This is a genomic window from Pseudomonas tritici (assembly GCF_014268275.3).
Lineage (GTDB): Bacteria > Pseudomonadota > Gammaproteobacteria > Pseudomonadales > Pseudomonadaceae > Aquipseudomonas > Aquipseudomonas tritici.
Genome location: NZ_CP077084.1, coordinates 3,218,003 through 3,333,345 on the forward strand (window position 1 = coordinate 3,218,003; position 115,343 = coordinate 3,333,345).

The window sequence follows — 115,343 nt, forward strand, 5'->3', positions numbered from 1 at the left end:
CGATGCAGGGCCTGATCGGTCTCAAGGATCGCTTTGACGTGGCCTTCGCCTGCGACCCGGACCACGACCGCCACGGCATCGTCACGCCGTCCGGTGGCCTGTTGGCACCGAACAATTACCTGGCAGTGTCCATCGATTACCTGTTCCAGAACCGTCCTGACTGGCGCGCTGACGCCGCCGTGGGCAAGACCGTAGTCAGCAGCGGCCTGATTGATCGCGTGGCTGGACGTATTGGCCGTCGCCTGTACGAAGTGCCGGTCGGCTTCAAGTGGTTTGCCGATGGACTGTTCGACGGTTCGTTGGGCTTTGGCGGCGAAGAAAGCGCCGGCGCCTCGTTCCTGCGCAAGGATGGCAGCGTATGGAGCACTGACAAAGACGGTTTGATCCCGGCGCTGCTGGCAGCGGAGATGACCTCGCGCAAAGGCCAGGACCCAAGCCAGATCTACCGCGGCCTGACCGACGCCCTGGGCGAGCCATTTGCGATTCGCGTGGATGCCAAGGCCACGCCGGCGCAGAAAGCCTTGCTCGGCAAGCTGTCACCGGACCAAGTGACGTCCACTGAATTGGCCGGGGAAAGCATCCAGCAGATCCTTAGCCACGCACCGGGTAACAACCAGGCGATCGGCGGCTTGAAGGTGATGACCGAAAACGGCTGGTTTGCTGCACGGCCATCGGGTACTGAGGACATTTACAAGATCTACGCCGAAAGCTTTATTGGCGAAGATCACCTCAAGCAATTGGTGGAAGAAGCGCAGGTGTTGGTAGACGGCGCCATTTCTCAGTAACACCCCAAAACCAGTGTGGGAGCGGGCTTGCTCGCGAATGCGGTAGATCAGTCAGCACATTGGCGACTGACACTCCGCATTCGCGAGCAAGCCCGCTATTGGGACAGCGTCAGGCCAGGTCGACCAAGACAATTTCGCTGTCTTCAATCGCAGTCACCCGCAACATCTGCTCATCCTCTACCGCAATGCCGTCTCGAGCTTGCGCACGCAAGCCATTGACTTCAATCACGCCGGTCGCAGGCACCAGATAAGCCCGTCGACCGCTGTCCAGCCGGTACTCAGCACTTTCCCCAGCCTTCAGATTTGCCGCAACCAGCCGCGCATCCGCCCGAATACGCAGGCTGTCGCTATCGCCTGCCTTGCCACTGGCCAGTGTTACAAATCCTTCGCGATCACCTTTCGGAAACGGCTTGGCTCCCCAGGAAGGCGGCAATCCGGCTTCATTCGGGATAATCCAGATCTGGAAAATCTGGGTCGGCGTATCTTCCAGGTTGTACTCGCTGTGAGCGATCCCGGTGCCTGCACTCATGACCTGTACATCTCCCGCTTCGGTGCGGCCTTTGTTGCCGAGGTTGTCGGCATGGCTGATCGCACCTTCACGCACATAGGTGATGATTTCCATATCGCGGTGTGGGTGCTGCGGGAACCCGGTCCCCGGCGCGATGATGTCGTCGTTCCAAACGCGCAGGTTGCCCCAGTGCATGCGGTTGGGGTCGTGGTACTCGGCAAATGAAAAGTGGTGATGAGCGTCAAGCCAGCCGTGGTGGGCGCCGCCCAAGGAAGTGAAAGGTCGAAGTTCAAGCATGATCGTCTCCTGTGGATGCGCTTATGATCCTGCAGCCCATGATCGATAAAAAGCGTAAAAAATGCCTGATTCCTATCGATTTACTTGATTGGTTAGTGGCGTTTTGACTTTCAGTTCATCGCCTAACTGCATGACTGCAAAGCAATTGGCTGGAACTGAACGTCGATTCCGGCGACCATGGGGCCCTATGTAAACACCTTGTTCACCGCAGGAGTCCGCGTGTCGCAACAACCGCCTGATTTGCCCCCCGAACTGCGCCCTCTGGCTGAAATGCCTTGGTTGAAGCGCCTGGCCGCGCGCCTGTTTGGCCATGGTCTGACTCGCCTGCGCGCCCAGCACCGGTTTTCATGGCTGCACGGTCAGGCCGACGGTTTTCGCAGCGGGCATGAAGCGGGTGTGGAATATGGCTATCGCGAGGGCAAGGCTGACGGCCTTGAGGAAGGTCGGCAAGTGCTGCTGATTCGCGACTTCCGCCCGGACGAGCACCGTGCGCCGGGAGTTGATGACACTCTGTTTGATGATTGGCGCCTGCCGCTCACCGCCGAGTTGAAAAAGCGCATCAAAGCGGATGTCGCGCGATTGCTGCCTGCTCACGCCCAGCCCAGCGCCGCGCAATGGAAGATGATTTTCAGCGATACACCGTCTACCTCGGTGATTGCCGGTGCCGGTGCCGGCAAATCCACCTCCTTGGTACTGCGTATTTTGCTGCTCACCCATTACCTGGGCTTTGAGCTGAGCTCAATGACGGTGGTGACCTTCACCCGCGAGTCACGCAAAGACTTCATCAACAAGCTCATAGAAATTCTTAGCCTGTGGGGCCAACCCCTTGGTATGAAAGAAGCTCAGGCCGTGGTGCGCACCTTTCACTCGCGCATCCTGCCGATGGTGCGCAGCTTGCCGGGCTTTGAGCGCCTGCAAGCGTTCGAGAACCTGAACTCGGGCGTTGAAGACGCTGACGGCAACCCCTTCGACCTGCGTATCAACGAAGCCCAGCGCCAGCAGATGAATGCCTGCTATCACCGGCTGCACGGGCAGCACGCGCGTTTTCGTGAGCTGATTGCGCCACTCGCGCGCCACGGGCTGCAGCTCAAAGCGTTGGAGCGGGACCATCCGGATGTGCAAAAGCGCATGGCCGTGACCGAGTTGGCGGCCAAGCGCGATGAAGAACTCTGCGATGCGATCGAGGACCTGTGGTTCCGTGCGGGCGCCTGGCCGATCAAAGGCATTGAGCCCAATCGGCAGCCTGTGGGGATTAACGGCGCGCAATTTCACTGCCATGGCTATATCCGCGAGCTGGACGCCTGGGTGGTGCTGGGCTTTGATTCACGGGAAAACGCCCAGATCAGCCGGCCCAACGCAAAGCTGTCGCTACGCGCAGAATGGGCCGTAAAGCGCACCCTTTTTCAAGCTTTCTGCCGTAAGCCTTTGATATGGCTTGATAGTTATGAATCATCAAGGCGTCTTTTAAGCAGCTTGGCCGGTGATGCCACGGCCGGGCCAGGTTTTGATTACAAGGTTAAAGGTGAATTGGCTTCGGCGCCGTTGCTGGACAGTTTCGTGATGGCTGCCGGGTTTATCGAGAACCTTGGCCTGGACGTACCGACTGCGGTTGGGAAGATGAGCTTCGCCAAGGATGACCCGGACCGCTTTTTCTTCGAAGCCCTGAGCATCTTCTGGAAAGCCCTGGAAGATCACCTGCTGGACCAGTCGCCACCGATCATGACCTACAACCGCATGTTCTCGCTGTTTGGCGAAAATACGCCGGAAAACCTCAAGCTGCTCAGCGACACGCTGTTGCGGCCCTTGTCGCATTTGATGATCGATGAGTTCCAGGACGTTTCGCCGCAAATTGTCTCGTGGATCCGCGCCAGCCTGCGCGAGATCCGCAGCCGTGGCCCGGCCATGCACGTCGGGCGTGGCGCCCAGCGTTCATCGCTGCTGTGCGTGGGGGACGATTGGCAGTCAATCTACGGTTGGCGCGGGAGTTCGCCAAAATACTTTATGGCGTTCAACAACGAATTCCCTTCACCGGCCACCACCCGCGTGATGCTGGGCGAGAACTACCGCAGTCATCAACACATCATCGACGCGGCCGAGCATATTGTGCGTGCCGCGCCGGCGATCCCCGGCAAGAAGGCCAAGGCCAGTGGCGCGCCCAAGGCGTTGGTGCCGGTCAAGGTGCTGGAACGGGACGACGCGGCATTGGGTCGGCTGTTGCTGGAGCACTACCAGAAGGGTGAATCAGTGTTGATGCTGTATCGAAAAAGCAGCGATAAGCTATTGATTCAAGAGCATATTCAGCCTGCAATTAATGTTGATTCTAGCTTGCCGCCGCCGATGCGCAGGTTAAAGCAACTGACCTATCACAGTGCCAAAGGCTTGCAGGCTGATGCGGTATTTCTGCTTGGTGATTGCCAGCATGTCACGAGCTCGCCTTACAAGAACCAGGTGTACCGCATGGCGGGCCTGGGTAAGGACGGTGATAGCGAGCCGTATGACAATGCGCAAAAAGACGAGGTGCTGCGCTTGGCCTACGTGGGCATTACCCGGGCGGTGAGCCACTGCTATTGGTATGTAGAAAAGCCCGAAGCACAGGCGGTGAATATGCCGAAGGCATCGGAGCGGGTGGATTGCAAGAAAGCGTTTTTTGACGATCAACGCAGCTGAGACACACCGGACTAAATGTGGGAGCAAGCCCGCTCCCACATGGGTAATTCAATGTCCGATAGAGGTGGGTCAGGCCCGCAATGACTGCGGCGGCACAAACGACTCCAGCTCATCCTCCACCGCTTCAATAATCCGCTCCACATCCGCCGCATTCATCACCGTTGCACAAGGGATTCCGGCGATGGCAATCAGCGTCTCGCCGCTGGCGCGGTCGAACAGGCGGACGATCATGCTGCCGGGCGCGTCCATGCTGCCCTCAAAGCCCATCGGATGAAAATGCCAGCGCATCAGCTGGCAGGCGTTGGGGAACGTCACTTTGTTCATATTGCCCACCTTGTTCATTGAGCGCTTCCTTTAGCTCGTGGCAGGGGGGCCAGGACCTTCACTGGTCATGGCGTCGAAGCACTAAAAATAGCATTCGTTCGCAATCGCAAGGTGACTTTTTTGGTCCCGTTCGGCAGTTGTTTTCCATTCGGTTGATGTGGGTCATGTCCTGCTTGAAAGTAGGCGAAAGGCCACTAGTCAGAAGTTCCAATTGACCATTGAAGGCCCCAGCGAAATTCGGCACTCTCCACGGTTTACCCGCCGCCGAGCCTGCCATGCCTGACATCGCTGCTGACGATGACACCCAGCAATCCCAGGTCACACGTGAACTGGTGACGCGCCACCACCTGTGTTGGCGCCATCGGGATCTGGAGGGCGTGATGTCCTACTACCACCCGGACATCCAGTACCACGATTTTTTCCAGAACCGTGTCGTCGGTTTCGCTGAATTACGCGAATACCTGCAAGCCAGCATGCCCCGCGAGGCCGACGAGGCGATTGAGCATACCGACCGCATTCGCGCCGAGGGTGACACCGCGTTCATCCAGTACCGCATCACCCTGCGTGGCGGCCAGGGGCTGGTGTCGTTTCGCACCAGCGAGGCCATCACCGTACGGGATGGATTGATCTGGCGGGTTAACGAGTACGCGTCCCTGGTGCATGAGCAGCCGGCCCAAGCCGCGCGGCCGTCGGTCAGCCGTCTGGGCCTGTCGCCGCAGCAATTGGGGCACATGGCCAATGACCTGCAGCACTATTTTGAGCGCAAGCAACCCTACCTGGACCCGGAGCTGGACCTGCAACGGGTTGCCAAGGAGTGTGGCTACAGCCGCAATCAGATTTCCTACCTGCTGAACCAAGTGCTGGGGCAGAGCTTCTACCGCTACGTCAACCAGGCCAGGCTCCAGCATTTGCTGGCCGCGCTGGATAAGGCCGTACCGCCGATCAAGGTCGACGACCTGGCATTTGCCGCCGGTTTCAACTCACTGTCGGCGTTCTACAGCGCGTTCCGCCAGCACACGGGCCAGTCGCCCAAAGCCTACGTCAAACAAATTTCCCTGCGTGCACGCGCGCAAGACAGCCCATAACAGCGCGCTCTAGGATCACCTATCGAAACGAGGTGGGGGAACCTGGCATGCCGGCATGGCGCACTATCAGCTTATGGATGGACCAGTTGGACGACCCGCTGCAAGCGCGGCCGGCGCTGGCGCATGACCTGGACGTCAACGTGGCCATTATCGGCGCCGGTTACACCGGGCTGTGGACCGCGTATTACCTGAAACGCCAGGCGCCCGAGCTGAACATCGCTATTATCGAGGCGCAAACCGCTGGGTTCGGCGCCTCCGGTCGCAATGGCGGTTGGCTGATGGGCAACCTGCTGGGTGAAGACCGTTTGTTGGCCGGCCTCGATCCCGGACAGCGCCGTGCCTCCTTTGACCTGTTACACGCCATCCCGGATGAAGTGGCCCAGGTGCTGGCGCGTGAAGGTATCGACTGTGACTACCGCAAGGGCGGCGCCCTGTACTGCGCTGCGCGTTACCCCGAGCAGCAAGGCAGCCTGCGCCGCTACCTGGACAAACTTCACGCCCAGGGTCTGACCGAAGCCGACTACCGCTGGCTCAGCCCGCAACAACTGGCCGAGCAGATCCGCATCGCCAAGCCCTATGGCGGTATCTATGCACCTCACGTCGCGACCATCAACCCCGCGAAGCTGGTGCGCGGCCTGGCGCGGGTGGTTGAAAGCATGGGCGTGACGATCTACGAAAACAGCCCGGTCACTCACTGGCAGTCCGGCGGCCTGCGCACCGCCAAGGCGGCTGTTCGGGCGGCCTGGGTGGTGCCAGCGGTAGAAGGTTATGCCACGACCTTGCCGCCACTGGGCCGTTACCAATTGCCGGTGCAAAGCCTGATCGTCGCCACTGAACCGTTGCCGGCCAGTACCTGGGACGAAATCGGCCTGCGCCATGGCCAAGCCTTTGGCGAAAGCAGCCGCCAAGTCACCTACGGACAGCGCACGGCGGATAACCGCTTGGTGTTCGGCGCGCGGGGCGGTTATCAATTCGCCGGCAAACTGCGGCATGACTTTGATTTGACCGACAGCGAAGTGGAGCTGCGTCGCTATCTGTTCGGTGAGCTTTTCCCACAGCTCAAGAACGTAAGGATTACCCATTCCTGGGGCGGCAACCTGGGTATGTCGCGCAACTTCCGTCCGCACATGCTCTGTGACCCCAAGACCGGCATCGCGCTGTCTGGCGGTTATGGCGGGGAGGGCGTCGGCGCTACCAATCTGGGTGGCCGCACGTTGGCCGACCTGATCCTGGGCCGGGACACTCCGTTAGTCCACCAACCCTGGGTGATCCGCGAACGCGGCCTGGATGCGCTCAAGCCCTGGGAGCCCGAGCCCTGCCGCTGGTTGGGTTATAACGCGATCATTCGCAGTTTCGTCCATGAAGACCAGGTGCTGGCCAACCCCAATACCGCCCCTTGGCGCCGCAAGCTGGCCACCGGCGTGGCCGGGTTCATGGAAGGTTTCATGCACTAAGTCGTTTCACTCACACGGGAAAACCCATGAGCATCACTCAATTCAAAGACACGCTGAACGCCCACTTGCCGGACTCGTCACCGGTGGCCGTGCCCTTGGGCGAGCCCATCGCCGTGGCCTCGACCCTGAGCGTTGAGCGCAGCGATGGCGTCGAAACCGGCATCTGGGAATGCACCCCAGGCGTGTGGCGTCGACAGATCAAATCCCAGGAGTTTTGCCACTTCATCCAGGGCCGCTGCACCTTCACCCCTGATAACGGTGAAATCGTCCACATACAAGCTGGTGATGCACTGATGTTGCCGGCCAACAGCACGGGCATCTGGGATATCCAGGAAACCGTGCGCAAGACCTATGTATTGATCCTGTAACGCTTTGATCCTTGATCGCCTGCCATAACAACAGCCCTAAAACCGCCAGGAAATCGAACCATGAAAGCCATTGCCCTGTTGCCCTTGATGTTGGTGGCCTCTATCAGCCAGGCCGCCGAGACGGTGAAAATCTACAACTGGTCGGACTACATCGCGCCGGACACCACCAAGAACTTCCAGAAAGAAACTGGCATCGGTTTCACTTACGACGTGTACGACAGCAACGAAACCCTCGACGGCAAGTTGATGACCGGTAAATCCGGCTACGACGTGGTGTTCCCGTCCAACCACTTCATGGCCCGGCAGATCCAGGGCGGCGCGTTGAAGGAGCTCGACAAGAGTCAGTTGCCCAACTGGAAAAACCTTAACCCGGTGTTGCTCAAGGCTGTGGAAAACAACGACCCGGGCAACGCCCATGGCTTTCCTTACCTATGGGGCAGCACCGGTATTGGCTACAACATCGACAAGGTCAAGGCCGTGCTGGGCGACAACGCGCCGGTCGATTCCTGGGACTTGATCTTCAAGCCGGAAAACATGGCCAAGCTGCAGAAATGCGGGGTGGCGATTCTGGATAACGGCCCGGAGCTGTTGCCGGCCGCGCTCAATTACTTGGGCTTGCCGCACCACAGCAAGAAAGCCGAAGACTACAAGAAGGCTGAAGCGCTGCTGATGAAAGTGCGACCTTATGTGGCGTACTTCCACTCCTCGAAATACACCGCCGACCTGGCCAACGGCGATATCTGCGTGGCGGTCGGCTTCTCCGGCGACATCCTGCAGGCGGAAAGCCGTGCCAAGGAAGCCAAGAACGGCGTGAATATCGGCTACAACATTCCCAAGGAAGGCGCCGCGATCTGGTTCGACATGGTCGCCATGCCCGCCGATGGCCCGAACGAAAAAGCCGGTTACGCGTTCATGAACTACCTGCTGCGCCCGGAAGTGATGGCCAGCATCACCAACTACGTACACTACGCCAATGGCAACAGCGCGGCAGACAGCCTGGTAGACCCGGCGATCAAGGCGGATACCAAGGTGTACCCGAGCCCGGACATGATGGGCAAGTTGTTTGCGCTGGAGGCGATGCCGTTGAATATCGACCGGGTGCGTACGCGGGTGTGGAACACCATTCGTACCGGGCGCTGATTGGTAATATTTGGTCGCGCCTTGGGTTCGCTGTTAAGTCGTTTTTGCCTGTAGCTTCCTTGACTCCTTTGATTGAACAGGGAGCAAGGAATGCTCATATCAAACAGGTCTGGACGTTTGCGCCTAGGCAGAGCTTCAGCGGAGGGTGGCGTGTACCTGCTGACAGCCGTGGTGGACCGGCGAGAGCCCATCTTCGATGATTGGTGGTTGGGGCGCCTAGTGGTACGGCAACTGCGCGAGGCACATGAAGATGAGTGGGTGGATTCGTTGGCATTTGTAGTGATGCCAGACCATATTCATTGGCTTGTTCAGCTTCAGGACAAGACGTTGTCGGAACTCATGTGCCGAATTAAATCGCGCAGCAGTTTGACGGTTAACCGTGCCTTAGGCCGCAAAGGTCGGCTATGGCAGAAGGGCTATCATGATCGTGGCGTTCGGCGTGAGGAAGACTTGAAAGACTTTGCGCGTTACGTGGTGTGTAATCCGATTCGCGCGGGATTGGTGAAACGCGTTCATGATTATCCGCTTTGGGATGTTTGGTGGCTGTGATGGCCTCACGCAGCCTCGCTTGCGCTCGACAGCTGCTACGGGGCTCGGCCGTAGTCGTAGCAGCTGTCGAGCGCAAGCGAGGCTGCGTCGGCCGCACCGCCGATCTCACTGACAGCTAAGGGTTTTCCAAATCATGCCCCAACGACTGGATAAACAACGAAAACAGCTCCGGTTGTGACGAGATATCCAGCTTGGCGTACAAATGCCGACGGTGCACCTTCACCGTGTCCGGCGATATCTTCAGGCGTTCGGCCATGGCCTTGGAGGAAAACCCGCGCAGCACCAGGCGGGCGATTTCCAGTTCGCGGTCTGACAGCACGCCGCAGCCAAATTGGCTCAATGCATCCTTGATCTGGCTGTCCATCGCCGGCGCCCGCCGGGTGCTTTGTTGCCAGTGCTGTTGCATCAACGGCAATACCCACGCCGCCACGGTGGTCATCAGCCCGGTTTCCTCAAAACTGAAGGGCCGCTGCATGCCCAGCGACAGCGATAACGTCCCCGCGCCCGGCAATTGCAGGATGAACTGCACCTCGTCTTCCAGCACGTTGTCGTGGAAGTAATTGAGGAAGTATTCGCTCTGGCGAAAATGATCCGGCGCCACTTCCTCCAGGCGGTACACGCCGCTGGCATACCCCTCGCGACAGGCCTGGAAAAACGGGTCGAGCAGATACAAACCATTGAGGTACACCAGCATCGACGCCGGTTTGCTGCTGGGCTGGGCGTCGTATTCCTCCAGGGCCTGGGGTGCGCCATCCAGCGGATAGAAGATCGCCAGGGCGTTATCGAAGGGCAGGCACTGGTGCAACAACAGCACCAGTTGTTTCCAAAAGCGTTCGGTGCCGATGTGCGCGACAGTGCGGCCCAGGCCTGCGTGCATGCCGACTTCCCGGAACAGGCTCATATCAATGGCTCCCACCAGCAAAAGATCGGTCAAGGGTTCGGCTTTTGCCGGGTGTCGTCAAGGGGAGTACGCCAATAGGGGAATTGGCTGACATAAGCGCAATGTTTATGTTCGTGATCATTCAACGGGAAAGATATCCCGAAAAAACATCATTTTTCGTTTCTGCCTCACACCAAGAACAACGACAGAGGATAACGATATGAGCACTTCCCCCGCGCCCGACGGCGTGTTGAAACCCACCTTGAGTGTCTTCGATGTGGTCGCCATCACCGTATCTGCGGTGACCCCGGCCAGTTCCGTGTTTGTGATCGCGCCCTTTGCCATCCAGCAAGCCGGCAGTGGCGTGTTCCTGGCGTTTGTGATGGCCGGGTTGCTCGCGCTGATGTTCGCCTTTTGCTACGCCGAACTGGGCCGCGCCCACAACAGTGCTGGAGGTGAATATGTGTACGCCAAGCGTGTGTTCGGTGGCATGGCGGGCTATGCGACGTTCTTGACCGTGCTGGTGATGTTGCTGTTTATCCCGCCGGTGCTCGCCACGGGCGCGGCGACTTACCTGAATAACGCTCTGGGTACGACGTTCGATTCCCAAACCGTCGCCCTGGTGATCGTGGTGTGCAGTTACGCGCTGGGCATCCTCAATATCAAGCTGAATGCCTGGATCACCGGCACCTGCCTGCTGTTGGAAATCGCGGCGTTGCTGGTGATCGTGGTGATTGGCTTCGGTAACCCCGTACAGCCGGCCAGCGTGCTGTTCCAGCCGCAAATCGTCGAAAACGGCGTGTTGCACATGGCGCCCTGGGCTCTGGTGATTGGCGCGGTGGGCATCGGCCTGTTTTCCTACAACGGTTACGGCCCGGCGGTGTTGTTGGCCGAGGACATGAAGTGCGGCGGCAAGGGCGTGCACAAGGCGGTGCTGTGGTCCCTGGGGCTGGTGGTGATCATCGAGTTGGTGCCAATCACTGCACTGTTGATCGGTGCGCCGTCGCTCAGTGAGATGATCAGCAGCCCAGACCCCATCGGCTACCTGTTGACCAGCCATGGCAATGAAACCTTGTCGCGCCTGGTCAGCGCCGGGATCTTCCTGTCGGTGTTCAACGCGATTGTCGCCATCGTGATCCAGATCGGCCGCGTGGTGTTTAGCAGCGGGCGCGATGCGCTGTGGACGCCAGGCATCAACAAGCTCTTTACGTGCATTCACCCACGCTGGGATTCGCCCTGGTTGGCTACGCTGTTCCTGGCGATCCCGTCGGCGCTGCTGAGTTTCAGCTCCAACCTGGCCGACCTGACCTCCTTCAGCGTGTTGCTGATCATGCTGGTGTACCTGGTGGTGGCGTTGAGTGCGTTGACGAGCCGCGTGCTGCTGCGTGATCGCGAGCATCCCTATCGCATGCCGCTGTGGCCGCTGCCGGCGTTGCTCGCGGTGCTGGGTGCGGGCTATCTGTTGGTCACCCTGGTGGCGGCAGCCTCGATCCGCGACATCATGATCATCATCGGCTTGCTGGCGCTGTCGGTGATTCTGTATTGCATCAGTGGCCGGTCGAGTCCGGTCTTCCAGAAATTGTAAGGAGTGGTTATGCGCGCACGTCAATTGGGCATCACGTTGGGGCTGGGCACGCCCGGTGAGTGGAACGCGATCACCGATGTGCCCGGGGTTCGGGTCGGCCACAGCACGCTCAACACGCGTATCGACGGCAAGCACGTGCGTACCGGCGTCAGCGTGATTCAGCCGCGCGCCGGGGAGGCACGGCAGCAACCGTGCTTTGCCGGGTACCACGTGCTCAATGGCAATGGTGATGCCACTGGCCTTGAGTGGATCAGCGAAGCGGGGCTGTTGACCACGCCGCTGGCCATCACCAACACCCACAGCATTGGCATTGTGCGCGACAGCCTGATTGCCCTGGAGCGCGAGCGCCTGGCAGACCCGGCGGTGTACTGGTGCATGCCGGTAGTAATGGAAACCTATGACGGCTTGCTCAACGATATCTGGGGCCAGCACGTCGGCCCTGAGCACGTGCGTGAAGCCGTGGACAACGCCGAAACCGGCCCAGTGCAGGAAGGTGCAGTTGGCGGCGGCACCGGAATGATCTGCCATGAATTCAAGGGCGGCATCGGCACGGCCTCGCGACGTTTGTCGGCGGAGCAGGGCGGTTGGACCGTCGGCGTGCTGGTGCAGGCCAACCATGGCAAACGCCAGGAACTGCGGGTAGATGGCTACCCGGTGGGGCGCCAGCTAATGGAGATTTCCTCGCCGTTTGCCCAGCAAGGCACACCGGGCATGGGCTCGATCGTGGTGATCCTGGCCACCGACGCGCCGCTGTTGCCGCACCAATGCCAGCGACTGGCGCAGCGCGCATCCATCGGCATTGCGCGTACCGGCGGCGGCACCGAGGATTCCAGCGGTGACCTGTTCCTGGCGTTTTCCACGGGTAACCGGGATTTGCCAGCGGCGGATTACGGGCGCAAAGGCCTGCCGTTCAGCAGCACGCTGCAGATGGTCAACAACGACCACATTTCGCCGCTGTTCAGCGCGGCGGCAGAGGCGGTGGAAGAGGCGATCGTCAATGCGATCCTGGCCGGCGAGGACATGGTCACTGATGACGGTGTCCGGGTGCCTGGCCTGAGTGGCGATACATTGCTGGCAGTACTACGCGAGACAGGGTGGAGTATGTCCCGGTAATAGGGGGCAAGCGCAGTTATTAATGCAAGTAATGGCTGTTTAATGTTGTCAATGACACCCTGGCAATATAGTGGATCCATTAATTAACAGCGCCGCTCAACTTGCGCGGCGTTAGCGCTATTTAATATTTAAATAACTGCGCGCTGTTTTTTGTCGGACAAAACCAAGGCTGTCCAATAAACACGGCACTGAACTTAGTTGAGTTGAAGGCAGGCTGATTTCTAACGCTGGAAAAGATGTAGACGAAAGATTTCAAGTTGTGTCAGTTTCGTGACGCCTTCAAAAGAGGCGAGTGATAGGACGATCTCGCCCGCGGGGTTCCTATCGATCAAAGACTGATGCACTTGCAAACAAGGAAGTACGTTTATGTCAAAAGTAAAAGACAAGGCTATCGTGTCGGCGGCGCAAGCCAGCACCGCTTACTCGCAAATCGATAGCTTCAGCCATTTGTACGACCGTGGCGGCAACCTCACGGTCAATGGCAAACCCTCCTACACCGTTGACCAGGCAGCCACCCAGCTGCTGCGCGACGGCGCCGCGTACCGGGACTTTGACGGCAACGGCAAGATCGACCTGACCTACACCTTCCTGACCTCGGCCTCTTCGAGCACCATGAACAAACATGGCATCTCGGGCTTCAGTCAGTTCAACACCCAGCAGAAAGCACAGGCCGCACTGGCCATGCAGTCCTGGGCGGACGTGGCCAATGTCACCTTCACCGAGAAAGCCACCGGCGGTGACGGCCACATGACCTTCGGCAACTACAGCAGCGGCCAGGACGGCGCGGCGGCCTTCGCCTACCTGCCCGGCACCGGCGCAGGCTACGACGGCACCTCGTGGTACCTGACCAACAACAGCTACACGCCCAACAAGACCCCGGACCTGAACAACTACGGCCGGCAAACCCTGACCCACGAAATCGGCCACACCCTGGGCCTGGCTCACCCTGGCGACTACAACGCCGGGAATGGCAACCCGACCTACAACGACGCGACCTATGGACAGGACACGCGCGGCTACAGCCTGATGAGCTACTGGAGCGAAAGCAACACTAACCAGAACTTCAGCAAAGGCGGCGTCGAGGCTTACGCGTCCGGGCCGCTGATCGACGACATTGCCGCGATCCAGAAGCTCTACGGCGCCAACTACAACACCCGTGCCGGCGACACCACCTACGGCTTCAACTCCAACACCGGGCGTGATTTCCTCAGCGCTTCGTCCAATGCCGACAAGCTGGTGTTCTCGGTGTGGGACGGTGGTGGCAACGACACCCTGGACTTCTCCGGTTTCACTCAGAACCAGAAGATCAACCTCAATGAGGCTTCGTTCTCGGACGTGGGTGGTTTGGTGGGCAACGTGTCCATCGCCAAGGGCGTGACCCTCGAGAACGCCTTCGGTGGCGCGGGCAACGACCTGATCATCGGTAACAACGCCGCCAACGTGATCAAGGGCGGGGCCGGCAACGACCTTATCTACGGTGGCGGTGGTGCGGACCAGCTGTGGGGCGGCGCCGGCAACGACACCTTTGTGTTCGGTGCCAGTTCCGACTCCAAGCCAGGGGCTGCGGACAAGATCTTTGACTTTGCCTCGGGTTCGGACAAGATCGACCTCTCCGGCATCACCAAGGGTGCAGGCCTGACCTTCGTCAATGCCTTCACCGGGCATGCCGGCGATGCTGTGCTGACCTACGCCGCAGGTACCAACCTGGGCACCTTGGCCGTGGACTTCTCCGGGCACGGCGTGGCGGACTTCCTCGTCACCACCGTCGGCCAGGCAGCGGTCAGCGACATCGTAGCGTGATACACGGGCGCGGCGCCTCGGCGTCGCGCTTTACGGATGGAGCACAGCGATGCAGCGTTTTTTCAAATTGATCGCCTGCGTGTTGCAGGTGATGTTCGTGTCGGCAGGAGCCCACGCAATGGCGAGCAGTCTTGTATTACCTACCACCGCCCAGTTGGCCGGCCATTGGCAGTTGCACCAGCAGGATCGGGTGTGCGCGCTGGACCTGCTGGAGCAGGCCAATGCCTTGGGTGGCGACGTGGCGTGTGTCGAGCAATGGCTGGGCGACAAGCCCCTGAGCTGGTCGCCGACACCGGACGGAATTTGGCTGATGAACGCCGAGGGCAGCGGGATTACCCACCTGAACCGCCAGAAAGAAGGTGAATATAAAGGTCGCACGCCCACCGGGCTGGAAGTTGTATTGCAACGCACACCTTAGTTGTTGTTATAAGTTTATAACTTGATTTTATTAGTTGGCCACCCTGTGCGTCGGGGCAAGGGCAACTTTTGCGCGCAATTGGGTTCAGGGAAGATCAGAAATCATGGCTAAGTCCCATGCCGTCGCGCCGTTATTCAAGGCGCTGGGTGAATACAAGAGCATTTTGATCAGTGTTGGCTGTTTCACTGCATTGATTAACCTGTTGATGCTGGTGCCGTCGATTTACATGCTGCAAGTGTATGACCGCGTGCTGTCCTCCCAGAATGAAACCACCCTGGTGATGTTGACGCTGATGGTCGTGGGTTTCTTTGCGTTTATTGGCCTGCTTGAAGTGATCCGCAGTTTTATCGTGATCCGCATCGGCAGCCAGTTGGAGCGGCGTTTCAACTTGCGCGTCTACAAGGCCGCGTTTGAACGCAACCTGCAACGCGGCCAGGGGCATGCCGGGCAATCCTTGGGCGATTTGACCCATATTCGTCAGTTCATCACGGGGCCTGCGTTGTTCGCATTTTTCGATGCGCCGTGGTTTCCCATCTATCTGTTCGTGATCTTCCTGTTCAATGTGTGGCTTGGCGTGTTGGCCACCGCCGGTGCCGTGCTGCTGATAGGCTTGGCGTGCCTGAATGAATACCTCACCAAAAAACCGTTGGGGGAGGCCAGCGGTTACTCCCAGCAATCCACGCAACTGGCCACCAGCCACTTGCACAATGCCGAGACCATTCAGGCCATGGGCATGCTCGGCGCGCTGCGCAAACGCTGGTTTGCGGTGCATTCGCAGTTCCTTGGCCTGCAGAACAAGGCCAGTGATACCGGTTCGGTGGTCACGTCGTTGAGCAAGTCCCTGCGCCTGTGCCTGCAATCGCTGGTGCTGGGGCTCGGCGCGTTGCTGGTGATCAGGGGGGATATGACCGCCGGGATGATGATTGCCGGTTCGATCCTGATGGGCCGGGTACTCAGCCCCATCGACCAGTTGATTGCGGTGTGGAAGCAATGGAGTTCGGCCAAGCTGGCCTACCAGCGGCTGGATGAGTTGCTGCGCGAGTTTCCTCCGGAAGTCGAGCAGATGAAATTGCCGGTGCCGCTCGGCCAAATCAGTTTCGAACAGGTCAGTGCGGGCCCGCCCGGAAAGCGTGTGGCGACCTTGCAGCAGGTCAGTTTCAACCTGGGCGCCGGTGAAGTGCTCGGTGTGCTCGGCGCGTCGGGCTCTGGCAAATCCACCCTGGCGCGTGTGTTGGTGGGGGTATGGCCGACGCTGGCCGGCACCGTGCGCCTGGACGGCGCGGATATTCATCGCTGGGACCGCGACGACCTGGGGCCGCACATCGGCTACTTGCCCCAGGACATCGAACTGTTCAGCGGCAGCATCGCCGACAACATCGCGCGCTTTCGCGAAGCTGATCCCGAATCAGTGGTGCGCGCCGCGCAGCAGGCGGGCGTGCATGAACTGATCCTGCGGTTGCCCCAGGGCTACGACACCCTTTTGGGCGACAACGGCGGCGGCCTGTCCGGCGGCCAGAAACAACGGGTGGCGCTGGCCCGCGCGCTATATGGCGGGCCGCGTCTGATCGTGCTGGATGAGCCCAACTCCAACCTCGACACCGTCGGCGAAGCCGCCCTGGCCAGCGCCATCGTGCAGATGAAAGCCCAGGGCAGCAGCGTGGTGCTGGTGACCCATCGCTCTTCGGCGCTGGCCCAGGCCGATAAGCTGCTGGTGCTCAGTGAAGGGCATTTGCAGGCGTTCGGGCCGAGCCAGGAGGTGCTGCGGGCGTTGTCGGGTCAGCAGGAAGCACCGAAGGAAAAAACCGGCGTCAGTTTCAGTCGTCAGTACCAGGCCGGAAGGAATCCAGGCGCATGAGCAGCATCACTTTTGAACCGCGTTTCAAAGAGCGCGACGCCGGGTTCTTCGCCCGGATGGGCTGGTTGCTGACGGTAGTCGGCGCGGGCGGATTTTTTCTGTGGGCCAGCCTGGCCCCGTTGGACCAGGGCATTCCGGTACAGGGCACGGTGGTGGTATCCGGCAAGCGCAAAGCGGTGCAAACCCTCAGCCCTGGTGTAGTCAGCCGGATTCTGGTGAAGGAGGGTGAAACGGTTAAACAAGGCCAGCCACTGTTTCGTCTCGACCAGACCCAGCACCAGGCCGACGTGCAGTCACTGCAAGCCCAATACCGCATGGCCTGGGCCAGCGTGGCGCGTTGGCAGAGCGAGCGTGACAACCAAACCCGCATTACTTTTCCTGCCGAGCTGGGCGCCAATCCCGACCCCGCCCTGGCGCTGGTACTGGAAGGCCAGCGTCAATTGTTCAGCAGCCGTCGCGAAGCGTTTGCCCGCGAACAGGCCGGCATCCGTGCCAATATTGAAGGCGCCACTGCGCAACTGAACGGCATGCGCCGTGCCCGCAGCGACCTGACGGCGCAGGCCCAATCCCTGCGCGACCAACTCGGCAACCTGCAACCGTTGGCCGACAACGGTTACATCCCGCGCAACCGCCTGATGGAGTACCAGCGCCAGTTGTCCCAGGTGCAACAGGACTTGGCGCAGAACACCGGCGAAAGTGGCCGCGTGGAGCAGGGCATCCTCGAATCGCGCCTGAAATTGCAGCAGCACAGCGAGGAATACCAGAAGGAAGTGCGCAGCCAATTGGCCGACGCACAACTGCGCAGCCTGACCCTGGAACAGCAACTCACCTCAGCCGGGTTCGACCTGCAACACAGCGAAATCAACGCCCCGGCGGATGGCATCGCGGTCAACCTCAGCGTGCACACCATCGGTGCCGTGGTGCGCGCCGGCGAGACCCTGTTGGAGATCGTGCCTCAGGACACCCGCCTGGAAGTGGAAGGGCACTTGCCGGTGCACCTGGTGGACAAAGTGGGGACGCACCTGCCGGTCGATATCCTGTTCACCGCTTTCAACCAGAGCCGCACACCGCGTGTGCCGGGAGAGGTGAGCCTGATCTCCGCCGACCAGATGCTCGATGAAAAAACCGGCGCGCCGTATTACGTGCTGCGCACCACGGTCAGCGAAGCGGCACTGGAAAAACTCCATGGGTTGGTGATCAAGCCAGGCATGCCCGCCGAGATGTTCGTGCGTACCGGCGAGCGCTCGTTGCTCAATTACCTGTTCAAGCCGCTGCTCGACCGCGCCGGCTCCGCGTTGACCGAGGAATAGACATGAAAGCTGTGTTTATCGCCTTGCTATTGACCTGCGCCAATGCCCAGGCCGCGATGGGCCCGTTCGATGTGTACGAGCAGGCCTTGCGTAACGACCCGGTGTTCCTCGGCGCTATCAAGGAGCGTGACGCCGGCCTTGAAAATCGCGCCATCGGCCGTGCGGGCTTGTTGCCCAAGCTGTCGTACAACTACAACAAGGGTCGCAATAATTCCCAGGCCACCTTGCCGGACGGGCGCGGCGGCAATTATCACGACGACCGCAACTACAACAGCTACGGTTCTACCTTCAGCCTGCAACAGCCGCTTTTCGACTACGAGGCCTACGCCAACTACCGCAAAGGCGTGGCCCAGGCGCTGTTTGCCGATGAAAGTTTTCGCGACAAGAGCCAGGCGCTGCTGGTGCGGGTGCTGACGTATTACACCGAGGCGCTGTTTGCCCAGGACCAGATCGACATCGCCCGCGCTAAGAAGAAGGCCTTTGAGCAGCAGTTCCAGCAAAACCAGCACCTGTTCCAGCAGGGCGAGGGCACTCGCACGGATATTCTGGAAGCCGAGTCGCGCTACGAACTGGCCACCGCCGAAGAAATCCAGGCGATGGATGAACAGGACGCGTCCTTGCGGGAGCTGGGTGCATTGATCGGCGTGCAAAGCGTCAACATCAATGACCTGGCCCCTTTGAACCAGGGCTTTGCCGCGTTCACCTTGACCCCGGCCAACTATGACACCTGGCATGAACTGGCGATCAGCAACAACCCCACACTGGCGTCCCAGCGCCAGGCCCTGGAAGTGGCCCGTTACGACGTGGAGCGCAACCGCGCCGGGCATTTGCCCAAGGTCACGGCGTATGCCAGTTCGCGCCAGCAGGAGTCCGACAGCGGCAATACCTACAACCAACGCTATGACACCAACACCATCGGCGTCGAAGTCAGCCTGCCGCTGTATGCCGGTGGCGGTATCTCGGCGTCCACCCGCCAGGCCAGCCGCGCCATGGAGCAGGCCGAGTACGAACTGGAGGGCAAGACCCGCGAAACCCTGATCGAGCTGCGTCGCCAGTTCAGTGCGTGCCTGTCGGGGGTGAGCAAGTTGCGGGCGTATCAGAAGGCGCTGGTGTCAGCCGAAGCGCTGGTGGTGTCGACCAAGCAGAGCATCCTTGGGGGGGAGCGAGTCAACCTGGATGCGCTGAACGCTGAGCAGCAGCTGTACAGCACCCGGCGTGACCTGGCGCAGGCGCGGTATGACTATTTGATGGCTTGGACCAAGTTGCATTATTACGCGGGGAATCTGCGGGATACGGATTTGGCGAAGGTGGATGAGGCGTTTGGGCCGCGGTTGTAGCTGGGGGTTTGTCGGGGGAGATGGAAATCAGCCGGAGCTGGAATGCAATCCACTGTGGGAGCGGGCTTGCCCGCGATGGCGGAGTGTCATGCAGCGGCTATGTATCTGAGATACCGCTATCGCAGGCAAGCCAGCTCCCACATTTGACCTGCGTTGCCTAGTCTTCTTTGCGCACGGTGGCTACGTCGTCGGCTTTGACACGGATGCGTTTGCCGGCGATGTCGGTGAATTCGTAGAAGCCGTCGGCAGTCTTGGTTTTTGGGGTGTCCCTGGTCAAATACTGTGTGCCATTTTGCAGCGTCACCACGGTTTGCGTCGCGCAACCGGCCAATACCAGAAAAGTGAGTGCAACCAGTGGCAGACTCAAATTCTTCATGTTCATAACCCTTACCTTAACCCTGAAAAGTCCCACGCCAGAGGCCGCGGGCGACAAATGTTACGCCATCGACTCACCCATCTGATCACTTTTATGCAAAAAGTTGCAGGCGCCATTTATCTATTACCGATTGCAACCTGGCATCTGCGACGGCACTCTGTATGCATAACCAGTACTTGATCGCTGTGCGCCATGGCCAATCCCCTCGAAGACCCGCTCTATTACCTGCATAACTTCCGCCAGGTCCTGCATTGGCTGGGGCAACGCTATGCAGATCTGCTCGATGCGGACGAACAGCATTTCATTCAGCAATTTGACAGGTTGCCGCAGGCCTCCCAAGCGTTGTTGGTTCGCATGGTGATGCGCAAGGGTGTGCATTTTCGTGCGGGCAAGCTCAATTACCTCGAGATCGGCTGTCCGCACGCCGCTGCCGGGCCGTTGTTGGCACTGGGTTGGGTAGATGATCAATGCCTGCTGGGTTTTGAAGAGCTGTTCGCCTTGTTGCAGAAAGGCGAACTTCTCGCGACGTTCAAGCCTTGGATCGACCAACCCAAAGCGAGGAAAACCGACTGGATGGAGGGGTTGGCGGCGCAGTTTGCCGACAGCCGCAGTTTCGCCACCTGGTGCCCCGCCCTGGCTGACACGCTGTACAGCCTCACCGTGATGGATTTGTGCGACCGCCTGCGCCTGATGTTCTTTGGCAACCTGCATCAGGACTGGTCAGAATTCGTGCTGGCCGACCTTGGCATCTATACCTATGAAAAAGTCGAATTCTGTGCCGAGTCCCGGGGGTTGCGCAGCCGTGACGACGTGCACGGATTTTTGTTCTTGCACCAGTGCCAGCAAGCTTTTGAAACGGGCCAGGCGTTGCAAGAGGTACTCGTGCGCATCGCCACCCTGAACACCGACAACCCCTGGCTGGAAAAACGCCGGGCCAAGCTGTTGTTCCAAGTGGGCCAGTACTGTGAACGCAATGCGGAACTGGGTTTGGCGGAGCAGATTTATCGCGCGTGCGCCTACCCAGGTGCCCGCGCGCGACTGATCCGCGTGCTGGAGCGCCAGGAGCATTACACCCAGGCCATTGCCCTGGCTTACGCCGCTCAACACATGCCGGAAAGCGCCGCCGAGCAGCAACACGTGTTGCGTGTGTTGCCACGCCTGCGCCGCAAATTGGGCGAACCGGCTTTGCCCAAAACCAAGCCCCGACCGGTCACGCGACTGGATCTGGCCCTGACGCTGCCCGAGCCGTTGATGTCGGTGGAGTACTGCGTGCAGGCTCACCTCAGCGAGCCCGATGGGCCGGTGCATTACGTTGAAAACGGACTGATCAACTCGCTGTTCGGCCTGCTGTGCTGGGACGTGATCTTTGCGCCGCTGCCAGGTTCGTTTTTCCACCCATTCCAGCGCGGCCCCGCAGATTTGCACAGTGAGGACTTCCACCAGCGCCGCGCGCCGCTGTTCGCCGGTTGTTTCGAGCAGTTGCAGGACGAGCGCTATAAAACCACCATCCGCCAGCGCTATAGCGAAAAGTGGGGAATCCAGTCGCCCTTTGTGTTCTGGAACCTGCTTAGCGAAGAGCTGCTGGAACAGGCTTTGGCGTGCCTGCCCGCCGAGCACCTGCATTACTGGTTTGAACGGCTGCTGCTGGACATCCGCGCCAACCGCACTGGCATGCCCGACCTGATCCAGTTCTGGCCCGAGCAAAAGACCTACCGCATGATCGAGGTCAAGGGCCCTGGCGATCGCCTGCAAGACAACCAGTTGCGCTGGCTGGAGTTCTGCGGTGAATACCAGATGCCGGTGACGGTCTGCTATGTGCGCTGGGCAGAGTCCGCTTGAGTTACAGCGTTGCCGTGCGTGCACTGTGCGAGTTCACGGCCAAGGTCGGTGACCTGGACCTGCGCTTTACGCCTTCCCCCAGCGCCCAGGAAGGCATTGTCGGCCACCGCACCGTCGCTTCACGGCGCAGCAAGCACTACCAGAATGAGGTCGCGCTTGAAGGCGACTACCAGCAGCTCAAGGTGCGGGGCAGGGCGGACGGCTATGACCCGGACGCCAACCGTCTGGAAGAAGTCAAAACCTATCGCGGCGACCTCCACGCCCAGCCCGCCAACCATCGCCAACTACATTGGGCCCAGGTCAAAATCTACGGTTGGCTGATGTGCCAGAAACTCGGCCTTTCGGACATCGACCTGGCACTGGTGTACTTCGATATCGTCGGCGAAGGCGAGACAGTGCTGAACCAACGCTTTCAAGCGACTGAGCTGGAGGCGTTCTTCAATCAGCAATGCGCGCTGTTCCTCGGTTGGGCCCAGCAGGAAATGCAGCATCGCGAAGCGCGCAACGACGCCGCGCACACCCTGGTTTTTCCCCATGCCGGGTTTCGTCCTGGCCAGCGTTCGCTGGCCGAGTCGGTGTACAAGGCCGTCATCACCGGGCGTTGCCTGATGGCCCAGGCGCCGACGGGTATCGGTAAGACCATCGGCACGATTTTCCCTTTGCTCAAGGCCCTGGCGCCCCAGCAACTGGACAAGCTGTTCTTCCTCACCGCCAAGACCCCCGGCCGCAAGCTCGCCCTGGATGCGGCCCAAGTGCTACACGCCAGCAGCCCCGGCCTGCCATTGCGCGTGCTGGAGCTGGTGGCACGGGACAAAGCCTGTGAACACTTGGACAAAGCCTGCCACGGCGATTCCTGCCCCCTGGCCCAAGGCTTCTATGACCGCTTGCCCGCCGCGCGCATTGCCGCGTCCAAGGTGCGCCTGCTCGATCAGCGAAACCTGCGCGACGTCGCCCTGGCCCATGACGTTTGCCCTTACTACCTGAGCCAGGAAATGGCGCGCTGGGCCGACCTGGTGGTCGCCGACTACAACTACTACTTCGACTTTGGCGCCATGCTGTTTGGCCTCGCACAGCTCAATCAGTGGCGCGCCGCCGTGTTGGTGGACGAGGCGCACAACCTGGTCGAACGTGCCCGTTCGATGTACAGCGCCAGCCTTGACCAGTACAGCCTCAAGACCCTGCGGGACACCGCGCCCGAAGCCTTGAAGAAACCGTTGCAGCGCGTTAACCGTGAGTGGAACGCGCTGCACAAGGGCCAGCTCGCGCCCTACCAGGCCTACGCCGCCCGACCCGAAAAACTGTTGCAGGCCCTGACCCTGTGCGCCAGCGCCATGGGCGACTATTTCAACGCGCACCCCGAGTCACTCAGTGGCGACCTGCAAGCGTTTTATTTCGAGGTGCTACAATTTGCCAAGGTTGCCGAGCTGTTCAACGAGCACTTTATTTTCGATATCAGCAAGCGCCAGTTCAGTGGCAAACGCAGCAGCTCTACCTTGTGCCTGCGCAACGTGGTGCCCGCCGAGTTCATCCGCCCGCGATTGACCGCGGCCCGCAGCAGTGTGCTGTTTTCCGCCACCCTCAGCCCCCGTCATTACTACGCCGACTTGCTGGGCCTGCCGGCGGATACTGCGTGGATCGACGTGGAGTCACCGTTCAAGGCCGAGCAACTGCAGGTGCGCATCGTCGATGCAATCTCCACACGCTTCGTGCATCGCAACGCTTCGTTGGAACCCATCGTTGAGCTGATCGCCCACCAGTACACCCAACAGCCTGGCAACTACCTGGCGTTTTTCTCAAGCTTTGATTACCTGCAGCAGGTGGCGCAGTTGCTCGGCGAACGACATCCGCGGATCGTGCTCTGGCAGCAGTCACGCGGCATGACGGAGGCCGAGCGCCAGGCCTTTCTTGACCAGTTCACCGAGCACAGCCAGGGCATCGGTTTTGCCGTACTGGGTGGCGCATTCGGCGAGGGCATTGATTTGCCCGGCGCTCGCTTGATCGGTGCCTTTATTGCCACCCTCGGGCTGCCCCAGCTGAACCCGGTCAACGAACAGATGAAACTGCGCATGGGCGCGATCTTCGGCGCAGGTTACGACTACACCTACCTGTACCCCGGCATTCAGAAAGTGGTTCAGGCGGCGGGCAGGGTGATCCGTAGCCAGCAGGACCGGGGCGTGGTGATGTTGATCGATGACCGGTTCGGCGAGGCGCGGGTGCGCCAGTTGTTGCCGCGTTGGTGGGCACCGACGATCAGAGCGTGACGCCACACAGTCGTTCGCTCAAGGCCCACAACCGCTCGGCGTGCTCCAGGTCGACGGCCCACGGATAGACGCCGTTGCGCCCGCGTTCATCGTGAGCGGGGGCGGCCACATCGCAATCTTCGCAGTACAGGCCGCCCAGCCCCTCAAGTTGGGGACTGACGCCACACCACACCATCGTCGCGGCGCCTTGTTCAGGGTTCTTGTAATGACTGGCCGGGCGAATATTCCCGTGTTCATCCAGCGCGCCGACGAACGCCAGGTCGTCTTTGTCCAGGTAACGGAGCAGGTCAGTGAGGATTTCACCGGGGTGTACCGAAAACGCGCGCACATCGCATGCCCGGCCACGCTGGTCCAGCGCCACGGCGAACAGCGCGTTGGCGGTTTTTGACTGACCGTAGGCCAGCCACTTGTCATAGGCACGGCGTTCAAATTGGGGATCTTCGAAGTGCAGGGGGCTCAAACGATGCCCGAGGGACGACACCGTCACCACGCGCGCACCGCTTGTTTTACACAAGGCCGGCCACAGGCGGGCGGTCAGCTGAAAGTGACCCAGGTGGTTGGTGGCGAACTGCGCTTCCAGGCCGTTGGCGTTCCTTTGCAGTGGGGTAGCCATGATCCCCGCGCTGTTGATCAAAAGATGCAACGCCCTCCCGGACGCCAGGAAGTCCTGGGCGAAGCGGTCAATAGAGGCCGCGTCGAACAAATCCAGGCTGGCCAGTTCAACGCCGCGGATCCCGCGTAGGTTGCGCTCGGCTTTAAGCGCATCGCGTGCAGGAACGATCACTTGCGCGCCTGCGCCCGCCAATACCCGCACGGCCTCCAGGCCAATGCCGGAATAGCCGCCGGTAACGATAGCGGTCATACCGTGTAAATCTTTACCCGCCAAAGCTTGTGTGGCTGTCGTCGCACCGTCGAATCCGCTGTTGATAGGGGTTTGCTTGCTGGTCATAAGGCTCTCCACTCAGGAGGACCTATAGTGTTTTTTTGGGGCCGGACTCGGAATAGCCTAAAGTCTGTATTTCTGTCGCGATCGTCCGGAGCTTTTTTATTTATGGATACCCTGTCTGATGTGGTGGCGTTGTTACGCAGTCACCGCTCGTATTTTGCGGGTTTGAAGGCGGGCGGCGACTGGGCGCTGGATTTTCCACCACCGGGTGGCATCAAGTTCAACGCGGTAGTAGAGGGCGAGTGTTGGCTGGAAGTAGAAGGGATGATCGTGCCCGTCCGGCTGTATGAAGGTGATTGCTTTCTATTGACGCAAAATCGACCGTGGAAATTATCCAGCCACCTGGCACTGGAGGGGGTCGATGCTCGGCAGGTCTACAGCAAGGCCGTGGGCGGTATCGCCAGCCTGGGTGATACGGCTGATCTGTTTCTGATTGGCGGACTGTTTTACTACGGTGATGAAGCCCGCCTCTTGCTGGAGGGATTGCCACCGGTGGTGCGTATCAGTGCTCGCTCCGACCAGGCCAGTGTGTTGCGTTGGTGCCTGGAGCGCCTGTCTCTTGAATACGCCAGCCCGAAGCTGGGTGCGGCGTTGATGACCGAGCATTTGGCGCAAATGATGCTGGTGCAAATCCTGCGCCTCTATCAAGCTTCCCTGGGCGCCAGTACCACCGGTTGGCTGGCGGCATTGACCGATCCGAGGTTGGCGCCGGTACTGGCGCAAGTGCACGCAGAACCGGCACGGCGTTGGACATTGAGCGAAATGGCAGGCACGGCCAATCAGTCTCGCTCGACCTTCGCCCAGCATTTCAAGCAACGTGTTGGCATGGCACCTCAGGCATATCTGACCCGCTGGCGTATGCATTTGGCGGTACAGGCGTTGAACACCTCCAGCAGCAGTGTGTCCAGCATCGGCCAAGCATTGGGTTATCAGTCGGACAGTGCATTCAGCAGTGCTTTCAAACGTTTGATGAATTGCTCACCGCGAGAGTACCGCGAGCGCAAACTACACAAGGACGCCACTGATGAACGCTACCCGGCAGCACAGGATCCAGGTCAACGGCATTGAATTAAGTGTGCAGGTCACGGGAGCCGACGAAGGTCCGCCGATCTGGCTGCTCCACGGTTTTCCGGAATGCTGGCACTCCTGGCGCGAGCAGATTCGCGCATTGGCGGCTGCGGGTTACCGAGTGTTCGCCCCGGAAATGCGCGGCTACGGCCAAACCAGTTCGCCCGCCGCGATCGCCGATTATGATCTGCTGACCCTGTGCGGGGATATCCAGCAGGCCATGGACCATTTTGGCCATGCGCAGGTGGTGATGGTCGGCCATGACTGGGGGGCAGTGGTGGCCTGGCACCTGGCGTTGCTCGAACCCCAGCGTGTCACGCGCTTGGTCACGATGTCCGTGCCTTTCGCCGGACGCGCGCGGCGGCCGGTGATCGAAATCATGCGTGAGCTGTACGCCGACCGCTTCAACTACATCCTGTATTTCCAGGAGCCGGGCGTTGCCGAGCAGGAGCTGAACGCTGACATCGAGCGCACGTTGCGCCTGTTCATGCAGGATCAGGATGTGTTTTTGCAAAAGAAACCGCCGAGCGCCCGGTTACTTGAGGGCGTTCCCGCGCCCGGCGCATTGCCGCAATGGTGTTCCCAGGCAGATCTGGACGTCTACGTAAAAACCTTCGCCGACCACGGTTTTCGTGGCCCGCTGAACTGGTACCGCAACTTTGAACGCAACTGGCAACGCACCGAATGCCTGGCTGGCCAGCAGGTGTTGCAACCCACGCTATTCCTGATCGGTGACCGAGACCCGGTCGGGATATTCGAGGCCCACACGCTCAAGCGCATGCCCGATTCAGTGCCTCACCTTGAACAACACGTGCTGCCCAACTGCGGCCACTGGATCCAGAACGAACAAAGCCAGCAGGTCAACACGCTAATCCTCGCGTTCCTACAAAAACCGTAAACCCACCCCAACCAAATGTAGGAGCGGGCTTGCCCGCTTCCACATTTTGATCAGCGTCGTGTGCTAAACCACTTCCAGATATGAACTATGAATCGCCTGCGCCAACTCCCGAACCGTGTCAATGAATTCCGTCAACCGGCTATGCAACCCATCCTCAAGAATCTCATCAATCCCCGTATACCTGAGCCGCGCCTCAAACTCCGCCGCCAACCGCTGCGCCGTGCGCCCGTAACTGCCGGGCAAGTCCGCCAGGATATGACTCAACTCCTCGATACACGCATGCAACGAACGCGGCACATCACTGCGCAACAACAGCAACTCTGAGACCGAGCGAGCATTCAACGCATTCGGATACAACTCGGTGTACGCCTCGAACGACGACAACGCGCGGAGCAGGGCGCTCCATTGGTAATAACCGCGTGCCGACAAGTCACTGACTTCTTCCGACTCCTCGCCAAACATCTCATAGCGCGCATCCAGCAGGCGCAAGGTGTTGTCCGCACGCTCCACGAAGGTGCCCAGGCGGATAAACCGATAGGCGTCATTGCGCATGATCGTCCCGGAGGTAGCCCCCCGGAACAGGTGTGAACGCTGCTTTACCCAATCACAAAAGTGGCTGATGCCATGCCGCGCCAGGCCGCCGGCGGCGATGCTGCGCATCTCCAGCCAGGTGGCGTTGAGGTTTTCCCACATGTCGGCGGTGATACGCCCGCGCACCGCATGGGCATTGCCGCGGGCCGCGCGCAGGCAGTTATAGATGCTGGCGGGGTTCTCTTCGTCGAGGGCAAAGAAGTGCAACATGCGCTCGGCATCCAGCTGCGTATGCCGCTCAAGGTAATTGTCCAGGGTGCCGCTGCTGAGCAGCGACATGGCCAGTTCATCCAGGCCATCACTGCGCCCGGCCTGGGGCATCAACGACAGGGAGTAACTGACCTCGAGCATGCGCGCCAGGTTCTCGGCGCGCTCTAGGTAACGGGACATCCAGTACAGATCTGCGGCGGTTCTACTCAACATACTCAGTCCTCCACCACCCAGGTGTCCTTGGTTCCGCCGCCTTGCGACGAGTTGACGATCAGTGAGCCTTCCTTCAGCGCAACACGGGTAAGGCCACCAGGTACCAGGCGGGTTTCCTTGCCCGACAGCACAAAGGGCCGCAGGTCGATATGCCGCGGAGCAATGCCGTTCTCGACAAAGGTGGGGCAGGTGGACAGGCTCAGTGTGGGTTGGGCGATATACGCGTGGGGTCGGGCCTTGATGCGTTGGCGGAAGTCCTCGATCTCGGCGGCGCTGGAGGCCGGGCCGACCAGCATGCCGTAGCCGCCGGAGCCCTGGGTTTCCTTGACCACCAGTTGCGGCAGGTTGGCCAGGACGTGGGACAGCTCATCGGGTTTGCGGCACTGGAAGGTCGGCACGTTTTGCAGCACCGGTTCTTCATCCAGGTAGAAGCGGATCATCTCCGGCACATAGGGGTAGATCGACTTGTCATCAGCCACGCCGGTGCCGATGGCATTGGCCAGCACCACGTTGCCGGCGCAATAAGCGGCCACCAGGCCGGGCACGCCAAGCATCGAGTCGGGGTTGAAGGCCTTGGGGTCGAGAAAGGCGTCGTCGATACGCCGGTAAATCACGTCCACCGGCTTGGGGCCGTCGGTGGTGCGCATGAACACCTTGAGGTCCTGTACGAACAAGTCGGCGCCTTCCACCAGTTCCACGCCCATTTCCCGGGCCAGGAACGCATGCTCGAAGAACGCACTGTTAAAGCGCCCAGGCGTCAGCACCACCACGTTGGGGTTATCCAGGCGGCTGGCGCTTTTCAGGGTCTTAAGGAGCAGGTTGGGGTAATGGTCCACCGGCGCGATGCGCTGCTTGGCGAAGACCTCGGGGAACAGGCGCATCATCATTTTGCGGTCTTCGAGCATGTAGCTCACGCCGCTGGGGGTGCGCAGGTTGTCTTCGAGCACGTAGTAGGTGCCGTCGCCATCGCGCACCAGGTCGACACCGGAAATATGCGAGTAGATGTCGCGGTGCAGGTCCAGGCCGACCATGGCCTTCTGATAACCCTCGTTGCCCAGCACCTGTTCCGCTGGAATGATCCCGGCCTTGATAATGCGCTGGTCGTGGTAGATGTCGGCAAGGAACATGTTCAACGCGTTGACGCGCTGGATACAACCGCGTTCGATCACGCTCCATTCGCTGGCGGGGATGCTGCGGGGGATGATGTCGAAGGGGATCAAGCGCTCGGTGTCTTGCTCGTCACCATACAGCGTGAACGTAATCCCGGCGCGGTGGAACAGCAAGTCGGCTTCACGGCGACGCTGGGCCAGCAGCTCCGGCGGCGTATTCGCCAGCCAGCGGGAGAAGTCTTGATAATGCGCACGGCACGCGCCGTTTGCGTCATTCATTTCATCGAAGAAAGATCGAGCCATTCCAGTACCTTGTCAGTGCCGAGGATAGCCAAGTGGCACTGCCGCTTCAAAAAACGCATTTTTATAAGGCCGTGGCTGAAGGTGCCAACCGGCCTGGTCCTTACTTTCTTATGGGGTCGGCTCTGGGTCGGTGGGTAACGAATGCTCCTGTAACCGGGCAAGGCAGGTGGGTGATGAAAGGGTTAAGCAATGCCTGTGCCGAAACCGCCAATAACCCTATTGTAGTGAGCGGGCTTGCCCCGCGCTGGGCTGCGCAGCGGCCCCCAAAAGGGCGGGAGCGCTACGCAATCCGGCGCGGGGCAAGCCCGCTCACTACAAAATGCGCCAGATTGGTGCGCGAACTAACTTGAACTTCGCCGCCGCCCCTTCCTTCTAAACAGACTCGATCCAAAACGGAGCACGCAGGTGCCCAGAATCATATCCCCTGACAGCCCAGAATCGACCCTGACCGATCACAGTGAGCACAACGCCAAGATCTTCGGCTCACCCAAAGACCGCCTCGACTTCTACCGGCGCGAGATACAGTACGAAACCTCGATCCTGGCCAACCGCACCGACGCCTACCTGACGGCGCAGTCGTTCTTGGTCATCGCCTTTGTGTCTGGCATGGGCAACCTCAACCCGGAATGGGGCAAATTGTTCACCCTGGTGGTCCCGCTGTTCCTAGCGCTCCTGGGCATTCTCAGCTCCCTCAACGCCTGGCCCGGCATCCGCGCAGCGTATGACATCATCGATCACTGGCACTTCAAACAGAGCGAACTGCTGCGCAGCGAGCCGGTGATGGGCTTGGCTTATGACGAGTCGCCGCTGTTTTCCGAAGTCGAGTCCTCGCACAAGGGCTATCGCAAATCCTTGCTGTTCTCGGTGCGTACACCGTGGATCTTCATGGTGTTTTGGATAATGCTCGCCGCCTATGCGTTCTACATTCAGGTCGATAACCCAGGCTCATAAGCAAGTTGAACTTCATTGCCCAGGGCGTGACCTTACCTTTACGCAGGCTGCATTTTCCCAATACTGCGAAGAGGTGACCCATGAGCACACACGACGATCCCCAAGTCAGCGGTCGCAACGACCCGGCCATCGACGGCGGCGAACCAGCGCCAGGTACTGCCGCAGATGCGCCCAAAGACCCGGCACCCGCCAAAGACCCCAAGGCTGAAGAAAACGACTACAGTCCAGACTTCGAGCCTGAGCCAGAGCCCAAGGCTGAAACCGATGCCGATATCGATACCCAAGGCGGTTAGAGGAGACGGTCATGTCAAAAGAACTTGATGAGGAACTCAACGACCCAGGCAATGAAGACCCTGGCTCGTTGATGGATGACGCAGAAGTGCCGCTCAACGATCTGGATGAAGCGGCGGATGTGGGCAATACCGAGCATCAGGACTGAGTGTTGACCTTGGCTCGTCGTTCATACCACGCCAGCATTGGCTGGGTACTCAGGCCATGAACGACGATGCTCAAGGCGATCACTGACAAGGTCAGGTTCACCGCCACCGCACTGCTGGTACCGATCAGCCCATGATTGAGTGCGTAGAACAGGTAATAAATACTGCCAATCCCCCGTATACCGAACCAGCCCATCAGGCCGCGCTGCCGGTGATCGACCAGGCTGCCCCAGGGCATCGCCAGCACACTGACGGGGCGAATCACGCAAAACAGCAGCGCCGCCATCGGCAGCGCCCGCCAATCCCAATGGCTCACCAGCACGATCCCCAGCACCGTCACCAGGAACACCTCCATCGAGCGCTCGACCAGGCTACCAAATGACAGCATGTCGCCCATCATCACGCCGGCGGCGATCTGCGTATCCTGCAGATCGCTCACATCCCCCTGCAATGCGCGCTCAGGCTCGACTTCCAAGTGACCCACCACCGGCAGCGCCAAGTGCTCCGACGGTGTCTGCGAATGACCGGTAGAGCGGAACTCCGCCTGGCGCAAGCCGAGCCCGGCGGCAAACACCGACAGGAAGCCATAACCGCCCACCGCCTCGGCGACCACGTAGGCCAGCGCAATCAGGGCGAGCGTCAGGTAATCGTTAGGCGAGAGCGTGCTGTCACTGTGGGTGATGCGCAACCACAGCGTCACGCGGCCAATGCCGCGCCCCATCCAATAGCCGATCAACAGCCCGGCGGGCACTGCCCAGAGCAGGTTTTTCAACGCCCAGCCGCCCAGCCAATCCCCATCAAACCCACCGTGCTGCATAAATAGCAGGGCAAAGATCACAAAGGGGAAGGCCGTGCCGTCGTTCAAGCCTGCTTCGCCGGACAGGCCGAAGCGCAGCGCGTCGTAATCCTGAGCGTTATTGACCTGCACCAGGCCCGCCAGCACGGGATCCGTGGGCGCCAGGATCGCACCCACCAGTAACGACGCGCCCCACGGCAACGCAAACACGTAATGCAGCGCCAGGCAGATGCCAAGGATGGTCAGCAACATCACCGGCCCGGCCATGCCAAACGCGATGCGCCAGGTGCGATGTTTGAGCGGCAGGCGCAGCTTCAAGCCGCTGACGAACAGCGAAAACAGCACGGCAACTTCGGTCAGGTGTTCCATCCAGCGCGCGGAGTGCTGGATATCCAGGTGCAGCAAATCCACGCCCAGTGGGCCGATCCCCACGCCCAACAGCAAGCACACCGCCGAGGTCGTGACAGGCATCCAGCGCAGATAGGAGGAGGTGAGGGCAAGGGTAAGCAATACAGCGCCCAGTACGGCCATCCATAGAATAAAAGTCATCGAGCATGCACCAGGGCCGTGGTCTGTTCAGGTTTGAGAGCACGCGCCGCAAGCAGGTTCAATGTGATTGCGGTCTCGAACATTCATTCGCGACCTATTTGACCCATAAACGACAGCCCGCTAAAACCAACCTGCGCCGGCGTGCTGGTGTTCGAGAAACGCCTGGGCGACTACGTGGAAGAAGGCCAGCGTGTGCTGGATCCGTAGCGCTCCCCCCCAACTCGACGCAACTGTGTAGTGAGCGGGACCTCTCAACGCTCCAGCAACAAGCGCTCCAGGGTTTCCACCGGCAACGGCCGGCTGAACAGGTAACCTTGGATCTGATCACAACCGGCCTCTTTCAAGAACGCCAACTGCGCCTGGGTTTCCACGCCTTCAGCCACCACCCGCAGTTTGAGGCTGTGGGCCAGTTCAATGATGGTGCGGGTGATCGCCGCGTCCTGCGGGTTGGTGGTGACTTCGCGGATAAACGCAATGTCGATCTTCAACGTATCGATAGGAAAACGCCGCAGGTACGCCAGGCTCGAATAGCCGGTGCCGAAGTCATCGATGGAAATCTTCACGCCCATGGCGTGCAGGCGCTGCAGGCTGGCGATGGTGTGCTGGGTGTTTTCCATCAAGGAGCCTTCGGTCAGCTCCACTTCGAGCCAATGCGGCTCGACCCCGGTTTGCGCCAGGGTGCGCGCGATATCGGCAATCAGGTCGCCTTCGATCAGTTGATGGCCGGAGACGTTCACCGACACCTCCACCGCACCAATGGCGCCACGTTGCCACTCGGCAATCTGTTGGCAAACCTGCTCTATCACCCAGCGTCCCACAGGCACAATCAGCCCAAGGCGTTCCAATATCGGCACAAACACGGCCGGGGATACGGGGCCGTAGTCGGGCCTCTCCCAGCGCAGCAGCGCTTCGAGGGCGCAGAGGCGGCCGCTGGCAATCTCGACCTTGGGCTGGTAATGCACCGTGAAGTCTTCGCGCTCGACAGCTTGGCGCAAGGCATTTTCGAGGTCCTGAAGGGCCAAGTCATGCACATTCATTCCCGTTTGCAGTTGCCCCAGCTCGCGCGAATGGCTTGCCAGGTCACCACGTTCTTTGAGCCGCAGCAGGTTGCGCACTCGCAACCACAACTCGACACGCTCGACCGGCTTGCTGATGAATTCCTCGGCACCGGCCTCCAGCCCACTGACACGGGCGCTTTGCTCACTGAGGGCGGATAACATGATGATCGGAATACCCGCGGTGGTGTCATCACCCTTTAATTGGCTGGCGACTTCATAGCCGTCCATGCCCGGCATCATCACGTCCAGCAGGATCAGGTCCGGGGGCTGCTGCGCCACCAACTGCAAGGCTTCTTCACCGCTGCTCGCACTCAGGGTCTGGTAGCCCTCGTGTTGCAGCAGGGTTTCCAGGAGTTTGCGCACCTGGGGTTCATCATCAACGATCAACAACGTCGCGGGTTGGCTGGCCATGGAGCGGACTCATGTGAGGGGTCTGTTGGGCGTTTGCAGCAAGGTGTCGATCACTTGGTACAGCTCTTTGTAACGCAACGGCTTGGTGATGTAGGCGTCACACCCGGCGAGCCGGGTCTTTTCGCGGTCTTCTTTCATCGCCATGGCCGTCAGGGCGATCACCGGGATGTGTGCGGTCAGCGGGTCTTGCTTGAGCAGTGCCGTGGCCGCCAGGCCGTCCATGCCGGGCAGTTGAATGTCCATCAGGATCAACGCCGGCTGTTGTGCGCGGGCCAGGGTCAGGCCGGTTTCGGCATCGGGTGCCCACAGCACCGTGTGGCCGGCATTCACCAACAACAAGCGCGCCAGGCGCATATTGGCTTCATTGTCTTCAATGATCAGGATCTCGGCCATGCTGCCTCCGGCGTGCGATGCAGCGGCAACCACGCGACAAACCGCGCGCCACAGCCTTCACGGCTGGCCACGGCAACACTGCCGCCGTGCAAATCCGTCAGTTGCTTGACCATCGCCAGCCCCAGGCCGGTGCCTTCGAATTTGCGCGCCAGGCCGCTGTCGATCTGGCTGAACGCCTTGAACAGCTTGCCCATGTCGTCCTCAGCGATACCAATCCCGGTGTCGCTGACGCTCAACTCGAGGAACTGTTGATGCGCACTGTCGGGCAAGTCGAAGCGGTACACCGGCCATTCGCCGGGAATCTGCCCGACCTGCTCGCGGGCCACCTGGCGCACCGTCAGCGTCACTGAGCTGCCGTGCTCGCTGAACTTCACCGCATTGGCCAGCAGGTTGTAGACGATCTGCTTGGTCTTGCGCAGGTCCAGTTCCAGGCAGCCGAGGTCTTCAGGGCTTTCCAGCTTCAGTTGAATACGTTGCAGCGCGGCCTTTTCCCGCACGATCAACAGACTGTTGGCCAACAAGCCGGAAAGCTCCGCGCTCTCCAGTTCCAGTTCCATCATGCCGGCCTCGACCTTGGACAGGTCGAGAATGTCGTTGATCAATGACAGCAAGTGCTGGCCGCTGGTGAATATGTCACCGATGTATTCGCGCTGGGTCTCGCTCATTTCGCCGACCAGCCCGTCCTTGAGCGCCTCGGAAAAACCGATCACCGCATTCAGCGGCGTGCGCAGTTCGTGGGACATGGTGGCGAGGAACTCGGACTTCATGTGGCTGGCGTGCTCCAGCTCCAGGTTCTTCTCTTCCAGGGCGCGCTCGAAGCCTTTGCGTTCGGCTTCTTCCTGCTTGCGCGCGGTGTTGTCGGTGCCGATCAGCAGGTAACCGATGATCGTGTCATGCCGGTTGCGCAAGGCGGTCACCGACACCATGGCCGACAGGCGACTGCCATCCTTGCGGATATAGGTCAGCTCGTAGATGTCTTCGATACCCCGGGAGGCCTTGAACACCAGCGCTTCGAAGCCCGGCGTGATCGGCGTGTCCAGTTCCTGGCTGAGCGCGGCTGCGCGGGTGACCAGTTCGATGGGGTCGGAGATATCGGCGGGGGTGATGCGGTTGACCACATCGGCGGCGGCATAGCCGAGCATGCGTTCTGCGCCGACGTTGAAGATTTGGATTACGCCTTTTTCATCGGTGGCGATGCTCGAGAAATAGGCGCTGTTGAAGATGGCGTCTTGCAGGGCGCCGGTCTTGAGCAGGGTTTTCTGGCGTTTGAACTCGACGATTTTTTCGGCGCGCGATTGCGGCTGTTCGGGTAACGGTGTGTCCATCGCTGTGGCGTTCCGTGGTATTCAGGCCCGTCATCGTCAATCGGCGATGGCGCAGAGCATGCTCACAGAAGATCGCTTGGAGGCGACGAGGAGGAGATGAGGTCCTTGGACAATAGCAGAAATTATGGCGTTTTGATGGCTGGCTAAGGGAGAAATACCTTCGAATGGATATATTCGATCCGAAAACAGTGGTTTTCGAATTTGAGGGTGATGAAACGTTTCATCAATCGACAAATGGTCAACGCAAGCGCTTGCGTAAGAAAATGTATCTGAATTAGAGTCGGCTCACTCGATTACAAAAATAATAATTCCAGGAGCTCATTCATGAGCCTTGAACCCTTGCTTGAGATGCAGGGCATCAGCAAAACCTTCAATGGTTTGCGCGTGCTCAAGAATGTCGGCCTGAAGGTCTACCCCGGCGAAATCCACGCCTTGATGGGGGAGAACGGTGCCGGCAAATCGACCTTGATGAAAATCCTTTCCGGCGCCTATCAAGCCGACCCCGGCGGTGAAATCCGCATTGCCGGCCAGCCCATCCCCACCTTCGACCCCGCCACCGCCAAAGCCCTCGGCATTGCCGTGATCTATCAGGAACTGAGCCTGTGCCCGAACCTGAGCGTGGCCGAGAACATCTACCTGGGCCGCGAACTGCGGCGTGGCTGGACCATCGACCGCAAAGGCATGGAGGCCGGGTGCATCGAGGTGCTGCAAAGCCTTGGCGCGGAGTTCACCCCGTCAACGCGGGTCAGCAACCTGTCGATTGCCGAGCGCCAACTGGTGGAAATCGCCCGCGCCTTGCATGCCCACGCCAAGATCCTGGTGATGGACGAACCCACCACACCCTTGTCATCCCGCGAGACCGACCGTTTGTTCGCGCTGATCAAACAGCTGCGCAGCCAAGGGTTGGCGATCATCTATATCAGCCACCGCATGGCCGAGATCTACGAGCTGTCGGACCGCGTTTCGGTGCTGCGTGACGGCCAATACATCGGCGAGCTGACCCGCGAGGCGCTGTCGGCCGAAGTGCTCGTGAAAATGATGGTGGGCCGCGACCTGTCGGGGTTCTACAAGAAGGAACACGCTGCGTATAACCCCGGCAACGTGGTGATGCGCGTGCGCGACATGGCCGATGGCAAGCGCGTGCGCAACTGTAGTTTCGACCTGCATGCCGGCGAAGTGCTCGGTATTGCCGGCCTGGTCGGGGCAGGGCGCACCGAACTGGCACGGCTGATCTTTGCCGCCGACCCACGCACCTCCGGCACCCTGGAAGTGGTCGGCAAGACCATCACCCAACTGCGCACCCCGGCGGATGCGATTCGCGCCGGCGTCGTTTACCTCACCGAAGACCGCAAGGCCCAGGGCCTGTTCCTCGACATGAGCGTGGCCGACAACATCAATGTCTGCGCGTGTGTACCGGATGCGTATGCCGGTGGTGTGCTCGATCGTGGCCATGCGGCGCAACGCGCCAGGGACGCGATCCAGTCACTGTCGATTCGCGTGGCGTCAGGCAAGGTCAATGTCGGCGCGCTGTCCGGCGGCAATCAGCAAAAGGTGCTGCTGGCGCGACTGTTGGAGGTCAAGCCGCATGTGCTGATCCTCGACGAACCCACACGCGGCGTGGACATCGGTTCCAAGTCCGAGATCTACCGCATCATCAATCAACTGGCGCAGGCCGGTGTCGGCATTGTGGTGATTTCCAGCGAGCTGCCGGAAATCATCGGCACCTGCGACCGCGTGCTGATCATGCGCGAAGGCCAGTTGGTGGCCGAAGTCGGCGGGGCTTCCGGCCACGTCATCTCCCAGGAACGCATTATTGACCTCGCCACCGGTGGCGATCAGGTGGTTGCCAATGGCTGAATTGAACGTTGCAACAATAGGTAAAGCTGAACGCGCACGCGAGTTGATGCGCACCGTCGGCATGTTGCCGGTGCTGATCCTGTTGCTGGTGGGCTTTGCCCTGGCCAGCGAGAACTTCCTGACGGTGCAGAACCTGTCGATCATCACCCAGCAGGCCTCGGTGAACGTGGTGCTGGCGGCGGGCATGACCTTTGTGATTCTCACGGCGGGTATCGACCTGTCGGTGGGCGCAATCCTGGCCGCGTCGGCGGTGGTGGCGTTGCAAGCGTCGATGTCGCCGCAGTTCGGCATGTTCGGGATTGCCGCCGGTATTGGCTTCGGGCTGTTGCTGGGCCTGGTCAACGGCGGATTGATCGCCTTTATGCGCCTGCCGCCGTTTATCGTCACCCTCGGCGCACTGACCGCCATGCGCGGTTTGGCGCGCCTATTGGCCGATGACAAGACCGTGTTCAACCCCGACCTGCCGTTTGCGTTTATCGGCAATGACTCGGTGCTCGGTGTGCCCTGGCTGGTGATCATTGCCGTCGCGGTGGTGGCGCTGTCGTGGTTTATCCTGCGGCGCACGGTGATGGGCGTGCAGATCTACTCGGTGGGCGGTAACCCGGAAGCGGCGCGATTGTCGGGGATCAAGGTGTGGAAGGTGTTGCTGTTCGTCTACGCCATGTCCGGTGCGTTGGCCGGGCTGGGCGCGGTGATGAGCGCTTCGCGCCTGTTCGCGGCCAACGGCCTGCAACTGGGGCAATCCTATGAGCTGGACGCGATTGCCGCGGTGATCCTTGGCGGCACCAGCTTTACCGGCGGCGTCGGCACCATCGGCGGCACGCTGATCGGCGCGCTGATCATCGCGGTACTCACCAACGGCCTGGTGCTGCTGGGCGTCTCGGATATCTGGCAATACATCATCAAGGGCATCGTGATCATTGGCGCAGTGGCGCTGGATCGTTATCGCCAGTCCGGTGCGCGGACCTGATTTCACTCATACAACAATCACAAGAGAGACCCGCATGAACGTCAAACGTATCTTTCCCGTTATTGCCTTGGCTGCCTTGATGTCCCAAGCCGTCGAAGCGCGCGAACTCAAAGCCCTCGGCATCAGCATGGGCTCGTTGGGTAACCCGTATTTCGTGACCCTGGCCGATGGCGCCACGGCGCGGGCCAAGGAGCTCAATCCCAACGTCAAGGTGACCTCGGTGTCGGCCGACTATGACTTGAGCAAGCAGTTTTCGCAGATCGACAACTTTATCTCGTCCAAGGTCGACCTGATCCTGATCAACGCGGTAGACCCGTCCGCCATGGCCTCGGCCATCAAGAAAGCCCGCGACGCCGGCATTGTCGTGGTCGCCGTGGATGTCGACGCCAAAGGTGTGAACGCCACCGTGCAGACCGACAACGTCGAGGCCGGCAAGCTGGCCTGCCAGTACCTGGTGGATAAGCTCGCCGGCAAGGGCAATGTGATCATCCAGAACGGCCCGCAAGTCACTGCCGTGACCGACCGCGTCAAAGGGTGCAAGGCGGCACTCGCCAGTGCGCCGCAGATCAAGGTGCTGTCCGATGACCAGGACGCCAAGGGCTCGCGCGAAGGTGGCTTGAACGCCATGCAGGGTTACCTGACGCGCTTCCCGAAAATCGACGGCCTGTTCGCGATCAACGACCCGCAAGCCATCGGCAGCGACCTGGCGGCCAAGCAGCTCAAGCGCAGCGGCATCGTTATCACGTCGGTGGACGGCGCGCCGGATATCGAGAATGCGCTGAAGACCGACACGCAAATCCAGGCGTCCGCCAGCCAGGACCCTTGGGCCATGGCGCAGACCGCGGTGAACGTGGGCAATGACATTCTCAACGACAAAGCCCCAGCCGAAGCGGTGACCCTGCTCACGCCAAAACTAATCACCCGTGACAACGTCGGTACGTACAGCGGTTGGTCGAGTAAACGTTGAATCAGTGAGAGGAACAGCGCCGTGGTCACCATGGATGACGTCGCAAGCAGGGCGGGGGTGTCGACATCGACGGTGTCCCATGTGTTGAACGGTACCCGCAAGGTCAGCCCGGCCACGGTGCAAGCGGTGCAGCAGGCAATCCAGGCGCTGGGGTACATCCCCAACACCCTGGCGCGCTCGCTGGCCCGGTCAAGTACAAGCACGATTGGCGTGGCGATCTCGGCGCTGTCCAACCACTACTTCAGTGAAACGGTGCACGCGATTGAAACCGAATGCGCCAAACACGGCTACATGATGCTGTTTGTCGACACCCACGACGACCCGGAGCAGGAGCTGCGGGTGGTCACGGCGCTGCATCATCGGCGGGTCGACGGGATTGTGCTGGCACCCTCGAACGGCTCCAAGGCGCTGGAGTACCTGCGCGCCAACGAGATTCCAGCGGTGCTGGTGGACCGCATGATGAGCGAGCAGTTTGACCAGGTCGGGGTGGACAACGCCGAGCCCACCCAGGCCCTTATTGAACATCTGATCGCCCATGGTCACCGCCGCATTGGCTTTATCGCCGGACGCGAGGGGTTCAGCACCACCGATGAGCGAGTGGCCGGTTACCGCGCGGCGTTGCACGTGGCGGGGCTGGCGTTTGATCCACAGCTGTTGGTCAATGGCGGCTCCAACACAGAGCCGGCACGCCAGGCCACGGCGCAGTTGCTGGGCCTGGCCGCGCCGCCCACGGCAATCATGGCCGGCAACAACCTGATGACCCTCGGCGCCATGCACGCGCTGCGTGACGCACACATCGCCGTGCCGGGGCAGATGGCCTTGGTCGGCTTTGATGATTTTGACTGGGCGGACTTTTTCGTGCCGCGCCTGACCTTGATCGCTCAGCCGGTCAAGGCACTCGGCGCTCGCGCTGTCGGCCTGTTATTGCAACGCATGGCTTCGCCCACGGCACCGCCCCAGAGCGTGCGCCTGGCGCCAACCCTGCAATGGCGTGACTCATGTGGCTGTAGTTGATTGGAAAACCACGTATGAACCTTCCTGTTTCCCTCGGAATAGACCTCGGCACCTCAGAACTCAAGGCCATCCTGATGGACCTCGACGGTAGGGTGCTGGCCCACGCCGGCGTGCGTCTGAGTGTGTCGCGGCGCCACAGCGGCTGGTCCGAGCAGGCGCCGGAAGATTGGTGGCAGGCGTGTGTGCAGGCGTTGGGGCAACTGCGTGCGCACGAGGCGTTTGCGCGTGTGGCGTGTATCGGCCTGTCCGGGCAAATGCACGGTGCTGTGTTGTTGGGGGAGGACAACCGCGTGTTGTATCCCGCAATCCTGTGGGACGATTCGCGCGCGATCGCTGAGGCTGAACAGTTGGGGGCGGGGTTTGCCGACGTCACGGGCAGCCTGCCCATGGCCGGGCTCACGGCGCCGAAATTGCTGTGGTTGCAACAGCATGAGCCTGAGGTATTCAAGGCCATCGACTGCGTGTTGTCGCCCAAGGACTACCTGCGTTTGCGCCTGAGTGGCGAGCGTATCAGCGAGATGTCCGACGCTGCCGGGACGTTGTGGCTGGATGTGGCACAGCGTGAGTGGTTCGCCCCGATGCTGCGCGCGACGGGCCTTGTGCCGGAACAGATGCCCAGGTTGGTCGAAGGCGGCGCCGCGAGTGCGGGTTTGACGGCAACCGAGCTAGGGCTGTCGACTGACGTAGTGATTGCTGGCGGCGGTGGCGATAATCCGGTGGCCGCCGTGGGTATCGGTGCGATCAACGCAGGCGATGGCTTCATCACCCTCGGCACCAGCGCGGCGATTGTCGCCATCACTGACCACGCTGCCGGCAACCCAGCCAATGCCGTGCACAGCTTCTGCCATGCGTTGCCCAACCGTTGGTACACCATGGGCGCGATGCTGGCCGGTGCCAGTTGCTTGCGCTGGGTGACGCGGCTGACCGGCATGGCGGATGAGCAAACGTTGTTGGACCACGTGCAACTGCAGTTGCCCATAGGGCAGCCTGTGCCTTTGAACACACCGCTGTTTCTACCGTACCTCGCCGGTGAACGTACCCCCCATAACGATCCGTTGCTGCGCGGTGGATTCATGAGCCTGGGCCATGACTGCACGCCCGCCATGCTCGGCTACGCGGTGATGGAAGGTGTGGGCTTCGGGTTGCTCGATGCCTTGCACGCCGTGCAATCGGCGGGTGCGAATGTCGGTGCCTGCGCCCTGGTGGGGGGCGGGGCGCGCAGTGAATACTGGGCGCAGTTGCTGGCGGATATCCTGCAGCGGGAAATCTTCACCTTGCACGGCAGTGAGTTGAGTGCGTGCATCGGTGCGGCAAAGCTGGGGTTCCTGGCGATCGGGCAGGGGGAGGCGTTGTTGCAGGCGGGGATGCCGGTGAAGGCGAGGTATTTGCCTGATGCCACGCAGCGGCCGGTGCTGGAAGCGCGGTACCGCAAGTTCCGAGGCTTGCTGGTAGCGGCCAAAACGCTGCACGAATAAACGAAGCCGTTCGAATTGTGGGCGCTGGCTTGCCTGCGATAGCGGTGGGTCAGCAATGCAAGTATCAACTGGCAGATCGCAATCGCAGGCAAGCCAGCTCCCACATTAGAACTGCCGTGTTAATCCCCCAGCGGTGGCAAACGCCGTTTCACCGGGGTTTTCTTGACGATGGCCGTGTTGGTTTCCGCATAGGCGTTAAGCCGGTCAAGCAAACTGTCCAGATGATCCATGGTGCGCACATGCAGCCGCGCAATAAAACAATCCTCGCCCGTGACCTTGTCGCACTCCGTGAACTCGGGGATCGCTTGGATCTGGCGCTCCACCTCCTGCAACTTGCCGGGTAACGGGCGAATGCGCACGATGGCCTGCAACAGATAGCCAAAATGCTTGGGGTCGATATCCACGGTGTAGTGGGTCAACACGCCGCGCTCTTCAAGACGCCGCAAACGCTCGCCAACACTGGGCGAAGACAGCCCGGTAATGCCGGCCAAGGCCTTGAGCGACAGGCGTGAGTCGTCCATCAAAGCGGCGATCAGTTGCTGGTCGATGGTGTCAATCATGGGGTCCGCCTAATAAGTAAAGGCTATCCAGGTGTTTGACCTTTTTTAGTCACTGGAGCCGCTCTCAAGCAGATTGCCATAATTGAGCCTCACTTGAGGAGCCTTAATCATGGACACATCCATCCGTCGCGGGTCGTGGGAAATGGTCGCCGCCATGCTGATCTCGGGCACCATTGGCTGGTTTGTATTGGTCTCTGGCGTGTCGGTGATCGAAGTGGTGTTCTGGCGCTGCGTGATCGGCGGGCTGACACTGTTGCTGGTGTGCGCGCTGCTCGGGTACTTGCGCCTGGACCTGCTCAGCTGGGCCAAGGTCGGGCTGGCCATGCTCAGTGGCGTGGCGATTGTCGGTAATTGGTTGTTGCTGTTTGAGTCCTATTCCCACGCGTCAATTGCCATCAGTACGGCGGTGTACAACGTGCAGCCGTTCATGTTGGTGATGTTAGCGGCGGTGTTCCTGGGTGAAAAGATCACCGTGCAGAAGCTTGCGTGGCTGAGCGTGGCGTTTCTCGGGATGTTGGCGATTGTTACCGCCCATGGCGATCAACAGAGCAGCGGCGCAGATTACCTGGTGGGTATCGCGCTGGCGTTGGGCGCAGCGTTTTTGTATGCGATTGCGGCGTTGATCATCAAGCGTTTGAAAGAGGTACCGCCGCATTTGATGGCGTTGATCCAAGTCGCAACCGGGGCGGTGCTGCTGGCGCCTTTAGTGCCCTGGAACAGCCTGCCAACGGCGCCAGACGCCTGGGCCGCACTGGTAACGCTTGGCGTGGTGCACACCGGCTTGATGTATGTGTTGCTGTATGGCGCGATCCAGAAATTGCCGACGGCCATCACCGGAGCACTGTCGTTTATCTACCCGATTGCAGCGATCTTCGTCGATTGGATGGCTTTCGGGCATCGCCTGGGCTGGCTGCAATGGCTGGGGGGCGTGGCGATTCTGCTGGCGGCTGCCGGCCTGCAGCGCGGCTGGCGATGGCCTGTAGTGAGCGGGCTTGTCCCGCGCTGGGCTGCGAAGCGGCCCTAAAATCAGACACCGTGTTCTACCTGGAAGAACGCGGTGTTTTTTATTGGGGCCGCTTCGCAGCCCAGCGCGGGACAAGCCCGCTCACTACAAGCTGTTTCCAATATTGGCGATGGATCAGTGCGTGCCCTGAAAGATGATGTTTTCCGGGTTGAAATGCTCCACCGCACTGCCCGGCTGCGGCAGACCGAGGATGTGCCCCTTTATCTTGCCCACCACGTGCATCTCGCACGGCTTGCAGTCGAACTTCAAGGTCAGCACTTCATCGCCATGGATCAACTGCATCGGCGCTACCTTGGTCTTCACGCCGGTGACACCTTTGGCCTGTTTAGGGCACAGGTTGAACGAGAAACGCAGGCAGTGCTTGGTGATCATCACCGGCACTTCGCCGGTTTCTTCGTGGGCTTCGAAGGCGGCGTCGATCAGTTTCACACCGTGACGGTGGTAGAAGTTGCGGGCTTTCTGGTTGTACACATTGGCCAGGAACGACAGGTGTGCTTCCGGGTACACCGGCGGCGGCGAGGTCTCGGCTTTGCGGCCACCGCGCGGGTGAGCGGCGATGCGTGCGGCGGTCAGCGCTTCAATCACTTCGCGGCGCAGTGCCTTGAGCTGTGAGTTGGGGATGAAGAACGCTTGCGGTGCATCCAGCTGGATGTCCGTCGCGTGGTATTCGGTGGTGCCCAACTGGCCGAGCAGGTCGCGCAGGGTGTCCAGCGCCTGTTCCGGCTTGTTGGCCACGCCGAACGGGCCGGGCAGGGTGACGCTGGCGCTGATGCCTTCTTCGCTGGTGGCGGTGACTTCCAACTGCTCCTCACGCAGGCGCGCGGCCCACGCCAGCCCGATACGGCGCTCGGCGGAGGTCTTTTGCAAGGCCTGCTGCCAGTTATGGTCCAGGTTGCGGTTCAGCGGATGATTCGGGCGCAGTTGATGCAGGCCGGCCGGCATTTCGTTCGGCTCGACGCGGTAGCGGTAGCGTTTCTCGCCGTCTTCCTCGAACTCGCCTTTAGGCTCGGCGATGTTGGCGCGGAAACCCACGACTTCACGCTTGACCAGCACATTGAGGCCGTCGCCGTTGGACAACGGCTCATGGGTGACAACCTGCAAGTCGCGCTTGCCGGCTTTTTCCACCACACCCACCGGCAAGCCGGTAAACGTCGGGGTGTCGAAGGCGCCGATGTCGATCTTGCGGTCGCTGACGAAATAGTCGGTGCTGCCACGGTGGAAGGTTTTTTCCGGGTCGGGCAGGAAGAAATGCGCCGTACGGCCGCTGGACGCGCGAGCCAGGTCCGGGCGGTCTTCAAGAATCTCGTCGAGGCGCTGGCGGTAATAGGCGGTGATGTTCTTCACATAGCCCATGTCTTTGTAGCGGCCTTCGATCTTGAACGAGCGCACGCCGGCCTCGACCAGGGCGCGCAGGTTGGCGCTCTGGTTGTTGTCTTTCATCGACAGCAGGTGCTTTTCAAACGCCACGACGCGGCCCTGGTCATCCTTCAAGGTGTACGGCAGGCGGCAGGCCTGGGAGCAGTCGCCACGGTTGGCGCTGCGGCCATTTTGCGCGTGGGAGATGTTGCACTGCCCGGAGAACGCTACGCACAAGGCACCGTGGATAAAAAACTCAATGGCCGCATCGGTTTCATCAGCGATGGCGCGGATTTCCTGCAGGTTCAGCTCACGGGCCAATACCAGCTGCGAGAAACCGGCCTGGTCGAGGAACTTGGCGCGGCCGAGGGTACGAATGTCGGTCTGGGTGCTGGCGTGCAGCTCGATGGGCGGAATATCCAGTTCCATCACGCCCAGGTCTTGCACGATCAACGCATCGACGCCGGCGTCGTAGAGCTGATGGATCAGCTTGCGCGCGGGTTCCAGTTCGTTGTCATGCAGGATGGTGTTGATGGTGGTGAACACGCGCGCGTGGTAGCGGCGTGCGAACTCCACCAGGGAAGCGATCTCACTCACTTCGTTACAGGCGTTATGGCGCGCGCCGAAGCTCGGGCCGCCGATGTAGATGGCGTCGGCGCCATGCAGGATGGCCTCGCGCGCAATGGCGACATCACGGGCAGGGCTGAGCAATTCGAGGTGATGCTTGGGCAAGGACATAGTTTTTTTAGTCAGGCTTGTCACGGTTGAGGCGCGCATTGTAGCTGTGAAACGCTGGGCGGGCACCTACCGCAGGGCTGGCGGCCTATGCGTCCCATGTTTAGAGGGTGCAAACCCAATCGAATGTGGGAGCGAGCAAGCCCGCTCCCACATTTTTGACCGAGTTCGGCTTAGGCCTTGGCGGCCATTGCGGTGACTTCAACGCGCATGCCTTCTACCGCCAACGCAGCCACACCCACCGCCGCGCGCACGGGCCAGGGCTTGGCGAAGAAGCGTTTGTAGACCTCATTAAAGGCGGCGCGATCGGCCATGTCGGTGAGGTAGATGGTCAAGTGCATCACCCGATCCATGGAACTGCCGGCCTTTTCCAGTGCGACTTTCAAGGCTTGCAGGGTGCATTCGCTTTGCAGGGTGATGTCGCCCAGTTCCAGGCTGCCATCGGCGCGGGTCGGGATCTGGGTGGACACCAGGATGCCGTTGAAGCCGATCACATCCGATGAAATCGAGTCGGCATCTGGGTCAGGGGTGTAGTGCAGGTCGTGGTTGGCCATGGGCGCCTCGCGTTGGCAGGTTCAGAAAGGCGCCCATGGTCCTCGAAAGCGACAGCAGGGGCAAACTACGCCCAGCGGCGGAACAGCACACTGGCATTGACGCCGCCAAAACCGAAGCCGTTGGACAGTGCGTATTCAATCGCCATTGGCCGGGCTTCACCGCGCAGCAGGTCCAGGCCATCGGCGAGGGCGTCGGGGTTTTGCAGGTTGAGGGTGACCGGGGCGATCTGATCGCGCAGGGCCAGTACGGTGAAAATGGCTTCGATGCCACCCGCAGCCCCCAGCAGGTGGCCGGTAGCGGATTTGGTCGAGCTTATTGCGAGGCTGCCGTTGGCGCCGAACACCGTTTTAATCGCGGCCAATTCACCTTTGTCACCCACTGGCGTCGACGTGGCGTGGGCATTCAAGTACTGCACCTCAGCCGCCTGGATTCCGGCCTGGCGCAGTGCCTGCACCATCGCCCGCCGTGCGCCATCGCCGTCTTCAGGGCCGGCCGTCATGTGATAGGCGTCGGCGCTGGTGCCGTAGCCGACCAACTCCGCAATCGGCTGTGCACCCCGCGCCAGGGCATGTTCCAGCGCCTCGATGACGAGGATGCCGGCGCCTTCGCCCATGACGAAACCGTCACGCGCCTGGTCGAATGGCCGCGAGGCCCGTTCAGGTGTGTCATTGAAGTCGCTGGACAACGCCCGCGCTGCCGCAAAACCCGCCAGGCTGACCCGATGGATCGCTGCTTCGGCACCGCCGCACACCGCCACGTCGACTTCACCGGCGCGAATCATCCGCGCTGCATCCCCAATGGCCTGCACACCCGCCGCACAAGCGGTCACCGGGGCACCCAGTGGGCCTTTCAACCCGTAGTTGATCGACACATGCCCGGCCGCCATGTTGCTCAGAAAGGAGGGAATAGTGAACGGCGACAACCGCCGCGGGCCTTTGCTGTCGGTGGTGCGCACAGCATCGGCAATCGCCGGGAAGCCGCCCACGCCTGAGGCAATGATGGTGGCAGTGCGCTCTTGCTCTTCAGGTGTTTTCGGTGCCCAGCCGGCTTGCTTCAGTGCTTCATCCGCCGCTGCCAGTGCGAACAAAATAAAGCGGTCCATCTTGCGTTGCTCCTTGGCCGCCAGCAGCCGATCAGGATCAAACCCGGCTTCCGGGTCCTGCTGCACGCTTTGCACCTGGCCGCCAATGCTGACGGCCAAGTCTCCAATCAACGCCTCCGGCAGGCGACGAATGCCCGACTGCCCGGCCAACAGGCGTTGCCAAGTGGATTCCACGTCAGCGCCCAGCGGCGTCAGTGCGCCCATGCCTGTCACAACGATGCGTTTATTCATGATCAATCGACTCCAGTTGCGTTGAGGGAACAGACCCTATGGACGTCACTATCATCATGAAAGTAACATGGCGTCACGCACATTTGTACTCATCCACAGGTTACCGCCATGCAACGCAAGTCCCTCACCCGCGACGAATGCCCCATCGCCCGCAGCCTTGAACGGGTAGGGGAGTGGTGGAGCATCCTGATCATGCGTGACGCATTGCAGGGCCTGCGCCGGTTCGATGAGTTCTCGCGCAGCCTGGGCATCGCGCCCAATATGCTCACACGCCGTCTCAACGCGTTGGTGGAGGCGGGCATGCTCGAACGCCGGGCCTACAGCGAACGCCCGCCGCGCCATGAATATGTGCCGACGGCCAAGGGTGAGGATTTCCGTATGGTGCTGATGTCACTGGTGGCCTGGGGCAATCGGCATTACGCCGAGGAGGGCGCCAGTGTCGAGTTGGTGGAGCGCGAAACGGGCAGGCCGGTGCAGCCGATGTTTGCAAATGCCGAAGGGCGTGTGGTGCCGTTGGACCAGTGCGTGTTGCAGGCTGGCCCTGCAGCCAGCGCCGGCATGCGCGAGCGGTTGGCACTGCTCGACGCAAAGCCTTGAATGACGGGGGCTGCAGCAATTATCTGGCGCCAGAAAATAAACATTTTTGCCGCGTCAAGTCGCGTATTTCCCAGCCGATAGCCAATCAAGAGATTAGTTTTTCCGCGCGGCTGAGGGTACGTCATGTTCAACAAAACACTCAAAACCGAACTGGCGGCCAGGACGGCCGAATCCACTGAGTACAAAGGACTGATCGTCGCACTGGAACGCTCCATGGCCGTGGTCGAATTCGACCTCAATGGCAAGGTACTGCGGGCCAACGATAACTTTCTCAAGACCCTGGGCTACAGCGCGGGTCAATTGAGCGGCAAATCCCACCGCGACTTTTGCTTGCCGGCGCTGACCAGCAGTGCAGCGTACAGCCAATTCTGGAGTGATTTGAAAGCCGGCAAGTTTGTATCAGGCACCTTCAAGCGCGTCGATGCCAATGGCAAGACGGTCTGGCTGGAAGCGAGCTACAACCCGGTCCTGGATGAACGCGGCCAGGTGCTGAAAGTGGTCAAGTACGCCTTGGACGTCACCGCCAAAGTGGAGCAGGAAGCGGCCACTTCCAGCAAACTGGTCGCGCTGGACCGGGCAATGGCCGTGATCGAGTTTGACCTCGGCGGCAACGTATTGGACGCGAACGCCAACTTCTTGAACGTGATGGGTTATTCGCTGGCGGAACTCAAAGGCAAACACCACCGCCTGTTTTGCGAACCGACCCTGGTCAACAGCAGTGAATATGCCGACTTCTGGCGTCGCCTGAACAACGGCGAATTTTTCACCGGGCAATTCAAGCGCCTGGGCAAACATGGCCGGGTGGTATGGCTGGAAGCCAGTTACAACCCGGTCTACGACGGCGACGGCAAGTTGGTCAAGATCGTCAAGTTCGCCAGCGATATCACCGAGCGTGTGGAGAAGTTCGAGGAAGACTCCCGTGGTGCTTCACGGGCCTACCATATTTCGTCCGAAACCGAGCGTTTTGCCGAGCATGGCACCCAGGTGATCCAGGAGACCGCCAGCGAGATGCGCCGCATCGCCGACAACATTGGCGCTTCTGCGCGACTGGTCGGGCAACTGGGCGATCGTTCGGAGCAGATCACCGCCATCGTCAACACCATTCGCGGTATCGCCGACCAGACCAACCTGTTGGCGCTCAACGCGGCCATCGAAGCGGCACGTGCGGGCGATCAAGGGCGCGGCTTTGCGGTAGTGGCCGATGAAGTGCGGCAACTGGCCGGGCGCACCAGCCGTTCCACGGCGGAAATCGCTGAGATGATCGGCATGATCCTCTCGGAAACCCGCGACGCCGTCACCAGCATGAACGCCACCCAGGAAGGCGCCCAACGCGGTGTCAACCTGGCGGATCAGGCGGGCTCGGTCATCCTGCAGATTCGCACCAGCACCAGTGATGCGGTGCAGGCCGTGAGCATGTTTGCGTCGAAGCTGGACGAGTCGGAAGTGATTCCCAAGACCGCCGTGGGTTGGATGGGCTGATGTGGAGAAGGGGGGGTTGTGGTGAGGGGGGGCTTTGGTCAGGGGGGGCTTTGGTCAGGGCACCCCTTATTGATCGCGCCAGCCTTGGCGCTGCCGGTGTCGAGGGGGCGGTAGAGGTTGCCGCCGCAGACTCTGCGGCGGATTTTTCACGCCTGCAAGGCGGGCGTATCAAACGAAGGGTGCTCCGATATAAGGCGCTGCCATTCCATCCGGAACCACGGCGTGAATGGGGCCTGTGCCGATGAAAGTTGGGCTGATATTTCAGCGCGGGTCTGCCACTTGATCTCGCTGACTTCTTCGGTAGCCGGCAACACCTTAGCGTCAGATTGGGCAACCAGCACATGGCACAATTCGTGTTCCGCACCGATTTCACCAAAGTGCGCATGGTATTCAAAACTATAGAGAACGCGGCAGGAGGCAGAAATGCCCAGTTCCTCGCGCAGGCGACGAGACGCGGCATCCGTAATGCTCTCGCCAGGGGCTGGATGGCTGCAGCAGGCATTCGACCAGAAGCCTGGCCACAGCATTTTGCCTGCGGCACGCCGTTGGAGCAGATGACGCCCCGCGCTGTCGATCAAATGTACCGAAAATGCGCGATGGCGCTGTCCCGCCCCCAAGTGGGCGACGCGTTTGTCACAAACACCGATTTCTACGTCCTGTGCGTCAACTAACACCACATTATGGGTCATTTTGTATGTCCTTCAGTGCTATGCCTTTTACTCAAGAGTGGGGACTTGTCCCCAGGCGCTGACTAATGTCATCGCTGCGTCGGTAAACGCTGGATCCGCACGCAGGTTGGCCATGGCATTCAGGTCTTCCTGGGTGAGTAGCCCGAGTTTCAGCAGCGCTGGCCCTGCCTGTGCAGTGGTTGACGCCCAGAAGGTATCGGCTGGGCTGCTGTCGCCGATTCGGCCTTCGACGGTGCGGTGCGTAACTTTCGCGAGTCCAAGGGCACGTAATTGGTCGGGGAGGGTATCGGCCCAAAGCATGTCGGAACCGATGGACTGCTCCAGCAGCGCGATGCCGGCCTGGGCCACTTTGCGGAACAGCGGGTGCGCAGTGTTCAAGCTCGGTTGCAGGCTCATGTCTTCGATTACCAACCAGCCACCAGGGCGCAGCCAAGTGATCGCTCGCGTCAATACATCTTCGCGCTCATTGAGGTGACACAGCAGCGCCCGTGCGTGCACGACATCAAAGGAGGCAGCAGGGAAATCCTCGGTTGCCGCATTATGGGAGAGCACCCGAATGCCGGGTAAACCAGTCAGGAATCGGGTATCGATGTCGGTGGCCGTGACCGTCGCATCAGGATATTGCTGGGTCAGCCAACCCGCGAACGATCCAGCGCCAGCGCCCAGATCGAGGATAGCGGGCTTGGCCGGCAGCTCAAGCTGATCAAAAACCGTGTAGCTCAACGGGTCAAAGACATATTCCAGGGTGCGCAGCCGTTCCAATTGGCCGTCGTGCCGATCACCGAGATAGCTGCTGGTGTAGTCGGGCGCCTCGGCGGCGTCGATAGCGGTCATAGTGAGACCTCCAGTCGATCGGGCCCGCGGTTGAGGAACCCACGCTCGATGGGCTGAAAGCCCGGCGACCAGCGTACGTTTGGATAGGTCTGCAGCAGCAGGCGAGCGCCGATCGTGATTTCCATCCGTGCCAGCAGCGATCCCAGGCAGAAGTGACGCCCCGCGCCAAAAGCGAAGTGACTGGTCGACTGATTGCCGCGAGCCATATTGAAGGTGTCCGGGTCGGTGAATTGGTCCGGATCACGGTTGGCCGAACCGATCAGGCAAGCCAGGGTCGCGCCAGCAGGAATCGTTCCGGACGGCAGTTCCAACGCTTCACGGGCCTCTCGCAATATGAGCTGCAGCGGAGGGTTACGTCGCAGGGTTTCGGCGAGCGCATCGTCCATCAACTCTGGATTGGCCATCACCGCATCCTTGAGGCCTGGCTCGCTCAACAGGTTGACGATGAGATTGGCCAGCGCGCCGTGACTGGTCTCGCTGCCCGCTGTCATGAGGATCGCACAGTAGGCCCTCACGAACGTCTCGGACAACGGCTGACCGTCAATGCAGGCTGCCAGGAGTTGCGAGATCAAATCGTCTTTCGGCTCCGCACGGCGGGCGTCGATGTGTGGCTGGATGAAGTCGTAGAAACTGTCTCGGTTGGATAACCCACCGGTCAACAGTGAAGGATCCTGTCGATAGTTACCCATATAAGCGAAGCCGATGGCACACCAGTTCTTTAGCTGCGTCACCTCCTCGCAGGTTTCAGCCGGAAGACCCAGCACCTTGGCCATCACCCGCACCGGCAGTGCGGTGGTGAAATCTTCAATAAGTTCCACCTGGGAGCGGCCGCGCATGCGTTCGAGCAGATCGGTGGTGACCGAGATGATGGAGGTTTCGAGCACGGCGAGTGTTTTGCTGCGAAATGCTGGGGTGAGCAACGCCCGGTGCTGAGTGTGTTCGCAGCCGTCCATGGCGACTAGCGTGTGTCCCAGCAGCGGTCCGATCTGCCAAGCGTAGTTATTACTGCTCACCGCTGGATGGGTGAGTGCGGCTTTGACATCCACATGGCGACTGACCAGCCACACATCGGTGGGCTCGTCGTAGACAATCGGTAGTGTGGTACGCAAACGCTCATACAAGGGGTAGGGGTCGATTTCGAACTGTCGGGACTTGAGGGTCGGCGGGGTGAGATTCAGGTCCACTTGCCGGCCGGCCTGCGCCGCGGAATCGTTGGCATGCAGGTGATACCGGGAAACGCTACGGTGCCAATCGCCCGCCGCCCGCACAATGTGTCGCAGCCGATCCGGGTGGTTCGCGGCGAACGGCGGTTGATCTGCCTGCCGAGTGGCGACAGTGGTGAACTGCGCGACCGCCGTATTTACCATCTGATGGGCGGATTCGATTGCGGCTGGCCAATCGAGGCCAGCGCTGCCCGCCAGTATCGAGACTAGATTGAAGCGCTCACCACACACCACATCTTTGGCAATCGAATGGATGTCGTTCGTCCAGGCAATAATGTCGGCACTGTGTTCGCGTAACCTGTTCCACCCTTCGATGTCGGCTGAAGGCTGGTAGGGGTCGAGCGTTTCGGCCCCATCGATCAGATCAAAGAAGAACAGCGCGCCAAACGAGTCCCGACGCAGCGGCAGATACTCGGCCAATGTGAGCGTCGTGTCGGTTTCGCGCATTCGTACCAGCGTCGCCTGCGCATGCAGATGCCGGATCAAATGCCGCACGAGCCTTTGTCGCCAACGCTCGTCACCCAAGTACCGGGTCTGTGGCCACAGATCATCGACCAGGGCAACGAGCATGGGGTCGTCAAATCGGTTCTTGTCACCCGACAGGTCAGCACTGTTCTGCTCGGTGACGGCCCGCACCGCACTGACGAAACACGCCAACGTACCGTTTTCCGCCCATGGCCCGTCGTCGATGCGGTCATCGAGAATGAGTGCCCACAGATACCAGCACACCAGGATCTCGGCCCGATGCGTGGGCGCTTCCCCGCACAGCGCTATCCCCAGTTCGAGCAGTGGAGTGGTGCTCAGACGATGTGCACCGCGGCGGCCGATCAAACCGTAGCGCTGGGCCCAGGCGAGAGCATGCGCGCGCAAATGAGCGCTGTCGGTGCGGGGTGGCGGACAGGAGAAAGGAAGGTCTATCTGAGGAATAATCAGCGTTGATCGCGGTAAATGATCGCTATGGCCGTGGCCGTGGCCGGTGCCGGGATCGCTTTCGCGGTGTTCCGGGGGCATGAAACTCTCCTTTTTTATAGATAATTGACGGCTATTCCAGGAAGCCGCCTGTTTTGCGACCACTGGCCATGGATGTCCGAAACGCCCTGCGGAACGCGTCGAGATCGTTGCCCCAGCCGTTCCGGCGCTAGCGCCTTATCGGTCAGCTTTCCAGCCGGCGTGACCTTACTCGAAAGCGAACAGCGTTCGATGTCGGAAAAGGTTGAGATTGATACGGAAAAAGCCGCTGGATACGGCGCGCAAAGGCCCAGCGCCTGAGTAGTTATGTCGACTTGTCTTTTGTGGGGACAGCGCGAAGCAATGCTGACCAGATGCAACAAGGGCGGTAGGAGGAGGGCAATTAAACAGGAGAACCTGGGGTTACCGCAGGCGGGTAATCGGTTCTTAACCTGAACGAAAAGGGACCGATGTCCCCTCGTTCGGGCTTGAGTCTTACTCTTTTACGTCCATGAACTCTTCAGCCCACGCCACGTAGCTTTCCGGCAACGTGTACGTGTGCGTCAGCTCGGTGGCGCTGAGGTTGTCGGTGCTATGGGTCAACTGGCGCTGGGCACGCAAGCTGTCGTAGGTAGCCTTGATCGCGGCAAAGTAAGCGCCGTGGCCGGCAACGACTACGCGCACACCGAGGCTGGCCAGCCGCTGGGCGTCATTCAACTTAGGGTTGCCATACGTCACCAGCATCAGCGGCACCGTCAGGTTCTCCGCGATCTTCTCCAGGTGCTCGAAATCAGCCACACCCACCATGCAAATCCCATCGGCACCGGCTTTCTGATAAGCCAGGGTCCGCTCGATGACCGCTTCGGTCGGCAACACACCCGCGTTGGTCCGCGCAATGATCGACAACTCTGGATCAACCCGCGCCTCCAGTGCAGCCCGCACCTTGCCGATGCCTTCTTCAATGGAGATCAGGTCGGTGGACTTACGCCCAAATTGCGCCGGCAGCAATGTGTCTTCAATCGTCAACGCGGCCACACCGGCGCGCTCAAGTTCTTCGACAGTACGCATTACGTTCAGCGCGTTACCGTAGCCGTGGTCAGCGTCGGCAATGTACGGCAACTGGGCGACGCGACCGATGCGGGTGGCCTGTTCAACAAACTCACTCAGGGTGATCAGCGCGAAATCGGGTGCGGCCAGTACCTGCAACGAAGCGACTGAGCCACCAAGGATGCCGACTTCGAAACCCAGGTCGGCGGCGATACGCGCCGACATTGGGTCGAATACGGAGGCGGTTTCAACGCACGTTGGGGTGGCTAGCAATTCACGGAATTTGCGGCGCAAGGCTGAGTGAGAGAGTTTCGGCATGTTCTTTCCTGGTTCTGGTCATCGTCGAGTGACGATCAATGTCTATTCGTGGTGGTGCGAGATTAACACGCCAGGAAACAGGGGATTATGACGTTTAAGGCAGGCGTATGCGTTTAACGCATACGGCCTCTTCAAAGCAGCGGCAAACGGTTGATCACCTTCATCTCGCGCAGCGAGATATTTGAGCGGATGTTGAACACGCCTGGTAGCTTGCGCAGCACTTTCTCGACGAATCGGCTGTAGTCATCAAGGTCTTTAGCGACGACCTGCAACAGGAAGTCGGCTTCTCCTGTGGTGTTGTAACAGGCGAGCACATTCGGGCTGTCCAGAATGATCGCTTCGAACTGCGCGGTCACATCTTCGCCATGCTGGGTACACGCGATCTGTACGAACGCCATGACGCCGATACCGAGTTTGCGACGATTGAGTACCGCCTGAAAACCCTCGATGACCCCAGACTCTTCAAGCCGTTTTTGCCGCCTCCAGCAGGAGGCCTCGCTCATCGCCAATTGCTCGGCCAATTTTGCATTGGACAGCTTTCCATCCCGTTGTAGACGGTCGGCAATTTCAAGGTCGACTTTATCGAGTTTTTCCACAGTGAAAGATCCTTTCAGCAGACCCGCAGGCCAAATCAGTTTCTTGCAGAACTTACTGTAATAGCGCCTTTATAAGAAAGGTAAATTCATAAGATCAACGCATAATGAATGAACACTTCAAATTAAGGGGGTTCTATGAAGGCCGTGGTCTACGAAGCATTTTCAGCACCGCCCACGCTGCAGGTGGTTGCCGACCCGGCACCGGAAGCACATGGCGTCGTCGTAAAAGTAATGGCCACCGGCGTGTGCCGGAGCGATTGGCATGGGTGGGTCGGGCACGATGCGGACATCGAGCTGCCGCATGTGCCCGGGCATGAATTGGCGGGCATTGTCGAGGCCGTGGGCAAGGATGTCGTGAAGTGGAAAATCGGCGATCGCGTCACCGTTCCGTTCGTGGGTGGCTGCGGCGCCTGCCCACAGTGCAATGTGGGTCACCAGCAAGTCTGTGACAGCCAATTTCAACCCGGCTTCACACACTGGGGGTCGTTCGCCGAATACGTATCGATTCATCAGGCAGACCTCAATCTGGTTGCCCTGCCTGACGCTATGGAATATGCCACCGCCGCCAGTCTGGGTTGCCGTTTTGTCACGTCGTTCCGAGCGGTCGTGGATCAAGGCAAAACCACCGCAGGCCAATGGGTGGCGGTGCACGGCTGTGGTGGCGTGGGTTTATCCGCCGTGATGATCGCCAATGCATTGGGCGCCAATGTGATCGCGATCGACATTGCCCAGGACAAGCTTGATCTGGCTCAGTCGCTGGGTGCGGCGGTGACTGTGAATGCCAGTCAAGTCGATGATGTAGTGGGCGCCGTGATGGAGATCAGCGGCGGCGGGGTGCATGTGTCCCTGGATGCCCTGGGACACCCGACGACGTGCTTCAACTCCATTAGCAACCTGCGCAAACGCGGCAAGCACGTCCAGGTTGGCTTGATGCTGGGCGGTAATAACACGCCCATCGTGCCCATGAGCACTGTGATCGCCAAGGAACTTGAGATCCTGGGCAGCCACGGTATGCAGGCTCACCGGTACGATGCGATGTTTGCGATGATCAAGTCCGGAAAACTGTCTCCGCAGCGACTGATAGGGCGCACCATCAGCTTGGAACAGTCCATAGACGCGTTAATGAATATGGACAGGTTCGAAGTTGCCGGTGTCACTGTGATTACGCAGTTTTGATCAACTAGAGCGCCCATCCAGCCTGATAAGCGCGCAGGCAGGAGGAGGGCGCCGTCGCCGCATCGCCGACACCTGCCAAAGGTTCGGCATTCAAGCTGGGGTCAACAGGCGCCGTACTTCGGCGATGATCAAATCAATCTTGAAGGGCTTATCCAGCACAGCATCAAACAAGTCTGATCTTTCCATGCCGACATGGGCTTGCGCACCACTCACCAGAATAATAGGCAAGTGATTGAGCGACGGCAGCGCACGTACGGCCGTTGCGAACTCGAGTCCGTCCATAACGGGCATCATGAAGTCGGTAATGATCAACGCTGGCCGTTCCCGCTCCAGCACTTCAAGGCCTTTGCGACCATTACCGGCCTTCACGACCATGAATCCTTCATCCTCCAGCGCATAGCCGAGAATATCGGCGATCAAGTATTCGTCGTCGACGACAAGGATGGTGGACATGTCAATTCAACCTAACCAAGTACTTATGATGCTGAGCCTGGTAGCGCAGAGTGTGCGGGAACTGAGGATGCATGTCGGGAAACCTTTCTCAGTTCAACGGTTTGGTCACGGACGACCACCTCCAGCAATGAGGTGTCATAGAAGCTGTCTCTCACTTTAAGAATGGAAAGCGTCCTCTTTAGTTCAAGTTGAATTTCCTGGAAGCGCATCAGCATCAGGTTGTCGGCGATGCTGGACAGTTCAGAGGCGGGCGCGCTGACCTCGGAGCCGACAAGGTCGTGGATCTCGATGGATGCAAATACCGTGACGCCCCTGGAACGCAGCTCGTTCATCAGAGCGCTGTAGAAGTCGGTGATGCGCGCGGGGTTATTCGACACGCGGGTCATCCCGCTCAAGCTGTCGATGAACAGACGCTTGATGCCTTTCTCCTCGACCACGCGCAACAAGCGTGCACCTAGCCCGTCGAGCAAACCTTCGGTAGTCGGTTGCCAGGCGATCGTCAGCGCGCCACTGTCTTCCAGCTGCTTTATATCGATGCCCAACGATTCGCCTTTCAGGCGCAAGCGCTGCGGGCTTTCATAGAAACCAAAGTGCAGGCCCGGCGACTCTACCGTTGATTCAGCCAGAAACTTGAGGCCCAAGGTGGTCTTGCCGATCCCTGATGGCCCCATCACCAGCGTGACGCTGGAGCGGTGCAGGCCGCCATTCAGGATGTCATCCAACGACCCGATGCCACTGGGGATACGCGTGAGGTCGGCGTTGTCGTGTGAAGACGGGTAGCTATAGAGGCTTTCCAGGCGCGGATAGACCATCAGGCCGTCGTCAGTGATTTCACACTCATGCAGGCCGGTCAGGGCGCCGCTGCCTCGGGTCTTGCGCAATTGAATACGCCGGACCGAACGCGTACCGAACAACTCCTCACCCATTTCGATTACACCGTCGACCATCGTGTGCTCGGGGCTACCGTCATCCAATCGCGAGCTGGTCAGGAACAGGACGGTGCAACCGGCAAAGGCGGCGTGACCTTGCAGTTCAGAAATGAATTTCTTGGTATCGATCGGGGAGTCGGCTTTGGAGCGGGCGTTGAGTAAACCGTCTACGACCAAGACCGTGGCCTTCTGCCGGCTGATTTCGCGCCGTAGCAGCTTGACCACTTCATCAAGACCTTCGTTTTCCAGTGTGTCAAACGCGCTGACGAACTGAATTTCCGCGCCCACCCGGGCTGCGTCAAAGAAGCTCAAGGTCGACAGGAACTGGAACAGCCGGTCATGGGACTCGGCCAACAGCGTGGCAACCAAGACACGCCCGCCGTTGCGCGCATGGTGGAACCCAAGCTGGTTGGCCAGAATGGTTTTGCCGGACCCAGGGCGACCCTGAATGATATAGGAGGCCCCAGCGACCAGTCCGCCCTTGAGGAGGACATCCAACCCTTCGATTCCGCTTTGAAGGCGATTTAGCTTTTCCACAGTACGACCCTGATCGTTAAACCCAATGGGCAGGATGCTAACGCCATTCGAGCGTTGGGGCCATTCAGGATTTGCATAACCTACGCTTTCGGTACTCCTGGCACATCCATATTTATCCTGCGCCAAAACGCTTCAGAAAAACTGTAAACCGAGAAAGCAATCAGCCCCAAGGCCATCACCATCAAAATCAACCATCCACCCGGAAGGTTCTGGAGCGCGTCGAGCGCTTCCTTCATACCAGGTGGGTCCATGGCTTGATAGGTAGAACCGCTGACTGCCAGTAGTAGCGCAATTTCTATAAACACGACGCCACGTGCCATGAGACCGAACCGAGACACTGGCCGGACGTAGCGCATGACATCTTCATCGGCATTAAAGTATTTCTCGAACGACGCCTTCCATCCCTTAATGATGTGAGCCACTCCAACGCCAAGTGGAAGGAGGGCGATCAGGTACACCAACACGTTCGAGTACTCCCAAGACAACAGATGCGCCAGCCAATCTTTGGTTTGCCCTCCGGAATTGCCCGAGCTTCGAATGCCGCTCATGAGGAGGCCGAGTGCAAAAAACGCTAAAGCACCGTTGACGACACCTCCGGAAAACAGGCCCGCTCGAATAACCAAACCCTTGAGTTCTGTGCCGTGATGATCGACATCACGCGTCGCTTGCAGGACACGCCAACCTGCAAAAGCGAGCAGACCTGCCACCACAAGCCCAACCAAAAAATAGCCGAACGGCTGGCCTAGCAAGGCTTCCAGGCTCTTATGGCTGTCCTTCGGTTTTGTCGAATCGTGTGCTGCCAGCAGCGCGAAGATACCGATGATCAAATAAAGCACGCCCCGAGCGGCGTATCCGCCGCGAGCGAGTACTACAAGGCTGTGTTGCGTGGACATTGGATCTATTCCCAAGAGTGATACAAGAGCAGACCCATCTTGCCGGGAGGGGTTCGATTGAGGCGATGCCTCTTTCGATGCTCATCAACGTTGAACTTATCAAGGTGCTCATCCCCCTAAAGCAGTGCAGATGACCTCTCGTTCAGGTTGACCTGGATATACCCACTTACTCGCAAAGATTTGGTGATTTATGAAGCGTGAACAAGTAGAAGGTGTTGCAGAAAAAGTTGCTGGGAAGGCACAGAGTGTCGTCGGGAAACTGTTTGGTGATTCGAAGCTTGAAGCTGAAGGCGCTGGACGCCAAGCTGCCGGTCAACTGACCCAAACTTATGGAGATGCACTGGACAGCGTATCTACGTTTGTTAAAGAGAAACCGGTTGCCGCACTTGCAATTGGTGCAGTTGCGCTCTTGGTTCTAGACCGTCTCTTGCGCCGCTGATTCAGACCAGCAGGCGTATAACGTCTTTTGGTTGCGGTGGCCCCGTATTGACGGTTTCCACCGCAATGAAATCTCTGGAAAAAAGATAGTATGGAAATGTCAGACGTTAAGCTTGCCCGGGTAACGCGCAAAGATGTTGACGAGCTTCTACACGCAAATCGGGAAAGCCGGGAATATCATGGCTGCTGGGTACAGCCGTTCACAACCGCTGCGGGGTTCGAGGAGTGGTATTCGGCTCAAATCATAGGCGCAAGCGTTGGGCTAGTGGCCCGCGATAGAGAATCTGGCCACATTGTCGGAGTCACCCATCTGAGCCAGATCTTCTATAAAGGATTTCAAAACGCCTATCTCAGCTACTGGGGCATGGTCTCGTTTGCTGGGACTGGAAGAATGTCCCAGGCGGTCGAGTTGACAACGATGTATGCCTTTGAGGAGTTAGGGCTTCACCGTATCGAAGCCAATATTCAACCTGAAAATGTGCGATCAATAGCTCTGGTCAAACGTCTCGGATTTCAGAAAGAGGGGTTTTCTCCGAAATACCTTCAGATCGCCGGGGTCTGGTGCGATCACGAGCGCTGGGCACTTCTGGCCGATGAGCGCTAATCGTGCGGGGTTTCCGTTGCGGGACTTCCTTGCTTGACTTGTATGCTCGGCATATTGGCTAGCTCAAATCATGCAGGTCTTTCCCGATAGGCTGACTCAAAGACCATTCAGAAAACTTTACCCGCAACCCTTGCCGTTCCGGTGTGCAGCACATGGGGCCAACTGTATAGCTTTGCGCTTCTGGAAATGGTGCAAGCCTGAGCAATGGCCAAGTCACGCCATCCGTTGAATACTGCAAGCGTAGCGCTCCATCGGAAATGGTTAAGCGAAGCCAAAAATCATTTGGGTTACCGGTGAAGCAGCTAGGCGCCCAGTCCGACCGGCCTTTGGTCAGGACGCTACTGATCATTGGCATTCCATCGTTATATTCTATCCCTGCCTTGAGCCAAGTCTCCTCATTGAGCCTGACCATAATGCCCGCCTGATCATAGAGCTCGCGAAAATCGGCGTTAACTCTGACCTGAGCCGTAAAGCTTCCTGATGTTGCAAACCCTAAGAAATGTCCGCTGTCGCGTATGAATCCGTAGTGCGTTTCACGCCAGAAGTCGGTTTGTGAACCGGTAACCACCTCCAAGGTGCCGTCAGTAAAGGCTTGGCAAAAGCTCGGCTTGTTCAGCCAATTGGCCGTTCGCCAAACTGACGCATCAATGTCCTGACTGACCTCTACAGTCTGCTTCCTATCCATCCTGTCACCTCCACAATTTATTGGGTGGGTCTGCGTTGCAAACTACTGACGAGCCTGAGATTACTGGCTCAATGCTCTAAAAGTTAACGCGACTGTTCATCGATTGATGTTTATAGACCTGGTCTCCTCGACATCCCTAGCCTCGCCGCCTCGACCTCCCACGATCCCAGTCCAGAGGCTAATGGATGCTCGTTCAAAAAAACATGCTTTGGGACCTGGTTGAAATCTGGCAGAAACCAGACGGAAGGCACATTGGATATCTAAAGTTGTTACGCACAGGGCAGATAACTCCTATGTCGTTTATATCCGCAACAAAGTTCAAGGATCGAACCCATGACCCCGCGCCAATCTATCCGCATCACCCCTCCCGGTCATCCGCGTTTTCGCTGGTTCGCTTTCATTCCAGTCGTACCGGCCGTGATTTGGACACTCGTGCAATCAACCTCTGCGGCCAATCTGGCGGCCTGCGCGGTACTGGTGCTGATCGGCCTCGGTGCCTGCGCCTGGAGCGCGAGTTCGCAGCGTGACGCAGTACAGCTGGGCGTTGCGCGGGCGCAGGCGGATCTGGCCGACGCCGACGCGGCGCGCACCGGCATGGCCTCCCGGACACAGCTCGATGAGGTGTTGCTGGGCGCCATGCCGATCTGGGCCAAGCAGGTGGAAAGCTCGCGCCATCAGACCGAAGAAGCGATTGTGAGCCTGGCTAACCGGTTTACCGGGATCGCCGCGCGCTTGCAGGAAACGGTACAAGCCTCGCAGCACGCTGCCGGTGAACTGGATGGCGACGCCGCCGACGGGGCGCTTGAGGCGCTGGCCCGCAGTGACAGTGAACTGAGCCAGGTGATCAATTCGCTCAAGGCCACTCAAAGCAGCCGTGACCAAACCCTGGCCCAGGTCCGCAGCCTGACCGCCTACACTGGCGAACTGCGCACCATGGCCGCTGATGTGGCGGCGATTGCCGCACAAACCAACCTGCTGGCCCTCAACGCAGCCATCGAAGCGGCGCGTGCCGGTGAGGCCGGTCGCGGCTTTGCGGTGGTGGCCGACGCGGTGCGCAGCCTGTCGAGCAAATCCAGTGAAACCGGCCAGCAGATGTCGGCCAAGGTTGACATCATCAATAGCGCCATTACGCAATTGGTCCAGGCCGCGTCCAGCAGTGCCGACCAGGACAGCCATTCGGTGGCCGAGTCCGAAAACAGTATTCAAGTGGTGCTCGAACGCTTCCAGAACATCACCGGGCGCCTGGCCGAATCCGCCGACCTGCTCAAGCAGGAAAGCTACGGCATCCGGGATGAGATGACCGAAGTGTTGGTGAACCTGCAATTCCAGGACCGGGTCAGCCAGATCCTCAGCCACGTACGAGACAACATGCACGCCCTGCATGAGCACCTCCTGCAGGCCAGCCGGGCCCCGGACCAGGCCGTGGCCGTCGACGCCCGCCAATGGCTGGCGCGCATGGAAGCCACCTACGCCACCGACGAGCAACGGCGCCTCCATCATGGAGAGGCGGCCGTGCAGCAGAATTCTCAAGACATCACCTTCTTTTAGGAGCACATCATGGCGAAGAATGTATTAGTGGTCGACGACTCCAGCAGCGTGCGGCAAGTGGTCGGCATCGCCTTGAAAAGCGCCGGTTACGACGTCATCGAGGCCAGCGACGGCAAGGATGCACTGGGCAAGCTGACCGGCCAGAAAGTGCACTTGATCATCAGCGACGTGAACATGCCCAACATGGACGGCATCACCTTCGTCAAGGAGGTCAAGAAGCTGGCCAACTACAAGTTCACCCCGATCATCATGCTGACCACAGAGTCCCAGGAGTCGAAGAAGGCCGAGGGCCAGGCCGCTGGCGCCAAGGCCTGGGTGGTCAAGCCGTTCCAGCCTGCGCAGATGTTGGCAGCCGTGTCTAAACTGATCCTGCCTTGATCCCGGCGCCAGGGAGGCTCCCATGCCGATAACCACTGAAACAGTCGACGACACTGCCCACGTGCGCATTGACGGCGAGCTTACGATCTACACCGTAGCGGAACTGGCGGGGGCGCTGCTGCCGCAGATGGGCGCGGCACCCCGCCTGGAACTGGACCTGTCTGAGGTCACGGAAATGGATGGCGCCGGCTTGCAGTTGCTCGCGGTCATCCGGCGTGAAGCCGGCATCGCCGGTACCGCCTTGAGCGTGACCGGCCAGAGCCAGGTGGTCATGCAGACGCTCCAACTGTGTCGCAGCGCGGCCTCGTAGTCAGCGCTTCCCACGTTTTTTGATCGACAAGGAAAGTCCCGGTGAGCATCAATCTCGATCAGGCACAGCAGACATTCATCGTAGAGGCACGCGAGCTGTTGCAGGCCATGGAGCAATCCCTGCTGCAATTGGAAAGCGAGCCCGGCGACCAGGATGCCATTGGCGCGATTTTCCGCGCCGCACACACCATCAAGGGTTCGGCGGGCCTTTTCGGCCTGGCGTCGATCGTGGGGTTCACGCATATCGTCGAAGACGTGCTTGACCGCCTGCGCGAAGGCAATGTGGCGGTGGACGCCGCATTGATCGCGCTGCTGCTCAAGTGCGGCGATCACATGCTCGAACTGGTCGAAGTGGTCGCCAACCGCGGTGAAGCGCCGACGCCTGCGGCTCTGGAGCGCGGTGAGGCATTGCGCGAGGCGCTGAGTGCCTATCAGCCGATGCGAACCGCCACTGCCATCGTCGAAACCGCTGAGGTGGCCGACGACGCGGCGGTCGAAGTGCTCTGGCACATCTCCCTGCGCTTCGGCGTGGATGTGTTCCGTAATGGCATGGACCCGCTGTCATTTCTGCGCTACCTCGAGACCTTGGGGCAGATGATGCAGGTCACCACACTGACCGACAGCATCCCGCCCATGGACAGCTGGGACCCGGAAAGCTGCTACCTGGGTTTCGAGATCGACCTGCGCTCGACCGCCGGCCACGCCACCCTCAACGAAGTATTCGACTTTGTGCGTGACGACTGTGAAGTGCACATCAGTGCCGTCGACGAAGCGCCCGCCAGCACGGCGGCCATCGCTGGCGAGTTGGTCACGCCGGTCGAGCCGGGCCTTGTGACCGCCGCACCGCAGCGTCCGGCAGCCAGCGAGGCGAAACCCCGCGACGGCAATTACGTACGCGTCAACGCCGACAAGCTCGACGAGTTGATCAATTTGGTCGGCGAGCTGGTCATCGCCAGCGCCGGCGCGAGCCTGCTGGCCCGTTCCTGTAACAACGACCCCTTGCAAGAGGCCACCTCGACGGTATCGGGGCTGGTGGAAGAGATTCTCGATGGCGCCCTGCATTTGCGCATGATCCCGATCGGCGATACGTTCAACCGCTTTCGCCGCGTGGTGCGCGATATCAGCCAGGAGCTGGGCAAGGACATCGAACTGAGCATCAGCGGCGCGGAGACCGAACTGGACAAGACCGTGGTCGAGAAGATCGGCGACCCGCTGATGCACCTGTTGCGCAACGCCATGGACCACGGTATCGAAAGCGCCGATGCGCGGCGTGCGGCCGGCAAGTCGGCCAAGGGCCACTTGAGCCTCAATGCCTACCATGACTCGGGGAGCATCGTCATCGAGATCGCCGACGACGGTGCCGGGCTCAACCGCGAACGCATCTTGCAAAAGGCCCAGGAACGCGGGCTGGTGGCCGGCGGTGCGGTGCTCACCGACCAGGAGATCTACAACCTGATCTTCGAAGCGGGGTTCTCCACCGCAGAGGCCGTGACCAACCTGTCCGGGCGCGGCGTCGGCATGGACGTGGTCAAGCGCAATATCACCTTGTTGCGCGGCACTGTCGACCTCGACAGCCGCGCAGGGCAGGGCACCGTGGTGCGCATTCGCTTGCCGCTGACCCTGGCGATCATCAATGGGTTCCTGGTCGGCATCGACCAGTCCACCTACGTGATTCCCCTGGACATGGTCCAGGAATGTATCGAGCTGGATGAACACCAGCGCCAGTCCAGCCGCGACACGGGCTATCTGGATCTGCGTGGCGAGGTGTTGCCGCTGGTGCACTTGCGTGAGCACTTCAGCCATGAAGGCCCTGTTGGCCGACGCCAGAATGTGGTGGTGGTGCGCTACGCCGAGCATAAGGCCGGGCTGGTGGTGGATGACCTGCTCGGTGAGTTCCAGACCGTGATCAAACCCTTGGGCAAGTTGTTCGGCGCACTGCGCGGCATCAGCGGCTCGACCATATTGGGCAGCGGCGCGGTGGCCCTGATCCTGGATGTACCGGCACTGCTCAACCAAATCGTACACCTGGAAGCCCGCACGACCCAGGCGCCTCAGTCGCTACCGGTCGTCGCCCGCTGACGTATTTGCAATTCCATGGAGGTTCCCCGATGAAATGGTTCTACGATCTTAAAATTTCCACCAAGTTGATCTGCTCATTCCTGGTGGTCCTGGCGCTCACCGGGGCCATGGGCGGCTTCGCCGTCCTTCAGCTCGGTGCCGTCAACCAGGCCGCCCAGGACATCAAGGGCAACTGGATGCCCTCCATGCGCGCAGCGGCAGGCATGCGTTTTTTTGCCGCCAACTACCGCTTGAAAGAAAACCGCCACATCGGTACCGAGATTGCAGAGGAGAAGGCCCAGGCCGAACGCGAAGCCATCGACGCGCGCCAACAGTTCGAAACCCGCATGGGCACCTACGAGCAATTGCTGTCGAACGATGAAGATCGACAGCTCCTGGCCAGCGTGAAAAGCGCTTGGGACGCCTACCTGGCATCCAGCAAGCAGTTGCTCGAGTTTTCCCGGCAGAACCAGGAAGCCCAGGCGCGCGGTTTGCTCAGGGGAGAGTCCAAGAGCCATTTTGATGAGGTGACCACTCGCCTGCAGAAAATGGTCGAGCTCAATGACGCCGGCGCGACTGCCGCCGGTGACAAGGGCTCGGCGCTGTATGAAAGCGCACGCGTGTCGATTATCGCGGTACTGGTCGCGGCCCTGTTGATCGGCCTGGGCCTGGCGGTATTCATCGCACGGATCATTTCCCGCCCGTTGCGCCAAGCCGCGAGCGCCGCCGAGCAATTGGCCGAAGGCAACCTCAATGCGCACATCGAGCCGGGTGGGAAAGATGAAACCGGCATGGTGCTCAACGCCATGCGCAATATGGTCGGCAAGCTGGCGCATATCATCGGCGAAGTGCGTAACGCCGCCGATAACCTGGCCAGTGCCTCCGAGGAGGTCAGCGCCACCGCGCAATCGATGAGCCAGGCCACCAGTGAGCAGGCCGCCAGCGTCGAGGAAACCAGTGCGTCGGTCGAGCAGATGAGCGCCAGCATCAACCAGAACACCGAAAACGCCAAGGTCACCGATGGCATGGCCAGCAAGGCCGCCAAGGAAGCCACCGAGGGTGGCGAATCGGTCCAGCAGACGGTGGTGGCGATGAAAAAAATCGCCCAGCGCATCAGCATCATCGATGACATTGCCTACCAGACCAATCTGCTCGCGCTCAATGCCGCCATCGAGGCTGCTCGGGCCGGCGAGCACGGCAAGGGTTTCGCCGTGGTAGCCGCCGAAGTGCGCAAGCTGGCTGAACGCAGCCAAGTAGCCGCCCAAGAGATCGGTGAACTGTCCTCCAGCAGCGTGGACATGGCCGAGAAAGCCGGCAAGTTGCTCGACGAAATGGTGCCTTCCATCAACAAGACGTCCGACCTTGTGCAGGAAATCAGCGCCGCGTCCGAGGAACAGGCCGCCGGTGTCGCGCAGATCAACACCGCGATGACCCAGCTCAACCAGGTGACCCAGCAAAATGCCTCGAGCAGCGAGGAACTGGCGGCCACGGCCGAGGAAATGAGCAGCCAGGCCGAGCAACTGCAGCAGGCCATGAGCTTCTTCGTGCTGGATTCGGCGCCCAAGGCCGCGGTTCAAAGCAGCAGCGTGGACAGCCCGGGCAGCAAGCCCAACCGTCAGGCACCACGCCCGAAACCACCGGCGCAGCGCAAGGCGTTCGCCTACACCATGGCCAGTGCCCCGGACGAAGCAGATTTCACCCGCTTCTGATCGCACGATCAATACGGGCCTTACTAGGGAGAGTGACATGGGCGCAGTAATGACGAACCGGCAGACCGCGGTGGCGGTAGATGAGGATGCGCAGTACCTGACCTTTATGCTCGGCGGCGAAATGTTCGCCATCGGCATTCTGGGGATCAAGGAAATTATTGAATACGGCAGCCTGACCGTGGTGCCGATGATGCCTGCTTTTGTGCGCGGGGTGATCAACCTGCGCGGCGCGGTGGTGCCGGTGGTCGACCTGTCGGCGCGCTTTGGGCGGGCCAACTCGGCGATCACGCGGCGCTCCTGCGTGATCATCATCGAAGCGAGTACCGAAGATGGTCAGCCCCAGGACATCGGGCTGCTGGTCGATACGGTGTCTGCCGTGAGGGAGATCCCGGCCACGCAGATCGAACCGCCACCCAACTTCGGCGCGCGAATTCGCGCCGATTTCATCAGCGGCATGGCCAAGGTCGACGGCAAGTTCGTGATCGTGCTGGAGGTGGACAGGGTGCTGTCTATCGATGAGATGTCCAGCCTCGCCGAGGCCGGCCAGGCGCCGGCCCTCGACCTCGACCCGCGTTGAGACCCGACCATGCAAGACACTGTCTCCATCGACGACCGTGAATTCGGTCAGTTCCAGACCTGGCTGTACCGCGCGGCCGGCATCAACCTGTCGCCGGCCAAGAAAGCCCTGGTGGCCGGGCGCCTGTTCAAGCGCCTCAAGCACTATGAGCTGCAGAGCTATGGTGAGTATTTCAAGCTGATCATGAATGACCAGCGCAAGGGCGAATTGCAGGTTGCGCTGGATTTGCTGACCACCAACGAAACCTATTTTTTTCGCGAGCCCAAGCACTTCGACTTCCTGCGTCAGCAGGTGCTGCCCCAGGCCGTGCCGGGCAAGGTGTTTCGCGTGTGGAGCGCGGCCAGTTCCTCGGGCGAAGAGCCCTACAGCCTGGCGATGACCCTGGCCGAAAGCCTCGGCAGCACGCCCTGGGAAGTTGTCGGCTCGGACATCAGCTCCCAAGTGCTGGCCAAGGCGCGCACCGGCCATTACTCCATGGAACGCACCGAGACATTGCCCCAGCCGCTGCTGGCCAAGTACTGCCTCAAGGGCATTGGTCGCCAGGAGGGCACCTTGCTGATCGACAAGGCCTTGCGTAGCCGCGTCAATTTTGTCCAGGTCAACCTTAACGAAGCGCTGCCCGCCCTGGGAGAGTTCGAGGTGATCTTCCTGCGCAACGTGATGATTTATTTCGACCAGCAGACCAAGAGCCAGGTAATCGCGCGCCTGCTGCCGCTGCTCAGACCCGGCGGCTACTTGATCATCAGTCACTCGGAAAGCCTCCACGGCGTCAATGACACCCTGAAGCTGGTGGCACCGTCGATTTACCGCAAGCCATGAAAAAGCCTGTCGGTACGGCCGAAGTGGTATTAGCCCCTGGGCAGGTCAGCTTTGCGACGCAGTCGACGCGCCTGCGCACCTTGCTCGGTTCCTGCGTGGCGATCACCTTTTGGCACCCGCAACGGCTGATCGGCGGCATGTGTCACTTCATGCTGCCGGGGCGCCTGCGCGACCACCAGCCCCTGGATGGCCGATATGCCGACGAAGCCCTGGAACTGCTGCTGCGCCACGCCGAGGTCAATGGCACGCATGCACGGGATTACCAGGTCAAGTTGTTCGGCGGCGGCAAGATGTTTCCCGAGCAGCAGCGCCGCCTGCCAACGCAGGACGTGGCCAGCCTGAATATTCGCGCAGCGCTGGCCCTTGCCGAGCACTATCACCTGCACCTGACAGCCCAGGACATGGGCAGTACCGGTTACCGCACGATCATGTTCGACCTGTGGAACGGCAACGTCTGGGTCCGGCACCAACCAATGGGAATAATTCAACAAGATGCCTACCAAAAAAATCAGTGTGCTGCTGGTCGATGACTCGGCCGTGGTGCGCCAGGTACTGCTGGCGATCCTCAGCGATACGCCGGATATTCACGTCATGGGCGCCGCCTCCGACCCGATTTTCGCCATGGACAAACTCGCCCGGGAATGGCCGGATGTGATCGTGCTGGACGTGGAAATGCCACGTATGGACGGCATCACCTTTCTCAAGAAAATCATGAGCGAGCGGCCGACACCGGTGGTGATCTGTTCCTCGCTGACCCAGAAAGGCGCGGAAACTTCCCTGCAGGCGCTGTCGGCGGGTGCTGTGGAAATCATCACCAAGCCCAGCACCGGGTTGAAGAGTTTCCTGATCGAGTCGGCGGCCGAGTTGGTTACCGCGATCCGCGCCGCAGCGAATTCCAACGTAAGGAACCTGGGCAAGCGAAGCGCCAGCCCGGCACGGGTCCCGGCCAGCAAGCTCAGTGCGGATGCGATCCTGCCTGCCGCCAATGGCCATGCCATGGCACAGACCACCGAGCGTATCGTCGCCATCGGCACGTCCACCGGCGGTACCCAAGCGTTGGAGGCGGTACTGACGGCATTGCCGAGGGTGTGCCCAGGCATGGTGATCGTGCAGCACATGCCAGAAAAATTCACCGCCTCGTTTGCCGAGCGCCTCAACAGCTTATGCGAGGTCGAGGTGCGCGAAGCGCGCAACAACGACCGCATCCTGCCTGGCCTGGCCCTGATCGCCCCTGGCGGCAAGCACCTGATGGTCACTCGCAGCGGCGCCTATTATCACGCCCAGGTCATTGATGGACCGTTGGTCAACCGGCACCGGCCATCAGTGGATGTGCTGTTTCGCTCGGTGGCCAAGTTCGCCGGCAAGAACGCCACCGGCATCATCATGACCGGCATGGGCGACGACGGCGCGCGCGGACTCAAAGAAATGCTTGAGGCCGGGGCCGCGACAGTCGCCCAGGACGAAGCCAGTTGCGTGGTGTTCGGCATGCCCAAGGAAGCCATCAAACTCAACGCCGCCCAGCGCATCATGGCACTGGAGGATATTCATCAAGCGATTTTGTATAAGTGAACTTGAGGCGCATGACACCTCCTGTGATTTATCGAACACCCTCTGAATGAGGGCACGAATGTAACGATCTGACAGGCCAGCTCGACCTCTGACCGTTGTGACTAGTGGAGTACTCTCCTTGTAAGACGGCAAAGGGGGAAGGGGGGAAGGGAGAGTGTGGTCCGATAACGCTTCAAGTAGGCTTCAATATATTCGTCTCGCACGCTAATTTTCGCGGCCTTGTTGCCCTTACCGACAACGTTGAACCACCCGTTTTCACCGTCGTACTTGAACGAACCCATCGTAGGCTTCCAGTTGTCCCAACCGACGAGATCAGAGATTCGGAGGTAGAGAGAGGGTGGCCACAATGAATAGCGTAGGCTCGTGCCTAGGATCCTCTGCAGCCATGACTTCTGCGGTCTCGATTACATAATTCCACTGGAGCGGAGTCAGCGCCTTACCAGGGCTGATCACCGTGTTGCGCTGCTTAAAGTTGGATTCTTGTTTGACGGACCGAATAGGATTGGCGTCAGTGGTCAGGCCTTCGTCGATTGTGTACTGGAAAAAACTGCCACAAACCCCATCGGGCCAGCACACCAAATGAGAGTGGCTGATGTGACCGGTAAGCAAAAATGATAAATATAAAAATTAACTATTTTTCAGTAGTTTAAAAGGAAAGGACTTTAAAAAAAGTAGATTCCGAGTCGAATGTTAGGGGACTTATCATTTTTTGAGTCGTAATTGACCTGAGCAAATCACCATTTCGATGTAATGTGTTTCACATACTTGCTGATTTTTTGCTCCATCTAGCTGATCTGCATTCTGACTTGATGATGCACCCGCCGAGGGCTTTTTGAGCACATCAAATTCAGCGATTTGAATCTGATGATTTCCTCGAACTGAACCAGTCATCAAAAAATGACTTGCTCAGTGGAAATGGCGTTAGTCTTCATTGGTTAAAGAAGTCTAACGCCTACCGATCAGAGTTAAAAAATTATGGCTACTGCATGAGCAGTTGGTCCCCGCATGGAAAACGACAGCTTGAAACTTACGTCGACATTAGTTTTTAAGCCCTCACCTGGCAAATTTTCAAATTTGGCACTGTGAGCAAAAATGCTGTCGTTCAACTCTGCACACCTAATGAAGCAAAAGCTGACATGCTCTTGTGAAATTGTCCCTCGGTATACTATATCTTGCCCGTCAGGGCCGACAGTTTTTCCGTGCAGCGCGTTCTTTTGCCATGGAGACATACGAGCTTTCTTAAGAAATGCGAATGTTTCCTTCGATTTTCCGCGGTCTCCATGGAGGTACTGATGCCTCGCGTACCAAAATTGAGCATCATAGTTCGCATCAGACGGAGAAAAGCTTCGCTTAAGATGGTGCTCAATTTCTATATTTTTATGATCGTCATTGAAGCTTATTAGGTGCTTGGCGAGTTCAAGGTGAAGGGGTTTACTATTCGGGTTATGCACCAAGCCAGTTCTCAAGATCTTCTCTGCATCTTCATAATCTTCAACTGTTAGACGCTGCCTAGCGAGTCGAATAGTAACAAACTCACTAGAATTGTTGCTTCTGTACGCTTCCTCAAGAATTTTCTTTGCGCGTCCGCTATCTTGCAGTTTAAGCGCGAGATTTTCTTGTCGGGTTAAAAGATACTCATCGCTTGGAAACTTCTGAAGCCCATTATAAATTGTAGCTTCGATTTTTTTCACCAGCTCGATGAAAGCCCGATTAGTGAGATCGTCGGAGCTATCATCGCTGATTGCATTAATTCGATCTTCAAGCTCATCAAGCTGAAGCTCGGCAAGGCCATTATATGCCCGGGAGTCCTTATTGCCTGTTACAAGTCTATCGAAAATTATCCGCGCCTCGGTTCGGTATTTCTCAATTTCCAAAATAGCCCGGGATTCGCGAGCAAGCTTTTTATATATCATAGCTTTTGTATGCAGAATAGCTCTGTCGGTACGACCTTCGGTAAGCGATTTTTCAGCGGATAAAATTATGCTCAAAGCAGCTTTAGTATCGCACCCTGCATGATTTAGTTCATAGACGGCTTTTTGATGAAAAATATAATGCATGTTGGCGCCAGTCCTGCTGGCTGCTTCGTAAATTTTATTTGCAAGAGCTTTGTCCCCGAAAATCTCAGCCAACTGCTTGCCTTTTATGAGATGAGAAAAAGCTTCACTATCGGCCGAGTACTCCAAATTAAGGTGCTCCAAAACTCTGATTATCTGATCGGCTTTTTCATTAGGTGTCTTCAGAGCATGCTCGAAAACAAATTTTGCGATCAGCGAATGTCGGGCTTTGAATGCATAATCTCGGGACTCATAGTCCATATATACTTTAACAACATGCTCAAGAGGTGCAAAAAATCTATTCCTGAATTGTTCTATTCCTATTCCTGATATTCTCGAAATCAGTCCTACCCTTACAGGCACGTCCAACCTATTAAGAGTACACACATCCATGTAGAGAATTTGTGCTTCCACAGGAACTACCCGAGAATACTCATGAAGAACTATTTCTTCAAAAGGTTTTCCAGAGGTCGCCTCGTGTAATGCAACAAGCAGTTGACGGTCCGCACTTAAGTTAAAGTGAGTTCTTATATCATCGATATTATTGTTCTTGAAGTTTCCTAGGCAGTTGTGCTTTTGCAGCTTATCAATTAGCTCGGTTATTTCCAAATCTGTGAGGGTGGAAAGCTCATACTCTGATGTCACAAACCGATCAAGGTCATCACCGAACTGATTCCATTCGTTGTTCCTTGCTGAAGTAAGAATAGAAATATTTGCTGGCTCATATTCGAACGCGCGATAAAGTTTTGAGAGATCATCTGCACTCGCAATAGCGTCATCTAAAATAAAGATCAGCTTCGACTCGCATTTTAGTGCAAGCTCTTTTATCAAGGTCGGTCTCAGTACCGCTCCTTCTCTCAGCCTTACGACAGTTGCACCTAAGTCATGGGCGGCATACCAAGCCACACGTTTCAACACCGTGCTCTTTCCACTGCCGGCATAGCCCTTGACTAAGAACGTGTTTACTCCTTCTATAGCATTATCAATGATTGAGTCGATAATCACCTGGTCACTGACTCTACGTTTTATATCTAAATTTTGAAGTATCCCACCCCAATCGGAGTCTAATCCACGATAAAAATCAATTGGTTTAACGCCTGCACCTGAGAGGCCTGGATATACATGTTCGAGCTCAGTATTGAGATAAGTTTGCAGTTGCTCCGACAAAGCTATCTGAGGCTTTAGATGTTTGAATATCGGACTTAAATCCGATATTGCAAGCTTGGCTAAAATTCGTTTTTGTTTATCAATTTTGACATTTAAAAAGCTGATAAAATCTTCAAACGTGGCTTTTATAGGATCGACACGCTGTCCTGCCCACATTTTCATGTCATACTTACCAAGGCCTGGATCAACAAGCATGTAAGTTGGCCTATGTATTCCCATATCGGACAGATCAAACATAATTTGTTGTACGTTTGGATCGCTAAGCTGATAACCGCAAAAAATAATAGGATGTTCGCGACCAAAGTCGGAAAGATGTCTGAAAAGTCGCGTTCGATTCTTTTTATGTTTGGCATATTCTTCGCTTGCCAAAATCAAAGGGAGATCTTGATCATTTATTGTATTTATGCAGCCATGGAGCTTGAAGTAAGGAAGAAAGTTTATATCACTCATTACCTCGCTAAAATTGTCGCCGTCGCGAATGATAGGCGCCAATTCTTGCATCCGGGAACTAGAATTGGCATAAGCTCGCTCAATGACCAAATCGTAGTTTGTGGTAAATATGGAGTGCCATCTGAATGTTGGGATGAGTTTATGGAAATCAGATGGGTATAAGGGATAGAACTTCTTCTTAATGAATTGTTGCACCTCTGGAAGGCCTGCCTCGTGTTTCGCGTAGTCTGCGACTTGGACAAGCGTTTTATGTTTTTCCTCGCCTCCAAGGAATTGATCAGAAATTGCATCTCGGAGACCAAATCCTGATAGAGGTAGCTCATTTTGCAGGCCTTTTGAGCCATAAGCTGCCCCGGCTCCTAGGAAAAGAATCGCTTTACCTTGGGCGATTTTCTCCAAAATCCACGGCTTCACCATGTCATCCATCACAGCTCTCCAGGGTAGTGCATTGTGATGCCCAGAATGCCATCATTAGCCAGAAAAATGCAAAGCCCTCGAAAAGCAGAAACGTTTTACTAACAGCTAAGCTCCAGGAATGGCAGACTAAGATGCTGCCTTCAGTCGCAGGATTAGGCGCCGAAGTGTCATTTGATGGATCTCGGAAGGAGTTCACAAATGAGTCCAAATATTAGCATAAGCAAACTATGATGTTTTGATTTTTCAACCGCGGGAGTTCATGGATGCAACAGCCAAGCCCAGTAGTTCTAATAGTTAATGGCAACAAGGTCGAGTATGCTCAAACCTCTGAGGTTGAAGAGTATTTATACGCTCAAGAGCAAAACTGGAAATGGCTTAATAAACTTCCTGATCATTATAGAGAAAATGGAATCGCTCTCTACATGGAATATTTTTTTAACCGCATTAGCTCCATCCGAGAAGAACTAGCATCAGGTGCAAAGAGAGTTAAACTTGGCAGTGAAAAAATGCCGTACACTTCATTTGATAGTGATGAAGGTTATTTGATCTTAAAAACCAAGGACGAGTATGGGGCAGTGACCGCTGCTCTGACGCTTCTTTTCATGAACAAGTATACACGAGGTACTATGTATCGTGACGGTAGGGTGAGAGAGTTTGCGGAAGATCCCAAGCTGGTATTTGAGAGGTCTGTCGCAATTCAAATTGGATTATCACTGCAGGAATTTTCTGCATTAGTTGCTGATGCGCGCTCCTCTGTCGTGCGCCAAACAGTTGAAAGATTTGTTTCACATGCCGAACTTGCGACGGATGCAGTAAATCAGTACGTGATAGAAATTGCTGATAAGACGGAGTCTTTAGAGGCGCGGGCTGATAGAGTTGTGAACTCGATTACGGCGGCTTACCATAAGCGCAAAAAGAACTATATTAATTTCGCTTCAAAATCCCGTTTAGCTGCAAAAAACGCAGTTGAGGAAGTTAAAGTAACTTTGGCATCGGCTAAGTCTGCATACCACGATCAAGTTGATCTAGATGCTTCCGTCCAGTATTGGAGCGTTCGAAAGACTAATCACTCCAAGTATAAAATTTATTGGTTTTTGGCTGTTGTTCTGAGTATGATTTTGACATTTGGCTCGGTGGTTGCTTATTACGGGCTAGGTGGTGCTTCCGGCGTGCCAGAGCTATTCGGCCAGATGAGCCCTGAGGGGGAACATGCTACAGCTAGTGCAAATGTTGAACAGAAAGTTCTGGCGGGAAAGTCACGCTCCGAATTAGCATCAGCGGTCGCTGACTTGGCAGGCGCTGCTTTGTTGATAACTCTTCTTGGGATATTAATCAGAATATCTCTCAGACAGTTCAATACACATTCGCATTTGGCTCTTGAGGCGGAAGAACGAATAACTTTTACGAAGACTTACCTCGCGCTACTCAACGAAGGAAAGTTAAAATCTGAGGAGGATCGGCGCTTGGTTTTGGAAAGTCTTTTTCGCACTACTAAGTCAGGAGGGGCAGATGAAATATCCTTTGCAAGTCCAGTCGAGTTGATTCTGAAGACTATTAGCGATAAAAAGCCTTAGTGTTCCATAGTATGATAAGGGGCTTGCGGGAATATCGTCACGCCCTTTATTTTTGCCATAAAAAGCTCTTAATTAATACGTGCACTCATGAATAAAAGGACTGGAATCCCTACTCTATATTTTTTATCAAGCAAGAGAAGCCTGTCGACAGAGTGGTGCTAGACTTAGCCTCCTAGCTGTACCGGGCGCAAACGCGAAAAAAAATTACGCGCCTTTGATCAACTCAAGCAGATTACTCTCGATGTAATTGTAGGCAAAGCTGTCGTTGTATCCGCCGCAGTCTAATTATGATTTCGTTGCTGCCGGAAGTAACGTTAAAAGATGCAAAACCGAATGCTACCGGCTTATTGCTATTACTATTCTGCTAATCTTTAACGTTCTATACTGGTATCGGGCAGCCCGCCCACCTTGGGGTGTCGAATTTATAAAGTTTGTTGTCTTACGCTCGCTAGGCATGAGCGCTACTGCTGGATGGTGGCGGCTAGTGAGATTTGCATAAACAATAAACTCTCCTCTAATCTTTTCTTTTGCGCACCTGCGTCCCGGGCACATAGGGTGCTTTAATATTTCTGCGCAAGGGATGAGTACCTTATAGAAAGACTCTTTGTAGGGCGCTGGCGTCGAATCGATCCATTTTGCCGATAACAAGCTGACCCAACACCGATCGGGGAAAATCCAGCATTTGTAATGAGTTCATAGGATGGAGCTTGGGTCACCAACTTTTCAGCAACTGGGTCAATCCTATGCTAGCGGGAACAGCCATAAATCAACAGGTGCTCGGACGATGGCACAGGACGACGTCTGTAGCTTGCGTGTGGTTCGAAAATGACCTTAAAAAAGTTACTATGTGTAAGTACCTAAATACGCTTGTGAATATCACATGTAACAGTTAAGACTGAGCCGGAACCCATGACAACATCGAGCCTCAACCCTCCGCGCTTACCATCGCAATCAAATTGGCTAAAATTCATTGAGTTGGAACAGGCGGGTAACCTGGAATGCTTTGGCGGATCGGAGTATCCGCTGTATTCAGATGTAGAGGTTCGGGGCGAAATATCAAGTGGGCTTGGCCCTTACGCGCTTCTGAATGCAGTGCCCATGGGCTCGGGGACTACTGCCGATATCGTAATGGTACTGCGATCCTTCATTTTTGAAGGCCACGAACACGTGAGCTTATCTAATAACCTCAAAACTGACGTCAAACGCTTTCACGGCGGTCATCTCCCAGAGGAAATCACAGCTTTGACTTCACTGGCGCTAGGGATTCGGCTTAAGGCTGGCGATGCGAATCGTTACTTCGATGCGAGTGATCGCCTTGGGAGATTCGTCGCATACAGTTCCCGCCCGTGGCCGTCCCTTTCTGTCAACCCAGGGCGTCCAATCATACCCACGCCCAAAGATGTGTTGCTAAACGACATCCAGGCGCGTTTGACAACTATACCAACACTGAATGCTGGTCTCTATATTGAGCTAGTTAGGGCTGCACGAGCATATCAGGATGCTTTGTGGATTTCCGAGATCGAGCCTCATCTAGCCTGGCTGCTATTTGTATCCGCTATCGAAATTGCAGCGAATGCTCAGTTAGCTTCTGCTGGGTCGTCGACTGAAAACCTCAAGGAACTTAAGCCTGAGCTAGCCAGAATGGTCGAAAATGCTGGTGGAGAGGATTTGTTGAACGAGGTCGCGAAGGACCTTAAGGGTTTATTTGGATCGACCAAGAAATTCCTGATGTTCTGTGAGGAGTTCATGCCGACAGAGCCGTCTGAGAGACCCAGCTTAGATTGGATGAAAATTGAATGGACTTGGTCTGGCCTCCTACCAATTCTCAAGACTGTTTACGCGCTCCGTTCTCATGCACTGCATGCCGGCATTCCTTTCCCCGCGCCTATGTGCCGACAACCTGATCAATGGCGCGATGACAACGTACCGGCTGAGAGAGCTATCACCTCGCTTGCTGTCCAGACCATGAACGGCCAATGGGTACCTAAGGATGCACCAATTGCCCTACATACGTTTCAGTACTTCGCCCGTGGCGCGCTTCTGAATTGGTGGGATCGGATTTCTATTAATACTTGAGGGACAAGTCTCGCTGGTCAAATACGGTGCACATGACTGATCAGGTCGAAAGCAAATGGGGGGCAACCTCGGGCAATTACCCGACTGTGATCTGAATATGGCCGAGAGCAAAATCCTCATGCTCTGAGGAATCCATTCAAAGCATCTGGTCAGGTCCCATGCAAACAGTTGGTCAGGTCCAATGCAAATGGGTGCTCATATACAACGCAAATGGGTGGTCAAGTAGGGTGCAATTTCCCAACCCTGTTTCCGGATTTCCCTGAGCAGAGCAATTGCGGGGATCCAGTGCGGTCGAGCGGCATCTACGCGCTGACGCAGGAATGCCTCAAAAGGCGCAAGCTTGCCCACGCACTCCGCGTGCGGGCCGTAGACGTAGGGCTGGCGCTGGGGTTGTAATTTGAGGTGGCGTCGAATGGTATTGCGTGAGCAGCCCATCTGCCGAGCAATCGCTCGAATAGACAAAGCCTGATGAACAAGAACACTGATTTCCACGTGTTGTTCCTTGGACAGCATGGGGCGGCTCGCAAAAGCTGAATTTTGCCCAAGTGGGTCAGTTTTCAACCGGCAGGGTGGGTCAGTTTTGCATCGGTACCGACACATTGGCATCAGATATTCTTGAATGCTCTTTGAGTCGTACCCAGGATGCTGGTTGGTTGGCAGGCTGTCAGCATCAGCGAAGGGTTGATCAAATGGAGCCGGTTGCATGGGGCTCCCTCTGCCGCGTTGCGATATGGAATCTCTCTTGCCTTCTTCCCAGGATGCATTGCCAGTATGTGATAGTCACCCAGCAAAGCGCATGGCTAGCCGGTAATGACCGGTGACATGATGGATTGAGGTCGACGAGACGAACTGTAAGGCCCAATAGCTGTTGTTTTCGTAGGTTATGCCCACCATTCGACATGGCTAGCGCTCTATCCCAAAACGGTACCTTGAAAATGGACGTTTTCTGTCGTAATGCGATGCAATCGATATGAAACCGCGCAAAATCTTTAAGAAATTCAAAATAAGTTATTCAACAGTTTCATGTAATTCCAATAGATGCGGTGACTTGCTCGGGGCTGGAAAGAATGCTCTGCATTGGAAATCAACGACCCAAAATGCATACACAAAAATCACCATCTATAGAGGTAATGAGCTAAAGCCTGAATTGAAAGGTAATCGCTATGCAATTCAGCTGCTCGTCGATAGATCCTAATCACTTAAAAAAATTAATTGCAAAGACCAATCATTATTTGATAAAAAAAAGGCCAAGCAAGTCATATCTTCGACAGAGGGATAATCTCGTGCCCATCGAACTTGTAGAGGGTCTTCAGGTGATTGCGGCAGGCAAGGCTGCAGTTGTAACTCGTGCTCTTGGGGGGGAGCATGTCGAGGTTGTTCTTGTATCGACGTCAAAGACAGTGGTTGTAAAGCTGTCCGATATAGAGTATCTAAGGCCAACTAATCGTCATAATGTCGTTCCTTTGAGTACAGTTCGGCCGTTAGATGTGCCTGATCAGGAGATGAAAGAGGCATGCCGTCGTTTCGAAATACTAGAAAAGTTAAGAAGTGGCGAATTGAATTTTACAGAAGCATCTTTGGAATTGGGAGTAGCTAAAAGTCACCTGTAAAAACTGCAAAAAAATTTTGACAAAGAACTCGGCCCTATAGGACTTGTAAGGAAGCTTCGAGGAGTAAAGCGAGGAGTGAGTCGGCTGTCGGAGCTCGCACAAGTTGAAATCATGAAATCCATCGCAAAATTCCAAAACGAGGAAAGTATTCCACTGTCGACTGTCTGGAATGATGTGCAGATCGCATGCATGGAGATGGGAATCGCCAGTCCATGTCAGCGGACTGTTGTGAGAAGAATAAAGGCCACGCTCACCGCACGACAGGTAACCCGGTTACGTGAAGGGAAGGCAGTTGCAACTCAAAAGCACGCTGCTAGACCCGGAAAACGCAAAACGGGACGCCCTTTAGAGCTAGTTCAAATGGATCACACGCTTGTAGATATTATTTTGCTTGCAAACGACCGCATTCATATTATAGGTCGTCCATGGCTAACAGTAGTAATAGATGTGAATACGCGTGTGTTGCTGGGGTACTATTTAAGTCTGCATTCTCCTAGCGCTGTCTCTGTGGCCTCGGCTATGTCTCACGCAGTGTTAATGAAAAATGAATTTCTTGAAAGGCTTGATCTTGCTAAATACGCTTATCCTTTTTTTGGTGTGCCAGCGATTGTCTATATGGATAACGCCGGTGAGTTCACGAGCGTTAAGTTTCTGTCGGCGTTAACCCAGGCGCAAATTGCTTACGACCACCGCCCCCTTGGAGCGAAACATTATGGAGGACATGTGGAGCGCTATATCGGCACGATGATGAATAAGGTTCATCTTTTAAACGGCACAACAATGTCAGATTCAAGGGCGCGGAAAGATTTAAGTAAGTGTACTGCGCCTACCATGACATTCAGAGAGTTTAGTCGCTGGTTTTGTCTGCAGGTATTTGAATATCACAATAAAGTACACTCTGGGCTAGGGGAGTCTCCAACCGAGGCTTGGAATAGTTATTTTAAGCCAGCGGGTATAACTCCATATCCTCCGATCGTTACAGATCCGCATCAGTTCCGACTACAGTTTATGCCTACTGACACGCGAGATGTACATCCATACGGTATTCAATTTAAAGGAAAGGTTTATTGGGATCCAATCCTCGAGCCTCATATTGGAGCAAAGAAAGCAATTTTTAAATATGACCCTTTTTCACTAAGCCAAATATGGCTGCGTGTTGATAGTAGCTACATCCCAGTACCATTTTCGGATTTGAGCGAGCCTGACCTTACGTTTGAAGAGTATCGCGCAAGCTTATGTTTTAGTGGTCGTAAGATCCCTGGGACGTTTACCGATCTGGCAGTAGTTGATTCTTATCGTGAGGCCGAGGGAATAGTAGGCGAGAGTAAAAAGCTTGCCGCGCGATCGAAGGCCCATAAGGAAGAATACCATCTTGCCCACCCAAGCCCCCATGTGGCCGCTGAAAATGTATCAAATGTAGATTACACGCGACCACCTAAACCATTCAACGGAGGCAAGCGTCATGGCAGCTGATCATATTAGACAGGATCTTAAGCATTATTTAGATTTAGATGTTGATGCTAGGAAAGTAATAATGCTGCAAGATATATGGATAGACTATTCTCCTAGTGAAAAAATATTCCAAATTATGAATAACATCGAAATGGCTCCGAAGCGGATTACTGCTCCAGCATTATTAGTGAGTGGCGTGGGCGGAACAGGCAAAACGGCAATTGTCAGGCAAATTAAAAATAGAATCACGAATAGCAGCGGATTGATCTTTGTAAATATGGCCGCCGACCCTGACGAACTTGAGCGGAAAAAGGATTTAAAATCTGAAATATACAAAGAATTAGGCGTCCCTCTTTCATCTGCGGGTTTGCGCGGAAAATCATCAGTCTCACTGCCTAGAGAACTTGTGGAAGTGCTAAGCCTAAGGTCAAAGTGGGGGCTTGTCATAGATGAGTTTCACGATCTTCTGCTCGTTGGCAAGCATGAGCAGAGAATGAACGGGTCGATGTTGAAAACCTTGCTTAGCGACCCCTACGGAATGAAACTGTTCGCATTTGGAGCAGTTGGGGCACGAAGAGTCCTAAATGCAAAAATCGAAACCAAAAGGAGATTTACTGAGGTTCTATTGGATGATTGGTCGGAAAGCGAAAACTTCCGATCATTTTTATTAGGGCTGGAGCAGTGTCTTCCGTTGAAAGAGCCATCTAGGCTTTATGAAAAAAAATTGACACAGTTAATATTGGTTTCTACAAGCGGTCGGATGGATAAGGTTATAGATTTAATACGCTCTGCCGGCTGTTATGCGTTGATGCGCAGACTTGAGCGTATAGATGAAGCCTGCATCGTAAGCGCTACAGCTGACCCATGGGGCTTTTGATGAAGCTCCTGAGTCAGTGTGTTAGTCCTTTTAAGGATGAGACCCTTAGCTCATGGCTCTACCGTATTTCTCTTCAGCGAAAAGTCATAGATATCAATCGGGTAATTATTCTACCAAAAGTGAAGATATTATGGGACGGCCCGGTCCCACATAGTATTGATTTTGACTTCGATTTTTCCTCTGATTTTGCCAAAAATGCTCTTCTAATTACCGGCTTGAGCAGTAAAGTAATTACAAAAACGTTTGCGCCACAAACCCATAAATTAGTTAGCTGGGCGCGTCGTACGCTATTTTGTAAGAGTTGCCTAAGCGCAGACATTGCTTCTGGTCAATTGCCAGGGTGGCGTAAAAGCTGGTGTTATAGAGAATCCGTGCATTGCGTTTATCACAGAGAAGAACTTGTTAGCTTGGAACAAGCCCCTACCATCTCTAAATCATGGGATGCGTTTGTACAGAACGTGCATGCCATGCACCCCAGGCCCACTATTAACGTCGAACGACTCTCTCTATTGTGTTTTAACCTGTCTCATAGGATTTCCAAACGTAAAAAAGAGTGCTCACTTACTGAATTAGAATTGTTTGCGAAATTATTTGACGTATTTCTAATGGCTCGTACGTTCAGATCCCGAGCAGGAGTGGCACATTACACGTTTGGCTCAAGATCGGTTCCGTTTCTCGAGCGCGTTACATCTTATGCTGATTCAATCAAATATGGGGCAGAGGTTTCTGGCGCAAGGGCTAAATATGGAAGTCTCTTCATGGTAGCGTATTTGATGGACCTATTGACAGATCGCGAAATAGACACCATCGCAAATGTTGCCGGAGTGGTAAATATTTCATTTCCATCCTCAGAATCCATTATTCCTACAATATATTTTGGGTGTTGTGATGTTTCTGATTATGAATATCTACATGGTTTTTTGGGGGGGTTTAAACGTATTCCTGGTAGCAAGATAGATATTTTGTTTGCTCGACTTGAAAGGGATGTCGGTCAGCGTATTTTTTGCCGAGACTTTAAATTTGGCTCCAGATAGCTGTTTAATTTCACTTGACTATCAATATTTTATAGAATGCAGCATCATTTTATTTGTATATGTTTTAGCGGTCGTTTATCAGTCTAATTTTCATAGAGTGTACGGCCGATTATTCGAAATCTCGTTATTGGTAATAAAGTTTAAGTTATTAGGTGGCTCTGAACTCGGCACTTATAGCCTTGACTAACTTTGCGAGTTCCTGACTGAGCTGATCACTCCCCCCCCAAGAGAGGACTGGCTTCTTCTTGTCCCCCTACATCCGGATCCGCGGGGAGCTTTTCCTCATTTACTATTGACGACTTAAATAAAGTTGTCGCTCGACTTTCGAGTAATGCACCCGCTTGAAAGTAGCCCATCACCGTAGCCACACTGCGGTGTTCAGTCATAGCCATCACTTCACCCAACGGAACACCCTGACGACCCGCCTCGGTTACGAATCCTGAGCGTAGACTATGCGCCGCCCAATCGCCCTCGAGGCCTGCCAATTTGGCTCTGCGCTGAACAATCCGCGCTACCTGGTCAGCGGACAGACCCGTCAGCCCAACTTTGTCTCCTTTATAGATACGTCGAAATAAGGGGCCTGTTTCCGCTGGTGCTGCCAACAGCCAAGCTGTAAGTGCCTCGCCTGCGGGACCGCGTAGCGGCTTTTCTCTGCGGGCCCCGCCGGTGTTGGTTTTGGTCACACCCAGCGCATACAACCAGGTGTCGGTATCCAGTTGGCGTACATCGCTAATTTGTAAGTTCACCACCTCAGAACGCCGTCGGCCACCGCCGCTCCAGGCCAGTAGGAGGAGGGCGCGGTCACGCTGACCGCGAAGACCATCGGTGCAGGTGGCCAGCAGTGCCTGTAAAGACTCAAGTACGATGGCGGTCTTCTTACGCACCGATAGCCCTTGGCGTGACTGCGCCTTGCGTGCCTCGCGTAGCAAACTCTTGAGCGCCGGTGCATCGGTGGGGCTGTCCCAGCTATTCAGTCGATGCCATTTGCCCAGTACCGAAAGTCGATGACTGACGGTGTTGTAGGCCAGCACACCGGGCTTGGCTTTGACCTTTGCGCGGATAAGCGCAGCATCAATGGATGCTGGCAATAAATGCACCCATCTGCCGTCGTCCGTCGGACGGGCGAGGTGATCAACCACAAACTGGACCGCCACTGCGGCTTGCAATGGCGCATCGCCTAGCGCGTGTCCGTAGCGCAGTCGTAACCACGCCGACCAATAGGCAAGGGCGCTGCGATAGCTACGCACAGTGTTATCCGCCGTGCCGGCGGCAATGAAAGCTGCAGCTGCTTCCTGTGCGTTGAGGGTCAGAAAATGCAGGTCCAACGGCGTTTCGTCGACCTGCGAAATCTGGTTCGTAATATTTAATACGTCCAACGTATTTTAAATCCATATTGTGAAAGATAACGTCGGATAACATTCTATTATCAGACCTAATATAGCCCGAGGTGAACCATGGCGGTAGGCGTGCCGGAAAATGATGTGTTTGCGGCTGCGGACGCGGTCTTGGCGCGCGGTGAGCGGCCTACGGTCGAACGTGTACGCCTGCATCTGGGTCGTGGGAGCCCGGCCCGGGTTGGCGGACTGCTCGATCAATGGTGGGCGCGCCTAGCTGAAAGACTAAACGGTGCGAGCCGATTACCGACACTGCCGATCGAGGTAGCGGAAGAGTTTGTCGCTGTGTGGCAGCAGTCGATCTATCTAGCCCAGGGCGTCGCCGAGCAGGCGCTTACTGAGCAACGGCAAGTGAGTGATCAGCATCCCGATCATCATCTGGGGCAGCAAGTTGGTACTGCATTTCATGGATCGATATCCGATTGTCATCACCCTTGGAGCTGCATTGCTCGGTTGGATCGCGGGCAGTATGGCGATCACTGATATAAGCCTGCCGGCGGTACCGGCCTGGGCTCATTACGGTGCCGGCGCCGTTGGTGTGGCAATGGTGTTGATCATTGGAAAATGTATTGTCAGTCGGGATGCAGCTGCCGGTGAGAAATTAGAAACAGAGAGGAGTGAGTAGCCGTGGAGTTTGATCTTGCCGCCGTACGAAAGGATATCGCTCCACAGGGAAAGCTGCGGGTTGCAATTAACCTCGGTAATCCTGTACTGGCGAAGCTTGACGAGAAGACCCCAGGTTTTCTCTGGCGTGTCGGTCGTGTTGGCCAATGCACTCGCTGATGAGCTTGAAATTGCTATTTCACTGACCGCCTATGACGCCGCCGGCAAGGTCTTCGCAGCACTTGAGGAAGGAGCTTGGGATCTTGCGTTTCTCGCCATTGAGCCAGTCAGGGCTGAGAAAATTTCCTTCTCAAGCCCCTACGTCTGCATCGATGGAACCTATCTGGTGCGAACGGAAAGCATGTTTAAGCTCGCTTCTGCCTTGGACGCTGGCGGCTGCAGGATCGCAGTGGGTAGGGTAGCGGCCTATGACCTGTTCTTGTCCCGGACGTTGAAAAATGCCGAGTTGGTTCGAGCGACCACTTCAGCCGCCGCCGTTGACGAGTTCTTGAAGCTTGGCCTCGATGCAACTGCAGGTGTTCGTCAGCCGCTGGAGCGCTTCGCCCGAAGTACGACAGGCGTCAGGGTGTTGAGTGACAATTTTACGGAAATTCGTCAGGCGATGGCTGTTCCGAAAGGCAGAGCGCTTGCTGCTGAGTACGTCCAGAACTTCATCAATCGCTGTCTGCGCAGCGGACTCGTTGCCAAAGCGCTGGACGACAGTGGCGAGCGGGATGCGCGAGTTGCTCAGCCCTACGTGGGTTAGCCCAAAAAATCATTGTGTCGGGCCACGTGACAGGGTCTTTTGATCAGCTTGTTGTGTTGTTCCGATTAGCAAAAAAGACGCCGTCGTCTCATCACTAAGGTAAGTAGAAATGGCAAAGGCCGCAGATATCGTCGTGCAATGTCTAGAAAATGAAAGCGTGAAATATGTCTTCGGCATTCCCGGCGAAGAAAATCTCGATCTGCTCGAATCTCTGCGTAAATCTCAGATCAAGCGGGTGCTGACCCGTCACGAACAATCCCGCTCTCAGCCAATGAATGGGCATCTTCGAAATAGCGCGCAACTATCCATCGCGGCCTCCCAATTGGGACCTCTGCTTTTGTCGTCCCTAAATCCGCAAATCTCCGGCTTTTCAGACCCCATAGAGCAGTTGATCGCTCGTCTTCGGGCGGATCCTGGAGCGAACTGGAGCAATGAGGCCATGGCTCAAGTAGCAAAAATGAAAACGCTCATCTGCAGCGGACCTCCATCCCTTGCAGGTAGGTCCCTCACCGACTATCTATGAATCAGGACTAGCTAATTACGGTAGCTATCTACTCGGTCGACCAGCTCGGTGAGTTCACTTCATTTCGTGGGCTACTCAAAAGCGATCGCAGAGCGGCAATCGATTTACCCAGACTTTTAAACTGATTATCCAACGTGCAGGCGTCGCGTGTTTGTGGCGCCTGCGGGGAAGTAGGAATCAGAACTTGAACCGGCCAACTAACCCCTTGAGCTGACCGGAAATATCGGTCAACCGACTCGATCCGGTTTTCGCCGAGACGGCAAAACCCTCAACTAATTGTGCATCGGCATGGATCTGCGCGATGTGTCGGTTGATCTCTTCGGCCACCTGGTGCTGTTCCTCGGCGGCCGTGGCGATCTGGGTGTTCTGGTCGCGGATGGAGTCCACCGATCCGCGGATCTTGTCAAAGCTGTCGCGGGCCTGCTGGATCCGTTCCACGCTGGTGTGGGACACCTGCAGGCTGCCTTGCATTTGCTGCGTGACTTCCTGGGTGCGACGGGCGAGGTTGCCCAGCAGGCTGTCGATTTCGCCGGTGGAGTCGGCGGTGCGCCGGGCGAGGGCACGGACCTCGTCGGCGACCACCGCAAAGCCTCGGCCCTGGTCACCGGCACGTGCGGCCTCGATGGCCGCGTTAAGCGCCAACAGATTGGTCTGCTCGGCAATTGAGCGGATGGTGTCGAGGATGGTGTTGATGTTCTTGCTGTCCTGCTCCAGCAGTTGCATGGTCTGGGTCGACTTCTGCAGGTCTTCGCTGAGCTTGAGCACGCTGCCGGTGGCTTCGCCGATATGCTGTTGGCCGTCGTGTACGTCGCGGTAACCTTCGTCGGCACTGACGGCGGCGGCGCTGCAGGAGCGCGCGACTTCGTTGGCGGTGGCCACCATTTCATTGAACGCCGTGCTCACCAGCTCCACGGCTTCGCGTTGGCGGCCGGCAGCCTGGTTCATGTTGCGGGCCACTTCGCTGGTGTCGGCGGCGGCGCTCTGCAGGTCCGAGGAGGCGTTGCCGATGCGCTGCACCAGTTGGGCGATCATGCCGAGGAATTGGTTGAACCAGCCGGCCAGGCTGGCGGTTTCGTCCTTGCCTTGCACCTTGAGCTGGCGGGTCAGGTCGCCTTCACCTTCGGCGATCTCTTGCAGGCCGTCGGCCACGCCGCGAATCGGGCGCACGATCATGCTGGCGAAACTGGCGCCGACGAGGGCGAACACCACGGCCAATGCAGCAGCGATGGCCGCGATCAGCCAGGTCAGGCGGGTGGCGCCGGCCATCACTTCATCGCGCTTGATCAGCCCGATAAAGCGCCAGCCCAGGTCTTTGGAGCTGACCACGTTAGCCATGAAAGCCACGCCTTCGATGTCGATTTGGGTCACACCGTCGCCGCGCTTGGCCAGTTCGGCGTAGTTAGGCCCGAGCTCGGCCAGGGGCTTGAAGTTGTGCTTGGCATCGCTGGCGTCCACCAGCACGTTGCCGTTGCCTTCCACCAGCATCAGATAGCCGCTGTCGCCCAGCTTGAGCTTTTTGACCAGTTCGGTGAGTTGATGGAGCGACACATCAATCCCCATTGCCCCCACAATTTTGCCGTTCGCGTCAGTAATGGTGTGCACGGTGCAGATCAGCGTCACGTCATCGGGTGCCCAATAGTAGGCGTCTGTACGCAGGGTGGTGCCCGGTGCGCTCATCGCGGTTTTGTACCATGGCCGCACGCGTGGATCGTAGTTGGCTATGGTCTTGTCGTCAGGCCAACCGGCGAAGCCGCCGTCATCCGTTGCGACGGATAAATACGCGGTGTTCGGATGGCTTTTGGCGAACCTGTCGAAGATTTCCAATAGCTGTCGATTGGTCTCAGTAAGGGGGATCTGTGCCGCGCCGGCACCACTGTAATTTTTCAGGTCCCTGGCCGCGCTGATCCGCGGATCCTTGGCGAAATATTCGACGTTCTGGCTGATGCCGTCGAAAAACTGCTTCATGCCATTGTCGATCTGGCGGATCTCGCGGCCGCTGCTGTCGAGGAAGTTGGTCACGGCCCCTTCACGCAGATTCAACACGACCAGCACGGCCACCAGAATGACCGGCACGCACGCGATAGCGGCAAACGCCCAGGTCAGCTTTTGTTTGATATTCATGACTTCACCTGCAGGTATTTATAATTTTTGGCAAGGAGAAAACAGTAGGGTAGAGCGTCGTACATGTTGTTTTTAGAAGGTGTACTCATGCGTACCCCTGTATCGACTGTGGGGTATGCGGATTAGAAACATAAATGCTCATTTGTGTCGGACCTCCATTCTTTATAGGAAGTCTTTCACCGATTTTTACGGTGTCTGGACAAGCCCACCACCCAGCGTCGTTTTGACAATCGCTTGCGCTGGCCTTGCTCCATTTCTTCAGCTCAATCAGGCCTGTGTTTTGGCCTGATACTCATCGCTACTTGTCAGCAAAAAAATGGTTTGTGTGGATGACAGCGCAAGCTGCTTAGTCCTGGTGGACGAGTGCAAGGCTAGCCAGCGGGATTGGTTTGACCGGTGCTTGAGCGGTATAGGCACCGGTCTGATTGACAGCGATATTCCGTTCAGTCGATATCAAATGTGCAACAGTATGTTGGCAATAACGACCTTGGCATGCGCCCATGCCGCTACGGCACGCGAGTTTTACGCTGTTGACCGAGGAAACATGGGGATGCTTTTTGAGAAATTCGTACACTTGACCGGCGGTTACGTCTTCACATCGGCAAATCAGCGTTTCGCTATCAGCGAGTTTCGTAAGTGCATCCAGACGAGGCGCAAAAAAAGTCGCAACAACATCTGCGAAAGGCTTTGCACGTCCCAGTGCCCTACGAGCGGGTACTGCGGATAGCGTAGCGTCAGGCCTCAGTGCTGCGACAATAGATGTGCCCGCCAGTCTGCCTTGGCAATGAGCCATTTCGGCACCCGCTACACCGCAAGGTTCTCCGGCGACGTAGATATCTTCCAGAGAGGTGCGCATCGTGTCGTCATGATCGACAACCCATCCACCTCGCTCGGGATTCCAATTGACACTGCAACCGGCCTGACGGGCAAGTTCGGTGCTCGCCAGTAAGCCATAGCCGATGGCAAGTCCGTCGACGAAATGATGGCGTTCGGTACCTGGCAGGCTGGCCCAGTTGATATCGACGTTGCTTAATGTAACGCGTTCTACGCCTTCCTCGCCTTGAGCTCGGGTGACGATAGTCGAAAAACGCAAGGGCACCCCTTTGCGCCATAACTTGAAAAGTATTCCTGCAAGTTGACCAAACATCCGCCAGTGACCTGGTAGTGCGCGCCAGCCTGCCAATAGTTCACGAACCTTCGGTCGAGGTCGTGCGATGGCTACTTCCTCGATCTGCGCGCCGGCGTCTACGAGTTGCCCCGCCAGCAACAGCAACAACGGGTGGGATCCGGCGAGCACATAACGCTGTGCCGAACAAAGAAACTGACTTTTAAGAAGCGTCTGGATTCCCCCAGCCGTCATTACACCAGGGAGCGTCCAGCCAGGGAACGCTACGGGTAAGTCATACGCGCCTGTAGCGATCAGTAGTTTGCTGCAGTCAAGCAGATGAGAGTGTTCTCCCTCGACAATCGCCAGTTGAACTCCACCTTTTTCAGGATGGAAGACCCCCCAGGCACAGGTCGAGAAATACCATTTTATACGAATGTTGTTGCGTGCCTGCTCAAGCAGTTTTTGTCCGAATGGGTAACTGGCAAATGCACTACTCGGGGGTGCGTTAAAGGTCGAGGGAGGCTGGCGAAAAATCTGTCCACCGGGCGCGGCCTGTTCATCAACGACAGCGACGTGCAATCCGGCGTCACTGGCCAGAAGTGCCGCTGTCAGACCAGCCGGCCCTGCGCCGACCACTACAAGGTCATAGTTAAGGGTTTCAAGCTTCATCGGTCACCTCTACGCACATTCCCGGACTAACGAGGGTCATACAGCTGCGTTGGGCTTCCAGTCCGTTAATCTTGACCATGCATTCATAACAAACACCCATGTTGCATACCGGTATGCGCAAGGTGCCGGTCACACTGCGGCGGAAGCCGCGAGCACCGGCACCTAGTAACGCGGTCGCTACAGTTTCACCCGGATAACACAACGTCTTGTGCCCATTCACGAGTATTTGGATGGGGGCAGGGCGCAAATCCGCCACGGGCTCGATGCGTCTGGAATCAGGCAAGGGTCAGGCTCCCAAAGCGGCGTGGATCGAAAGGAGTGATGTCCAGCGTTGCGGGTCGGCCGAGAATGCGTTCGGCGAGCAGTCGTGCGTAGGTGGGGCCCAAAGTAAAAGCTGACCCTCCCGTAGCAATGTATAAACCGTGACTTTTGGGAACTTCACCCAGCAGCGGAAGTTGATCAGCTACCAGGGCCGTTGTACCGGTCCACACCCGCAGGATAGAAAGTTTTTTCAACGCTGGGACCACCGCCAGCGCGGCACTCATATTGCCAGTCAGTGAGCTGATTAAAAGCTCGGGTCGGCGATCCAGGTCGATCACGCCATTGACATGATGCAACCGGGCCGGCCAGCCGCCGCCGATGAGGATGTTGCCGTCGCTGGTTTGCTTGAGGGAAAGACGGCGCCCGGCGTGTTGAATCAGATGGCTGATCATAGGAGAAGTGCGCACGGTCGTGGTCATGGTCAGCGCGACTGGACTGACAGGCAGACTGACGCCGGCCATGGCCGCTATTCTTCCTGACCAGGCACCGGCGGTAATTGCCAGTGTGCGAGACAGGCATTCGCTTCCGTCACTGAAATGCACTCGCCACACACCTTGTTCATAATTCAGTGTGCTTACGCCAAGGCCGCTATCGATGCGGGCGCCAAGGCGGGCAGCGGCCGCAGCATAGGCCAGAACGCAGCTGCGTGGATCCGCTTTACCCTCTTTTGCACAAAATGCCGCGCCCAGTATTTGTTCACTGAGGTAGGGCGCACGGCTACGCACTTGAGCCCCATCCAGTAGCTCTACGTCCAAGCCACTGGCGCGTTCGAGCATCACTTTCTGCTTCAAGGTTTCGATCTGTTGAGGCGTCTCCGCAACCATGAAACCACCGTGCTGAGAGACGCCGACTGGCATGCCGAGCTCCTTCTCCAGGCCAGCCCAGGCGTTTTGCGCATCAAGGTGCAACGGCATCGCCTCTGCTGCCTTGCGGGCGGCATCGGAACCATTCTCGATCATGCGGTATTCGAGCTGAAAGTGCAGGCTGCCAGCGTTCTGGCTCGACGCTGCGCTGTTCAGTTGCGCGCGCTCAACCAGGCGTACTGTGGCGCCGGCCTTCGCCAAGTAGTAGGTCACCGCGCTTCCCAGCAGGCCGCCGCCGATCACCAGGCAGTCAACCGTGTCCTGAGTCTCGGCCTGCTTGGACATGGCAGTCATTAGCGCGTTCACTGTGCAGTCGGGTTAACGATTTCGATACCCAGACTGGTCAAGGTTGCCGCCACCGACGCGACTTCAACCTCGTTAAGCTCCAGTAATGGCCGACGCACGAAGCCTGCCGGGACCCCGCGCAGACGCAAGGCAGTTTTGAGGATGGCTTGGGCACTCCCGAAGTTCCCGGCAAAATCCTTGTTGAACCAAGCTTTCATGATCACCCGGTCACGTTCGCCCAGCTCGATTGCGCGAGGCTTGTCGCCACTGCGTATCAGGTTCCAGAAATCCGGGTGGTCGCTTCCCAGAACGCCACCAGCCCCCATCAATCCGTCGCCGTGCCCTAGTTCAACCAGATCCGCGCCGAGCTTTGAGGTCGGAACATTGAAGTAACGAACCTTGCCCGACAGTCGATAGAGCCCGTCGAGAAAAGCCGCGAAATTCGGTGTCGAATTCTTGATGGCAACCACATTTTCGATGTCGGCCAGACGATCCAGCAAATCGACATCCATATCGACAACACATCCCCGCGGCCAGTTGTAAATACACATCGGCATATTGGTCGCGTCGGAAACGTCCTGGTAGAACTGCACCAATTCATTGGCACTGGGAACGATGTAGGGCGGAGGTGTTAACAGGATGCCGTCCAGCCCTGCGCGTTCGGCGGCATGGGCGTGGCGGATGGCTTCAGCCGCAGTGAAGGCATTACAGCTGCCGATCACGGTCATTCGCCCGTCGATGGTGCGTGCAGACTCAATGAACAACTGTGCCCGTTCCGACTCGCTCAGGCTGAACCATTCTCCCGAGGTGCCTGCCAGCACCACACCATGCATACGCTGTTGAACATACCATTCGAGCTGACCAGCCAGACCATTCAGATCCAAGTCGCCTTCACGGGTAAAGGGGGTGGTAATTGCCGGAATGTAGCCGTACCAGTCAACATCGTTTCTGTTCATCTGCAAAACCTTCGGATGGTCTCAAAATATCAAGGAACCGGAGGGGTGATCGACATGATGATCTCCACATCCTCTTGTCCTTCGTTCATGTATCGATGTGCAGCGCTAGCGTCGAATGTGATGCTCTCACCGGTGTTGACGATATAAGGCATATCGCCAATGACGGCTTTGAGCGTACCTCGAACCACGTAAACGCTCTCGAGCGACGGATGCCTCAGCGGGATTTCAGACGAAAACTGCCCCGGCTGGAAAACCGCCCGCAAGACTTCCATTTGCCCGTTTCCCCGGGTCAGGCGTTCGTAGCTCACTCCACCCTTGGGGCCCATGAGAGTGGTTCGATCGCCTGGGCGACTGATCCACACGCTCGGGGCGCTTGGATCGGAGAAAAGAGCCGACATGGACTCTCCGAACACACTGCTGAGTCTGCGCAGGGTCATGAGACTGGGTTCAGTCACTTCTCTTTCAATCTGACTCAGCAAAGTCGCAGACAATCCTGTCTCGGCAGCCAAGGCTCGCAACGACAATCCGCGCGACACACGCAACTCATTCAATCGTTTTCCTAGCACGCTCTGTTACTCCAGGCGATAGATGTTTTGTACGTTATGAGTGCACGACAATCAAGTTTTTTGTGCAGTCACGGTGCACGTTTAGACTGGATTGAAAAATTTATCCATTTTGTCAGGGGTTTTATCCAGTATCTGCTTGGTTTGTTCACTTTTCATCAGAAACATTTTGACAGCTGCGCGGCTTAGCCTTAGGTTCGGATTGTGCACTGTCGCTGCACAACAATGAAAAGGTAATTGATCATGACCGAACGCGCCTTACCGCTCATACGCGATCGCAAAAGCAAGCGCCCGCATTTGTGGATGCTTTGTTTGCCGTTCTTGTGGCAAGTGGCTGCAGTGCCATGGGCCAACAGTATTGACTACGCGCCTCTAGGCCTACCGTTTCCGATGGTCTGGCAAATGCTAGGGGTGATTTTCTCCAGCATCGTATTCGCCGTCATTTTTCATTTGGATCGCCGCGCAGGCGTCGAAGATGAGGAGCAGGCATTTTTGCTGGCACAGACCCACTCAAACGTTGAGTAGCATCGATGAAACTATTGATTGTAAGTCTTATTCTAATAATAGCGGTCGTAGGTTCCATCGTTTTTGGTCGTGTCCGACAGGCTCGCAAACGTAGCCTTGCCGATTGGGCGGTGGGGGGGCGTAGTCTTGGTGGTTTGCTGTTCTGGTTTGTGAACGCCGGTGAAATCTACACGACGTTCGCAGTGTTCGGTATTGCCGGCTACGCGTGGGCTCTGGGAGCGCCCGCCTATCTGGCGTTTTGTTCGGTGTCTTTGTCATACGCCATTGGATACTGGCTGATGCCCAAGATCTGGAAAGCCGGACGTTTACGAGGCCTTATCACTCAAGCTGACTTTTTTGCCAACCGCTATGACAGTCGCTGGCTCGGAATCACCACCGGTGTCATCGGAATAGGTGCATTAATTGTCTACGTGCAAATTCAACTGGTCAGCTTGGGGCTGATCGTTTCCTTGACCTTCGATGGTGCACTTTCCACTACCGCTTCGACTATCGTAGCTGGCTGCTTGATGGTTGCATTCGTTCTGTTCGCCGGTCTGCGTTCCGCTGCTTTTGCCGCGGCAGTCAAAGATATCTTGATGATTGTGCTGGTCGTGGTGCTTGCCTGGACGGTAGCAGACGCTGTCGGTGCGAGTTCTTTGATCGATATCTTTACGAAAGCTGAAGCTGCTCATCCGGGTATTGGAAGGTTTCCAGGACTGGACCTGACCTCTCCAACGACCAGTGTCTGGCTGATGACGTCGGCCATCAACATCGCATTGGGCAATTGGGTTTTCCCTCACCTGTTTCAGGTTTCCTATTCGGCTAATAGCGCGACTTCTATTCGTCGCAACGCCATCTGGCAACCGATTTACTCACTGGCGTTCGGTTTCATTATCCTGCTCGGATTTGCCGCACTGGTAGCGGGAACTCAACCACCCGACGGAAACATGAATGCTGTACTCCTGCAATTCGTAACCGACAAATACCCGCAGTGGGTCATAGGCCTGTTGGCCGGAACAGGCTTCTTGTTGGCATTGGCACCTGGATCGGTATTGTTGCTCACGGCGGGCTCGATCTTCAGCCGCAACATCGTTGCTCCTTTTAAACGACACCTCAGTGAAAAACAGTCGCTGCGTATATCCCGTACCAGTGTGGTGGTTTTTGCGGCGATTGCCGTCGCCATTACCCTTACACAAAAAGGGTCGCTGGTTTCGATTCTCCTGAGCGCTTACTCAGCCATCGGAATGCTTGCACCCGGTGTATTCCTGGGCTTCCTGTGGAAGCGGACATCGGCTACGGGTGTCGTCTGCGGGATTATCGTGGGTTTCATGATCTTGCTGCTGCCTTCGTCGAGTGCCTACCTGGCGACTGCGCTACCCAATTGGGAGCCGGGCCTGATCGCCATGCTGGCCAATGCATTGGTTGTAATCGGGGTTAGCGTGCTGACCAAGGCTCCGTCTGCCAAGCATGTGGAACTGGGATTACTGACACCTTCTGCCGGCCACTTCACTGCACCTTAAGAGGAGTTAGCACATGGGTAAGTCTCTCATTGGTTTTCGTCGAGTCGATCACGCTTCCTGGACCGTCTCGGAGCTCGAACCAGTCATTGAGTTTTACACAAAAGTTATCGGCGCCCGGCTTCTGTATCAGATGGGACCGCTGGATGCGGAGCAGATGCCACGCGACGCCGCCGGAAGGGATTGGACCGATACGCACCTGGGAGTCGCCATGGCCCGCTTCAGCCTGGCCATGCTCGAATTTCCTGATGGCTTCAAGGTTGAGCTCTTTCAATACGAGCGGCCGGTTGGCACCAACGCCGCGCCGCTGAGTAGCAATCACGTTGGTAGCCATCACATGGGTATCGAGGTGGAGGACCTTGAACAGGCCGCCAAGGTATTGATAGAGCACGGCTGTACGGTACTGGAGCGAATTGAAATGGATTCTGGTCCGACTGAGGGTAGCAGTTTTCGTTATTTCAAAGATCCTTGGGAAAACATTTTCGAACTTGTCGAAGTTCGCACAGCAGGCCCTGTGCCGTTAACTAACAGTGGAGAACAACCATGAGCAGGCGTGTAATTAATCCCCCGTCAATGTACCCAAGCGTACCCTTTGGCTTTTCTCACGCAGTTGAACAACAATCGGGTCGCACTTTGCACTTGGCCGGGCAGGTAGCGTGGAACGCCAAAGGCGAGTTGGTGGGGGCGCAAGATTTACTTGCGCAAACCCGTCAAGTGCTGCTGAATTTGAAAGAAGTACTGCATTGTGCGGGTGCTGTACCGGCGGACGTTGTGCGCTTGCGAACTTATGTCGTCAATCACTCACCGGAACATCTGGCTGATGTGTGCGCGCTGATAAGCGAATTTTATGAGGGCGCCGAACCGGCCGCCAACTCTTTCATCGGGGTGCAAGCGTTAGCACTACCTGATTTTTTGATTGAGATAGAGGCCACTGCCTGTTTGGATTGATTAAAGTTGTTGTGCTGACTTTGCCTGAAACCGGTAGGGGGCCTTTCTCTTTAGGCACCCGCTGAATAGTTAAACATGTGAAACGACATGTTCTCCTAACAATAATAAAAAGGAACCACCATGAAAACTATCATGTGGAGTGCAATTGCGCTCGCAATAAGCGCGAATCAGATTCAATGTGCATCGGCTGCGGCCTATGTCACAGATCAGGCTGAGTCGAAAGGCTTTATCGATGACAGTAAGTTAGATTTGCTGATGCGTAGTTATTACTTCAATCGGAACAAAAAAGACGGTGCGGTCGACGATAAAGACTGGACGGGTGCCGTGCAGGGCGTCTATAGCTCTGGTTTTACTCAAGGAACAGTAGGTTTCGGCATCGATGCCTTTGGTTATATGGGCCTGAAGTTTGATGGTCAGGACAAATACGCCGGATCGGGCAACTTGACGACCACTACCAACAGCTTGGGGCAGATTGATGGTAATCATGATAGCTATGGTAAAAGCGGGGCAGCGCTAAAAATCAGAGTCTCGAAAACAGAGTTGAAAATTGGTGACATGCAACCGTCAACCAGTCCGGTTTTTGCGGTGGGGGGGACGCGTCTGACGCCTCAAACCGCAAGCGGTATCAATCTAATGACCAGCGAAATCAAGGGGCTGGACTTGGAGGCTGGACACTTCTATTCAAGCACCAGTCAGGATCAGACTAATCGCGATGGCGAACTATGGGCCACATACGCCGGTGTCAGCGCCAAGAGCATTGACTTCGTGGGAGGTCGCTACGCTGTTACCGATCGCCTCACGACATCTTTGTATGCCTCGAAATTGGAGGACATCTGGGACCAATACTACACTAATGTCAACTACGAAATCCCGATAAGCAAGTTTCAGTCGTTGAACGTGGACTTCAACTACTACCATACCGCAGATGAGGGGCGCGCCAACGCAGGCGCTATTGATAACAATACGTACTCGTTATCGGCTGCCTACTCTTTTATGTCCGCTCATCGCCTCACGCTGTCCTTTCAGAAAGTGAACGGCGATACACCGTTTGACTATATCGGTGTGGGTGACAATAATCGCGGCGGTAACTCGATGTTTCTTGCTAACTCCATTCAGTACTCTGACTTCAATGGCCCTGGCGAAAAATCCTGGCAGGCACGCTACGACTTGAATATGGCTTCTTATGGTGTGCCAGGCCTGAGCTTTATGACGCGATATGCTAATGGCTTCGATATTGATGGCAGTCATACACCGGCGAATAGCCCTTACACCGGTGAGTATGGTGCTAACGACAAACATCACGAAACTAATTTGGAGGCTAAGTATGTTGTTCAGGCTGGCCCTGCCAAAAACTTGTCCGTTCGGTTGCGTCAAGCTTGGCACCGTTCCACCTCTACCCAAATCGATGGTGATGCGGATGAATTTCGGGTGATTATCGATTATCCACTGTCTATTCTGTAATTGTTTTCCTCAACAACGTAGCACTCTCAGGGTTGGACGCTGAAAACGTTTGGCCCTGTCTGTATTCTGGGGGCTGCATGTGTCTTACGGTAAAGGCGTTGTGGATATTTGAGTTTCAGAGTTTCTGCGTTTGGCAGTGTGACTGGGGCATTCTCCAAAAAATTTTCGGTAATCTGTAGAAAAACGCCCTAGATGGGTGTATCCCCAGTTCATAGCAATGCCTGATATCTGGGAGTTTGAGCGATCTTGGATAATGGCTTTCCTTATTTCGCCAAGACGATAGCGGCGAATGTAAAACATGGGAGGCAGTCCGATATATTTTCTGAATCCGTCAAAAAGTTTAAGTCGAGATACTCCGCTATAGGAGACTATGTCATTAAGTTTTATGTCTTCTCGGGCATGCGCGTGGATATAATTTAATGCGCGCTGCACATAAATTGGAAGGTTCAGTTGCAGTGTGTTTTTTAGATCAGCTGAATAGTTATTTTGCTGCGTCAAAAGGAGTCCTTTGACCAGCGTAGACTCTATCTCGCTCGCCAGGGTTCTATTTTCCATAAAGCTGTCGACACGACAGGCTTCTTCGGTGAAGTGTCGTGCTATTCGCCACCACCCTGCGGATGCTCCTTGCTCGCTACTGATAGCGGGCAGAAATTGTATATCGTCTTTTACCGATTTTTGAAGGAGTGTCTCTAGATACGATCGCATCAGGACGCGCGGAATAGCGACCTGAATTTTTTTGCAATTGCCCGATATGTGGAGTTCTTGCGAAGCATTCGGTGAGAGGATAATTCCGTTCGTGTGATCGGACGAAATGGTCCCGTGGCGTGACTCCAGTCTTTGACGCCCTTGGATCGGCAGTTCAATGCTATAACTTTCCAGCGTGTACTCCGCATCGGTACCTATAGTGACATCGGTGCCGTACTCAATGTAACCCACTGTAGCGGCCTGCAGTAAACGGGCGGTGTGTTTAAAGTGCATGCGGTTTTTCGACAAAACGTCCAGGCGATGGGGCCCGCATACCTTAGTCATCCATGACGTGGCCGTCTTGGCATCGCTGAGGTCGATGTGAGTAAAGTGTTGGACCGGTGTGTCAGCCTTTGCGTCTAATAAGATCATTACCAGCTCCCCCTTTCACATCCTAATCAAATCATCACGATTATTTTGCAAGCTAGCAAGTAATGCGCCACTTGACGGTCAGCCGCAGGGCGCGCTGAAAAACAGGCAGGAAGTGGATAATGGCTTCGCCTATTTGGATTAACTGTCTATAGGGGCGCGGCGCATTTTTTGAGCGCATACGAAGTGGATAGTATCGATAACTACGGGGATAGCGAGCGGCGCTTGGATCGCGCTTAATTCTTGGGCGCCGGGCTATAAAAAGGTGCTTAAAATTTACGCGTGTTCAAATAATAATAATGCAGGGGCTAATCATGCGGCGTTTCGGATGTGTAGCGTGTTTGCTGGTGGCGTGTGGTCCTGCCTTTGCGGAGGACTATCTCAAGCCCTATGTCATGGCGGATATCGGTTGGAACACCACCAGTAATATCGGTGGTGAACAACAGTACCATTATCAGGAAGGGCGACTGTCGCCAAACTTTATTGGGATCAAGGCCAGAAAAGAGTTGGGTGATGGGTATGCGGTTATCGCAAAGCTAGAGTCGGGCTACTCCCTTGAAGATTTGAAGATCATTGGTAGCGGGACGTTCTCTCGGCAGATGTTTGCAGGCGTTGACTCTAACTATGGCCAGCTGACTGCGGGTAAACAGTGGGATTTCATGTTTGAAACCCTAGCGGCTGATCGTTGGGGAGACAAGCTCGGTAATGTGGCGTTGATGCAGCTGCAGGCGGGGCCTTTTAATCTTGGGCTGCCGACGGGCTCCATTGACTATAACCGCATCGCTGCAGGGTTCCCGACGGCCAACGCAATTAAGTACGTCAGCCCCAGTTTTAACGGTTTGAGCTTCGGTGCGATGCACGGCGACGGCGAACCTAATGGGCGGTTCAGCTACGGGAAAACCCAGAGCTACAGTCTCAAATATGTCCAGGCGCCGTTCAGGGTAATGGCGGCCTACACCGAGTCTCGCCAGCAAGCCATCAATGATGGGCATGACGGGATTAAAAACTACGGTGTGGGTGGCGCTTATGATTTTTCGTCCGTTACGGGGGACGTGTTGTATACCCGGACTGAAAATACCTTTAACCATGCCGCAATCGACTCTTATGCCATGGGTGTGCTCCTGCCGGTGACAGCCAACTCATCGTTATATGCAAACTACATGTACCTTAAAGGCAACGCCCAGCTCAATAACAGCGTGGCTAATCAAATTGGTGTGACCTACGACTATCGTATCAATAGAAATTGGGATACCTATGTCTCGGCTATTTATCAGGCTACCGGTGGCTCCGATGAAAATGCGTATATCTCTGGAGTCTATGGTGTCTCGAGTGGTAAGGAACAGAGCGTTCTGCATGTCGGCGTAAGGTTTTACTACGAGTGAATAAAGCCCTGATTTAATAAGCTGATTATTTTTGCGAGGATTCGTGATGGCTGTTAATAACTCTAATACCGATGATCATTCGTTGAGTCCGGTACCCGACAGTGCGAGACATGGTTGGCTTCAGTTGTCCTGGAGTACCACCGGTATCGTCACTACTTTGATTCAGATATTCATCGGAGCGTTAGTGACATTTGTTGCCGGTATCTGGATCGGGGTGTTGGCGGGGATACTAGTAACCGTCGTCGGTGCACTACTGGGTTGGGGCGTTGGGCACGTTGCCTATAAAACGGGTCTGGCCAGTTCCATGTTGGCTCGCCAACATGGTTTTGGCCGTCGTGGCTCAGCGCTGGTGGCGCTGACGTTCGGTTTCATGATTACCGGGTTTATCGCGCTGGAAAATGCCCTGCTGTATAAGGGGCTGCTATTTTGGTTGAGTCTCGATGATACACTTTGGTTGCAAGTGGTTGTGTACGGTGTGATGACGTCGATTTGGATATTGCTCACGGCCTTCGGCTTTGAATTGGTATCAAAAGTGGCGTCTTATACATTGGTGGCCTTCTTGCTGTTGCTGGGCTACATGATGTTTGACGTGATTAATGTCTCCGGTCAGAACTGGAATCAGGTATTAAGTTTTGGCGCGCAGTTTCCTCAAGAGATATTGGTCAGGATGGGCGCTGATACACCCATGGGTAAGTTTGGATTTTGCGTCAATGTCCTAATCGGTTCTGCCGGTGCCTTGGCCTTAATTGATGGCGACCTGGGACGTTATGCCAAATCGTCCAAAGATGTGCTGATTGCCGCCGTGTTCGGTAATATTTTTATGGACATCATCATGCTCTTGGTCGGGGCAATTTTAATGTACGCCGGCACCGAGCAGTTGGTCAGCTATTACGTGTCACGTGGCGTTTCCCATGTCGATGCTGTGCAGGCAGTGTTGCAAAGTCCTGACAGTGTCGCTGCGGCCTTTATTGTGTTCGGCGGTTCGCTGGGCGCGATTCTGTTGTTTTTGGCTCAAGGCAAAGCCCAGGTGCTCAATACCTACAGTTCGTCATTGTCGTTGACCAATTTGTTTGACGTGACGATCGGCTGGCGACCCGGTCGCCTGACCTTTGTGGTGTTGTCCAACGTGATTGCCTGCCTGATGTTGGCCGGTTCGATTCTGGACTGGGTTAATGGCTTCATCACCGTGCTTGGGGTGCTGACGACGTGTTTTGCCGGGATCATCATCGCCGATTATTTCTGGGTTGCTTCGCGGCGCGCACGGATTGGAATCGCTGAGTTCAATTGGCCAGGGTTGATCACCGTGGTGGTCGGTTTTCTGCTGGCACGCTATGGGTTCAAGCCCTGGATTCCGATTGAGTTCGTGACCTCGCTGCTGTCCTCATTTGTGCTTTATCCGGTTCTCAGTGCGTTAATGAACGGCAAACCGGTCGTCAGCAGTCAAGCGGGATAACGGACGGACTAAAAAACACGAAAGAGGCAGTCTGTGGATAGTCACTGCGATTGCTGGATAGTGGCTTGTCAGCTACAGGGCACATAGTCAGTACCTGCACGATGGGCCCCGCACGTTGGAGCGCCCGTTGATTGAGCATGGCCGTAGCGTCTGGTGCATTCGGTACAGCTACCGGATGTGCCAGGGTCAGCAAATGCCAGGTATCTGATATACAACTATTTAATCCAATGGCCGGAGAGCTCTTGATGACAGCCCCAACTACAACAATTTTGTCGGCGCTGATGGCGCAGCTAGCGGGTGGCGAGCTACGCATTGTCGACCTGACACAAACCCTGTCGCCTTCCTTTCCGAGCTTGCAATTGCCTGCGCAGTTTGGCCAGGTCCAGTCGTTTTCAATGGAGCGCATTTCGCAGTACGACGAAGCCGGGCCTGGCTGGTACTGGAACAACTTCACCTGCGGCGAGCATACGGGCACCCACTTTGACGCACCGGTGCACTGGATCAGCGGACGCGATCATCCCAATAACAGCGTTGACACGATAGCTGTGGAGAACTTTATTGCACCTGCTGTGGTGCTTGATGCCAGCGCCGAGGTGGCGGGTAATGAGGACTGGTTGTTGACCGTCCCGTTCCTGGAAGTCTGGGAGCAACGTCATGGCCAAATCCCGGCCGGGGCATGGGTGTTTTTGCGTAGCGACTGGTCGCTACGGGCCGATGATGCGGCTGCATTTCTCAATATGCGCGAGGACGGCGCCCATACGCCAGGCCCCACGCAGGAAGCTGTCGAGTGGTTGATTGAGCAGCGTAACGTGCACGGTTTTGGCGTCGAGACCATCAATACCGACGCGGGCCAGTCTTACTCCTGGCCTGTGGCTTACCCCTGCCACACGTTAATGCATGGTTCTAATCGCTATGGTTTGCAATGCCTGAAAAACCTTGACCTGTTACCTCCTCAAGGCGCGTTGATCATTTCTGCCCCGCTGAAAATCGAGGGCGGATCAGGTAGTCCGCTGCGGGTTCTGGCATTAGTCGCATAGGAGATAGGGCGTGTCTGATTCTCAGGTTATTTTTGTCGGTAGCGGTATCAATTCGCTGGTAGGCGCAGCGCTGTTGGCTGCTCGTGGCAAGCGTGTGCTGGTGCTCGAGCGCAGTGATCGACTCGGCGGCTGTATTCGTACAGAGGAGTTGTTTGCAGGCTATCAGCATGAGGTGTTGTCCTCGTGGTATCCGCTTTTCATAGGGAGCCCTGGGTATGCCGAGCTTAAGCCCGCGCTGGAAAAGGTCGGTTTACAGGTGTTGTTCTCCGAGTACTCGACCGGTTTGGTCCGGCCGGATGGCCATGGCCTGGCGCTCAAGGATCTGGCCGATACGGTTCGCCGCCTGGATGCGCTGGAGCCAGGAGATGGCCAGGCGATTGAGCTTATGGCCAAGAACATGTTCGGCCGTGATGCGGCGCTGACCTTTGGTCTGCTGGGTAAAAACCCGTATGGCCTGGGGCTGCTCAAGTTGCTGTTCAGTGAATGGCGAAAGCGCGGGGTCGACGGCTTGATGGCGTTCGCAGCCGGGGCACTGGAAAGCTTTCGGCGTTGGTCTGCACAAGCGTTGCGCTCGGATACAACGCGGGCTTTGATTGCTCCCTGGGCGTTACATTCGGGCCTGGGGCCTGATGATGCCTGTTCGGCATTGATAGGCAAGCTCACCTTCGCAGCGGTGGTGAGCGGGGGGATGCCGGTCATCAAGGGTGGAGGCTCACGCTTGGTAGAAGCGCTGGCGAAGATTATCGAGCAGAGCGGCGGGCAGCTTTTGACCGGCACTCACGTTGAGCGCGTGTTGGTTGAAGGACAGGGGCGCAAAAGCCGGGCGACCGGGGTGCGGTTGTCTGACGGCCGTGTTTTCGCGGCGGCTGATGCGGTGGTGTGTAACGTGACGCCGCAGCAGCTCTATGGCGGATTACTGCCCGATGTGTCGGTAGAAGTCCGTGAACGTGCGGCAGCCTATCGCTACGGGCGTGCCGCGATGCAGATTCATTTTTCACTGAGTGAGCCTCCCGCCTGGCTGGAAGAAGAATTGCTCAAGGTGCCGGTGGTGCATATGACCGAGAGCATGGAGCAGGTCAGCGCATCGGCCACCGAAGCTAATAATGGTTGGTTGCCGGCACGGCCGACGCTCGTCATTGGCCAACCGGTGGTGGTCGACGTTTCACGGGCGCCTGAGGGTGGGTGGATCTTGTGGGTTCAATTGCTGGACGTACCTTCGCGGCTCAAGGGCGATGCGGCGGACTTGATTGAGGTGCCTGCCGATGGTCACTGGAGCGAAGAGGTGCGCGAAGCGTTCGCCGATCGGGTGCAGGCGCGCATGGAGCGGGTGATGCCTGGGCTGGGCTCGCGCATTTTAGACCGCCGATCCTATTCGCCGGCGGACCTTGAGCAGCTCAATTGCAACTTGGTGGGCGGCGACCCGTACTCGGGAGTGTGTACGCTGGATCAGTTTGTCTGGCTGCGGCCCTTCGCCAGTGCTGGGCGAGCTCGGGCGAATCGGACGCCGGTGAAAAATGTGTTTCATATCGGCGGTTCGACCCACCCTGGCCCTGGATTGGGGGCAGGGTCTGGAGTACTGGTGGCGCAGGCAATCGCACCGGCCAAATAACAGTCTGAAAGTTGCGAGGCACCCATTCGGCCCTGCGGTTAACAACCGCAGGGCCGAACTGCGTTTGGACTCGCGAGAGAGCGGCCTATTCGGCGGCAGGCTTTGCGTCCCACATCTTTACGTAAGGATGTGAGCAGAACTCGATGATGGAGCCCCAAGGGTCCTGACAGTAGGCAATTTGATAGCCTTTATCGGGGTTTATTTTCAGTGTACCGCTTCGATCCTTGCCGCCTGCCGCCACTACCCGCGCAACAGCCTCGGTCACATTGGCATCAGGTGCGGTGAGACCCATATGGTTGTAGCCACTGAGCCAGAACTCAAAGGGGTTTTCCTTGGGTTGCGACGGTGTCGCCTGAAACTGGAACAGCTCCAGACCGACATTGTCGGGGGTGGCTAGATGGGCAAAGCGAAAGTGTCCGTAGCCTTCGCCATAAATCGCCTGGGCGGCTTTGCCCAGCGGGTTGTCATGCTCGCTCACTGTGAGGGGACCTGTGAGCAGGCGAAACCCGAGCACACTGATATACCAGTCAATGGCTGCATCGAGGTCGGGAACCGTGAGTCCGATATGTGGGGCTGTAAATTGTTGAGTGGCCAAAGTGGAACCTCCAGAAACGCAGGAATCAGGGTTGTTGGTTTAGTGGCGGCGCAAGGTCTGGCTCGGTGTTTCGCCGTAGCGTAGCTTGTAGTCGTTGCTGAACCGGCCCATATGCGTGAAGCCCCAGCGCAGCGCGACGCCCCCGATGTTGGTGACTTCCCCACTGGTCAGCTCGGTATGCACCTGTGCCATGCGCAGGTCGCGCAGATAGTGCATTGGACTGACGCCCAGGAAGTCCTTGAAGCCTGTATAGAGACTGCGCAGGCTGACGCCGGCGGCCAACGCGAGCTGTTCGGCAGTGATCGGCTCGTGTGCATGTGACTGGAGGTAATCCTGAGCTCGGCGTACATGCCGGGGCAGGATGGTGCTGCGCCGTGCCGGCACGGTTTGGCTGTAGTTGTGCTGATGGGTCATCAACAGCGTTGAGGCGGTCAGTTGCTCGATTTGGGTCATGATCAGCTTGTGCTGCGCCAGATGGGGGTAATGGGTCGCGCAGTCCAGGAGGTAGGAGAGCAGGCATCGCCAAGGGGCGCACTCTTGCCATTGAAAACCCAGCTCAAAGCGTAGCGGCTGTTCCAGGGGATGGCCTAAATGGCCAACCAGCGTGCGCTCAACCAGTGAGCGCGAGATGCGCAAAATGATCTGATCGCTATCGCCATTCCAGTGCATTTTTGCACTGTCGCCAGGGCTCAGGACCGAGGCCAGCTTAAACGACGATTCAATTCGCTGACTGCCGCTTTCGACGGCGGCGGCACCCTGCAGAGGCATTTGCACCAGGAAGCAGTTCTCCAGGGCGCCGCGCTCGATCTGGACGCTCGCGCCATAGCGCAGACGACTCAATGAGATGTCGCCCAGGGTCACGTAGTGCATGCGTGCGTCCAGGCGTTCGGCACCATTGGTTTGTTTGATGTGATGGTTGGCGATGACCTGACCCACCATTGATCTGACCTGGTCCAAATCCGTGGACGCGAACAGCAGCCGCTCCGGCTCGCACAGTGCTCGCTCTACAGAAAAGCTTGCGGTCTTGCTACGTGTGGGTGGATAGGTCGAGGCTTGAATGTTCAGCACGGTTTATACCCCTCGCGGAGTTTGGCTGCTTTGCAGCCTGATTATTTTTATATGAATATTCATATGCTACTTCGTAGGAAATATATTTCTCATGGTTTGCTGGAAAAAGCAATGCATGACCTTCACTGTCGATAGACGGCGTGCGTCCTCAGTCGACGGATGACTACGAGCGGTTAACGATCAAGCCTTTTCAGCAGCAACGGGTATTTTTTTGCGCCGCTTTGCACGTTTTTTGCTGCGCCCGTTTTGATGAGCTTCCTTCTGCTAAAGGCTGCCAGCCAGCCCTCTCTTTATCCTCGTACCGCTATCCATATCCGAATTTGGCCACAAGATGGTTTGCATGATTAATCATGCATTGACGCATCGCTTTGTCCGTATGAAGGTAGGGGACATAAGAAAATTTGTTAAACAGATCTGAGAGATAACCGACATGGCCGAACGATCCTTTGTCCAGGAAGTGAAGAAGTTACGCGCTGGCGCCGGAGAGGTTTTCAACGGCGAGGGCATCCTGGCGGTAACCAAGGCGTTACTGGAGTCGGGCGTGGCTTATGTTGGGGGATACCAGGGCTCTCCCATCTCGCATTTGATGGACGTGCTTTCTGATGCCCAGGACATTTTGGGCGAGTACGGAATTCGTTTCGAGAACAGTGCCAGCGAGGCGACAGCGGCGGCGATGCTGGCAGCCTCGGTCAACTATCCATTGCGCGGCGCGATTACATTCAAGGCGACCGTTGGCACTAACGTGGCTTCCGATGCTCTGGCCAACCTGGCGTCGGGCGGTGTGACCGGGGGGGCGTTGATTATTGTCGGCGAGGACTATGGCGAGGGCTCCTCGATCATGCAGGAGCGTAGCCATGCGTTTGCCATGAAGTCGCAAATGTGGCTGCTGGATCCTCGTCCCAACCTGCCGTGCATCGTACAAGCGGTCAAGGACGGCTTCGATCTGTCCGAGGCGAGTAACACCCCCGTGATGTTGCAGATGCGGATTCGCTCCTGCCACTTGCATGGCCAGTTTTTGACCTCCGATAACCGTCCGCCAGCGTTTACGGTCAAGGATGCGATGGAGAGTCCGGCCCGAGACATCGACCGCATTGTATTGCCCCCGGCGAGCTTTCTGCATGAGCGTGAAAAAATTCAGCTGCGCTGGCCAGCGGCTATTCGGTTTATCAAGGAGCGCCAGCTCAACGAGTTTTTCTCCGAGGGCGATGCCGACGTAGGCATCGCGTTGCAAGGAGGCAACTACAATACGCTGATTCGTGCGTTGCAAAAGCTTGGTCTGTCGGATGTCTACGGGGTCTCGAAAATTCCTCTCTACGTCATGAACGTGGCCTATCCGCTGGTCGACGAAGAGTACGAACGCTTCTGCAAAGGCAAGCGCGCGATCCTGATTCTGGAGGAGGGCCAGCCCAATTTCGTAGAGCAAAACGTCTCGGCGATTTTGCGCCAGTTGGGGCTGGACATTGCGCTGCATGGCAAGGATATGTTGCCGCTCACAGGGGACTACAACACCGCGACGATCCTTGGCGGGGTGCGGGCTTTTCTGGAGCGCTATGGCATCGTCGAGCCCAAGGCCCCGGTGGTTGACCCTCTGAGCCTTGGCATCCCGATTGTGATGCTACCGGTTGAGGCATTTGCTGGTCCGTCGCTGGATCAGATCGTCCACCCTCGACCACCAGGATTGTGCACGGGGTGCCCCGAGCGGCCGATTTTCACGGCGATCAAGTTGGTTGAGCGTGAGCTGGGTAAACATCACATCAGTGCCGACATTGGCTGCCATCTGTTTTCGATTTTACCGCCGTTCAACCTCGGCAGTACGACGATGGGTTATGGCCTGGGCGCGGCGAGTGCGGCTGCCTTCAACGTGGCGCCGGGCAATGCACCCTCCAGCAAGCGCGCCATTTCGCTGATGGGTGACGGTGGCTTTTGGCACAACGGTTTGACCAGCGGGATTGCCAACGGCGTCTTCAACCGCAGCGATAACCTGACCATCATCATCGACAACAACTACGCCTCGGCTACGGGTGGCCAGGACCTGTTGTCGTCACGGGCGGTCAATGCCTCGCGCAGTACGGGTCATGAGATCGAACGCGCGGTCAAGGGCGTGGGGGTCGAGTGGGTGCGCACGATCAAACGAACCTATGACCTCAAGGCAATGGTCTCGACCCTGCGCGAAGCCTTAACCACTCAAGAAACCGGACCCAAGGTCCTGATCGCGCAGAGCGAATGCATGCTCAATTTGCAGCGGCGCGAGAAGAAGGTGGTGCGCAAAGCCATCGCCGATGGCAAGCGTGTGGTGCGCGAGCGTTTCGGCATCGACCCGGACACCTGTACCGGCGATCACTCGTGCATTCGTTTGTCGGGCTGCCCCTCGTTGTCGATTCGCGATAACCCGGATCCGCTGCGACTCGATCCGGTGGCAATGGTGATGGACAGCTGCGTGGGGTGTGGGAACTGCGGCGAGGTCGCCCATGCGGCGGTGCTCTGCCCATCGTTTTACCGCGCCCAAATAGTCAGTAACCCCACACGTTGGGACATCTTCAGCCAACGCCTGCGTTCGGCGGTGATCGGCTGGTTGCAGAGCGCTGATGCCCGGCGTCGCTCGCGGTATGCGTTCTGATGAGGGATGCCATGAACCACGATCAGCCATTGATCAGCACCGTCGGTGTGCCAGGACATTTGTCTGCACGTTACACCTTTCACGTTTGCCCGGAGTTTTTCCATGTCCAGTGAGCCTATCAAAATTGCCATCCTCGCCATGGGGGGGGAAGGCGGCGGCGTACTCGCCGACTGGATCGTCAACCTGGGTGAAGAAAATGGTTACTTCGCGCAGACGACGTCCGTTCCCGGGGTCGCGCAGCGCACCGGGGCCACTATTTATTATGTGGAGCTGTTCCCAGGCGCCGATGTACCGCAAGCACGTGTACCGGTGCTGTCGCAGGCTCCGCTGCCGGGCGATGTCGATATCGTGCTGGCCTCGGAATTGATGGAAGGCGGGCGCGCAGTGCAGCGCGGTCTCGTTACCAGCGACCGCACGACCTTCGTGACCTCGACTCACCGGGTGTATTCGATTGCCGAGAAGTCAGCCATGGGCGATGGCCGGGTCGATAGCGCTGCGCTGTTGCTCCAGGCCCGTCGAGCGGCCAAGACGTTCGTCAGCTTCGATATGGAGAAGGCGGCCGAGAGCGCCGGCAGCGTGATCAGTGCTGTGTTGTTTGGCGCTCTCAGCGGCACCGGGGTGCTGCCCTTCAACCGGGCGCAATTTCAGCAGACCATTGAGCGCGGCGGTGTGGGAGTCAAACCGAGTCTCAAAGCGTTTGAGCTCGGTTATGCCATGACGCGCGAGACGCAGGATCAGGAGCGAGCACCGAGCGTTTCAGCCAAAGTCAGCCCTGCTATTGCTGCGCAGCCCCAGCACCCAGTGGTTGCCGGCTTGGTTGAGCGTGCACGGCGTTTACCGGTTGCGGAGCTTGTCACAGAGGGCGTGCGGCGGCTTATCGATTACCAGGATCCGGACTATGCGCGTTTGTACCTGGACCGCCTTGAAGCATTGGCCGCTGCTCCCGGCGGCCAGGATGTCGAGTTGCTGCGTGAGACCGCTCGTTACCTGGCGCTGTGGATGTCCTATGAGGACACCATTCGGGTGGCAGACCTTAAGACTCGCAGCAGCCGCTTTGATCGGGTGCGGGGTGAGGTTCGTTCCCGTGATGATCAGGTGCTCGATATCGAAGAGTACATGCACCCGCGCATCGAAGAAATTTGCGAAACCCTGCCCGCAGGCCTGGGCCGCTGGCTGGCGCAACCGAACTGGGCGCACCGTCTGGTGGCTCGTTTCACCCAGCAAGGGCGAACGATCAAGACCAGTGCCTTGAGCGGTTTTCTCCTGCTTTACGGCTTGTCGCGCGTGCGTCGCTGGCGCCGTGTGACGCTGCGTTACAGCCAGGAAAACAGCCGTATTGAAACCTGGTTGCAGCGTCTGCATACGCTGGCTGCGCTGGACCCTGCGTTGGCGCTGGAAGCGGCTCAGTGCCAGCGCCTGGTCAAGGGGTACAGCGACACCCACGCCCGAGGTTTGAAAAATTACGAAACCGTGATGGCGGTGGTGGATAAGCACCTGCGGCTCATGGCGCCAGCGACGCTGCGCGAACTGCGCGACGCGGCGTTGGCCGATGAGCACGGTCACAAGCTGCGCGAATGCTTGCAGCGCCACGCCTTACCCCTCGAAGGATAGTTGCTTATGAATGCGAGCACATTTACCCGCAAACACCGCATCCGTTTCTCAGAGTGCGACCCGGCCGGCATCGTGTTTTACCCGCAGTACTTTGTGATGTTCAACAACTTGCTGGAGACCTGGATCGACGAGCTCCTGCCTGAGGTGGGATTCGCCGGCTACATCGGCAAGCTGCATTTCGGGTTGCCGACGGTGCGGCTTGAAGCCGACTTTCGGGCCATCAGCCGGATGGGCGACGACGTTATTCTGAGCCTTGAGGTGGTCAGGCTTGGCGGTAAGTCGTTGACCCTGGCACTGGCGTGTACGGACCTTGAAGGTGAGGTTCGGATGAGCGTCACACAGGTGCTGGTATCGACCTCGCTGATCAGTCACCAGGCCATTGAATTGCCGAGCGTGCTTCGCCAAGCGTTGAGCGCTTCCCCCTCCCTTGAAAAAGACAAAAACGAAAGGAGCGCAATGTGAAAATTGCCTGCATTGGCGGTGGTCCCGCCGGCTTGTATTTCGGCCTGCTGATGAAACTGCAGAACCCGGCCAACGAGATTGTTGTGCTGGAGCGCAATCGACCTTACGACACCTTTGGCTGGGGCGTAGTGTTCTCTGATGCAACCCTGGACAACCTGCGCGAAGCCGATCCGGTGTCGGCGCAAACCATCGTTGATGAGTTCAGCCGTTGGGACGACATCGACATCCATTTCAAGGGTCGCCAGGTGCGTAGCGCAGGCCACGGATTTATCGGAATCGGTCGAAAAAAGCTGCTCAATATCCTGCAGGCGCGCTGCGAAGAAGTGGGGGTGAAGCTGGTTTTCGAAACCACGGTGCTAGACGATCAGGAGGTCGCTCGTCAGTACAACGCTGATCTGGTGATTGCTTGCGATGGTATCAACAGCCCTGTGCGCACGCGTTATGCCCAGACTTTCCAGCCCGACATCGACCAGCGAGATTGCCGTTTTGTCTGGCTGGGTACACACAAAGTGTTTGACGCGTTTACCTTTATCTTCGTGCAGACCGAGCATGGCTGGTTCCAGGCCCACGCTTACCAGTTCGAAAATGGCTTCTCCACATTCATCATTGAAACCACGGATGCTACCTGGCAGGCATCGGGTATCGAGCAGATGTCTCAGGAGGAGGGCATTGCCTACTGTGAAAAACTGTTTGCGCCTTGGCTGAACGGTGAGCCGCTGATCTCTAATGCCTCGCACCTGCGCGGCGCGGCCATCTGGATTCGTTTTCCGCGAGTGATCTGTAACAAGTGGGTGCAGTGGACGCAGCCTCTGGGTGCCGACGGTGGCGATGTACCGGTGGTGCTGATGGGGGATGCCGCACATTCCGCACACTTCTCTATCGGCTCGGGTACCAAGCTGGCGTTGGAAGATGCCATCGAGTTGTGCAACACCCTCAAAGCCGGCGGCGATCTGCGTGAGCGCTTGGCGCATTACGAGCAAGTACGCGGCATTGAAGTGTTGAAGATCCAGAATGCAGCGCGCAACTCCACCGAGTGGTTCGAGAACGTAGAGCGTTACGCCAGCCTGGAACCGGAGCAATTCGCCTATTCACTGCTCACCCGCTCGCAGCGTATCTCTCACGAAAACCTGCGTCTGCGCGACGCCCAATGGCTTGAAGGTTACGAGCGTTGGCTCGCGAAGCGTGCTGCGGTGGCAACGCGTGAAGACGAACGACCACGCCCACCGTTCTTGACCCCTTACACCGTTCGCGGTGTGACGCTGAAAAACCGCGTCGTGGTGTCTCCGACGTTGCTGTATTCCAGCCAGGATGGGGTTCCTGGTGACTTCCACCTGGTCCATCTCGGCAGTCAGGCCCTGGGTGGTGCAGGCCTGGTGCTGGCGGAGGCCACGGCCGTGAGTGCCGATGCGCGAATCAGCGCGGGGGACCCCGGCTTGTGGAACGCCGAGCAGGTGTCGGCGTGGAAGCGCATCACCGACTTTGCCCACGCTCAAAGCAGCGTGCGCATTGGCGTACAGCTCAATCACGCGGGGCGTCGCGGGTCTACGCAGTTGGGCTGGGAAAAACCCGATCACCCGCAGGCTGAAGGTAATTGGCCGCTGCTCAGTGCCAGTGCGCTGCCCTATCTGGCAGGCGTTTCTCAAGTGCCTGCCGAAGCTACGCACGCTGACCTGGCGCGCATCTGTGAACAGTTTGCCGAGGCTGCAAGTCGCGCCGCACAAGCAGGTTTTGACTGGCTTGAATTGCAGGCCGGACATGGATTTTTGCTCTCAAGCTTTCTATCGCCGCTTACCAATCAACGCAGCGACGAATACGGCGGTTCGTTAGCCAATCGCCTGCGTTTCCCTTTGCAAGTATTGGCTGCGGTGCGTCGAGCCTGGCCTGAGCACTTGCCGATCTCGGTACGGATCTCGGCCACTGATTGGGCGCAGGGTGGCACGAGTGTTGATGAAGCCGTGGAGATCGCCCGAAGCTTGAGCGCGGGCGGTGCGGACATGATTGACGTTTCTTCGGGCGAGGTGGTGCCGGACCAGCAGCCGGTGTATGGCCGTATGTACCAGACCCCCTTCGCCGATCGCATCCGCAACGAAGCGGGCGTGCCGACTATCGCGGTGGGTGCGATTACCGAGGCCGATCAGGTCAACGGCATCATTGCCTCGGGTCGTGCCGACTTGTGCGCAGTGTCTCGACCGTACCTGGCGGACTCGGCCTGGCTGCTGCGAGAAAGCGCCCGGTTGGGCTGGCATGACGTCGAATGGCCCAAGCCCTTGCTGTGGGGCAAGGACCAGCTTGAGCGCAGCTTCACCCGGAGCAAGTCCTGAGGGCCGAGAGCCCACTGCATCCTTGAGAAGGAGAAGATTATGACAAACTCGTATGACCAATACCGTGAAGGCATCGAAGGGCGTGCAGACGTGGAAGACACGGCTGAACTGGTAGCTTACTACCGCGAGCTGGACCAATTGCAGACGGGTGCCCTTTGGACCGTGGCCAACAAGATTGAGCCTTGGGAGCCCAAGTCGAGTTCAGTGCCGGTGATCTGGCGCTATCGCGATCTGCGCGAGCATGTGCTGCGTTCAATTGCACTCGTGACCCCGGAAAAAGCCGGGCGCCGGGTGATCTACCTAAACAATCCAGGACGCACTGAGGTTTCGGCAGCGGTGGGCTGGCTGTACTCGGGCTTGCAAGTCATGAATCCGGGCGAATGCGCCTCGGCGCATGCACATTCGGCCTCGGCCTTGCGCTTCATCATGGAAGGGGAAGGCGCCTACACCGTTGTCGATGGCCACAAAATGACCTTGGGCCGAAATGACTTTGTATTGACCCCCAACGGCACGTGGCACGAGCACGGGGTGGAGGCGGGTGGCCAGCCGTGTATTTGGCAGGACGGCCTGGACATCCCGCTGGTGAATGCCATGGAGGCCGGTTTTTATGCCGTGCATCCAGACTTGCGGCAGGCCGTCGGCTATCCCGTCGATGACTTGGTGAGCCTGTGGGGGGCTGCGGGTTTGCGCCCCGACAACATCGGCTGGACCAAGCCCTATTCGCCGCTGTTCAAGTACCAGTGGGAGCCGACCTACGAGGCGCTGCTGCGCTACTCATCTGCCCGCGACGACAACCCTTTCGATGGTGCGTTGATGCACTACACCAACCCTGTGGATGGCGGCCACGTCCTGGCAACGATCGGCGCCAGTATGCAGTTGCTGCGTCCGGGATTCGTCGGCAAAGCGCATCGTCATACCGGTAGCTTTCTGTATCAGGTCGCCAAGGGCCAAGGCTACTCGATCATCAACGGTCAGCGCTTTGATTGGCAGGAGCGTGACATTTTTTGTGTGCCGTCCTGGGCCTGGCATGAGCACGTCAACACCAACCCGAGTGAAGACGCCTGTTTGTTCTGCTTCAGCGATTTGCCGGTGATGGAAAAGCTCGGCCTGTACCGCGAAGAGGCACTGGCGGACTTCGGCGGTCATCAGCCGGTTTTGCCATCGGCTTAGTGCCGGAACGTTGAATCAACCCTGAATTTTTTATCTGGAGATTTTCGATTATGCGACTCGTAACCTATCGCGCCCACGTAAACGCCGCCGCTCGACTGGGGGCCATTGTGGGCGACCTGGTCATTGACCTGCAGTACCTGGGGGCTCACGCCGGCCAGGCATTGCCGGCGGATATTCTGGACTTTATCGACCTGGGGCCGCACGCCGTGACGAGCACCACGGCGTTGCTCGAGAGCTACGCCGGCAAGTGGCCACTGAACAGCGCTTTACCGTTGGTTAACGTCAGGCTGTTGGCGCCCATCCCCAAGCCGCGCAAAAATATCTTCGGCATTGGCCTGAACTATGTTGAGCACGTTGAGGAATCAAGCCGCACGCTGGATACGTCCAAAGAGCTTCCCAAGCAGCCAGTGATTTTCTCCAAACCGCCGACGACAGTGATCGGTCCGGGCGATGCGATCGAGCACAACGAAGCCATTACCCGCCAGATGGATTGGGAAGTTGAGCTGGCGGTCATCATGGGCAGCCGCGCCAAGCGTGTAGGTGAGGGCGACGCGCTGAACTATGTGTTTGGCTACACCGTGCTCAACGACATCAGCGCGCGGGATAACCGCCGCGCCGGTCAGTGGATCTATTCCAAGGGGCAGGACACCTACGCCCCGTTGGGGCCGGTCATCGTCACAGCGGATGAAATCGGCGACCCGCACAACCTGAAGCTCACCCTCAAGGTCAACGGGGTGGAGAAACAGAGCTCCAATACCCGCCACCTGCTGTTCAATATTCCGACGCTGATCAGCGACATCAGTGCCGGTATCACCCTGGAACCGGGCGACATTATTGCCACCGGTACCCCGGCAGGCGTGGGCGCCGGACGTACGCCGCAAGAGTGGCTGTGGCCGGGCGACGTGGTGGAGGCGTGGGTCGAAAATATTGGCACGCTGCGTAATCCCGTGGTCGCGGTCGGCAACGAACCCCGCACCGGCAAGAGTCAGTAAGCATCGGGCCGGTCCAGATGGACCGGCCCGAATTCTCTGCGCATTTCGGATGAATCGCCATGCTTAAACTACCTAAATTCAAGGCAGCAGCCGTACAGACGGCCCCTGTTTTTCTGGACACTGACGCCACAGTAGACAAAGTGATTCGTCTCATTGAGGAGGCCGCTGGCAACGGCGCGCAATTGGTGGCCTTCCCTGAGGTTTTCGTTGCGGGTTATCCCTACTGGAGTTGGATTGGCAATCCGATTGAAGGCAGTCCCTGGTTTGAAAAACTGGTGCGCTCAGCGATCGAGATTCCAGGCCCCGAGATCAGCAAGATCGCCCAGGCTGCTGCACGTCATCGCATCAATGTGGTGGTGGGCGTCAATGAGCGCAGCAGCAAAGGCATTGGCACTATCTACAACACGCTGGTCACTATCTCCGATGAAGGCCGGATTCTGGGTCGCCATCGCAAGCTGGTGCCCACCTGGGCCGAGAAACTGACCTGGGCGCCGGGCGATGCTTCAGCGCTGCGCGTGCATGACACCTCTGTCGGCCCTCTGGGTTCCCTGGCCTGTGGTGAAAACACCAACACCCTCGCACGTTTTGCCTTGATCGCAGAAGGCGAGTTGGTGCACGTCGCCAGCTACATTTCGTTGCCGGTAGCGCCGCCCGAGTACGACATGGCCGAGGCGATCAAGGTACGTGCGGCCGCCCACAGTTTTGAGGGCAAACTGTTTACGGTGGTGTCCTGCTCTACGGTCTCTGAAGAGATTATCCAGGCGCTGGAGCCAGACTTCCCGAAGGCGCGCGAGTTGCTCACACGTCGCAACAGCGCATTTTCCGGCATCCTCGGCCCGGATGGGCGCGTGATTGGCCAGCCGTTGATCGACGAGGAAGGCATCGTCTACGCCGATATCGACCTGTCGCGCTGCATTCAGCCACGCCAGATGCACGACATCTCGGGTCATTACAATCGCTTTGACATCTTCGATCTGCGGGTCAATCGCCGTCCGTTGCAGTCCGCTCGTTTCGAGGATGCAAGTACCGTGGACAATTTCGATACACCGGTCGATCTCAATCAGGAACCTCAGCCATGAGCGCCCCACGCTATTACCGTATCGGCCAGATTGTGCCGAGTTCGAACACCACG

At 57.3% G+C, this 115,343-nt stretch carries 103 protein-coding genes and 3 pseudogenes (2 of these 106 running past the window's edge); 68 read left to right on the forward strand and 38 right to left on the reverse strand.

Features of this window, described 5'->3' with window-relative positions; translation table 11 throughout:
• Window positions 1–785: the 3' end of a phosphoglucomutase (alpha-D-glucose-1,6-bisphosphate-dependent) gene (gene pgm / locus HU722_RS14330; protein ID WP_065880479.1), read on the forward strand. The gene continues 859 nt to the left of window position 1, outside the view; the window shows 785 of its 1,644 coding nt (coding positions 860–1,644); its start codon lies beyond the left edge, outside the window; it ends in the stop codon at window positions 783–785.
• 109 nt (window positions 786–894) lie between these two features.
• On the opposite strand, the gene HU722_RS14335 is transcribed toward pgm, so the two are convergent.
• Window positions 895–1,590: a pirin family protein gene (locus HU722_RS14335; protein ID WP_065891009.1), complete on the reverse strand. Its 696-nt coding sequence runs from the start codon at window positions 1,588–1,590 to the stop codon at window positions 895–897.
• Between the two features lie 219 nt (window positions 1,591–1,809).
• Between HU722_RS14335 and HU722_RS14340 the strand changes: the two genes are divergently transcribed.
• Window positions 1,810–4,257: a UvrD-helicase domain-containing protein gene (locus HU722_RS14340; protein WP_065891008.1), complete on the forward strand. Its 2,448-nt coding sequence runs from the start codon at window positions 1,810–1,812 to the stop codon at window positions 4,255–4,257.
• A 69-nt stretch (window positions 4,258–4,326) separates the two neighbouring features.
• Here HU722_RS14340 and HU722_RS14345 read toward each other — a convergent pair whose 3' ends face one another.
• Window positions 4,327–4,599 carry a DUF1652 domain-containing protein gene (locus HU722_RS14345; RefSeq protein WP_049708382.1) on the reverse strand — a complete coding sequence of 91 codons (273 nt, stop codon included), beginning with the start codon at window positions 4,597–4,599 and terminating at the stop codon, window positions 4,327–4,329.
• Window positions 4,600–4,856: 257 nt separating this feature from the next.
• On the opposite strand from HU722_RS14345, the gene HU722_RS14350 reads away from it, so the two are divergent.
• From HU722_RS14350 to HU722_RS14370, 5 genes are all read left to right on the forward strand, one after another.
• Window positions 4,857–5,666 carry a helix-turn-helix transcriptional regulator gene (locus tag HU722_RS14350; RefSeq protein ID WP_065873151.1) on the forward strand — a complete coding sequence of 270 codons (810 nt, stop codon included), beginning with the start codon at window positions 4,857–4,859 and terminating at the stop codon, window positions 5,664–5,666.
• Between the two features lie 47 nt (window positions 5,667–5,713).
• On the forward strand, window positions 5,714–7,120 hold the full coding sequence (locus HU722_RS14355; protein WP_065891007.1) for an NAD(P)/FAD-dependent oxidoreductase: 1,407 nt from the start codon (window positions 5,714–5,716) through the stop codon (window positions 7,118–7,120).
• 26 nt (window positions 7,121–7,146) lie between these two features.
• Entirely contained in the window at window positions 7,147–7,488 is a 342-nt protein-coding gene (locus HU722_RS14360; RefSeq protein ID WP_065891006.1) for a cupin domain-containing protein, read from the forward strand.
• 60 nt (window positions 7,489–7,548) lie between these two features.
• The gene (locus tag HU722_RS14365; RefSeq protein ID WP_065891005.1) at window positions 7,549–8,628 is read left to right on the forward strand and encodes a polyamine ABC transporter substrate-binding protein; all 1,080 of its coding nucleotides are present in this window, start codon (window positions 7,549–7,551) and stop codon (window positions 8,626–8,628) included.
• 90 nt (window positions 8,629–8,718) lie between these two features.
• Window positions 8,719–9,177, forward strand: a complete 459-nt coding sequence (locus tag HU722_RS14370; RefSeq protein ID WP_065873147.1) for an REP-associated tyrosine transposase — start codon at window positions 8,719–8,721, stop codon at window positions 9,175–9,177.
• Window positions 9,178–9,292: 115 nt separating this feature from the next.
• Here HU722_RS14370 and HU722_RS14375 read toward each other — a convergent pair whose 3' ends face one another.
• Window positions 9,293–10,078, reverse strand: coding sequence for a helix-turn-helix transcriptional regulator (locus tag HU722_RS14375; protein WP_065880485.1), 786 nt, complete (start codon window positions 10,076–10,078; stop codon window positions 9,293–9,295).
• Between the two features lie 199 nt (window positions 10,079–10,277).
• Between HU722_RS14375 and HU722_RS14380 the strand changes: the two genes are divergently transcribed.
• From HU722_RS14380 to HU722_RS14410, 7 genes are all read left to right on the forward strand, one after another.
• Entirely contained in the window at window positions 10,278–11,642 is a 1,365-nt protein-coding gene (locus tag HU722_RS14380; protein WP_065891004.1) for an APC family permease, read from the forward strand.
• 9 nt (window positions 11,643–11,651) lie between these two features.
• Window positions 11,652–12,755 (forward strand): DmpA family aminopeptidase, encoded by a 1,104-nt coding sequence (locus HU722_RS14385; protein WP_065873144.1) that lies wholly within the window; start codon window positions 11,652–11,654, stop codon window positions 12,753–12,755.
• 366 nt (window positions 12,756–13,121) lie between these two features.
• Complete coding sequence (locus tag HU722_RS14390) at window positions 13,122–14,555, forward strand: serralysin family metalloprotease (RefSeq protein ID WP_065873143.1); 1,434 nt, start codon at window positions 13,122–13,124, stop codon at window positions 14,553–14,555.
• A 49-nt stretch (window positions 14,556–14,604) separates the two neighbouring features.
• On the forward strand, window positions 14,605–14,973 hold the full coding sequence (locus HU722_RS14395; RefSeq protein WP_065873142.1) for an AprI/Inh family metalloprotease inhibitor: 369 nt from the start codon (window positions 14,605–14,607) through the stop codon (window positions 14,971–14,973).
• 103 nt (window positions 14,974–15,076) lie between these two features.
• Window positions 15,077–16,828, forward strand: coding sequence for a type I secretion system permease/ATPase (locus tag HU722_RS14400; protein WP_065891003.1), 1,752 nt, complete (start codon window positions 15,077–15,079; stop codon window positions 16,826–16,828).
• On the forward strand, window positions 16,825–18,138 hold the full coding sequence (locus HU722_RS14405) for an HlyD family type I secretion periplasmic adaptor subunit (protein WP_065891002.1): 1,314 nt from the start codon (window positions 16,825–16,827) through the stop codon (window positions 18,136–18,138). The genes HU722_RS14400 and HU722_RS14405 overlap by 4 nt, the downstream gene beginning before the upstream one ends.
• A 2-nt stretch (window positions 18,139–18,140) precedes the next feature.
• Window positions 18,141–19,475, forward strand: a complete 1,335-nt coding sequence (locus tag HU722_RS14410) for a TolC family outer membrane protein (protein ID WP_065873139.1) — start codon at window positions 18,141–18,143, stop codon at window positions 19,473–19,475.
• Between the two features lie 157 nt (window positions 19,476–19,632).
• On the opposite strand, the gene HU722_RS14415 is transcribed toward HU722_RS14410, so the two are convergent.
• Entirely contained in the window at window positions 19,633–19,857 is a 225-nt protein-coding gene (locus HU722_RS14415) for a YgdI/YgdR family lipoprotein (protein WP_065880490.1), read from the reverse strand.
• Between the two features lie 186 nt (window positions 19,858–20,043).
• Here HU722_RS14415 and HU722_RS14420 point away from each other — a divergent pair, with 186 nt between their 5' ends.
• Complete coding sequence (locus tag HU722_RS14420; RefSeq protein ID WP_065873137.1) at window positions 20,044–21,690, forward strand: VRR-NUC domain-containing protein; 1,647 nt, start codon at window positions 20,044–20,046, stop codon at window positions 21,688–21,690.
• Window positions 21,687–23,951, forward strand: a complete 2,265-nt coding sequence (locus HU722_RS14425; protein WP_065891001.1) for an ATP-dependent DNA helicase — start codon at window positions 21,687–21,689, stop codon at window positions 23,949–23,951. The genes HU722_RS14420 and HU722_RS14425 overlap by 4 nt, the downstream gene beginning before the upstream one ends.
• Here HU722_RS14425 and HU722_RS14430 read toward each other — a convergent pair.
• The gene (locus tag HU722_RS14430; protein WP_065880492.1) at window positions 23,941–24,900 is read right to left on the reverse strand and encodes an oxidoreductase; all 960 of its coding nucleotides are present in this window, start codon (window positions 24,898–24,900) and stop codon (window positions 23,941–23,943) included. The two genes, HU722_RS14425 and HU722_RS14430, sit on opposite strands and share 11 nt — an antisense overlap.
• A gap of 102 nt (window positions 24,901–25,002) precedes the next feature.
• Between HU722_RS14430 and HU722_RS14435 the strand changes: the two genes are divergently transcribed.
• Window positions 25,003–25,965, forward strand: coding sequence for an AraC family transcriptional regulator (locus HU722_RS14435; RefSeq protein ID WP_065880493.1), 963 nt, complete (start codon window positions 25,003–25,005; stop codon window positions 25,963–25,965).
• On the forward strand, window positions 25,922–26,863 hold the full coding sequence (locus HU722_RS14440; RefSeq protein WP_065880494.1) for an alpha/beta fold hydrolase: 942 nt from the start codon (window positions 25,922–25,924) through the stop codon (window positions 26,861–26,863). The genes HU722_RS14435 and HU722_RS14440 overlap by 44 nt, the downstream gene beginning before the upstream one ends.
• A 63-nt stretch (window positions 26,864–26,926) precedes the next feature.
• Here HU722_RS14440 and HU722_RS14445 read toward each other — a convergent pair whose 3' ends face one another.
• Together HU722_RS14445 and HU722_RS14450 are read right to left on the reverse strand one after the other, a co-directional pair.
• Complete coding sequence (locus HU722_RS14445) at window positions 26,927–27,877, reverse strand: alpha-E domain-containing protein (protein ID WP_065873132.1); 951 nt, start codon at window positions 27,875–27,877, stop codon at window positions 26,927–26,929.
• Between the two features lie 2 nt (window positions 27,878–27,879).
• Complete coding sequence (locus HU722_RS14450) at window positions 27,880–29,289, reverse strand: circularly permuted type 2 ATP-grasp protein (protein WP_065873131.1); 1,410 nt, start codon at window positions 29,287–29,289, stop codon at window positions 27,880–27,882.
• A 405-nt stretch (window positions 29,290–29,694) separates the two neighbouring features.
• On the opposite strand from HU722_RS14450, the gene HU722_RS14455 reads away from it, so the two are divergent.
• The 3 genes from HU722_RS14455 to HU722_RS28995 all read left to right on the forward strand — a co-directional run bounded on the left by HU722_RS14455 (window position 29,695) and on the right by HU722_RS28995 (window position 30,679).
• The gene (locus tag HU722_RS14455; protein ID WP_065873130.1) at window positions 29,695–30,240 is read left to right on the forward strand and encodes a hypothetical protein; all 546 of its coding nucleotides are present in this window, start codon (window positions 29,695–29,697) and stop codon (window positions 30,238–30,240) included.
• 80 nt (window positions 30,241–30,320) lie between these two features.
• Window positions 30,321–30,533 carry a hypothetical protein gene (locus HU722_RS14460; RefSeq protein WP_049708360.1) on the forward strand — a complete coding sequence of 71 codons (213 nt, stop codon included), beginning with the start codon at window positions 30,321–30,323 and terminating at the stop codon, window positions 30,531–30,533.
• Between the two features lie 11 nt (window positions 30,534–30,544).
• The gene (locus tag HU722_RS28995; RefSeq protein WP_256530457.1) at window positions 30,545–30,679 is read left to right on the forward strand and encodes a hypothetical protein; all 135 of its coding nucleotides are present in this window, start codon (window positions 30,545–30,547) and stop codon (window positions 30,677–30,679) included.
• Here the strand turns inward: HU722_RS28995 and HU722_RS14465 are convergent.
• The 4 genes from HU722_RS14465 to HU722_RS14480 form a co-directional block, all read right to left on the reverse strand.
• Window positions 30,670–32,022 carry a cation:proton antiporter gene (locus HU722_RS14465; protein WP_065880495.1) on the reverse strand — a complete coding sequence of 451 codons (1,353 nt, stop codon included), beginning with the start codon at window positions 32,020–32,022 and terminating at the stop codon, window positions 30,670–30,672. The genes HU722_RS28995 and HU722_RS14465 overlap by 10 nt on opposite strands.
• Before the next feature lie 251 nt (window positions 32,023–32,273).
• Window positions 32,274–33,491: an EAL domain-containing response regulator gene (locus HU722_RS14470; protein WP_065890999.1), complete on the reverse strand. Its 1,218-nt coding sequence runs from the start codon at window positions 33,489–33,491 to the stop codon at window positions 32,274–32,276.
• A 9-nt stretch (window positions 33,492–33,500) separates the two neighbouring features.
• On the reverse strand, window positions 33,501–33,884 hold the full coding sequence (locus tag HU722_RS14475) for a response regulator (RefSeq protein ID WP_065873127.1): 384 nt from the start codon (window positions 33,882–33,884) through the stop codon (window positions 33,501–33,503).
• Window positions 33,869–35,209 (reverse strand): sensor histidine kinase, encoded by a 1,341-nt coding sequence (locus HU722_RS14480; protein ID WP_065873126.1) that lies wholly within the window; start codon window positions 35,207–35,209, stop codon window positions 33,869–33,871. The genes HU722_RS14475 and HU722_RS14480 overlap by 16 nt, the downstream gene beginning before the upstream one ends.
• Before the next feature lie 324 nt (window positions 35,210–35,533).
• On the opposite strand from HU722_RS14480, the gene HU722_RS14485 reads away from it, so the two are divergent.
• Genes HU722_RS14485 through xylB form a run of 5 tightly spaced genes read left to right on the forward strand, consistent with a single transcriptional unit; the run spans window position 35,534 to window position 41,492 of the window.
• Window positions 35,534–37,066 carry a sugar ABC transporter ATP-binding protein gene (locus HU722_RS14485; RefSeq protein WP_186754861.1) on the forward strand — a complete coding sequence of 511 codons (1,533 nt, stop codon included), beginning with the start codon at window positions 35,534–35,536 and terminating at the stop codon, window positions 37,064–37,066.
• Entirely contained in the window at window positions 37,059–38,036 is a 978-nt protein-coding gene (locus HU722_RS14490) for an ABC transporter permease subunit (RefSeq protein WP_065873124.1), read from the forward strand. Before HU722_RS14485 ends, HU722_RS14490 begins: the two co-directional genes overlap by 8 nt.
• Window positions 38,037–38,070: 34 nt before the next feature.
• Window positions 38,071–39,003, forward strand: coding sequence for an ABC transporter substrate-binding protein (locus tag HU722_RS14495; protein ID WP_065873123.1), 933 nt, complete (start codon window positions 38,071–38,073; stop codon window positions 39,001–39,003).
• Between the two features lie 21 nt (window positions 39,004–39,024).
• The gene (locus HU722_RS14500; RefSeq protein ID WP_065873122.1) at window positions 39,025–40,017 is read left to right on the forward strand and encodes a LacI family DNA-binding transcriptional regulator; all 993 of its coding nucleotides are present in this window, start codon (window positions 39,025–39,027) and stop codon (window positions 40,015–40,017) included.
• A gap of 14 nt (window positions 40,018–40,031) precedes the next feature.
• Window positions 40,032–41,492 (forward strand): xylulokinase, encoded by a 1,461-nt coding sequence (gene xylB, locus HU722_RS14505; protein ID WP_065890997.1) that lies wholly within the window; start codon window positions 40,032–40,034, stop codon window positions 41,490–41,492.
• 119 nt (window positions 41,493–41,611) lie between these two features.
• Here the strand turns inward: xylB and HU722_RS14510 are convergent, their stop codons facing one another.
• Entirely contained in the window at window positions 41,612–42,052 is a 441-nt protein-coding gene (locus HU722_RS14510) for an Lrp/AsnC family transcriptional regulator (RefSeq protein WP_049708345.1), read from the reverse strand.
• A 109-nt stretch (window positions 42,053–42,161) separates the two neighbouring features.
• On the opposite strand from HU722_RS14510, the gene HU722_RS14515 reads away from it, so the two are divergent.
• Entirely contained in the window at window positions 42,162–43,076 is a 915-nt protein-coding gene (locus HU722_RS14515; RefSeq protein WP_186754859.1) for a DMT family transporter, read from the forward strand.
• A gap of 114 nt (window positions 43,077–43,190) precedes the next feature.
• On the opposite strand, the gene HU722_RS14520 is transcribed toward HU722_RS14515, so the two are convergent.
• The 3 genes from HU722_RS14520 to fabF form a co-directional block, all read right to left on the reverse strand.
• Window positions 43,191–45,170, reverse strand: coding sequence for a peptidase U32 family protein (locus tag HU722_RS14520; protein ID WP_065880502.1), 1,980 nt, complete (start codon window positions 45,168–45,170; stop codon window positions 43,191–43,193).
• 170 nt (window positions 45,171–45,340) lie between these two features.
• The gene (locus HU722_RS14525) at window positions 45,341–45,721 is read right to left on the reverse strand and encodes a RidA family protein (RefSeq protein WP_065873118.1); all 381 of its coding nucleotides are present in this window, start codon (window positions 45,719–45,721) and stop codon (window positions 45,341–45,343) included.
• Window positions 45,722–45,786: 65 nt separating this feature from the next.
• Window positions 45,787–47,055, reverse strand: coding sequence for a beta-ketoacyl-ACP synthase II (fabF, locus tag HU722_RS14530; protein WP_065873117.1), 1,269 nt, complete (start codon window positions 47,053–47,055; stop codon window positions 45,787–45,789).
• Window positions 47,056–47,163: 108 nt separating this feature from the next.
• Between fabF and HU722_RS14535 the strand changes: the two genes are divergently transcribed.
• A complete protein-coding gene (locus HU722_RS14535; protein ID WP_065873116.1) occupies window positions 47,164–47,652 on the forward strand; it encodes a winged helix-turn-helix transcriptional regulator in 489 nt (162 codons plus the stop codon).
• A gap of 123 nt (window positions 47,653–47,775) precedes the next feature.
• Complete coding sequence (locus HU722_RS29025) at window positions 47,776–49,131, forward strand: methyl-accepting chemotaxis protein (protein WP_065880504.1); 1,356 nt, start codon at window positions 47,776–47,778, stop codon at window positions 49,129–49,131.
• Between the two features lie 146 nt (window positions 49,132–49,277).
• Here the strand turns inward: HU722_RS29025 and idi are convergent, their stop codons facing one another.
• The 5 genes from idi to HU722_RS14565 form a co-directional block, all read right to left on the reverse strand.
• A complete protein-coding gene (idi, locus tag HU722_RS14545) occupies window positions 49,278–49,820 on the reverse strand; it encodes an isopentenyl-diphosphate Delta-isomerase (RefSeq protein ID WP_065873114.1) in 543 nt (180 codons plus the stop codon).
• 27 nt (window positions 49,821–49,847) lie between these two features.
• Window positions 49,848–50,654, reverse strand: coding sequence for a class I SAM-dependent methyltransferase (locus HU722_RS14550; RefSeq protein WP_065873113.1), 807 nt, complete (start codon window positions 50,652–50,654; stop codon window positions 49,848–49,850).
• Window positions 50,651–52,888 carry a cytochrome P450 gene (locus tag HU722_RS14555; RefSeq protein WP_065890995.1) on the reverse strand — a complete coding sequence of 746 codons (2,238 nt, stop codon included), beginning with the start codon at window positions 52,886–52,888 and terminating at the stop codon, window positions 50,651–50,653. The genes HU722_RS14550 and HU722_RS14555 overlap by 4 nt, the downstream gene beginning before the upstream one ends.
• 432 nt (window positions 52,889–53,320) lie before the next feature.
• Window positions 53,321–54,190, reverse strand: coding sequence for an isocitrate lyase/PEP mutase family protein (locus HU722_RS14560; RefSeq protein ID WP_065873111.1), 870 nt, complete (start codon window positions 54,188–54,190; stop codon window positions 53,321–53,323).
• A gap of 131 nt (window positions 54,191–54,321) precedes the next feature.
• Complete coding sequence (locus HU722_RS14565) at window positions 54,322–54,786, reverse strand: Lrp/AsnC family transcriptional regulator (protein ID WP_065873110.1); 465 nt, start codon at window positions 54,784–54,786, stop codon at window positions 54,322–54,324.
• 135 nt (window positions 54,787–54,921) lie between these two features.
• Between HU722_RS14565 and HU722_RS14570 the strand changes: the two genes are divergently transcribed.
• Window positions 54,922–55,962, forward strand: coding sequence for a zinc-dependent alcohol dehydrogenase family protein (locus HU722_RS14570; protein WP_065890994.1), 1,041 nt, complete (start codon window positions 54,922–54,924; stop codon window positions 55,960–55,962).
• A 90-nt stretch (window positions 55,963–56,052) separates the two neighbouring features.
• Here HU722_RS14570 and HU722_RS14575 read toward each other — a convergent pair whose 3' ends face one another.
• From HU722_RS14575 to HU722_RS14585, 3 genes are all read right to left on the reverse strand, one after another.
• On the reverse strand, window positions 56,053–56,415 hold the full coding sequence (locus HU722_RS14575) for a response regulator (protein WP_065873108.1): 363 nt from the start codon (window positions 56,413–56,415) through the stop codon (window positions 56,053–56,055).
• A gap of 23 nt (window positions 56,416–56,438) precedes the next feature.
• Entirely contained in the window at window positions 56,439–57,881 is a 1,443-nt protein-coding gene (locus HU722_RS14580; RefSeq protein WP_065890993.1) for an ATPase domain-containing protein, read from the reverse strand.
• An 80-nt stretch (window positions 57,882–57,961) separates the two neighbouring features.
• Window positions 57,962–58,774 carry a DUF1206 domain-containing protein gene (locus tag HU722_RS14585; protein WP_065873106.1) on the reverse strand — a complete coding sequence of 271 codons (813 nt, stop codon included), beginning with the start codon at window positions 58,772–58,774 and terminating at the stop codon, window positions 57,962–57,964.
• Window positions 58,775–58,964: 190 nt separating this feature from the next.
• Between HU722_RS14585 and HU722_RS14590 the strand changes: the two genes are divergently transcribed.
• Together HU722_RS14590 and HU722_RS14595 are read left to right on the forward strand one after the other, a co-directional pair.
• Window positions 58,965–59,213, forward strand: a complete 249-nt coding sequence (locus HU722_RS14590) for a CsbD family protein (RefSeq protein ID WP_065873105.1) — start codon at window positions 58,965–58,967, stop codon at window positions 59,211–59,213.
• 90 nt (window positions 59,214–59,303) lie between these two features.
• Window positions 59,304–59,816, forward strand: a complete 513-nt coding sequence (locus tag HU722_RS14595; RefSeq protein WP_202895314.1) for a GNAT family N-acetyltransferase — start codon at window positions 59,304–59,306, stop codon at window positions 59,814–59,816.
• A gap of 58 nt (window positions 59,817–59,874) precedes the next feature.
• Here the strand turns inward: HU722_RS14595 and HU722_RS14600 are convergent, their stop codons facing one another.
• Window positions 59,875–60,501: a DUF1349 domain-containing protein gene (locus HU722_RS14600; RefSeq protein WP_065873104.1), complete on the reverse strand. Its 627-nt coding sequence runs from the start codon at window positions 60,499–60,501 to the stop codon at window positions 59,875–59,877.
• A 636-nt stretch (window positions 60,502–61,137) separates the two neighbouring features.
• Between HU722_RS14600 and HU722_RS14605 the strand changes: the two genes are divergently transcribed.
• The 9 genes from HU722_RS14605 to HU722_RS14645 are packed head-to-tail and all read left to right on the forward strand — an operon-like array spanning window position 61,138 to window position 69,468.
• Complete coding sequence (locus tag HU722_RS14605) at window positions 61,138–62,049, forward strand: methyl-accepting chemotaxis protein (protein WP_225930702.1); 912 nt, start codon at window positions 61,138–61,140, stop codon at window positions 62,047–62,049.
• A 9-nt stretch (window positions 62,050–62,058) separates the two neighbouring features.
• Window positions 62,059–62,427, forward strand: coding sequence for a response regulator (locus HU722_RS14610; protein WP_065873103.1), 369 nt, complete (start codon window positions 62,059–62,061; stop codon window positions 62,425–62,427).
• A 22-nt stretch (window positions 62,428–62,449) separates the two neighbouring features.
• Window positions 62,450–62,737 (forward strand): STAS domain-containing protein, encoded by a 288-nt coding sequence (locus tag HU722_RS14615; RefSeq protein WP_065873102.1) that lies wholly within the window; start codon window positions 62,450–62,452, stop codon window positions 62,735–62,737.
• Between the two features lie 41 nt (window positions 62,738–62,778).
• Window positions 62,779–64,815: a chemotaxis protein CheA gene (locus tag HU722_RS14620; protein WP_065890992.1), complete on the forward strand. Its 2,037-nt coding sequence runs from the start codon at window positions 62,779–62,781 to the stop codon at window positions 64,813–64,815.
• A gap of 29 nt (window positions 64,816–64,844) precedes the next feature.
• Window positions 64,845–66,503: a methyl-accepting chemotaxis protein gene (locus HU722_RS14625; protein WP_065890991.1), complete on the forward strand. Its 1,659-nt coding sequence runs from the start codon at window positions 64,845–64,847 to the stop codon at window positions 66,501–66,503.
• Between the two features lie 37 nt (window positions 66,504–66,540).
• Window positions 66,541–67,080 (forward strand): chemotaxis protein CheW, encoded by a 540-nt coding sequence (locus HU722_RS14630; protein WP_065873099.1) that lies wholly within the window; start codon window positions 66,541–66,543, stop codon window positions 67,078–67,080.
• Window positions 67,081–67,089: 9 nt separating this feature from the next.
• Window positions 67,090–67,899, forward strand: coding sequence for a CheR family methyltransferase (locus HU722_RS14635; protein WP_065873098.1), 810 nt, complete (start codon window positions 67,090–67,092; stop codon window positions 67,897–67,899).
• Entirely contained in the window at window positions 67,896–68,429 is a 534-nt protein-coding gene (cheD, locus tag HU722_RS14640) for a chemoreceptor glutamine deamidase CheD (protein ID WP_065873097.1), read from the forward strand. Before HU722_RS14635 ends, cheD begins: the two co-directional genes overlap by 4 nt.
• Window positions 68,392–69,468, forward strand: a complete 1,077-nt coding sequence (locus tag HU722_RS14645) for a protein-glutamate methylesterase/protein-glutamine glutaminase (protein ID WP_065880512.1) — start codon at window positions 68,392–68,394, stop codon at window positions 69,466–69,468. The genes cheD and HU722_RS14645 overlap by 38 nt, the downstream gene beginning before the upstream one ends.
• Before the next feature lie 702 nt (window positions 69,469–70,170).
• On the opposite strand, the gene HU722_RS14650 is transcribed toward HU722_RS14645, so the two are convergent.
• Both HU722_RS14650 and HU722_RS14655 read right to left on the reverse strand, forming a co-directional pair.
• Window positions 70,171–70,359, reverse strand: a complete 189-nt coding sequence (locus HU722_RS14650; protein WP_186754857.1) for a hypothetical protein — start codon at window positions 70,357–70,359, stop codon at window positions 70,171–70,173.
• Window positions 70,360–70,433: 74 nt separating this feature from the next.
• Window positions 70,434–73,565, reverse strand: coding sequence for an SIR2 family NAD-dependent protein deacylase (locus tag HU722_RS14655; RefSeq protein WP_186754855.1), 3,132 nt, complete (start codon window positions 73,563–73,565; stop codon window positions 70,434–70,436).
• A 254-nt stretch (window positions 73,566–73,819) separates the two neighbouring features.
• On the opposite strand from HU722_RS14655, the gene HU722_RS14660 reads away from it, so the two are divergent.
• Window positions 73,820–75,130, forward strand: a complete 1,311-nt coding sequence (locus HU722_RS14660) for a DUF6161 domain-containing protein (protein WP_186754853.1) — start codon at window positions 73,820–73,822, stop codon at window positions 75,128–75,130.
• 909 nt (window positions 75,131–76,039) lie between these two features.
• The gene (locus HU722_RS14665) at window positions 76,040–77,206 is read left to right on the forward strand and encodes a hypothetical protein (protein ID WP_186754850.1); all 1,167 of its coding nucleotides are present in this window, start codon (window positions 76,040–76,042) and stop codon (window positions 77,204–77,206) included.
• 195 nt (window positions 77,207–77,401) lie between these two features.
• Here the strand turns inward: HU722_RS14665 and HU722_RS29075 are convergent, their stop codons facing one another.
• On the reverse strand, window positions 77,402–77,911 hold the full coding sequence (locus tag HU722_RS29075) for a helix-turn-helix domain-containing protein (RefSeq protein ID WP_345945860.1): 510 nt from the start codon (window positions 77,909–77,911) through the stop codon (window positions 77,402–77,404).
• Window positions 77,912–78,489: 578 nt separating this feature from the next.
• Here HU722_RS29075 and HU722_RS14675 point away from each other — a divergent pair.
• From HU722_RS14675 to HU722_RS14690, 4 genes are all read left to right on the forward strand, one after another.
• Window positions 78,490–78,816, forward strand: a complete 327-nt coding sequence (locus tag HU722_RS14675) for a hypothetical protein (RefSeq protein ID WP_186754847.1) — start codon at window positions 78,490–78,492, stop codon at window positions 78,814–78,816.
• Window positions 78,817–78,927: 111 nt separating this feature from the next.
• Window positions 78,928–80,289, forward strand: a complete 1,362-nt coding sequence (locus HU722_RS14680; protein WP_186754845.1) for a TnsB C-terminal domain-containing protein — start codon at window positions 78,928–78,930, stop codon at window positions 80,287–80,289.
• Complete coding sequence (locus HU722_RS14685; RefSeq protein ID WP_186754843.1) at window positions 80,279–81,145, forward strand: TniB family NTP-binding protein; 867 nt, start codon at window positions 80,279–80,281, stop codon at window positions 81,143–81,145. The genes HU722_RS14680 and HU722_RS14685 overlap by 11 nt, the downstream gene beginning before the upstream one ends.
• Complete coding sequence (locus HU722_RS14690) at window positions 81,145–82,179, forward strand: TniQ family protein (RefSeq protein ID WP_186754835.1); 1,035 nt, start codon at window positions 81,145–81,147, stop codon at window positions 82,177–82,179. Before HU722_RS14685 ends, HU722_RS14690 begins: the two co-directional genes overlap by 1 nt.
• Before the next feature lie 212 nt (window positions 82,180–82,391).
• Here the strand turns inward: HU722_RS14690 and HU722_RS14695 are convergent, their stop codons facing one another.
• Window positions 82,392–83,555: a site-specific integrase gene (locus HU722_RS14695; protein WP_225930620.1), complete on the reverse strand. Its 1,164-nt coding sequence runs from the start codon at window positions 83,553–83,555 to the stop codon at window positions 82,392–82,394.
• Window positions 83,556–83,633: 78 nt separating this feature from the next.
• Here HU722_RS14695 and HU722_RS14700 point away from each other — a divergent pair.
• The 4 genes and pseudogenes from HU722_RS14700 to HU722_RS28865 form a co-directional block, all read left to right on the forward strand.
• Window positions 83,634–83,927: pseudogene (locus HU722_RS14700) on the forward strand (DNA-binding protein); the annotation flags it as partial.
• Window positions 83,928–83,979: 52 nt separating this feature from the next.
• Window positions 83,980–84,198 carry a TerC family protein gene (locus tag HU722_RS14705; protein ID WP_225930621.1) on the forward strand — a complete coding sequence of 73 codons (219 nt, stop codon included), beginning with the start codon at window positions 83,980–83,982 and terminating at the stop codon, window positions 84,196–84,198.
• A gap of 2 nt (window positions 84,199–84,200) precedes the next feature.
• Window positions 84,201–84,942 (forward strand): annotated as a pseudogene (locus tag HU722_RS14710) (transporter substrate-binding domain-containing protein).
• Window positions 84,943–85,051: 109 nt separating this feature from the next.
• The gene (locus tag HU722_RS28865; protein ID WP_225930622.1) at window positions 85,052–85,465 is read left to right on the forward strand and encodes a thiamine pyrophosphate-binding protein; all 414 of its coding nucleotides are present in this window, start codon (window positions 85,052–85,054) and stop codon (window positions 85,463–85,465) included.
• Between the two features lie 177 nt (window positions 85,466–85,642).
• Here the strand turns inward: HU722_RS28865 and HU722_RS29255 are convergent, their stop codons facing one another.
• From HU722_RS29255 to HU722_RS14750, 7 genes and pseudogenes are all read right to left on the reverse strand, one after another.
• Window positions 85,643–86,497: a methyl-accepting chemotaxis protein gene (locus HU722_RS29255; RefSeq protein ID WP_437182535.1), complete on the reverse strand. Its 855-nt coding sequence runs from the start codon at window positions 86,495–86,497 to the stop codon at window positions 85,643–85,645.
• A gap of 6 nt (window positions 86,498–86,503) precedes the next feature.
• Window positions 86,504–87,586, reverse strand: a pseudogene (locus HU722_RS29260) (HAMP domain-containing protein); the annotation flags it as partial.
• A 346-nt stretch (window positions 87,587–87,932) separates the two neighbouring features.
• Entirely contained in the window at window positions 87,933–89,363 is a 1,431-nt protein-coding gene (locus HU722_RS14730; RefSeq protein WP_186754831.1) for an FAD-dependent oxidoreductase, read from the reverse strand.
• Window positions 89,353–89,619: a (2Fe-2S)-binding protein gene (locus tag HU722_RS14735; RefSeq protein ID WP_225930703.1), complete on the reverse strand. Its 267-nt coding sequence runs from the start codon at window positions 89,617–89,619 to the stop codon at window positions 89,353–89,355. The genes HU722_RS14730 and HU722_RS14735 overlap by 11 nt, the downstream gene beginning before the upstream one ends.
• Before the next feature lie 19 nt (window positions 89,620–89,638).
• Window positions 89,639–90,832, reverse strand: coding sequence for an NAD(P)/FAD-dependent oxidoreductase (locus HU722_RS14740; protein WP_225930623.1), 1,194 nt, complete (start codon window positions 90,830–90,832; stop codon window positions 89,639–89,641).
• A 17-nt stretch (window positions 90,833–90,849) separates the two neighbouring features.
• On the reverse strand, window positions 90,850–91,788 hold the full coding sequence (locus HU722_RS14745; protein WP_186754815.1) for a dihydrodipicolinate synthase family protein: 939 nt from the start codon (window positions 91,786–91,788) through the stop codon (window positions 90,850–90,852).
• 29 nt (window positions 91,789–91,817) lie between these two features.
• The gene (locus HU722_RS14750; RefSeq protein WP_189683743.1) at window positions 91,818–92,339 is read right to left on the reverse strand and encodes a helix-turn-helix domain-containing protein; all 522 of its coding nucleotides are present in this window, start codon (window positions 92,337–92,339) and stop codon (window positions 91,818–91,820) included.
• A gap of 255 nt (window positions 92,340–92,594) precedes the next feature.
• Here HU722_RS14750 and HU722_RS14755 point away from each other — a divergent pair, with 255 nt between their 5' ends.
• The 5 genes from HU722_RS14755 (at window position 92,595) to HU722_RS14775 (ending at window position 96,781) form a co-directional block, all read left to right on the forward strand.
• Window positions 92,595–92,876, forward strand: coding sequence for a DUF3311 domain-containing protein (locus HU722_RS14755; RefSeq protein ID WP_078823999.1), 282 nt, complete (start codon window positions 92,595–92,597; stop codon window positions 92,874–92,876).
• A 5-nt stretch (window positions 92,877–92,881) separates the two neighbouring features.
• Window positions 92,882–94,375 (forward strand): sodium:solute symporter family protein, encoded by a 1,494-nt coding sequence (locus HU722_RS14760; RefSeq protein WP_186754814.1) that lies wholly within the window; start codon window positions 92,882–92,884, stop codon window positions 94,373–94,375.
• 13 nt (window positions 94,376–94,388) lie between these two features.
• Entirely contained in the window at window positions 94,389–94,919 is a 531-nt protein-coding gene (locus tag HU722_RS14765) for a VOC family protein (protein ID WP_186754813.1), read from the forward strand.
• Window positions 94,916–95,320, forward strand: coding sequence for a RidA family protein (locus tag HU722_RS14770; protein ID WP_078824002.1), 405 nt, complete (start codon window positions 94,916–94,918; stop codon window positions 95,318–95,320). Before HU722_RS14765 ends, HU722_RS14770 begins: the two co-directional genes overlap by 4 nt.
• Window positions 95,321–95,440: 120 nt before the next feature.
• Window positions 95,441–96,781, forward strand: coding sequence for an OprD family porin (locus tag HU722_RS14775; protein WP_186754812.1), 1,341 nt, complete (start codon window positions 95,441–95,443; stop codon window positions 96,779–96,781).
• 84 nt (window positions 96,782–96,865) lie between these two features.
• Here HU722_RS14775 and HU722_RS14780 read toward each other — a convergent pair whose 3' ends face one another.
• Window positions 96,866–97,897: an AraC family transcriptional regulator gene (locus tag HU722_RS14780; RefSeq protein ID WP_186754811.1), complete on the reverse strand. Its 1,032-nt coding sequence runs from the start codon at window positions 97,895–97,897 to the stop codon at window positions 96,866–96,868.
• 311 nt (window positions 97,898–98,208) lie between these two features.
• On the opposite strand from HU722_RS14780, the gene HU722_RS14785 reads away from it, so the two are divergent.
• The 4 genes from HU722_RS14785 (at window position 98,209) to HU722_RS14800 (ending at window position 103,375) form a co-directional block, all read left to right on the forward strand.
• Complete coding sequence (locus HU722_RS14785; protein ID WP_186754810.1) at window positions 98,209–99,276, forward strand: porin; 1,068 nt, start codon at window positions 98,209–98,211, stop codon at window positions 99,274–99,276.
• Between the two features lie 46 nt (window positions 99,277–99,322).
• Window positions 99,323–100,729: a purine-cytosine permease family protein gene (locus HU722_RS14790; RefSeq protein WP_225930624.1), complete on the forward strand. Its 1,407-nt coding sequence runs from the start codon at window positions 99,323–99,325 to the stop codon at window positions 100,727–100,729.
• A 245-nt stretch (window positions 100,730–100,974) separates the two neighbouring features.
• Window positions 100,975–101,766, forward strand: coding sequence for a cyclase family protein (locus HU722_RS14795; RefSeq protein WP_186754808.1), 792 nt, complete (start codon window positions 100,975–100,977; stop codon window positions 101,764–101,766).
• A gap of 10 nt (window positions 101,767–101,776) precedes the next feature.
• Window positions 101,777–103,375: a phytoene desaturase family protein gene (locus HU722_RS14800; protein ID WP_186754806.1), complete on the forward strand. Its 1,599-nt coding sequence runs from the start codon at window positions 101,777–101,779 to the stop codon at window positions 103,373–103,375.
• Between the two features lie 85 nt (window positions 103,376–103,460).
• Here the strand turns inward: HU722_RS14800 and HU722_RS14805 are convergent, their stop codons facing one another.
• Window positions 103,461–103,970, reverse strand: coding sequence for a VOC family protein (locus tag HU722_RS14805; RefSeq protein ID WP_186754804.1), 510 nt, complete (start codon window positions 103,968–103,970; stop codon window positions 103,461–103,463).
• A gap of 39 nt (window positions 103,971–104,009) precedes the next feature.
• On the reverse strand, window positions 104,010–105,038 hold the full coding sequence (locus HU722_RS14810; RefSeq protein WP_202895316.1) for an AraC family transcriptional regulator: 1,029 nt from the start codon (window positions 105,036–105,038) through the stop codon (window positions 104,010–104,012).
• Window positions 105,039–105,468: 430 nt separating this feature from the next.
• On the opposite strand from HU722_RS14810, the gene HU722_RS14815 reads away from it, so the two are divergent.
• The 8 genes from HU722_RS14815 to HU722_RS14850 all read left to right on the forward strand — a co-directional run.
• Complete coding sequence (locus HU722_RS14815; RefSeq protein ID WP_186754802.1) at window positions 105,469–107,655, forward strand: thiamine pyrophosphate-dependent enzyme; 2,187 nt, start codon at window positions 105,469–105,471, stop codon at window positions 107,653–107,655.
• Window positions 107,656–107,757: 102 nt separating this feature from the next.
• Window positions 107,758–109,266 (forward strand): indolepyruvate oxidoreductase subunit beta family protein, encoded by a 1,509-nt coding sequence (locus tag HU722_RS14820; RefSeq protein ID WP_186754800.1) that lies wholly within the window; start codon window positions 107,758–107,760, stop codon window positions 109,264–109,266.
• Window positions 109,267–109,272: 6 nt separating this feature from the next.
• Entirely contained in the window at window positions 109,273–109,728 is a 456-nt protein-coding gene (locus HU722_RS14825; RefSeq protein ID WP_105162198.1) for an acyl-CoA thioesterase, read from the forward strand.
• On the forward strand, window positions 109,725–112,049 hold the full coding sequence (locus HU722_RS14830) for a bifunctional salicylyl-CoA 5-hydroxylase/oxidoreductase (protein WP_210172764.1): 2,325 nt from the start codon (window positions 109,725–109,727) through the stop codon (window positions 112,047–112,049). Before HU722_RS14825 ends, HU722_RS14830 begins: the two co-directional genes overlap by 4 nt.
• Window positions 112,050–112,088: 39 nt before the next feature.
• Window positions 112,089–113,219, forward strand: a complete 1,131-nt coding sequence (locus tag HU722_RS14835; protein WP_105162200.1) for a cupin domain-containing protein — start codon at window positions 112,089–112,091, stop codon at window positions 113,217–113,219.
• Between the two features lie 50 nt (window positions 113,220–113,269).
• Complete coding sequence (locus tag HU722_RS14840; protein WP_186753755.1) at window positions 113,270–114,211, forward strand: fumarylacetoacetate hydrolase family protein; 942 nt, start codon at window positions 113,270–113,272, stop codon at window positions 114,209–114,211.
• A gap of 59 nt (window positions 114,212–114,270) precedes the next feature.
• The gene (locus HU722_RS14845) at window positions 114,271–115,290 is read left to right on the forward strand and encodes a carbon-nitrogen hydrolase family protein (protein ID WP_105162202.1); all 1,020 of its coding nucleotides are present in this window, start codon (window positions 114,271–114,273) and stop codon (window positions 115,288–115,290) included.
• Window positions 115,287–115,343 carry the 5' portion of a maleate cis-trans isomerase family protein gene (locus tag HU722_RS14850; RefSeq protein WP_105162203.1) on the forward strand. It continues 702 nt past the right edge of the window, so only the first 57 of its 759 coding nucleotides appear in the window; it begins with the start codon at window positions 115,287–115,289; its stop codon lies off the right edge, out of view. The genes HU722_RS14845 and HU722_RS14850 overlap by 4 nt, the downstream gene beginning before the upstream one ends.

Coding starts and splice junctions, on each gene's coding strand:
- HU722_RS14380 (WP_065891004.1), top strand. CDS start 10,278: ATGAGCACTTCCCCCGCGCCCGACGGCGTGTTGAAACCCACCTTGAGT.
- HU722_RS14660 (WP_186754853.1), top strand. CDS start 73,820: ATGCAACAGCCAAGCCCAGTAGTTCTAATAGTTAATGGCAACAAGGTC.
- HU722_RS14585 (WP_065873106.1), bottom strand. CDS start 58,774: ATGTCCACGCAACACAGCCTTGTAGTACTCGCTCGCGGCGGATACGCC.
- HU722_RS14605 (WP_225930702.1), top strand. CDS start 61,138: ATGCCGATCTGGGCCAAGCAGGTGGAAAGCTCGCGCCATCAGACCGAA.
- HU722_RS14430 (WP_065880492.1), bottom strand. CDS start 24,900: ATGACCAGCAAGCAAACCCCTATCAACAGCGGATTCGACGGTGCGACG.
- HU722_RS14600 (WP_065873104.1), bottom strand. CDS start 60,501: ATGGATAGGAAGCAGACTGTAGAGGTCAGTCAGGACATTGATGCGTCA.
- HU722_RS29075 (WP_345945860.1), bottom strand. CDS start 77,911: ATGCAACCGGCTCCATTTGATCAACCCTTCGCTGATGCTGACAGCCTG.
- HU722_RS14680 (WP_186754845.1), top strand. CDS start 78,928: ATGAAATCCATCGCAAAATTCCAAAACGAGGAAAGTATTCCACTGTCG.
- HU722_RS14790 (WP_225930624.1), top strand. CDS start 99,323: ATGGCTGTTAATAACTCTAATACCGATGATCATTCGTTGAGTCCGGTA.
- HU722_RS14350 (WP_065873151.1), top strand. CDS start 4,857: ATGCCTGACATCGCTGCTGACGATGACACCCAGCAATCCCAGGTCACA.
- HU722_RS14575 (WP_065873108.1), bottom strand. CDS start 56,415: ATGTCCACCATCCTTGTCGTCGACGACGAATACTTGATCGCCGATATT.
- HU722_RS14635 (WP_065873098.1), top strand. CDS start 67,090: ATGCAAGACACTGTCTCCATCGACGACCGTGAATTCGGTCAGTTCCAG.
- HU722_RS14760 (WP_186754814.1), top strand. CDS start 92,882: ATGAAACTATTGATTGTAAGTCTTATTCTAATAATAGCGGTCGTAGGT.
- idi (WP_065873114.1), bottom strand. CDS start 49,820: ATGACCCATAATGTGGTGTTAGTTGACGCACAGGACGTAGAAATCGGT.
- fabF (WP_065873117.1), bottom strand. CDS start 47,055: ATGAATAAACGCATCGTTGTGACAGGCATGGGCGCACTGACGCCGCTG.
- HU722_RS14780 (WP_186754811.1), bottom strand. CDS start 97,897: ATGATCTTATTAGACGCAAAGGCTGACACACCGGTCCAACACTTTACT.
- HU722_RS14355 (WP_065891007.1), top strand. CDS start 5,714: ATGCCGGCATGGCGCACTATCAGCTTATGGATGGACCAGTTGGACGAC.
- HU722_RS14515 (WP_186754859.1), top strand. CDS start 42,162: ATGGACACATCCATCCGTCGCGGGTCGTGGGAAATGGTCGCCGCCATG.
- HU722_RS14370 (WP_065873147.1), top strand. CDS start 8,719: ATGCTCATATCAAACAGGTCTGGACGTTTGCGCCTAGGCAGAGCTTCA.
- HU722_RS14365 (WP_065891005.1), top strand. CDS start 7,549: ATGAAAGCCATTGCCCTGTTGCCCTTGATGTTGGTGGCCTCTATCAGC.
- HU722_RS14495 (WP_065873123.1), top strand. CDS start 38,071: ATGAACGTCAAACGTATCTTTCCCGTTATTGCCTTGGCTGCCTTGATG.
- HU722_RS14490 (WP_065873124.1), top strand. CDS start 37,059: ATGGCTGAATTGAACGTTGCAACAATAGGTAAAGCTGAACGCGCACGC.
- HU722_RS14815 (WP_186754802.1), top strand. CDS start 105,469: ATGGCCGAACGATCCTTTGTCCAGGAAGTGAAGAAGTTACGCGCTGGC.
- HU722_RS14685 (WP_186754843.1), top strand. CDS start 80,279: ATGGCAGCTGATCATATTAGACAGGATCTTAAGCATTATTTAGATTTA.
- HU722_RS14820 (WP_186754800.1), top strand. CDS start 107,758: ATGTCCAGTGAGCCTATCAAAATTGCCATCCTCGCCATGGGGGGGGAA.
- HU722_RS14765 (WP_186754813.1), top strand. CDS start 94,389: ATGGGTAAGTCTCTCATTGGTTTTCGTCGAGTCGATCACGCTTCCTGG.
- HU722_RS14785 (WP_186754810.1), top strand. CDS start 98,209: ATGCGGCGTTTCGGATGTGTAGCGTGTTTGCTGGTGGCGTGTGGTCCT.
- HU722_RS14570 (WP_065890994.1), top strand. CDS start 54,922: ATGAAGGCCGTGGTCTACGAAGCATTTTCAGCACCGCCCACGCTGCAG.
- HU722_RS14745 (WP_186754815.1), bottom strand. CDS start 91,788: ATGAACAGAAACGATGTTGACTGGTACGGCTACATTCCGGCAATTACC.
- xylB (WP_065890997.1), top strand. CDS start 40,032: ATGAACCTTCCTGTTTCCCTCGGAATAGACCTCGGCACCTCAGAACTC.
- HU722_RS14835 (WP_105162200.1), top strand. CDS start 112,089: ATGACAAACTCGTATGACCAATACCGTGAAGGCATCGAAGGGCGTGCA.
- HU722_RS14665 (WP_186754850.1), top strand. CDS start 76,040: ATGACAACATCGAGCCTCAACCCTCCGCGCTTACCATCGCAATCAAAT.
- HU722_RS14415 (WP_065880490.1), bottom strand. CDS start 19,857: ATGAACATGAAGAATTTGAGTCTGCCACTGGTTGCACTCACTTTTCTG.
- HU722_RS14485 (WP_186754861.1), top strand. CDS start 35,534: ATGAGCCTTGAACCCTTGCTTGAGATGCAGGGCATCAGCAAAACCTTC.
- HU722_RS14555 (WP_065890995.1), bottom strand. CDS start 52,888: ATGCCCCCGGAACACCGCGAAAGCGATCCCGGCACCGGCCACGGCCAC.
- HU722_RS14595 (WP_202895314.1), top strand. CDS start 59,304: ATGGAAATGTCAGACGTTAAGCTTGCCCGGGTAACGCGCAAAGATGTT.
- HU722_RS14395 (WP_065873142.1), top strand. CDS start 14,605: ATGCAGCGTTTTTTCAAATTGATCGCCTGCGTGTTGCAGGTGATGTTC.
- HU722_RS14825 (WP_105162198.1), top strand. CDS start 109,273: ATGAATGCGAGCACATTTACCCGCAAACACCGCATCCGTTTCTCAGAG.
- HU722_RS14465 (WP_065880495.1), bottom strand. CDS start 32,022: ATGACTTTTATTCTATGGATGGCCGTACTGGGCGCTGTATTGCTTACC.
- HU722_RS14775 (WP_186754812.1), top strand. CDS start 95,441: ATGAAAACTATCATGTGGAGTGCAATTGCGCTCGCAATAAGCGCGAAT.
- HU722_RS14840 (WP_186753755.1), top strand. CDS start 113,270: ATGCGACTCGTAACCTATCGCGCCCACGTAAACGCCGCCGCTCGACTG.
- HU722_RS14655 (WP_186754855.1), bottom strand. CDS start 73,565: ATGGATGACATGGTGAAGCCGTGGATTTTGGAGAAAATCGCCCAAGGT.
- HU722_RS14445 (WP_065873132.1), bottom strand. CDS start 27,877: ATGTTGAGTAGAACCGCCGCAGATCTGTACTGGATGTCCCGTTACCTA.
- HU722_RS14470 (WP_065890999.1), bottom strand. CDS start 33,491: ATGGCCAGCCAACCCGCGACGTTGTTGATCGTTGATGATGAACCCCAG.
- HU722_RS14440 (WP_065880494.1), top strand. CDS start 25,922: ATGAACGCTACCCGGCAGCACAGGATCCAGGTCAACGGCATTGAATTA.
- HU722_RS14475 (WP_065873127.1), bottom strand. CDS start 33,884: ATGGCCGAGATCCTGATCATTGAAGACAATGAAGCCAATATGCGCCTG.
- HU722_RS14525 (WP_065873118.1), bottom strand. CDS start 45,721: ATGGCCAACCACGACCTGCACTACACCCCTGACCCAGATGCCGACTCG.
- HU722_RS14335 (WP_065891009.1), bottom strand. CDS start 1,590: ATGCTTGAACTTCGACCTTTCACTTCCTTGGGCGGCGCCCACCACGGC.
- HU722_RS14410 (WP_065873139.1), top strand. CDS start 18,141: ATGAAAGCTGTGTTTATCGCCTTGCTATTGACCTGCGCCAATGCCCAG.
- HU722_RS14740 (WP_225930623.1), bottom strand. CDS start 90,832: ATGTCCAAGCAGGCCGAGACTCAGGACACGGTTGACTGCCTGGTGATC.
- HU722_RS14615 (WP_065873102.1), top strand. CDS start 62,450: ATGCCGATAACCACTGAAACAGTCGACGACACTGCCCACGTGCGCATT.
- HU722_RS29025 (WP_065880504.1), top strand. CDS start 47,776: ATGTTCAACAAAACACTCAAAACCGAACTGGCGGCCAGGACGGCCGAA.
- HU722_RS14460 (WP_049708360.1), top strand. CDS start 30,321: ATGAGCACACACGACGATCCCCAAGTCAGCGGTCGCAACGACCCGGCC.
- HU722_RS14345 (WP_049708382.1), bottom strand. CDS start 4,599: ATGAACAAGGTGGGCAATATGAACAAAGTGACGTTCCCCAACGCCTGC.
- HU722_RS14630 (WP_065873099.1), top strand. CDS start 66,541: ATGGGCGCAGTAATGACGAACCGGCAGACCGCGGTGGCGGTAGATGAG.
- HU722_RS14435 (WP_065880493.1), top strand. CDS start 25,003: ATGGATACCCTGTCTGATGTGGTGGCGTTGTTACGCAGTCACCGCTCG.
- HU722_RS14360 (WP_065891006.1), top strand. CDS start 7,147: ATGAGCATCACTCAATTCAAAGACACGCTGAACGCCCACTTGCCGGAC.
- HU722_RS14845 (WP_105162202.1), top strand. CDS start 114,271: ATGCTTAAACTACCTAAATTCAAGGCAGCAGCCGTACAGACGGCCCCT.
- HU722_RS14795 (WP_186754808.1), top strand. CDS start 100,975: ATGACAGCCCCAACTACAACAATTTTGTCGGCGCTGATGGCGCAGCTA.
- HU722_RS28995 (WP_256530457.1), top strand. CDS start 30,545: ATGTCAAAAGAACTTGATGAGGAACTCAACGACCCAGGCAATGAAGAC.
- cheD (WP_065873097.1), top strand. CDS start 67,896: ATGAAAAAGCCTGTCGGTACGGCCGAAGTGGTATTAGCCCCTGGGCAG.
- HU722_RS14535 (WP_065873116.1), top strand. CDS start 47,164: ATGCAACGCAAGTCCCTCACCCGCGACGAATGCCCCATCGCCCGCAGC.
- HU722_RS29255 (WP_437182535.1), bottom strand. CDS start 86,497: ATGATCGCCCAACTGGTGCAGCGCATCGGCAACGCCTCCTCGGACCTG.
- HU722_RS14405 (WP_065891002.1), top strand. CDS start 16,825: ATGAGCAGCATCACTTTTGAACCGCGTTTCAAAGAGCGCGACGCCGGG.
- HU722_RS14375 (WP_065880485.1), bottom strand. CDS start 10,078: ATGAGCCTGTTCCGGGAAGTCGGCATGCACGCAGGCCTGGGCCGCACT.
- HU722_RS14770 (WP_078824002.1), top strand. CDS start 94,916: ATGAGCAGGCGTGTAATTAATCCCCCGTCAATGTACCCAAGCGTACCC.
- HU722_RS14510 (WP_049708345.1), bottom strand. CDS start 42,052: ATGATTGACACCATCGACCAGCAACTGATCGCCGCTTTGATGGACGAC.
- HU722_RS14480 (WP_065873126.1), bottom strand. CDS start 35,209: ATGGACACACCGTTACCCGAACAGCCGCAATCGCGCGCCGAAAAAATC.
- HU722_RS14730 (WP_186754831.1), bottom strand. CDS start 89,363: ATGAAGCTTGAAACCCTTAACTATGACCTTGTAGTGGTCGGCGCAGGG.
- HU722_RS28865 (WP_225930622.1), top strand. CDS start 85,052: ATGGCAAAGGCCGCAGATATCGTCGTGCAATGTCTAGAAAATGAAAGC.
- HU722_RS14625 (WP_065890991.1), top strand. CDS start 64,845: ATGAAATGGTTCTACGATCTTAAAATTTCCACCAAGTTGATCTGCTCA.
- HU722_RS14610 (WP_065873103.1), top strand. CDS start 62,059: ATGGCGAAGAATGTATTAGTGGTCGACGACTCCAGCAGCGTGCGGCAA.
- HU722_RS14650 (WP_186754857.1), bottom strand. CDS start 70,359: ATGACTGGTTCAGTTCGAGGAAATCATCAGATTCAAATCGCTGAATTT.
- HU722_RS14645 (WP_065880512.1), top strand. CDS start 68,392: ATGCCTACCAAAAAAATCAGTGTGCTGCTGGTCGATGACTCGGCCGTG.
- HU722_RS14420 (WP_065873137.1), top strand. CDS start 20,044: ATGGCCAATCCCCTCGAAGACCCGCTCTATTACCTGCATAACTTCCGC.
- HU722_RS14390 (WP_065873143.1), top strand. CDS start 13,122: ATGTCAAAAGTAAAAGACAAGGCTATCGTGTCGGCGGCGCAAGCCAGC.
- HU722_RS14385 (WP_065873144.1), top strand. CDS start 11,652: ATGCGCGCACGTCAATTGGGCATCACGTTGGGGCTGGGCACGCCCGGT.
- HU722_RS14520 (WP_065880502.1), bottom strand. CDS start 45,170: ATGTCCTTGCCCAAGCATCACCTCGAATTGCTCAGCCCTGCCCGTGAT.
- HU722_RS14590 (WP_065873105.1), top strand. CDS start 58,965: ATGAAGCGTGAACAAGTAGAAGGTGTTGCAGAAAAAGTTGCTGGGAAG.
- HU722_RS14400 (WP_065891003.1), top strand. CDS start 15,077: ATGGCTAAGTCCCATGCCGTCGCGCCGTTATTCAAGGCGCTGGGTGAA.
- HU722_RS14705 (WP_225930621.1), top strand. CDS start 83,980: ATGGATCGATATCCGATTGTCATCACCCTTGGAGCTGCATTGCTCGGT.
- HU722_RS14550 (WP_065873113.1), bottom strand. CDS start 50,654: ATGACCGCTATCGACGCCGCCGAGGCGCCCGACTACACCAGCAGCTAT.
- HU722_RS14560 (WP_065873111.1), bottom strand. CDS start 54,190: ATGCCGAAACTCTCTCACTCAGCCTTGCGCCGCAAATTCCGTGAATTG.
- HU722_RS14755 (WP_078823999.1), top strand. CDS start 92,595: ATGACCGAACGCGCCTTACCGCTCATACGCGATCGCAAAAGCAAGCGC.
- HU722_RS14450 (WP_065873131.1), bottom strand. CDS start 29,289: ATGGCTCGATCTTTCTTCGATGAAATGAATGACGCAAACGGCGCGTGC.
- HU722_RS14690 (WP_186754835.1), top strand. CDS start 81,145: ATGAAGCTCCTGAGTCAGTGTGTTAGTCCTTTTAAGGATGAGACCCTT.